The 115,343-nt window shown below is 66.0% G+C and carries 97 protein-coding genes and 1 riboswitch (2 of these 98 only partly in view); of the genes, 42 read left to right on the top strand and 55 right to left on the bottom strand.

Going from position 1 to position 115,343, the window contains the following annotated elements; genetic code table 11:
- Positions 1 to 206: the 5' portion of an MFS transporter gene (locus tag MKK62_RS21275; protein ID WP_240257983.1), read on the bottom strand. The gene continues 1,171 nt to the left of window position 1, outside the view; 206 of the gene's 1,377 nt are visible here — the first part of the coding sequence; the start codon lies at positions 204 to 206; its stop codon lies off the left edge, out of view.
- 156 nt (positions 207 to 362) lie between these two features.
- Here MKK62_RS21275 and MKK62_RS21270 point away from each other — a divergent pair, with 156 nt between their 5' ends.
- Positions 363 to 1,544 (top strand): putative sulfate/molybdate transporter, encoded by a 1,182-nt coding sequence (locus tag MKK62_RS21270; protein ID WP_240257984.1) that lies wholly within the window; start codon positions 363 to 365, stop codon positions 1,542 to 1,544.
- Here the strand turns inward: MKK62_RS21270 and MKK62_RS21265 are convergent.
- The 3 genes from MKK62_RS21265 to moeA are packed head-to-tail and all read right to left on the bottom strand — an operon-like array spanning position 1,535 to position 3,737.
- Complete coding sequence (locus MKK62_RS21265; RefSeq protein WP_240264012.1) at positions 1,535 to 2,014, bottom strand: MogA/MoaB family molybdenum cofactor biosynthesis protein; 480 nt, start codon at positions 2,012 to 2,014, stop codon at positions 1,535 to 1,537. The genes MKK62_RS21270 and MKK62_RS21265 overlap by 10 nt on opposite strands.
- Positions 2,014 to 2,508 carry a cyclic pyranopterin monophosphate synthase MoaC gene (gene moaC, locus MKK62_RS21260; RefSeq protein WP_240257985.1) on the bottom strand — a complete coding sequence of 165 codons (495 nt, stop codon included), beginning with the start codon at positions 2,506 to 2,508 and terminating at the stop codon, positions 2,014 to 2,016. The genes MKK62_RS21265 and moaC overlap by 1 nt, the downstream gene beginning before the upstream one ends.
- A gap of 23 nt (positions 2,509 to 2,531) precedes the next feature.
- Positions 2,532 to 3,737: a molybdopterin molybdotransferase MoeA gene (gene moeA / locus MKK62_RS21255; RefSeq protein ID WP_240257986.1), complete on the bottom strand. Its 1,206-nt coding sequence runs from the start codon at positions 3,735 to 3,737 to the stop codon at positions 2,532 to 2,534.
- 99 nt (positions 3,738 to 3,836) lie between these two features.
- Between moeA and MKK62_RS21250 the strand changes: the two genes are divergently transcribed.
- Positions 3,837 to 4,283 carry a molybdenum cofactor biosynthesis protein MoaE gene (locus MKK62_RS21250; RefSeq protein WP_240257987.1) on the top strand — a complete coding sequence of 149 codons (447 nt, stop codon included), beginning with the start codon at positions 3,837 to 3,839 and terminating at the stop codon, positions 4,281 to 4,283.
- A 2-nt stretch (positions 4,284 to 4,285) separates the two neighbouring features.
- Here the strand turns inward: MKK62_RS21250 and MKK62_RS21245 are convergent, their stop codons facing one another.
- Together MKK62_RS21245 and moaA are read right to left on the bottom strand one after the other, a co-directional pair.
- On the bottom strand, positions 4,286 to 4,558 hold the full coding sequence (locus MKK62_RS21245; RefSeq protein ID WP_240257988.1) for a MoaD/ThiS family protein: 273 nt from the start codon (positions 4,556 to 4,558) through the stop codon (positions 4,286 to 4,288).
- Positions 4,551 to 5,630 (bottom strand): GTP 3',8-cyclase MoaA, encoded by a 1,080-nt coding sequence (moaA, locus tag MKK62_RS21240; RefSeq protein ID WP_240257989.1) that lies wholly within the window; start codon positions 5,628 to 5,630, stop codon positions 4,551 to 4,553. Before moaA ends, MKK62_RS21245 begins: the two co-directional genes overlap by 8 nt.
- Before the next feature lie 143 nt (positions 5,631 to 5,773).
- On the opposite strand from moaA, the gene MKK62_RS21235 reads away from it, so the two are divergent.
- The 5 genes from MKK62_RS21235 to nirD all read left to right on the top strand — a co-directional run bounded on the left by MKK62_RS21235 (position 5,774) and on the right by nirD (position 15,121).
- A complete protein-coding gene (locus MKK62_RS21235) occupies positions 5,774 to 6,160 on the top strand; it encodes a pyridoxamine 5'-phosphate oxidase family protein (RefSeq protein WP_240257990.1) in 387 nt (128 codons plus the stop codon).
- A 160-nt stretch (positions 6,161 to 6,320) separates the two neighbouring features.
- Positions 6,321 to 10,352: a bifunctional nitrate reductase/sulfite reductase flavoprotein subunit alpha gene (locus MKK62_RS21230; protein WP_240257991.1), complete on the top strand. Its 4,032-nt coding sequence runs from the start codon at positions 6,321 to 6,323 to the stop codon at positions 10,350 to 10,352.
- Positions 10,349 to 12,061: an NTP transferase domain-containing protein gene (locus MKK62_RS21225; protein WP_240257992.1), complete on the top strand. Its 1,713-nt coding sequence runs from the start codon at positions 10,349 to 10,351 to the stop codon at positions 12,059 to 12,061. Before MKK62_RS21230 ends, MKK62_RS21225 begins: the two co-directional genes overlap by 4 nt.
- A gap of 101 nt (positions 12,062 to 12,162) precedes the next feature.
- Positions 12,163 to 14,712, top strand: coding sequence for a nitrite reductase large subunit NirB (nirB, locus tag MKK62_RS21220; RefSeq protein ID WP_434084976.1), 2,550 nt, complete (start codon positions 12,163 to 12,165; stop codon positions 14,710 to 14,712).
- Between the two features lies 1 nt (position 14,713).
- A complete protein-coding gene (gene nirD, locus MKK62_RS21215) occupies positions 14,714 to 15,121 on the top strand; it encodes a nitrite reductase small subunit NirD (protein ID WP_240257993.1) in 408 nt (135 codons plus the stop codon).
- Here nirD and MKK62_RS21210 read toward each other — a convergent pair.
- Positions 15,118 to 15,834 (bottom strand): sirohydrochlorin chelatase, encoded by a 717-nt coding sequence (locus MKK62_RS21210; protein WP_240257994.1) that lies wholly within the window; start codon positions 15,832 to 15,834, stop codon positions 15,118 to 15,120. The two genes, nirD and MKK62_RS21210, sit on opposite strands and share 4 nt — an antisense overlap.
- Positions 15,831 to 17,009, bottom strand: a complete 1,179-nt coding sequence (locus MKK62_RS21205) for a uroporphyrinogen-III synthase (protein WP_240257995.1) — start codon at positions 17,007 to 17,009, stop codon at positions 15,831 to 15,833. Before MKK62_RS21205 ends, MKK62_RS21210 begins: the two co-directional genes overlap by 4 nt.
- Before the next feature lie 315 nt (positions 17,010 to 17,324).
- On the opposite strand from MKK62_RS21205, the gene MKK62_RS21200 reads away from it, so the two are divergent.
- Complete coding sequence (locus tag MKK62_RS21200) at positions 17,325 to 17,750, top strand: group I truncated hemoglobin (protein WP_240257996.1); 426 nt, start codon at positions 17,325 to 17,327, stop codon at positions 17,748 to 17,750.
- Positions 17,751 to 17,775: 25 nt separating this feature from the next.
- Positions 17,776 to 18,534: a class I SAM-dependent methyltransferase gene (locus tag MKK62_RS21195; protein WP_240257997.1), complete on the top strand. Its 759-nt coding sequence runs from the start codon at positions 17,776 to 17,778 to the stop codon at positions 18,532 to 18,534.
- A gap of 11 nt (positions 18,535 to 18,545) precedes the next feature.
- Here MKK62_RS21195 and MKK62_RS21190 read toward each other — a convergent pair whose 3' ends face one another.
- Entirely contained in the window at positions 18,546 to 19,616 is a 1,071-nt protein-coding gene (locus MKK62_RS21190; protein ID WP_240257998.1) for an NAD(P)-dependent alcohol dehydrogenase, read from the bottom strand.
- Positions 19,617 to 19,801: 185 nt separating this feature from the next.
- On the opposite strand from MKK62_RS21190, the gene MKK62_RS21185 reads away from it, so the two are divergent.
- Positions 19,802 to 20,680, top strand: a complete 879-nt coding sequence (locus MKK62_RS21185) for an AraC family transcriptional regulator (protein WP_240264014.1) — start codon at positions 19,802 to 19,804, stop codon at positions 20,678 to 20,680.
- A gap of 24 nt (positions 20,681 to 20,704) precedes the next feature.
- Here MKK62_RS21185 and MKK62_RS21180 read toward each other — a convergent pair whose 3' ends face one another.
- The gene (locus MKK62_RS21180) at positions 20,705 to 21,631 is read right to left on the bottom strand and encodes an RluA family pseudouridine synthase (RefSeq protein WP_240257999.1); all 927 of its coding nucleotides are present in this window, start codon (positions 21,629 to 21,631) and stop codon (positions 20,705 to 20,707) included.
- Positions 21,628 to 22,284 carry a signal peptidase II gene (gene lspA / locus MKK62_RS21175; RefSeq protein ID WP_240258000.1) on the bottom strand — a complete coding sequence of 219 codons (657 nt, stop codon included), beginning with the start codon at positions 22,282 to 22,284 and terminating at the stop codon, positions 21,628 to 21,630. The genes MKK62_RS21180 and lspA overlap by 4 nt, the downstream gene beginning before the upstream one ends.
- An 81-nt stretch (positions 22,285 to 22,365) precedes the next feature.
- On the opposite strand from lspA, the gene MKK62_RS21170 reads away from it, so the two are divergent.
- Positions 22,366 to 23,280, top strand: a complete 915-nt coding sequence (locus MKK62_RS21170; RefSeq protein WP_240258001.1) for an asparaginase — start codon at positions 22,366 to 22,368, stop codon at positions 23,278 to 23,280.
- Here MKK62_RS21170 and MKK62_RS21165 read toward each other — a convergent pair.
- The 4 genes from MKK62_RS21165 to MKK62_RS21150 form a co-directional block, all read right to left on the bottom strand.
- Positions 23,245 to 24,651, bottom strand: a complete 1,407-nt coding sequence (locus tag MKK62_RS21165) for a DNA polymerase IV (protein WP_491562394.1) — start codon at positions 24,649 to 24,651, stop codon at positions 23,245 to 23,247. The two genes, MKK62_RS21170 and MKK62_RS21165, sit on opposite strands and share 36 nt — an antisense overlap.
- Positions 24,652 to 24,736: 85 nt before the next feature.
- On the bottom strand, positions 24,737 to 25,594 hold the full coding sequence (locus MKK62_RS21160) for an endonuclease domain-containing protein (RefSeq protein WP_240258002.1): 858 nt from the start codon (positions 25,592 to 25,594) through the stop codon (positions 24,737 to 24,739).
- A 202-nt stretch (positions 25,595 to 25,796) separates the two neighbouring features.
- Entirely contained in the window at positions 25,797 to 28,910 is a 3,114-nt protein-coding gene (gene ileS / locus MKK62_RS21155) for an isoleucine--tRNA ligase (protein ID WP_240258003.1), read from the bottom strand.
- Positions 28,911 to 29,172: 262 nt separating this feature from the next.
- Positions 29,173 to 29,979: an acyl-CoA thioesterase gene (locus tag MKK62_RS21150; protein ID WP_240258004.1), complete on the bottom strand. Its 807-nt coding sequence runs from the start codon at positions 29,977 to 29,979 to the stop codon at positions 29,173 to 29,175.
- 122 nt (positions 29,980 to 30,101) lie between these two features.
- Here MKK62_RS21150 and MKK62_RS21145 point away from each other — a divergent pair, with 122 nt between their 5' ends.
- Complete coding sequence (locus MKK62_RS21145; protein ID WP_240258005.1) at positions 30,102 to 30,863, top strand: lipase family protein; 762 nt, start codon at positions 30,102 to 30,104, stop codon at positions 30,861 to 30,863.
- Positions 30,864 to 30,922: 59 nt separating this feature from the next.
- Here the strand turns inward: MKK62_RS21145 and MKK62_RS21140 are convergent, their stop codons facing one another.
- From MKK62_RS21140 to MKK62_RS21130, 3 genes are all read right to left on the bottom strand, one after another.
- A complete protein-coding gene (locus MKK62_RS21140) occupies positions 30,923 to 31,144 on the bottom strand; it encodes an Rv1535 family protein (protein WP_240258006.1) in 222 nt (73 codons plus the stop codon).
- 273 nt (positions 31,145 to 31,417) lie between these two features.
- A riboswitch (M-box (ykoK) riboswitch) is annotated at positions 31,418 to 31,589 on the bottom strand.
- Positions 31,590 to 31,655: 66 nt separating this feature from the next.
- Positions 31,656 to 32,321 carry a TetR/AcrR family transcriptional regulator gene (locus MKK62_RS21135; RefSeq protein WP_240258007.1) on the bottom strand — a complete coding sequence of 222 codons (666 nt, stop codon included), beginning with the start codon at positions 32,319 to 32,321 and terminating at the stop codon, positions 31,656 to 31,658.
- The gene (locus MKK62_RS21130) at positions 32,321 to 33,442 is read right to left on the bottom strand and encodes an NAD(P)H-dependent flavin oxidoreductase (RefSeq protein WP_240258008.1); all 1,122 of its coding nucleotides are present in this window, start codon (positions 33,440 to 33,442) and stop codon (positions 32,321 to 32,323) included. Before MKK62_RS21130 ends, MKK62_RS21135 begins: the two co-directional genes overlap by 1 nt.
- Before the next feature lie 929 nt (positions 33,443 to 34,371).
- On the opposite strand from MKK62_RS21130, the gene pks2 (MKK62_RS21125) reads away from it, so the two are divergent.
- From pks2 (MKK62_RS21125) to MKK62_RS21070, 12 genes are all read left to right on the top strand, one after another.
- The gene (gene pks2 / locus MKK62_RS21125) at positions 34,372 to 40,632 is read left to right on the top strand and encodes a sulfolipid-1 biosynthesis phthioceranic/hydroxyphthioceranic acid synthase (protein WP_240264016.1); all 6,261 of its coding nucleotides are present in this window, start codon (positions 34,372 to 34,374) and stop codon (positions 40,630 to 40,632) included.
- A 45-nt stretch (positions 40,633 to 40,677) separates the two neighbouring features.
- Positions 40,678 to 46,908 (top strand): sulfolipid-1 biosynthesis phthioceranic/hydroxyphthioceranic acid synthase, encoded by a 6,231-nt coding sequence (gene pks2, locus MKK62_RS21120; protein WP_240264017.1) that lies wholly within the window; start codon positions 40,678 to 40,680, stop codon positions 46,906 to 46,908.
- Positions 46,909 to 46,969: 61 nt separating this feature from the next.
- Positions 46,970 to 48,397, top strand: a complete 1,428-nt coding sequence (locus MKK62_RS21115; RefSeq protein ID WP_240258009.1) for a condensation domain-containing protein — start codon at positions 46,970 to 46,972, stop codon at positions 48,395 to 48,397.
- A 57-nt stretch (positions 48,398 to 48,454) separates the two neighbouring features.
- Positions 48,455 to 51,715 (top strand): MMPL/RND family transporter, encoded by a 3,261-nt coding sequence (locus tag MKK62_RS21110; protein WP_240258010.1) that lies wholly within the window; start codon positions 48,455 to 48,457, stop codon positions 51,713 to 51,715.
- Positions 51,712 to 52,962 carry a glycosyltransferase gene (locus MKK62_RS21105; RefSeq protein WP_240258011.1) on the top strand — a complete coding sequence of 417 codons (1,251 nt, stop codon included), beginning with the start codon at positions 51,712 to 51,714 and terminating at the stop codon, positions 52,960 to 52,962. Before MKK62_RS21110 ends, MKK62_RS21105 begins: the two co-directional genes overlap by 4 nt.
- On the top strand, positions 52,962 to 53,708 hold the full coding sequence (locus MKK62_RS21100) for a GAP family protein (RefSeq protein WP_240258012.1): 747 nt from the start codon (positions 52,962 to 52,964) through the stop codon (positions 53,706 to 53,708). The genes MKK62_RS21105 and MKK62_RS21100 overlap by 1 nt, the downstream gene beginning before the upstream one ends.
- 37 nt (positions 53,709 to 53,745) lie before the next feature.
- Positions 53,746 to 55,182 (top strand): PE-PPE domain-containing protein, encoded by a 1,437-nt coding sequence (locus MKK62_RS21095; protein WP_240258013.1) that lies wholly within the window; start codon positions 53,746 to 53,748, stop codon positions 55,180 to 55,182.
- Positions 55,183 to 55,190: 8 nt separating this feature from the next.
- Positions 55,191 to 56,009, top strand: coding sequence for a glycosyltransferase (locus tag MKK62_RS21090; RefSeq protein ID WP_240258014.1), 819 nt, complete (start codon positions 55,191 to 55,193; stop codon positions 56,007 to 56,009).
- Positions 56,010 to 56,037: 28 nt separating this feature from the next.
- On the top strand, positions 56,038 to 57,078 hold the full coding sequence (locus MKK62_RS21085; RefSeq protein ID WP_240258015.1) for a polysaccharide pyruvyl transferase family protein: 1,041 nt from the start codon (positions 56,038 to 56,040) through the stop codon (positions 57,076 to 57,078).
- Positions 57,079 to 57,966: a glycosyltransferase family 2 protein gene (locus tag MKK62_RS21080; protein ID WP_240258016.1), complete on the top strand. Its 888-nt coding sequence runs from the start codon at positions 57,079 to 57,081 to the stop codon at positions 57,964 to 57,966.
- Positions 57,963 to 59,027 (top strand): polysaccharide pyruvyl transferase family protein, encoded by a 1,065-nt coding sequence (locus MKK62_RS21075; protein WP_240258017.1) that lies wholly within the window; start codon positions 57,963 to 57,965, stop codon positions 59,025 to 59,027. Before MKK62_RS21080 ends, MKK62_RS21075 begins: the two co-directional genes overlap by 4 nt.
- 12 nt (positions 59,028 to 59,039) lie before the next feature.
- Positions 59,040 to 59,600 carry a class I SAM-dependent methyltransferase gene (locus MKK62_RS21070; protein WP_240258018.1) on the top strand — a complete coding sequence of 187 codons (561 nt, stop codon included), beginning with the start codon at positions 59,040 to 59,042 and terminating at the stop codon, positions 59,598 to 59,600.
- Between the two features lie 5 nt (positions 59,601 to 59,605).
- On the opposite strand, the gene MKK62_RS21065 is transcribed toward MKK62_RS21070, so the two are convergent.
- From MKK62_RS21065 to mutA, 7 genes are all read right to left on the bottom strand, one after another.
- Positions 59,606 to 60,268, bottom strand: coding sequence for an O-methyltransferase (locus MKK62_RS21065; RefSeq protein WP_240258019.1), 663 nt, complete (start codon positions 60,266 to 60,268; stop codon positions 59,606 to 59,608).
- A 19-nt stretch (positions 60,269 to 60,287) separates the two neighbouring features.
- Positions 60,288 to 62,024 (bottom strand): AMP-binding protein, encoded by a 1,737-nt coding sequence (locus tag MKK62_RS21060; protein ID WP_434085107.1) that lies wholly within the window; start codon positions 62,022 to 62,024, stop codon positions 60,288 to 60,290.
- 81 nt (positions 62,025 to 62,105) lie between these two features.
- Positions 62,106 to 62,687, bottom strand: a complete 582-nt coding sequence (locus MKK62_RS21055; RefSeq protein WP_240258021.1) for a carboxymuconolactone decarboxylase family protein — start codon at positions 62,685 to 62,687, stop codon at positions 62,106 to 62,108.
- Between the two features lie 18 nt (positions 62,688 to 62,705).
- Positions 62,706 to 63,971 carry an esterase/beta-lactamase LipL gene (gene lipL / locus MKK62_RS21050; protein ID WP_240258022.1) on the bottom strand — a complete coding sequence of 422 codons (1,266 nt, stop codon included), beginning with the start codon at positions 63,969 to 63,971 and terminating at the stop codon, positions 62,706 to 62,708.
- Positions 63,972 to 64,013: 42 nt separating this feature from the next.
- Positions 64,014 to 65,012, bottom strand: a complete 999-nt coding sequence (meaB, locus tag MKK62_RS21045; protein ID WP_240258023.1) for a methylmalonyl Co-A mutase-associated GTPase MeaB — start codon at positions 65,010 to 65,012, stop codon at positions 64,014 to 64,016.
- Positions 65,013 to 65,016: 4 nt separating this feature from the next.
- The gene (gene scpA / locus MKK62_RS21040; protein WP_240258024.1) at positions 65,017 to 67,278 is read right to left on the bottom strand and encodes a methylmalonyl-CoA mutase; all 2,262 of its coding nucleotides are present in this window, start codon (positions 67,276 to 67,278) and stop codon (positions 65,017 to 65,019) included.
- Between the two features lie 5 nt (positions 67,279 to 67,283).
- Positions 67,284 to 69,164 carry a methylmalonyl-CoA mutase small subunit gene (gene mutA / locus MKK62_RS21035; protein ID WP_240258025.1) on the bottom strand — a complete coding sequence of 627 codons (1,881 nt, stop codon included), beginning with the start codon at positions 69,162 to 69,164 and terminating at the stop codon, positions 67,284 to 67,286.
- 176 nt (positions 69,165 to 69,340) lie between these two features.
- Between mutA and MKK62_RS21030 the strand changes: the two genes are divergently transcribed.
- The 5 genes from MKK62_RS21030 (at position 69,341) to MKK62_RS21010 (ending at position 73,218) form a co-directional block, all read left to right on the top strand.
- Positions 69,341 to 69,622, top strand: a complete 282-nt coding sequence (locus tag MKK62_RS21030) for a FeoA family protein (protein WP_240258026.1) — start codon at positions 69,341 to 69,343, stop codon at positions 69,620 to 69,622.
- Entirely contained in the window at positions 69,619 to 71,532 is a 1,914-nt protein-coding gene (feoB, locus tag MKK62_RS21025) for a ferrous iron transporter B (protein WP_240258027.1), read from the top strand. The genes MKK62_RS21030 and feoB overlap by 4 nt, the downstream gene beginning before the upstream one ends.
- Positions 71,529 to 72,095, top strand: a complete 567-nt coding sequence (locus tag MKK62_RS21020; protein WP_240258028.1) for a NifU family protein — start codon at positions 71,529 to 71,531, stop codon at positions 72,093 to 72,095. Before feoB ends, MKK62_RS21020 begins: the two co-directional genes overlap by 4 nt.
- 35 nt (positions 72,096 to 72,130) lie before the next feature.
- Complete coding sequence (locus tag MKK62_RS21015) at positions 72,131 to 72,874, top strand: TVP38/TMEM64 family protein (protein ID WP_240258029.1); 744 nt, start codon at positions 72,131 to 72,133, stop codon at positions 72,872 to 72,874.
- A 98-nt stretch (positions 72,875 to 72,972) separates the two neighbouring features.
- Positions 72,973 to 73,218, top strand: a complete 246-nt coding sequence (locus tag MKK62_RS21010) for a hypothetical protein (RefSeq protein WP_240258030.1) — start codon at positions 72,973 to 72,975, stop codon at positions 73,216 to 73,218.
- Between the two features lies 1 nt (position 73,219).
- Here the strand turns inward: MKK62_RS21010 and MKK62_RS21005 are convergent, their stop codons facing one another.
- From MKK62_RS21005 to MKK62_RS20990, 4 genes are all read right to left on the bottom strand, one after another.
- Positions 73,220 to 74,542 (bottom strand): MFS transporter, encoded by a 1,323-nt coding sequence (locus MKK62_RS21005; protein WP_240264018.1) that lies wholly within the window; start codon positions 74,540 to 74,542, stop codon positions 73,220 to 73,222.
- A gap of 151 nt (positions 74,543 to 74,693) precedes the next feature.
- Complete coding sequence (locus MKK62_RS21000; RefSeq protein ID WP_240258031.1) at positions 74,694 to 75,050, bottom strand: DoxX family protein; 357 nt, start codon at positions 75,048 to 75,050, stop codon at positions 74,694 to 74,696.
- A 1-nt stretch (position 75,051) separates the two neighbouring features.
- Positions 75,052 to 76,188, bottom strand: a complete 1,137-nt coding sequence (locus tag MKK62_RS20995) for an SPFH domain-containing protein (protein ID WP_240258032.1) — start codon at positions 76,186 to 76,188, stop codon at positions 75,052 to 75,054.
- Between the two features lie 21 nt (positions 76,189 to 76,209).
- Entirely contained in the window at positions 76,210 to 76,641 is a 432-nt protein-coding gene (locus MKK62_RS20990) for an NfeD family protein (RefSeq protein ID WP_240258033.1), read from the bottom strand.
- A gap of 58 nt (positions 76,642 to 76,699) precedes the next feature.
- On the opposite strand from MKK62_RS20990, the gene MKK62_RS20985 reads away from it, so the two are divergent.
- Complete coding sequence (locus MKK62_RS20985) at positions 76,700 to 77,557, top strand: Rv1486c family protein (RefSeq protein WP_240264019.1); 858 nt, start codon at positions 76,700 to 76,702, stop codon at positions 77,555 to 77,557.
- A gap of 10 nt (positions 77,558 to 77,567) precedes the next feature.
- On the opposite strand, the gene MKK62_RS20980 is transcribed toward MKK62_RS20985, so the two are convergent.
- The 3 genes from MKK62_RS20980 to fabG1 are packed head-to-tail and all read right to left on the bottom strand — an operon-like array spanning position 77,568 to position 80,171.
- Complete coding sequence (locus tag MKK62_RS20980; RefSeq protein WP_240258034.1) at positions 77,568 to 78,578, bottom strand: ferrochelatase; 1,011 nt, start codon at positions 78,576 to 78,578, stop codon at positions 77,568 to 77,570.
- A 6-nt stretch (positions 78,579 to 78,584) separates the two neighbouring features.
- Positions 78,585 to 79,394, bottom strand: a complete 810-nt coding sequence (inhA, locus tag MKK62_RS20975; protein ID WP_240258035.1) for an NADH-dependent enoyl-ACP reductase InhA — start codon at positions 79,392 to 79,394, stop codon at positions 78,585 to 78,587.
- 33 nt (positions 79,395 to 79,427) lie between these two features.
- Positions 79,428 to 80,171, bottom strand: a complete 744-nt coding sequence (fabG1, locus tag MKK62_RS20970; protein ID WP_240258036.1) for a 3-oxoacyl-ACP reductase FabG1 — start codon at positions 80,169 to 80,171, stop codon at positions 79,428 to 79,430.
- A 156-nt stretch (positions 80,172 to 80,327) separates the two neighbouring features.
- On the opposite strand from fabG1, the gene MKK62_RS20965 reads away from it, so the two are divergent.
- The gene (locus MKK62_RS20965) at positions 80,328 to 81,167 is read left to right on the top strand and encodes a type IV toxin-antitoxin system AbiEi family antitoxin (RefSeq protein WP_240258037.1); all 840 of its coding nucleotides are present in this window, start codon (positions 80,328 to 80,330) and stop codon (positions 81,165 to 81,167) included.
- Between the two features lie 62 nt (positions 81,168 to 81,229).
- Here the strand turns inward: MKK62_RS20965 and MKK62_RS20960 are convergent, their stop codons facing one another.
- The 6 genes from MKK62_RS20960 to MKK62_RS20935 form a co-directional block, all read right to left on the bottom strand.
- On the bottom strand, positions 81,230 to 82,237 hold the full coding sequence (locus MKK62_RS20960; RefSeq protein WP_240258038.1) for a VWA domain-containing protein: 1,008 nt from the start codon (positions 82,235 to 82,237) through the stop codon (positions 81,230 to 81,232).
- Positions 82,238 to 82,283: 46 nt separating this feature from the next.
- Positions 82,284 to 83,195, bottom strand: a complete 912-nt coding sequence (locus MKK62_RS20955; RefSeq protein ID WP_434085106.1) for a DUF58 domain-containing protein — start codon at positions 83,193 to 83,195, stop codon at positions 82,284 to 82,286.
- A gap of 47 nt (positions 83,196 to 83,242) precedes the next feature.
- On the bottom strand, positions 83,243 to 84,376 hold the full coding sequence (gene moxR1 / locus MKK62_RS20950) for a chaperone MoxR1 (protein ID WP_240258040.1): 1,134 nt from the start codon (positions 84,374 to 84,376) through the stop codon (positions 83,243 to 83,245).
- A gap of 243 nt (positions 84,377 to 84,619) precedes the next feature.
- Complete coding sequence (gene ripB / locus MKK62_RS20945; RefSeq protein WP_240258041.1) at positions 84,620 to 85,342, bottom strand: NlpC/P60 family peptidoglycan endopeptidase RipB; 723 nt, start codon at positions 85,340 to 85,342, stop codon at positions 84,620 to 84,622.
- Between the two features lie 16 nt (positions 85,343 to 85,358).
- Entirely contained in the window at positions 85,359 to 86,780 is a 1,422-nt protein-coding gene (gene ripA / locus MKK62_RS20940) for an NlpC/P60 family peptidoglycan endopeptidase RipA (protein WP_240258042.1), read from the bottom strand.
- Positions 86,781 to 87,029: 249 nt separating this feature from the next.
- Positions 87,030 to 87,611 carry an Rv1476 family membrane protein gene (locus MKK62_RS20935; RefSeq protein WP_434084975.1) on the bottom strand — a complete coding sequence of 194 codons (582 nt, stop codon included), beginning with the start codon at positions 87,609 to 87,611 and terminating at the stop codon, positions 87,030 to 87,032.
- Between the two features lie 207 nt (positions 87,612 to 87,818).
- Between MKK62_RS20935 and acnA the strand changes: the two genes are divergently transcribed.
- Positions 87,819 to 90,647, top strand: coding sequence for an aconitate hydratase AcnA (gene acnA, locus MKK62_RS20930; RefSeq protein WP_240258043.1), 2,829 nt, complete (start codon positions 87,819 to 87,821; stop codon positions 90,645 to 90,647).
- 11 nt (positions 90,648 to 90,658) lie between these two features.
- A complete protein-coding gene (locus tag MKK62_RS20925; protein ID WP_240258044.1) occupies positions 90,659 to 91,222 on the top strand; it encodes a TetR/AcrR family transcriptional regulator in 564 nt (187 codons plus the stop codon).
- A gap of 12 nt (positions 91,223 to 91,234) precedes the next feature.
- Here the strand turns inward: MKK62_RS20925 and MKK62_RS20920 are convergent, their stop codons facing one another.
- The 4 genes from MKK62_RS20920 to trxA all read right to left on the bottom strand — a co-directional run bounded on the left by MKK62_RS20920 (position 91,235) and on the right by trxA (position 94,444).
- On the bottom strand, positions 91,235 to 91,426 hold the full coding sequence (locus tag MKK62_RS20920; protein WP_240258045.1) for a helix-turn-helix domain-containing protein: 192 nt from the start codon (positions 91,424 to 91,426) through the stop codon (positions 91,235 to 91,237).
- A 113-nt stretch (positions 91,427 to 91,539) separates the two neighbouring features.
- Positions 91,540 to 93,168: an ABC-F family ATP-binding cassette domain-containing protein gene (locus MKK62_RS20915; protein ID WP_240258046.1), complete on the bottom strand. Its 1,629-nt coding sequence runs from the start codon at positions 93,166 to 93,168 to the stop codon at positions 91,540 to 91,542.
- A gap of 22 nt (positions 93,169 to 93,190) precedes the next feature.
- A complete protein-coding gene (locus tag MKK62_RS20910; RefSeq protein WP_240264021.1) occupies positions 93,191 to 93,994 on the bottom strand; it encodes an enoyl-CoA hydratase in 804 nt (267 codons plus the stop codon).
- A gap of 87 nt (positions 93,995 to 94,081) precedes the next feature.
- Positions 94,082 to 94,444, bottom strand: coding sequence for a thioredoxin (gene trxA / locus MKK62_RS20905; protein ID WP_240258047.1), 363 nt, complete (start codon positions 94,442 to 94,444; stop codon positions 94,082 to 94,084).
- A 101-nt stretch (positions 94,445 to 94,545) separates the two neighbouring features.
- Here trxA and MKK62_RS20900 point away from each other — a divergent pair, with 101 nt between their 5' ends.
- A complete protein-coding gene (locus tag MKK62_RS20900; RefSeq protein WP_240258048.1) occupies positions 94,546 to 95,292 on the top strand; it encodes a DUF5666 domain-containing protein in 747 nt (248 codons plus the stop codon).
- 160 nt (positions 95,293 to 95,452) lie between these two features.
- Positions 95,453 to 96,199, top strand: a complete 747-nt coding sequence (locus tag MKK62_RS20895; RefSeq protein WP_240258049.1) for a DUF5666 domain-containing protein — start codon at positions 95,453 to 95,455, stop codon at positions 96,197 to 96,199.
- On the opposite strand, the gene MKK62_RS20890 is transcribed toward MKK62_RS20895, so the two are convergent.
- Both MKK62_RS20890 and MKK62_RS20885 read right to left on the bottom strand, forming a co-directional pair.
- Positions 96,196 to 97,344, bottom strand: coding sequence for an acyl-CoA dehydrogenase family protein (locus tag MKK62_RS20890; RefSeq protein ID WP_240258050.1), 1,149 nt, complete (start codon positions 97,342 to 97,344; stop codon positions 96,196 to 96,198). The two genes, MKK62_RS20895 and MKK62_RS20890, sit on opposite strands and share 4 nt — an antisense overlap.
- Complete coding sequence (locus MKK62_RS20885; protein ID WP_240258051.1) at positions 97,341 to 98,834, bottom strand: carotenoid oxygenase family protein; 1,494 nt, start codon at positions 98,832 to 98,834, stop codon at positions 97,341 to 97,343. Before MKK62_RS20885 ends, MKK62_RS20890 begins: the two co-directional genes overlap by 4 nt.
- Before the next feature lie 23 nt (positions 98,835 to 98,857).
- Between MKK62_RS20885 and MKK62_RS26475 the strand changes: the two genes are divergently transcribed.
- Positions 98,858 to 99,595: a FadR/GntR family transcriptional regulator gene (locus MKK62_RS26475; protein ID WP_286670869.1), complete on the top strand. Its 738-nt coding sequence runs from the start codon at positions 98,858 to 98,860 to the stop codon at positions 99,593 to 99,595.
- Positions 99,596 to 99,602: 7 nt separating this feature from the next.
- On the opposite strand, the gene zwf is transcribed toward MKK62_RS26475, so the two are convergent.
- The 9 genes from zwf to MKK62_RS20830 all read right to left on the bottom strand — a co-directional run bounded on the left by zwf (position 99,603) and on the right by MKK62_RS20830 (position 107,778).
- Positions 99,603 to 101,006, bottom strand: coding sequence for a glucose-6-phosphate dehydrogenase (gene zwf, locus MKK62_RS20870; protein ID WP_240264023.1), 1,404 nt, complete (start codon positions 101,004 to 101,006; stop codon positions 99,603 to 99,605).
- Positions 101,007 to 101,147: 141 nt separating this feature from the next.
- The gene (locus tag MKK62_RS20865) at positions 101,148 to 101,369 is read right to left on the bottom strand and encodes a hypothetical protein (RefSeq protein WP_240258052.1); all 222 of its coding nucleotides are present in this window, start codon (positions 101,367 to 101,369) and stop codon (positions 101,148 to 101,150) included.
- 106 nt (positions 101,370 to 101,475) lie between these two features.
- Positions 101,476 to 101,823: a metal-sulfur cluster assembly factor gene (locus MKK62_RS20860; RefSeq protein ID WP_240258053.1), complete on the bottom strand. Its 348-nt coding sequence runs from the start codon at positions 101,821 to 101,823 to the stop codon at positions 101,476 to 101,478.
- Complete coding sequence (sufU, locus tag MKK62_RS20855; protein WP_240258054.1) at positions 101,820 to 102,281, bottom strand: Fe-S cluster assembly sulfur transfer protein SufU; 462 nt, start codon at positions 102,279 to 102,281, stop codon at positions 101,820 to 101,822. The genes MKK62_RS20860 and sufU overlap by 4 nt, the downstream gene beginning before the upstream one ends.
- A 6-nt stretch (positions 102,282 to 102,287) precedes the next feature.
- Positions 102,288 to 103,550, bottom strand: a complete 1,263-nt coding sequence (locus tag MKK62_RS20850; protein WP_240258055.1) for a cysteine desulfurase — start codon at positions 103,548 to 103,550, stop codon at positions 102,288 to 102,290.
- Between the two features lies 1 nt (position 103,551).
- Positions 103,552 to 104,331, bottom strand: coding sequence for a Fe-S cluster assembly ATPase SufC (sufC, locus tag MKK62_RS20845; protein WP_240258056.1), 780 nt, complete (start codon positions 104,329 to 104,331; stop codon positions 103,552 to 103,554).
- On the bottom strand, positions 104,328 to 105,518 hold the full coding sequence (sufD, locus tag MKK62_RS20840) for a Fe-S cluster assembly protein SufD (protein ID WP_240258057.1): 1,191 nt from the start codon (positions 105,516 to 105,518) through the stop codon (positions 104,328 to 104,330). Before sufD ends, sufC begins: the two co-directional genes overlap by 4 nt.
- Complete coding sequence (gene sufB / locus MKK62_RS20835; RefSeq protein ID WP_240258058.1) at positions 105,518 to 106,969, bottom strand: Fe-S cluster assembly protein SufB; 1,452 nt, start codon at positions 106,967 to 106,969, stop codon at positions 105,518 to 105,520. Before sufB ends, sufD begins: the two co-directional genes overlap by 1 nt.
- A complete protein-coding gene (locus tag MKK62_RS20830; RefSeq protein WP_240258059.1) occupies positions 106,966 to 107,778 on the bottom strand; it encodes a helix-turn-helix transcriptional regulator in 813 nt (270 codons plus the stop codon). The genes sufB and MKK62_RS20830 overlap by 4 nt, the downstream gene beginning before the upstream one ends.
- A gap of 76 nt (positions 107,779 to 107,854) precedes the next feature.
- Between MKK62_RS20830 and mptB the strand changes: the two genes are divergently transcribed.
- The 3 genes from mptB to MKK62_RS20815 all read left to right on the top strand — a co-directional run bounded on the left by mptB (position 107,855) and on the right by MKK62_RS20815 (position 111,322).
- Positions 107,855 to 109,564 carry a polyprenol phosphomannose-dependent alpha 1,6 mannosyltransferase MptB gene (gene mptB, locus MKK62_RS20825; RefSeq protein ID WP_240258060.1) on the top strand — a complete coding sequence of 570 codons (1,710 nt, stop codon included), beginning with the start codon at positions 107,855 to 107,857 and terminating at the stop codon, positions 109,562 to 109,564.
- Positions 109,561 to 110,493: an ABC transporter ATP-binding protein gene (locus MKK62_RS20820; RefSeq protein WP_240258061.1), complete on the top strand. Its 933-nt coding sequence runs from the start codon at positions 109,561 to 109,563 to the stop codon at positions 110,491 to 110,493. Before mptB ends, MKK62_RS20820 begins: the two co-directional genes overlap by 4 nt.
- A gap of 118 nt (positions 110,494 to 110,611) precedes the next feature.
- Positions 110,612 to 111,322: an ABC transporter permease gene (locus MKK62_RS20815; protein ID WP_240264024.1), complete on the top strand. Its 711-nt coding sequence runs from the start codon at positions 110,612 to 110,614 to the stop codon at positions 111,320 to 111,322.
- A gap of 77 nt (positions 111,323 to 111,399) precedes the next feature.
- On the opposite strand, the gene MKK62_RS20810 is transcribed toward MKK62_RS20815, so the two are convergent.
- A complete protein-coding gene (locus tag MKK62_RS20810) occupies positions 111,400 to 112,194 on the bottom strand; it encodes an MBL fold metallo-hydrolase (RefSeq protein ID WP_240258062.1) in 795 nt (264 codons plus the stop codon).
- Between the two features lie 73 nt (positions 112,195 to 112,267).
- On the opposite strand from MKK62_RS20810, the gene MKK62_RS20805 reads away from it, so the two are divergent.
- Positions 112,268 to 112,888, top strand: coding sequence for a TetR/AcrR family transcriptional regulator (locus MKK62_RS20805; protein WP_240258063.1), 621 nt, complete (start codon positions 112,268 to 112,270; stop codon positions 112,886 to 112,888).
- An 11-nt stretch (positions 112,889 to 112,899) separates the two neighbouring features.
- Positions 112,900 to 113,862, top strand: a complete 963-nt coding sequence (locus MKK62_RS20800; protein ID WP_434084974.1) for a COX15/CtaA family protein — start codon at positions 112,900 to 112,902, stop codon at positions 113,860 to 113,862.
- Here the strand turns inward: MKK62_RS20800 and MKK62_RS20795 are convergent.
- Entirely contained in the window at positions 113,812 to 114,486 is a 675-nt protein-coding gene (locus tag MKK62_RS20795; RefSeq protein WP_240264025.1) for a DcsG N-terminal domain-containing protein, read from the bottom strand. The genes MKK62_RS20800 and MKK62_RS20795 overlap by 51 nt on opposite strands.
- 31 nt (positions 114,487 to 114,517) lie before the next feature.
- On the opposite strand from MKK62_RS20795, the gene MKK62_RS20790 reads away from it, so the two are divergent.
- Positions 114,518 to 115,343, top strand: partial view of a quinone oxidoreductase family protein gene (locus MKK62_RS20790; protein ID WP_240258065.1) — the 5' portion only. It continues 155 nt past the right edge of the window; 826 of the gene's 981 nt are visible here — the first part of the coding sequence; its start codon is at positions 114,518 to 114,520; its stop codon lies off the right edge, out of view.

Genomic DNA, 115,343 nt, shown 5'->3' with positions numbered 1-115,343 from the left:
GCGATCAGAAACTTGTCCCCGGCGGTCAGGCCGTACACCGACTGCGGCATGAAAAGAACCATCACCGACCACAGCGACCACACGGAGAAGCCCACGTGTTCGGCGGCGACGGACCACACCAGGTTGCGCCGCGCGACGGCCTTCCCGCCCGCCTCCCACGCTGCTCGGTCCTCGGGGTCCCACCCTGTGATGTGCGCTCGCGCCACCGCGTCTCCTCGCCAGATTTCGACTGTTCCGAGGTGAACGTAGAAGCGTGATGTTGCCGGGTGGCGTCTCACGATGTCGCGGCCGTGAAATCACCCTCACGCGAAAGCCGCTCGTGCGGTGAGCCGTCGGCGCGCCAGCGCGGTTACCATGCTGGGATGGTCGATACGGCGCCCGCTGTGCCCGAGTCGGATATCAACCCGTTTCGATTCGACCGGACGGAAATGGCTGGGGCGCTGGGCGATCTGGGCGTACTGATTCCCATCGCGGTCGCGCTGATCGTCAAGAACGGGCTGACGCCGACCGCGGTGCTGTTGCCGGCCGGCCTGCTGTATGTGGTGGCCGGCGTGATCTATCGGCTACCGGTGCCCGTGCAACCGCTGAAGGCGTTCGGCGCGATCGCGATCGCACACGGTTTCGGCGCCGACGACATCGCCGCCGGGGCGCTGCTGATGGGGCTTCTGTTTTTGGTGCTCGGCGCGTCGGGGCTGCTGGATTGGGTGGCAAAAGTGTTCCCGCACGCGATCATTCGCGGAATTCAGCTCTCGGTGGGGCTGCTGTTCTGTCAGCTTGCGTGGCGGCTGGTGTCCGTACCGCCCAGGTCGTTCAGCGACCATCGGCATTCGATCTGGTGGCTGGCCGGCTTCACCGCTGCGGTGATCGCCGCCGCGTTGCTGTTGCGGCGCCGGCAGATCACCCTGCTGTTCCTCGCGGTGGCCGTGCTTTCCATGGCGCTGTCGTTTCATGGCTCGTTCACGTGGGGTCCGTCCGCGGTGCACATCCCGCACCTGAGCACTCACGCATTCGCTGCGGCCGCGGTCGCGCTGGTGTTGCCGCAGGTACCGTTGTCGTTCGCCAACTCGTGCCTGGCCACCGCGGACACCGCGCGGACCTACTTCGGCGACGCCGCCCGACGGGTGCGGCCGGGTCGCTTGGCGACCACCATCGGACTGGCCAACCTGTTCGCCGGCTCGATCAGCGGGATGCCGGTATGTCACGGTGCCGGTGGCATGACCGCGCATCGCACCTTCGGCGCTCGCAGCGGCGGCGCCCCGATCATGTTGGGCGGCACACTGGTTGCGCTCTCGCTCGGGATCGGCGCCACACTGACCGCCGCGCTGTCCGGTTTCCCGTTGCCGATTCTGGCCGGGCTGTTGACGGTGGCCGGATTGCTCCACATCATGCTGCTCACCGATCTTCGCGGCTTCTGGCCGTGGGCGACGGCGATCGCCGTCGGCGTCACCGGGTTTCTGAGCAATCTCGCGGTAGCACTGGTCGGTGCGCTGGTGATCTGGTGGCTGGTCGAGATGGTCCGCAGGGGTCGAACCCGTCAGGAATGATCCTTGCCCGCCAGTTGATCCAGTGCGTGCCCGAGCACGCCGGCGAGCACGCCGAGACCGTCGCGCACTCCGCCGGGTGAGCCGGGCAGGTTCACGATCAGGGTGCGTCCGGCCACCCCGCAAACGCCGCGCGACAGCACCGACGTCGGCACCTTCGGCAGACCCGACTGACGGATCGCATCGGCCAAACCCGGAACTTCGTAGTCCAGCAGCGCCAACGTTTGAGCCGGTGTGTGATCGGTCGGTGAAATTCCGGTGCCGCCGGAGGTGATCACGACGTCTACCCGTGCCGCAACCGCATCCCGTAACGCTTGACCGACCGGATCCCCATCGGCGACCACTGTCGGACCAGTCAGAGAAAAGCCCTGCTGCACAAGCCAATCCGCGATGATCGGACCACAGCGGTCGTCATAGGCGCCAGCCGCCGCACGGGTCGAGGCGATGATCACCGCAGCCGATCTGCCGGCCATCACCGCGCCCAGGTTCCGTGCCGACCGCCCTCTTTGCGCAGCACCCGGATGTCGTCGATACGAGCGGCTGGGTCGACGGCCTTGATCATGTCGTAGAGCGTCAACGCCGCCACGCTCACCCCCGTCAGCGCTTCCATTTCGACACCGGTGCGATCGGTACTACGCACGGTCGCGGTGATGTCGATATCGCTTGTGCCGACAGTGAATTCAACGTCGACCCCGGTCAAGGCCAGCTGATGACACAACGGAATCAGTTCGCTGGTGCGCTTGGCGGCCTGGATTCCGGCTATCCGGGCGGTGGCCAGCGCGTCGCCCTTGGCCAGGCCGCCCGCCGAGATCAACTCCACCACTTGGGCCGACGTCCGCAGCGATCCCGCGGCCACCGCTTGCCGCTTGGTAGCGGTCTTCTCGGTGACGTCGACCATATGCGCCGCCCCGCTGGCGTCGATATGCGACAGCGGACCGGGAGGTGGCGTGGGCGCGTGGTCAGACATGGCAGTTCATCTTCGCAGTCGCGTCAGCCGATGTCCCAGATGTGGACCTGCGAGCCGGCGGAAACCTCCGTGGTATCGACCGGGATGTCGATCAAGCAGTTCGCTGACGCCAGATAGCGCATGTGATGCGAACCCGCCGGCCCGTGGCTTCTCACCGTGCCGGCGGCGGCGTCGAACACCCCGCGGCGGAACTGGCGTTTGCCGGCCGGGGCGCTCAGCCCGTCGATCAGCACGGCCGAACGCCGCGGCCGGTCGGGGTGGGGCAGCCGCATGGCCCCCCGTAGCGCCGGGCGGATGAACACCTCGAACGACACCAACGCGCTCACCGGGTTTCCCGGCACGGTGACGATCGGTGTTCCGGCGACCCGGCCGATGCCCTGCGGCATGCCGGGTTGCATCGCCACCTTGACGAACTCGACGCCCTGATCACCGGTTCGTCCGAAGGCATCCTTGACCACCTCGTAGGCGCCGGCGCTGACCCCGCCGCTGGTGATGATCAGGTCCGCGGCGGTGGCGTATCGGTCGAGAACACCGGTGAAATCCGCGACTTCGTCACCGACGGTTACCGCGGCGACCACCTCCGCTCCCGCGCCGCGAACGGCGGCGGCCAGCATGCTCGAATTCGATTCGTAGATCTGCCCGCGCTGCAGCGTGGCCCCGGGTGATACGAGTTCCGAGCCGGTCGAGATCACCAGGACCCGCTGCCGTGGGATCACGGTCAGCTGGTGCAGTCCGATCGCGGCGGCCAGACCGACCACCGCCGGGGTCACCTGCTGTCCGGCCCGCAGCACGGCGGCGCCCGCCTCGACGTCCTCACCCGCGTGCCGGATGAAGCTCCCCTCGGCGCTCGGCGCGGTGATCGCAACGACGTCGGTGGCGCCGTCGGTCGCCTCGACAGGCACGATCGCCGTCGCTCCGGCCGGGACGGGCGCCCCCGTCATGATCCGATGCGCGGTTCCGGCAGACAGCTCTGGAATGTCGGTCCGGCCCGCCGGAATGTCGTCGGCGACAGGCAATCTCACGGGATGCTCGGCCGTTGCGCCGACGACCTCGTCGGCGCGCACGGCGTAACCGTCCATCGCGGAGTTGTCGAAGACCGGCAGCGCCAGCGTCGCGGTCACGTCCGCGGCCAGCACTAGCCCCTCGGCATCGCGTAAGCCGAGCGGCGCCGCGGTGCCCGCACCGATCAACTCGGCGACGGCACGCTGATGTTCCTCCACCGACCGCACGGGCTCAGCCCCAAGCCCGTTGGCTGTCAGTCACCGCCATGTCCCGCCCGGCCAACCTTCACTCTCGAACACCTGGGACTGTCAATATAGTTGGTTGTCATGGGAAGTCGCGGCTCGGCGGGCGGTCGGGTGATACGCGCTGCGCTGACCGAGCATCCGATCACGTTACGCGAACACGAAGAGCTGGTGCGCGACCGAGCTGCGGGCGCCGTCGTGGGATTCGTCGGTGCGGTTCGCGACCACGACGGCGGAAAACAGGTGCGGAAGCTGGAGTATTCGGCCCACCCGTCGGCTGCCGAGGTCATCGCTGAAGTAGTCGACGAGGTCTGCGCGAAATCGGCTGGCGTGCGGGCAATTGCGGCAAGCCATCGAATCGGCATGCTGGATATCGGGGACGCGGCTCTGGCGGTGGCAGTTGCCGCCGACCATCGCCGAGAAGCATTCGACACCTGTGCGCAAGTCGTGGATGCCATCAAAGCGCGGCTTCCGGTATGGAAGCACCAAGTGTTCGCCGACGGCAGCGATGAATGGGTCGGCTCGGCCTAGCGCTATCCGCCCGCGAACGGCGGCAATACATCGACGGTGTTGCCGGCGTGCAGGCTCTGAGTGGTGTCTCGCACCGCTACCCCGTCGCACAGATACGAGCAGCGCAGCAGCACCCGCGCGAGCTCTGGATTGCGCCTACCCAACTCGTCGACGAGACCGCCGACCGTGCTGCCGGCCGGAACGGTCAGTCGCTCGGAGTCGAAGCCGGCCGCGGCCCCGGCGGCCGCGAAATAACGGACACCGACCTCGATCGACTCGGTCGTCACGTCAGCCACCGATTGCACTCATCGAGCGCTGCGGTTGGACGAAATGCGCACCGTTGATCCCGTGACCTGCCGGTTTCACCCACATCGCGGCCCGCCAGGCGGCCTCGATGGCGTCGTCGTCCGCTCCCCCGCGCAGCAGCGCCCTCAGGTCGGTCTCCTCGGTGGCGAACAGGCAGCTCCGCAGCTGGCCGTCGGCCGTCACGCGCGTGCGGTTACACGACGAACAGAACGGTTCCGACACCGAGGCGACGATCCCGACCTGTCCAGTGCGGCCGGTCGTGCTGTCGGTGACCTGCCACATGGCCGCCGGCGCGGCGCCCCGGGGGGCGTCGTCGGGCTCGACCGTGAATCCGTGACCTCGCAGCTCCGCCAGCGTCTGCTCCGCGGTCACCATCGCCTGGCGTTGCCAGTGGTGTCCGGCATCCAGCGGCATCTGCTCGATGATGCGCAGCTGGTAGTCGTGCCCGAGGCAGAACCGCGTCAGGGCCACCGCGTCCTCGAGGCCGCTCACCGGATCGAGCACCGCATTGACCTTCACCGGCCGCAAGCCCGCCGCGGCCGCCGCCGCTAGGCCGGCCAGCACCTGCGCCAGCCGGTCGCGACGAGTGATGGCCGAGAAATGCGCGGAGTCCACGCTGTCCAGCGACACATTCACCCGGTCCACACCGGCGCGGGCCAGCGCCTCGGCGCGATCTGCCAACAGCACCCCGTTGGTGGTCAGCGCGATCTCCGGTCGGGGGCTTAGGGCTGCGGTCGCGGCAACCACCACGTCAAGCTGCTTGGCCAGCAACGGTTCTCCCCCGGTGAACCGCACCTTGGTCACTCCGAGGCGGGTCACGGCGATGCGTACCACTCGCTCGATCTCGTCGGACCGCAACAGCTCCGCGGCTCCGAGCCACGGCAGACCGGACGCAGGCATGCAGTAGGTGCAGCGCAAATTGCACCGATCGGTCAGCGACACCCGCAAGTCGGTCGCCGCCCGTCCGTAACTGTCGACCAAGGGGCCGTCCGATGGCGGCCGGGATGGTGCGGATTCGCGCTCGCGCGGCACCATCGGCAGCCCGAGCGTCGTGACCGTCACGATCCCGCTCCGCCGCCGCGGGGCCGCATTCGAGGGTGTGGCATGGACATCACCGCCCATTATCCCCGCGATGGTGCCGCGCGCCGTGCGCATCTGCCCTGCGGTGTGCGAGCCGGCCTCGCATTGCGGCTTAGGCTTGCGTAATGGGCACCAAACCGGCAAAGAAGGTGGACTTCCAGCGCCTGGGCGACGTGTTGGGTGACTTCCGGTTCGCCTATCTGATCACCGTCGGCGACGACTACCGGATACACACCGTCACCGTCGAACCCGAACTGCGCGAACGGGTGTTGCACGTCGGGCTCATCGGCGACCGCACCCGCACGAACGTCGAAACCCACGGTGCCGTCACACTGCTGTGGCCGCCGAGCGATCCCGACGACTACTCGCTGATCGTCGACGGTCAGGCCGTGGTCGTCGACATGGACGGAGCTGCGGTACTTCACGTTGTGCCGACGCGCGCACTCCTGCATCGCAACGCCGAAGGGTCCGCAGAGACCATCCACGACTGCGTGGTGCTGGCCCAGCAGTAGCGCCGCCACCTGCGGTTTCACCACCTCACCGCGCGACCTCCACCGCTGACAGGTCGAGTTGATATGTGTGTAATCGCAGCGACAAGTCACGAAACACGCTCACGCCACCATGGAGTTGTGAGTTGGTGCCGCGAACGCGGTCCGGGGACGAACGGGTGGTATGGCTTCCTCTACACAGGTCGCCACGGTCTGTGGCTACTGCGGCGTGGGCTGCGGAATGGACCTGCATGTGTCCGACGGGGTGGTGACAAAGGCCACCGGACGAGCCGACCACCCCGCCAACCGCGGGCGGCTGTGCACCAAGGGCAACACGACCGCCGACATGCTCCGTGCCGGCGGGCGCCTCGACAAGGCACTGCGCCGCAGCCGACGCGGCGCCGAGCCCGAGCCGATCGGGCTGGACGCCGCCATTACCGAGGTCGCCACCCGGCTGTCGGCGATCCGGGACGAGCACGGACCCGACTCGATCGCACTCTACGTATCGGGCCAGATGACCACCGAGGCCCAGTATCTAGCCAATAAGCTGGCCAAAGGCTACCTGCGCACGCAATGGATCGAGTCCAATTCGAGGCTTTGCATGGCAAGCGCCGGAACCGGCTACAAGCAGTCGCTCGGAGCCGACGGACCGCCCGGCAGCTACGACGACCTGGACAGCGCGGACCTCTTCCTGGTGCTGGGCGCCAACATGGCCGACTGCCATCCGATCCTGTTCCTGCGCATGATGGAACGGGTCCGCGGCGGCGCCAAGCTCGTGGTTGTCGATCCCCGGCGGACGGCCACCGCAGCCAAGGCCGACCTGCACCTGCCGATCCGCCCGGGCACCGACCTGGCCCTGCTCAACGGGCTGCTGCGGCTGGTCCGCGACGCGGGCGGTGTGGACGCCGATTTCGTCGCCGCCCACACCCAGGGCTGGGAGCCGTTGAACGCCTTGCTCGATGAGTATCCGGTCGACGTGGTCGCCGGGATCACCGGCTTGCCTGAGGCGGACCTGCGCGCGGTCGCAGACCTGATCTGCCAGACGAAGAACTGGATGAGCCTGTGGACAATGGGCCTCAACCAGTCCACGCACGGAACGTGGAACACCAACGCGCTGTGCAATCTGCACCTGGCGACCGGCGCGATCTGCCGTCCCGGGGCCGGGCCCTTCTCACTGACCGGGCAGCCCAACGCGATGGGCGGCCGCGAGATGGGCTACATGGGTCCTGGGCTACCTGGACAGCGGTCGGCGTTGGACGCCGACGACCGCGCGTTCGCCGAGGCTCGCTGGGACTTGGAGCCCGGCACCATCCGCGCCGTCACCGGAACCGGCACCGTCGACATGTATCGGCAGATGGCCGAGGGCAACATCCGTGCGGCGTGGATTATCTGCACCAATCCGGTTGCCTCCGTGTCAAATCGGGCATCGGTGATCGCCGGACTCGAGCGGGCCGACTTCGTGGTGGTGCAGGAGGCCTTCAGCGGCGCGGAGACCTCGGCGTACGCCGACGTCGTGCTGCCGGCGGCACTGTGGGCCGAAAGCGAGGGCGTGATGGTGAACAGCGAGCGCACGATCACCCACTGCGGTGCCGCGATGAACCCGCCCGGCGACGCCGCACCGGACTGGCAACTGATCTGCCGCGTGGCGACGGCTATGGGCTATCCGGGATTTGACTTCGATTCCGCTGCAGAAGTTTTCGACGAGTTGACCGGTTTCCACAATCCCCGCACCGGGTGGGATCTACGTGGCGTGGATTACCGACGGCTGCGCAGCGGTCCGGTGCAGTGGCCCGCTCCGCCCGGCGGTGCGGACCGTAACCCGATTCGTTACCGCAACGACGGGGTCAGTCAGGATCTGCACACCGCCGAGGACGGAACCGTCCCTGCGCTGGCGTTCCCCACCCCGAGCCGGCGGGCCCGATTCCTGCCGAGGCCCCACCTTCTCGCCGCCGAACTGCCCGACGACGAGTTTCCGATGGTCTTTACCACCGGCAGGCTGGCCCACCAGTGGCACACGATGACCAAGACCGGGCGGGTGGCCAAGTTGAACAAGCTCAATCCCGAGCCGTTCCTGCAGCTGCATCCCGAAGACGCCGCGCGACTGGGGGTGCGTGGCGGCGACAAAGTCGAGATCCGTTCCCGCCGCGGCCGAGCCGTGCTGCCCGCGAACGTGGACGATGCCGTGCGCCCGGGTGTCTGTTTCGCACCCATGCACTGGGCCGACGCATTCGCGCCCGACGTCGCCGTCAACGCGGTGACCAACGATGCGGTCGACCCCGATTCGCTGCAGCCGGAATTCAAAGTTTGCGCGGTCAACCTCGCCCCAGTCGACACCGATTCCTCTCCGCCGGAGCGCATTTCCGGGGAAGCACGCTCCCCCGCCGATGCGCTGGCCGACGTGCTCGGCGCCCCGCCGGCGGCGATGACGCTGTCTGACGGCGAACGACTATTCCTGTCCGGTCTGACGGCCGGCATACGAGCCAACCCGCCCGGCGCCGAGATTCCCGTGCTCCCCGCGATCACACCGCTGACACCCGGGAATCGGGCGTGGGTCGACGGTCTGCTGGCCGGAATCTTTTCCCGTGCGGCGATGCCGGTCGCGGCCGAACCGGGACACGTCGCGCGCCAACCGGTCGCCACGGTCGTATGGGCGTCGCAGACCGGCACGGCCGAGGAGTTCGCCACCAGCTGCGTCGAACGGCTCAACGGCGCAGGCATCAAGACGCGGCTGCGCGGGGCCGAAGAAGTCGCGGTCGCCGACCTGAACGGCACAGTGCTGTTCGTCGTTTCCACCACCGGCGACGGCGATCCCCCCGACAACGGCATCGCGCTGTGGGATGCCCTGGCCGCGGCCGAACCTGGCGACCTCGACCACCTCGCGTTCTCGGTCCTCGGGTTCGGCGACTCCTCGTACGCCGACTTCTGCGGCTTCGCCCGCAAGCTGGATGCCCGGCTCGAACACCTTGGTGCGCAACGTTTTTCCGAACGCGCGTTGTGCGAGCCGGACTACGAGACGACGGCCCAGGCCTGGACCGAGCGCATTATCGCGGCGCTGACCAACCGAGCGAGCGAGCCCGACAAACCGCACACGTCTGCGCCCCAGACCCATTCGCGGACCAATCCGTTGCGCGCCACGATCACCAGCAACGTCGCTCTGTGCGGCGCGGGCTCGGACAAGGACGTGCGCAGCGTCGGCTTCCACCTGCCCGAGGGGACGCTGCGCTACGAGGCGGGTGACGCACTCGGTGTGTGGCCGTTCAATTCGCCCGAGGTTGTCGCGGAGTTCCTCGAACTCACCGGTCTGAACGGCGCTGACGAGGTCTCGGTCGGCGAACTGACCGTGCCCCTGGCTGAGGCATTGCGGCGCAAGCTTGACATCACCCGGATCACCCCGGACCTGCTGCGGTTCGTCTACGAACGGCATCCGGACGCGGAGTTGCGGTCCGTCATCGACGATCCGCCGCGGTTCGCCGAGTGGGCCTGGGGCCGTCAGACACTCGACCTGTTGACCGATTTCCCGGTCGAGGCAGACCTCGACGAATGGCTGAACGTGTTGCGGCCGTTGGCCCCACGGCTCTACTCGATCTCGTCGAGTCCACTGGAGGACCCGACGCGGGTCCACGTCACCCCGGGCATCGTGCGCTTCGAGTCGGCGCGCGGCACACGGCGGCACGGCGTGTGCTCGGGCCATCTCGCCGGTCTGGAACCTGGCGCCGAAGTCGACATCTTCGTGCAGCGCACCAAGCATTTCCGACCGCCCCGGGATCCCGATGCGCGAGCCATCATGATCGGACCCGGCACCGGTATCGCGCCGTTTCGCGCTTTCTTGCACGACCGTGCCGCGCGCGGGCACACCGGCCACAACTGGCTTTTCTTTGGTGAGCGACACGAAGCGACCGATTACTATTACCGCGATGAACTGGACGCTCTCGCCCAGTCCGGGGTGCTGACCCGGATGGATACCGCGTTCTCCCGTGACGGCACGGCCAAGGTTTACGTTCAGCACCGGATGCAGGAGCACGCTCCCGACCTGTGGAAGTGGATCGCCGACGGCGCGTACGTGTACGTATGCGGCGATGCCGCCCGGATGGCCCGCGATGTCGACGAGACGCTGCGTGGCATCATCGCTCAGCAGAGCGGTCGCAGCCCGCAGAGCGCGACCTTTTACCTACACGCGATGTCTGCGGAGCGGCGCTATGTACGGGATGTCTATTGAGCACTGCCGGCGCTAGGCCGCGGCACGCGATCATCCTTGCCGGCGGCGCGTCGACTCGGTTGGGTGCCGACAAGCCGGAGCAGCGCGTCGGCGGCCGCCGACTGCTCGACATCGCCGTGGCTGCCGTCGCCGATGCCGACGCCGTCGTGATGGTCGGTCCGCCGCGGGAGGTACCGGCAGGAGTCACGGTGGTGCGTGAAGACCCGCCCGGGAGTGGACCGGTCGCGGCACTCGGCGCGGGATTCGCCGCATTGCCCGAGGCGGCGGCCGATGTGGTGGTGCTCGCCGCCGATCTGCCGCGCATCACCGCGGAAGCCGTCGACACGCTCGCCGCGGCACGAGGCGATGCTCCGGTCGCGCTCGCCATCGACGACCACGACAGGCCGCAGTATCTCACCGCGGTGTGGGACTCGCGCGCGTTGCAGGTCGCGCTCACGGCCGCCCCATCGCGAATGCGAGAACTGCTGCCGCACAATGCGATCGGCATCCGCGTCGCCGACATTGTCGACGTGGATACCCCCGAGCAACTTGCCGCGGCACGCTCACACGCGGACCGTTCCCCGGACGGCGTCCGCTCCGCCGTGCGGTCGGCGATCCGCCCGCTGCCCGCGGTGGAACGCGGGTTGGACGCCGCGGTCGGCGGGGTGCTGGCCGAATCGCTCGTGGCCGTTGCGCCGTTTCCGCCCTTCGACGCTTCGGCCATGGACGGCTGGGCGGTCGCGGGGCCGGGTCCGTGGATCCCGCAGGACAGCGCGATTGCGGCCGGCATGCACGGCGCCACATTGGCGGCAGGACACGCGTGTCGCATCGCCACCGGCGCGCGGCTACCCATGGGCGCGCAGCGGGTGATTCGCGACGAGGAGATCGACGCTACCCCCGGGTCGGTCCGACAACGTGATACCGGGCCGGCCGGCCGCGACGACACGCGTCGCTGCGGAAGTGAATGGCCGATCGGCACCGTCCTTGCCTCAGCCTGCACCCGTGTCGACGATGCGCTGGCCTCTCTGGCACGGTCGGCCGGTGTCGATCGGCTCGTCGTACGTGGCCCGGTTCGGGTAACGGTGCACAGCTCCGGCGACGAGATAGGTGTCGGCACTTCGACTCTCGATGCGGGCAAGCCGCAGCTACCCGAAACCGCGACCGGTCCGGTGGCCGCTCGGTTACGCAGCTTCGGCGCGGTCGTCGATATCGGGCGGCACCTGTCCGACGACCCGAGCGCGCTCGCCGCCGCGTTGGCCGGTGACACCGATCTGGTGGTCATCATCGGCGCCACCGGTCGTGGCGTCGCCGATCATCTGCGCGCGGCGATCTCGAACGTCGGGGGTGTCATCGTCGCGGACGGCGTAGCCATGCGGCCGGGTGGTTCGGTTCTGGTGGCGGTGTTGCCCGAAGCCGCCGCTCGCGCCAGAGTCCTGCTCGGGGTCGGCGGCAACCCGCTGGCCGCAGTCGCCGGGACGGCCGTGCTCGGACCGGTCATCGTCGAATCCTTGACCGCGGCAAAACCCGCTGCTCTCGACTTGATCCCGGTGCGCGACCTGCCCCGCACCGACCGGTGGCGGGTGGTCCCCGTCGAACCAGACGGCAGCGGGGCCTGGATCGCGGCCAAACACACCGCGACAGCGCATCTCGCGGCGCTGGTCGGCCGGCGCGCCCTGGCTTTGGTACCGCCCGATTGCCCGGAAAGCGCGCTGGTCGAGCGGCTTTCCTAGCTTCTCACGCACGCGGCTCATCCGGCGTGAGAAAGAGGTGACGACGCGGCAACCCAACGCGACGCGCCCGCAATACGCGGCTTCTAGCGTCGGTTCTACCAATGCGTGAGAGGAGCGCCGGAGTGGGTCAACGCACCGTGGCGGTTATCGGGCACGGGATGGTCGGCCACCGCTTCGTCGAGGCCCTGCGGACCCGCGACACCGACGGCGCCTGGCGCGTCGTGGTGTTCGGCGAGGAGGCCGACGCGGCGTACGACCGGGTAGGCCTCTCGACCTACGTCGGCGCCTGGGACCGCTCACTGCTCGCGCTCGCCGGAAACGACTACGCCGGTGATCCGCTCGTCGAGCTTCGGTTGGGCAGCCCGGTCACCGCCATCGACCGGACCGCCCGGCGCGTGATCGTCGCGGACGGCTCTGAGCTGGCCTACGACGCAGTGGTGCTGGCCACCGGGTCTTACCCGTTCGTCCCCCCGGTGCCGGGAAAGGACTCCCCCGGCTGTCACGTGTACCGCACGTTGGACGACCTCGACGCGATCCGCGTCGGCGCGGAGGCCGCGCTGGCCCGTGACCCCGGGGCGGTCGGCATCGTAGTCGGCGGTGGGCTGCTGGGCCTCGAAGCGGCCAACGCCCTGCGGCTACTCGGAATGCGGCCACACGTCGTCGAATTCGCGCCCCGGCTGATGCCGCTGCAAGTCGACCAGGCCGGCGGTGAGCATCTGCTCCGTTCTGTGCGCGAACTCGGCATCGGCGTCACCGTCGGTGCGGGCACATCGGCCATCGAGCCGATTGACGACGGGGCCAACCGGTTGCGGGTGACGCTGAGCAACGACGAAGTGATCGACGCCGCGCTGCTGGTGTTCTCGGCCGGAGTGCGCCCTCGCGACGAACTCGCGAGGGCGGCCGGCCTCGACATCGGCGAGCGCGGCGGTGTGACCTGCGACTTAGCCTGCGTGACAAGCGATCCCGCAATCTACGCGATCGGTGAGGTGGCCGCGGTCGAGGGCCGCTGTTATGGCCTGGTCGGGCCGGGCTACGCGAGCGCGGAGGTCGTGGCCGACCGACTGCTCGATGGCGACGCCCGATTCCCGGGTGCCGACCTGTCCACGAAGCTCAAGCTGCTCGGCGTCGACGTCGCGAGCTTCGGCGACGCCCTGGCCACCACGCCCGGTGCCCTGGAAGTCGTGGTGTCCGATCCGATCGGCGGCAGCTACGCCAAGCTCGTGCTGTCCGATGACGCCCAAACCCTGCTTGGCGGCGTCCTGGTCGGCGACGCCTCGAATTACGGTGTGCTGCGCCCCTTGGTCGGCTCGCAACTTCCCGGCGACCCCGTCGCGCTCATCGCACCGGCGGGCAACGGCGGATCCGCGATCGGTGTCGGTGCGCTTCCGGACGACGCGCAGATCTGCTCATGCAACAACGTCACCAAGGCGGGCCTGTGCTCGGCCATCGCCGACGGCGCCTGCACGGTGGCCGACCTCAAGGCCTGCACCACCGCGGGCACGTCATGCGGATCGTGTGTGCCGCTGCTCTCGCAGCTGCTGGCCGCCGAGGGCGTTGAGGTCTCGAAAGCGTTGTGCGAACACTTCTCTCAGTCCCGCACGGAATTATTCGAGATCGTTCAAGCCAGCGGCCTGCGCAGTTTCTCCGGCCTCATCGAGCGGTACGGCGTCGGAACCGGCTGCGACATCTGCAAACCGGCGATCGCGTCGATCCTCGCCTCGACCAGCTCGGAGCACATCCTTGACGGCGAACAGGCGTCACTGCAGGACACCAACGACCACTTCTTGGCCAACCTGCAACGCAACGGCACCTACTCGGTGGTGCCGAGGGTTCCCGGCGGCGACATCACCCCCGAGCAGTTGATCCTGATCGGGGAGATTGCGCGCGACTTCGGCCTCTACACGAAAATCACTGGCGGTCAACGCATCGACATGTTCGGCGCCACCGTCGACCAGCTCCCCCAGATCTGGTTGCGACTCGTCGAGGGCGGCATGGAATCGGGGCACGCCTACGGCAAGTCGCTGCGCACCGTCAAGAGTTGCGTCGGCACCGACTGGTGCCGTTACGGACAGCAGGACTCCGTCCAGATGGCCATCGACCTGGAGTTGCGGTATCGCGGTCTGCGCGCGCCGCACAAGATCAAGATGGGTGTGTCCGGTTGCGCACGCGAATGCGCCGAGGCGCGCGGCAAAGACGTCGGCGTGATCGCCACCGAATCCGGTTGGAACCTTTACGTCGGCGGCAACGGCGGCATGACACCCAAACATGCGCAGCTGCTGGCCTCCGACCTTGATGACGAGACGCTGGTGCGCTACATCGACCGCTTCCTGATGTACTACATCCGCACCGCGAACCGGTTGCAGCGCACCGCGCCGTGGCTCGAGGAGCTAGACGGTGGGCTTGAGCACCTGCACGAGGTGATCATCGAAGACTCCCTCGGTCTGGCAGCCGATTTCGAGGCCGCAATGGACCGCCATGTGGACGGCTACGTGTGTGAATGGAAAGCCGTCCTCGACGACCCCGACAAGCTGTCCCGGTTCGTATCCTTCGTCAACGCACCCGGCGCACCCGATCCCACCGTCGAATTCACCGAGAAGAACGGGCGTAAGGTTCCCGTCCTGATCGGCACCCCTACCGTGAGGAACCGCTGATATGGCTCGGACGTCCTTCGATCTCAGTCGCTGGCAGGAGAACTGGACCGCCGCCTGTCCGGTAGCGCGGCTGCAACCGATGCGCGGTGTCGCGGTGCTGCTGCCCGATGACGCCCAGGTCGCGTTGTTCTTGCTGGCCGACAACAGCATTCGAGCGGTCGGCAACATCGATCCAATCGGCCGGGCCGCGGTACTGTCCCGAGGGATCGTCGGCGACCGCGGCGGGTTCCCGGTTGTCCAATCACCGCTCAAGAAGCAGGCTTTCAGCCTGATCGACGGCCGCTGCCTGGACGTCGAAGGCGTGTCCGTCCCTGTCTACGCGACCAGAGTCGGTGTGGACGGCACGGTATGGGTGGCCAACTCGCCCGACATCCGGTTCGGCTACCGGCGAATCGGTATCTCGGCCTAGCTCGTCACACCCACCAGCGCCGGCGCGGTCAGCACCGCTTCCCGTCGCCGCCGGCATACCAGCCGGATCACCGCGGCATGCAAACCCAGCGGTGCGGCCACCACGTCAGCGCCCGCGTCGTAGAGACGGCTGTGAAAAAGCCCGTCCGCCAACAGGTATGACGACAACGCGATCCGTCGAGCGCCCGATTGCCGGGCTCTGGCCACCACCTCGGACACCGACGGATAGCCTGACCCGTCACGGGTGGGCGCAGCGAAGGCGATGGACACCCGGGAACCGACCAGCGCCGACAGCGCGGCCGCGGTATAGCGCAACTCCCCGTGACCCCGTAGGTCGCGGGTGCCTGCGGCCACCAGCACCACGTGGTCGTCACGCTGCCAGCCGGCGCCGACGAGTCTGCACAGCAGCGCGCGAGCCAGCTCCGGTGACGGCCCGAGCGGGGATGTGACGGTGACGCGCTCATGTCCGGACTCGGCAACGTAGCGTGGGACATCGACACGCACATGCATTCCGCTGGAAAGGAACGCCGGCACGACAACCGTCGGCTCGTCGCGCATGGTGCTCAACACCTCGGCCGGGGTCGGGCCGAGCACGTCGACGAAACCCACCCGCACCGGCTCGTCCAAGACATCGGCTACCGCCGCCGCAAGATCACCGATCATCCTGACGCCCAGAGGATTTCGAGTACCGTGGGCCACCAACAGGGTCGTCATCGCACGGATTCCGCCTCGTCGGGCATGAAATCCACCGCGAGCCGATAGCCGCGCTTGACCGCGGTAGCGATCAACTCTTTGACGCCGATCGCCGACCGTAGTCTCGCGACCGCGGCCTCCACCACGTGTGGGTCGTCACCACCGAGCGCCTCGAGCATCACATCGCGCGATACCACCGCGCCCGGAGCGGCCGCCAGCATCTTCAGCAGGACCAGCGAATTGGGCGACAAGTCCCGCACGACACCGTCGACGACGGCGCAGCTCGCCCGCACACCCAGGGTGTGCCCGGCCACCACCAAATCGGGTTTCTGACGCGGCAATTCGTCGGCGACCGCCCGGGCCAACGCACCCAGACGCATCCGGTCGGGCTGCACCGACGGCACACCGGCGTTGCACAACGGTCGCGCGGTCACCGGGCCCACACAGAAGGGGGTAACCGTTGCCTTCATTGCCCGCCGCACGGCCTCGGTGAGCCGCAGATCGTCGGCGCGCATCAGGAACGAGGCCACGGCGGGCGCGGAGGTGAAGGTGATCGCGTCGACGCCGCCGAGAGCGACCTTCTCGATCAGAGCGTCCAGCGGACCGAGTTGTTCTGGCGGCTCCCACCGATACACCGGCACCGCCACCACGGTGGCGCCGCGTTCGACGAGGGTGTCGATGAATCCGGGCACCGGGTCCCACTCGTCGGTGGCGCCGTGCAGTTGCACCGCGACACGCTTGCCGTCGAGGTCGTCGACGGTCAGATGGGCGAGCACCTCTTCGGAAGACTCGGAGACCGGTGACCATTCCTCGCGCAGCCCGGCCGCTCGCAGCGCACCGGTGGCTTTCGGTCCACGCGAGATCACTCTGGCTTTGCCGAGCGCTGCCAGCAACTCTTCGGCGAATCCCCAGCCTTCCGCCGCCTCGACCCAGCCGCGAAAACCGATTCCGGTGGTCGCGATCAGGACGTCCGGCGGCGCATCGATCACGTCGTGGGTGGCGGCACGCAGTCGGACGTCGTCGGCGAGCGGGACCATGCTGATCGCCGCGGCGGCCACCACCTCGGCACCGCGACGGCGCAGCATCGCGGTGAATTCGTCCACCCGCCGCGACGCGGTGATCGCCACGGTGAAGCCGGTCAGCGATGCAGCCTCCGACTCGGCAGCGCCGCCGCCTACGTCCGATTGCTCAGCCAATGTTCCCGCCCGTTCCACTGTGTTACTCGACGAACATATGAGGGCGATGTTGCTGCCTCGATGCCCGCCATGTCGCCGCGATGAATTCGCCCTCACGTCTTGGCAGGCGGCACTGTGAGCCGGGAGAAGTGCCAGGTGAGCTAGGTCTTTGCGTGCATACCAGCGTCGCTGAACGGATGCCGAGTTGCAAATCCGCACCATGTTCGATTGCTCACCGTCCGCGCCGGGTCGTTGTGAACTCGCGTTTACCACCAGGCACCGCGGCGTGACAGCGACTCAATGGTTGGGCAACGATGCCATGACAACGTCTCGGGCATGGGAATGCTTTCGGTTTTCCGTCGGCGCACAACACCCGCGTCGGCCGACCCGCGCACCATCTACGACCGGATCGGTGGGTACGAGGCGATCGAGGTCGTGGTCGACGACTTCTACGCCCGAGTCCTGGGCGACGACCAGTTGTCGGGCTTCTTCACCGGGTCGAACATGAACAGGCTCAAGGGCAAGCAGGTCGAGTTCTTCGCCGCCGCGCTGGGTGGCCCCGACCCGTATACCGGTGCGCCGATGAAGCAGGTCCACCAGGGCCGTGGGATCAAGATGTCCCACTTCGCCTTGGTGGCAGGGCATTTGACGGACGCGTTGCTCGCCGCAGGAGTGCCTCCCACGACCGTCGACGAGATCATCAGGGCAATCTCCCCACTCGCCGCAGATATCGCATCGGACCACGCGACCGCCGGTATTTGAGAGGTCCGGCTGCGACAATGCCCCCATGGGCCAGACGTTTGACGAGTTGGTTTCCGAAGCCGCCGCAGCACCGGTCGATGGCTGGGACTTCTCGTGGCTCGACGGTCGCGCCACCGAAGAGCGCCCGTCGTGGGGTTACCAGCGACTGATGAGCCGGCGATTGGCCGGCGTGACAGCCGCGTTGGACATCGATACCGGCGGCGGCGAGGTGCTGGCCGGAGCGGAGGTCTTCCCGCCGACGATGGTCGCCACCGAGTCGTGGCCGCCGAACTTGGCGTTGGCCACGGCGCGGCTGCATCCGCGCGGGGTGGTAGTGGTGGCCACCCGGGACGAGCCGTGGTTGCCGTTTGCCGACGAGGCTTTCGACCTTGTGACCAGTCGGCACGCGACGGTAGTGCGCTGGGCGGAGATTGCGCGGGTGCTGCGCCCCGGGGGCGAATATCTGGCCCAACAGATCGGACCCGCGACGATGCGCGAATTGTTCGAATTCTTCCTGGGTCCGCAACCCGCTAAATGGGCTGAATTAGAACCGGATACGCAGACGTCGCAGGCGCAAGCCGCGGGCCTCGAGGTCCTGCAAATGCGGCTCGAACGGATGCGTGCCGAGTTCTTCGACGTCGGCGCGGTGATCTACTTCTTGCGCAAGGTGATCTGGACGGTCCCCGACTTCACCGTCGAGCGCTACCGCGAACGGCTGCGGGACATGCATGAGCGCATCGAAGCCGACGGGGCATTCGTCGCGCACTCGACGCGACTGCTCGTCGAAGCCCGCAAGCCGAACTGACGTGCTGCCGTTCAGTCCAAGAGGACCACTGCCCTTCCGACGACCTCGCCCTCGCCCAAGGCTTGCAGGGTGTCGTTGATGTTTTCCAGCTTGACCGTCGTCACGTGGTGTTTGATGAGTCCCTGACCGGCGAGCGTCAGCACCTCGCGCAGGTCGTTGTAATTGCCCCAGAACGAGCCGAAGTACGACTTCTCGCCGCTGACGAACGGAAATAGCGGCAGCTCCACGCGCTGACCCATGAGACCGACCTGACCCAGTACGCCCTCGGTGTCGAGCAGCGCGGCGGCCAGCCCGAGCGACTCCGGTGAGCCGGCGCAGTCGAGTACGGCGTCCACCGCGGGCCGCCCGGTCAACTCTTCGAGTTCGCTTCGGACCTCCGCCGCGGACTTGTCTCGGACGTTGACGGTGTAATGGGCACCATGTTCGGTTGCTAACCGGAGTTTGTCGTCGCTGCGGGCGAAGCCGACGACGGTGGCACCGCCGCCGAGAAGCCGGGCGTACTGAACGGCGTAAGAGCCCAGTCCCCCGATGCCATTGATCACGACGGTGCGGCCCGCACCAAGCCTGCCGGTGTCCCGCAACTTCTTGATCCCGCGGTACGGAGTGAGCCCCGCGTCGGTCAGCGGCGCAAGATACTCCGGGCGCACATCGGGCTGATCCTTGATCGGGATGACGTGCTGATAGGGAGCCACCATGTATTCGGCGAAGCCGCCGTTGGGCCCGAACCCGACTAGTTGACCGTTGGCACACAGCTGTTGGTTTCCTTCGTGACACATCCGGCACGTACCGTCGCCCCAATTCGGATCGATCACGACGAGATCACCTTCAGAGATCTGGGCGGTTTCTGGTAAACCATCGCCGATGTCGGCGACGGTACCCGCCACTTCGTGACCGGGGATGAAGGGGAATTCGACCGGCAGACCGTCCTTGAAATATCCGTCGACGAGCTGATAGTCGCTGCGGCACATGCCCGTTGCGGCGACCTTGACGAGCACTTCGCCGCGTCCGGTCTCGGGCACCGGGACGTCCTCTATCTCGAGCGGCTGGTTGTATCCGTGCATGCGCGCTGCCCGCATCGTCATGGGCTTCTCCTCTGTTCGAGCACGAGGTGCAGGTGCAGGCCGTCTCGTGCGAATGCCACAGGGACAGCGAACCAGAGTGTCGAGATCCGCGGTATGAGAATCCTGCTCGATAATCGCGTAGAACTGCAGCCGACGGTCGGGTGGAGTCCGATAGTTTCGCCCCAGGAGGTGCAGACGTGCCAGCTATGTCGAGCGAACTGGTGGCGCGGATGACAGCGTTTGCACCGAGACTCGGTCCCAACACCGGACGTTGGCCAGGGCTGACCACGTACCGATTCGACCAACCCACCAAACCCGAGTGGGAAGACGTCAGCGGGCTTTCCATCGGGATCGTGGCTCAAGGTCGAAAAGCCGTGCTCGAGAAGGGCCGTCGCCACATCTACGATCAGTCGCACTATCTGATCATCAACGGCGAATTGCGGTTCGAGAGCGAAATACTCGACGCCTCGCCGACCCGTCCCTGTCTGTGCCTAGTTCTGGAGGTAGCGCCAGCCACCGTCCGTGACATCTCACGGAAGATGCCGGAGCGACACGGAATCGAGGCGGCGTGGATACGCGGAGTTGCTGAACGCTGTGTCGTTTCCAGCCTCGACGACGAGGTGATCGGCTCCACGCTGCGCTTCCTGGGCTCCTTGACCGACTCGGTGGATCGCGAAGTGTTGGCTCCCTTGTATGTTCGCGAGCTGATTTACCGGGTCCTGCAACGCGAGCAATTCGCCCGCATGCTGCTTTTCGCGAACCGCCAATCCGCGGGTAACCCCGTGGGTGCGGCGCTGTCTTACATCAACGCGCATTGGGCCGAGCCGATCACTGTAGCGGCGCTGGCGGCGCAGGTAGGACTCAGCTCGTCGGCCTTCAGTCGCGCTTTTCGTGACGTGACGGGTTCGTCGCCGTATCAATACGTCAAGGAAGTCCGGCTGAATCGGGCCCGCGAACTCGTCATCGACGGGCGACTCGCCGTCACTGACATCGCCGGACGGGTGGGCTATTCGAGCGCATCGCATTTCATCAAGGAGTTCCGAGGTCGATTCGGCACCACTCCGCGCGAATACGTCGGCGCATGACGGCAGCACCAACAGTGAGTCGGCTCAGTGCTCGGCCCGGAGCACGTCGAGTGCGTGCTGGAGATCAGCCGGGTACGGGCTGACGAATTCGACCTGGCGTCCGTCGCCCGGATGGATGAACGACAACGACCGAGCATGCAGCCATTGCCGTTCCAACCCAAGCTTTTCCGCCAGCTTTGGATTGGCGCCATAGGTCAGGTCGCCGCAGCACGGGTGGTGCAGCGCCGCGAAGTGCACCCGAATCTGGTGAGTCCTGCCAGTTTCAAGGTGAACATCGAGCAGACTTGCGGCCACGAACGCCTCGACGGTGTCGTAGTGGGTAACGCTGTGCCGACCGTCGGAGGTGACCGCGAATTTCCAATCGTGGCCACGGTGACGCCCGATCGGCGCATCGATGGTTCCGCTGGACGGATCCGGATGTCCTTGCACCAGAGCGTGATAGCGCTTGTCAACCGTGCGCTGCTTGAACGCCCGCTTGAGAAGCGTGTAGGCCCGCTCGGAAATCGCAACCACCATGACCCCGGAGGTGCCTACGTCGAGGCGATGCACGATGCCCTGCCGCTCGTGCACGCCCGAGGTGGTGATGCGGTAACCGGCCGCGGCCAGCCCGCCGAGCACCGTGGGACCGGTCCAGCCGACCGATGCGTGCGCGGCGACACCCGCCGGCTTGTCGACCACGACGATGTCGTCGTCTGAATACAGGATCGTCATGCCCTCGATGTCGACCGGCGTGTTCTCAATCGGCGCCGGCGGGTCGGGAATGCGGACTTGCAGCCAGGCTCCCGCGGTCAGCCGATCTGATTTGCCGGCGGCCTGCCCATCCAATTCGACGCCGCCCTCTTCGGCCAACGTGGCGGCGACGGTGCGTGACACCCCGAGCAGCCGCGCCACCCCGGCGTCGACCCGCATGCCCGCGAGGCCTTCCGGCACCGGCATCGAGCGATCAGTCATTGAGGCCCGTCGACGCCTTTAGACGGCTCCTCGGCCGCGTCCTCACCGGCTGGACTGCTACGCCGCTGCTCGGCATCCTCGTCGGTCGGTTCGCGGCGGCCGACGGTGTCGAAATCGAACCCGAGCGCCGACAGGGTGACCAGCAAGATCGCCCCACCTACCACCGACGGGTCGGCGACGTTGAATACCGGCCACCAGCCGATCGACAGGAAGTCGACCACGTGCCCACGCAGGGGCCCTGGGGACCGGAAGAACCGGTCGACCAGGTTTCCCATCGCGCCGCCCAGGATCATCCCGAGGCCGATCGCCCACCAGGTCGATACCAACCGGCGTCCCATCCAGATGATTCCGACCACGACCGCACTGGCGATCAGCGTCAGCATCCACGTGTAGCCGGTAGCCATCGAGAACGCGGCGCCGGAGTTGCGCACCAGCGTCCAGGTCACCGTGTCGCCGATAATCGGTACCGGCTGCCCGGGTGTCAACAGCTTGACTGCCAGCACTTTTGTGACGATGTCCAGTGCCAGCACCACCGCTGCCACCGACAGCAACAGCGGCTGCCGGCGCCGCGGAACGGCGTCGGCGTCCGGGGCCGATGCGGCCGGAGACACCGGGGTCGCCGGATCCGCCGATCCCGTTGGTTGGTCAGTCACGCCCCCATCATCCACTAGTGCCGCTAGCGGCCACGACCCGCCGCGCGGGTGATCAGTGCGGCATGCGGGATGATCTGAAGGATGAGCCGCGTGACCGTCATCGCCACCGGCGGGACCATTGCCAGCAGCGCCGCCGACGGGGTCCAGCGGCCGACCCGCGGCGGCGCCGACCTTGCCGCCGGCCTCGACGTGGACGTCGTCGACGTGATGGCGAAGGACAGCTCGCAACTGGGCCCGGCCGACTGGGACGCGATTCGCGCGGCGGCGGGGTCGGCGGCCGACGATGGCGCACTCGGCGTGGTCGTGACGCACGGCACTGACACCCTCGAGGAGACGGCGTTGTGGCTAGACCTCACTTATGGCGGTGCTGCCCCATTGGTGATCACGGGCGCGATGCGCGGCGCCGATGCACCTGACGCAGACGGCCCCGCGAATCTGCGCGACGCGGTGACCCTGGCCGCGGCACCTGCCGCCCGTGACCTCGGTGTGCTGGTCTGTTTCGCCGGCCAGGTTTTGAGGCCCGCAGGTCTGCACAAGGTCGCCGGCGGAATCTGCTTCGCGGGCACGATCCTCGGCAGCGTCCACGGTGGGTTTTCTCTGTCGCACAGTAAGATTCGTCGATTCATCGGTGACCTGTCCGCGGCGGGCGCCCCTCGGGTCGACATCGTCGCGACCCATGCCGGCAGTGACGCTGTCGCCGTCGACGCGTTCGTGGCTGCGGGGGCTCGGGGCATCGTGTTGGAGGCTTTGGGTTCGGGAAACGTTCCCGAGGCGGTCATCGATGGGGTGCGCCGGCACTGCGGCGCAGGAATTACGGTCGCGGTGTCGACCCGGGTTGTCGGCGGCAGAGTCAGCCCGGGCTACGGGCCAGGCCGCGACCTGGTCGAGGCCGGCGCGGTGATGGTGTCTCTGCCGCCGAGCCAGGCCAGGGTGCTGACCATGGCCGCCCTGGCAGCGGAGCTACCCCTGCGCGACGTCGTCGACCGGGTGCTCTGAGGTCGCCGCTTCGGCGATGGCCTCGAGGTACTCCGGCCAGTCGAGGCTGTCGAGGGGATTCGCCCGCACGATGTCGTCGGTGTCGGAGGCGAATGTCCGCGCCGGCCCCGGGCCCGTGGCGCGGCTTTCGAAGCGCACAGTGACGACACCGTGGCCGGCACCCTGCACCCAGCCGTGGCCGAACTCGCGGTGGACAACGTCGTCACCGATCCGCCACCCGGTGGTGTCGGGTGCTGCGGGCGCGACCGCGTCCCGTTCGGTCGGCGCGCTGTCGTCGCCGGGTCCGGTGTCTGTCATGGTCAGCTCCAGATCCGGGAACAGCGAGTCCTGGCGAACACTGGTCAGACCCGAAAAGCCAACGCCGAGAAGGCGGATCGGGCCGATCTGACGAGGGTCGAGCAACAGCCTGCGGGCGGTCGCCGACAGCGCTGCGGCGTCGGTGGTGGCGTACGGCAGCGTCGCGGAGCGAGTCAACGTGCTCATGTCCGACTTCTTCAACTTGACTGTGACGGTCCGCGCGCCGCGGCCGTCGCGGCACAGCCGTTGATGGGCGTGCTCGGCGATCGGGGCGATCGCGTCGAACAACTCCTCGAGTGTGGTCAGGTCGACCGCAAAGGTGGACTCGGCGCTGATCTGTTTGGCCACTGCCCGTTCAGCGACCGGGCGGTCGTCGATACCGCGGGCCAGCCGATGTAGGGCCGGTCCGATCGTTGCGCCGAGGATATTGGCCACCTCGGCGTCACTCAACGCGGCGAGTTGACCGATCGTCTCGATGCCCAGCCGGTGCAGCTTCTCCTCGGCGACAGGCCCTATCCCCCACAGCTTGCGCACCGCGAGGCCGTCGAGCAGCCTGCGCTCGTCGGCCCTGCGAACCACTTCGATGCCATCCGGCTTGGCCAGGCCGGAGGCGATCTTGGCGATCTGCTTACCCGAGCCGGCACCCACCGAGGCGATCAACCCGGTTTCCTCGCGTACCCGCCGCCGCAACTGCGCGCAGAATTCCTCGACCTCAGCGGCGGTCGCGCCGGCCAACTCGGCAGGCTCGCCGAACGCTTCGTCGAACGACAACTGTTCCAGCACCGGCACCATGCCGCGAACGGTGTGAAACACCCGGCGGCTGGCCACGCTGTATACGGCACCGCGCGGCGGCAGCACGACAGCCGTCACACCGATCAGCCGACGCGCCTGATGCATCGGCATCGCCGATCGCGCGCCGAACACTCGTGACTCGTAGCTGGCACCGGCCACCACACCCCGTCCACCCAATCCGCCGACCAGCACCGGCCGGCCTTGCAGGGTCGGACGGGTGAGTTGCTCGACCGACGCGAAGAACGCGTCCATGTCGAGATGCAGCACCCAGCGCGAATCCACGCTCACCAGCCTCCCAGACTGCCGCCAAAGTGCCACTGCCGACACGTTTTCCGAGTAGGCCGACGGCAGTTGCACTCTCGCGACGTCACACCAGTAACCCGCGTGACCGCAATGCTTCACGCACGCGCGCGATCACGACATCCGGACGGTAGCGCAGCAGATCCGCGCTCACCCGAATCAGAATCCAGCCTCGGCGCTGCAACTCCGCTGCACGGTCGATGTCATTGGTCCGAATTCGGGAATCAGTCCAATGCTGTGCCCCGTCATATTCGATCCCGACCTTGACCTCTGGCCATCCCATGTCGATGCGGGCCAGCACCCCACCCCAATCAGTGACCACCTCGATCTGAGTCTGCGGCCGCGGCAGACCAGCGGCAACCATGAGCAACCGTGTCCGGCTCTCCTGCGGCGACTCCGCGCCGGCATCGACCAGTGGCAGGACCTGGCGCAGTTGCCGAAGACCGCGAACACCGCGATGCAGCTCGGCGACCGCCAGTGCCTCGGCGGCTGTCACGCCCGTGGCCCGAGCCAGTGCATCGATACGGATGACCGCCGTCTCTAACCCTGGGCGCCGGCCGAGGTCGAATGCGGTCCGTGCAGGTGACGTCACCGGTACGTTCGCAACCGCGATGATCTCGGCGGCGAGCAGCGTCTCGTTGCGGGTGATGATCAGCGGCGGCGGGCGTTTCCGCCCGCAGATGAGCTCGGCGGGTGCGCTCGCGTCGACCCACTTGGCACCGAGCAGCGCGGCCGCCGAGTTGCCCGCGATGACAGCGTGCCCGCCCGACCAGAGCCAAGCGGCGCGAGCGCGGCCTTCCGCGCTGAGTTCCGTTCCGCGACGGAGGTAGACATTGCGGTAGACCCGCGTGCAAGACAACCGGAGCTCATGCTCGGTCAAAGTCCCGGCGCGTAACGCATCGGTTCCCACAAACGGTGATGCCATGATGCCTTCCCGAGAGTGCAACCACCGACGCGTCTAGTCGAACGACGTCTTCGTGGAAGCACTTTCGCGTACAGAAGGTAGACAGGCCGAGGCGATCACCATTACTGCTATCCACAGTCCGCCGAGCCACACCCCGCCGCCGCGAAAGTGCAACTACCGACGCCTTCACTCGAGAAATGCGTCGGCAGTCGCACTTTCGGCGTCACGCCTTGACGAGCGCTACCCGAACCCCGTCGCCGATCTCGGCGCCGTCGGCCGGGTCGCCGAATTCGAAGCTGGTAGCCAAGATTTCGCCGGCGATCAGGTCGCGGTGAGTGGCGGCCCAGTCGGTGCGCTCGGCCGGCACCGACATCACCACACTGATCCGGTCGGACACCTCGAGGCCGGCCGACTTGCGCAGCTCCTGCAGTTCGCGAATGCGGTCCTTGGCCCAGCCCTCGGCCTCGAGTTCGGGCGTCAGCGTCGCGTCCAGGACCACCAGGCCGGCACCGCCGGGCAACGGTGCGGTGTACTCCGGATCCGCGGCGACCAATCGCGAGCTGTACTCGTCGGGCCGCAATACCGCGGGACCAGCCGTCAACGTTCCGTCGGGATTGACGACTCCCTCCCCTGCCTTGACGGCCTTGATCGCGGCCTGCACGTCCTTGCCCAGTCGCGGGCCGGCAACCTTGGCGTTGACGGTCAGCTCGAAACGACCGTAAGCGGCGATGTCGTCGGTCAGCTCGACCGCCTTGACGTTGAGCTCGTCGGCGATCAAGTCGGTGAACGCCGACAGTCGTTCCGGATTCTCCACCGCCACAGTCAGTTTCGGTAACGGCAGCCGCACTCGCAGCTTCTTGGCCTTGCGCAGCGACGACGCCACCGAACAGACCTCGCGCACCTGGTCCATCGCCTCGACCAATGCGGTGTCCGCGGGCAGCAGGTCGGCCTGCGGCCAGTCGGACAGGTGTACCGAGCGTTCGCCGGTGACGCCACGCCAGATGATCTCGGTCGTCATCGGCAGCAGCGGCGCCGCCAGCCGGGCCGTCACCTCGAGCACCGTGTGCAGGGTGTCGATGGCGTCGGGGTCCTCTTCCCAGAACCGCGAACGCGACCGCCGTACATACCAGTTCGTCAACGCCTCGGTGAACTGACGCAGCTGCTCGCAGGCACCGGAGATATCGCAGCCGTCCAGCGACGCCGTCAGCTCGTCGCGCAGCACCGCCAGCTTCGCCAGGATGTAGCGATCCAGCACGTTCGTCGAATCGACGTGCCAGGTACCAACTTTCGGTGCGTACAGGGCCAGGAAGCTGTAGGCGTTCCAGAACGGCAGCAGGACCTGTCGCACACCGTCGCGGATGCCTTGCTCGGTGACGATCAGATTGCCGCCACGCAGGATCGGTGACGCCATCAAAAACCAGCGCATGGCGTCGGAGCCGTCGCGATCGAAGACCTCGCTGACGTCGGGATAGTTGCGTAGCGACTTGCTCATCTTCTGGCCATCGCTACCCAGCACGATGCCGTGTGCCACACAGGTTTTGAACGCGGGCCGGTCGAACAGCGCGGTGGCCAGCACGTGCAGGGTGTAGAACCAGCCACGGGTCTGCCCGATGTATTCGACGATGAAATCACCGGGATAGTGGGTGTCGAACCAGTCGCGATTCTCGAACGGGTAGTGCACCTGGGCGTAAGGCATCGAGCCGGAGTCGAACCACACGTCGAATACGTCTGGGATGCGCCGCATGGTCGACCGCCCCGACGGGTCGTCCGGGTTGGGCCGGGTCAGCTCGTCGATGTAGGGCCGGTGCAGATTGTCCGGACGGGTCCCGAAGTCGCGCTCCAACTCGTCGAGGCTGCCGTACACGTCGATCCGAGGGTGGGCTGGATCGTCGGAGACCCACACCGGAATCGGGGTGCCCCAGTAGCGGTTTCGTGAGATCGACCAGTCACGCGCGCCCTGCAGCCACTTTCCGAATTGGCCGTCCTTCACGTGCTCGGGGTACCAGGTGATCTGCTGATTCAGTTCGACCATGCGGTCGCGGAACTCGGTGACCTTGATGAACCACGACGACACCGCCCGGTAGATCAGCGGATTGCGGCACCGCCAACAATGCGGATAGGGATGGTCGTAGGTCTCCTGGCGAATCAGCACCGCGCCGTTGGCGGCCGCCGGGCCGGTGCGGTTCTTCAGGTCGCGGATGATCAACGGGTTGGCGTCGAAAACATGCTGGCCCTGGTAGTCCGGCACGGTGGAGTCGAATCGGCCTTTGGCGTCGACCGGTGTCACCGGCACGATGCCGACCTCGTCAGCGGTTGCCTTGTCGTCCTCACCGTAGGCCGGGGCGAGGTGGACGATCCCGGTACCGTCTTCGGTGGTCACGAAGTCGGCTCCGAGGACCTGGAAAGCGCCTTCGCTGTCCATGAAGTACGGGAAGGGCGGACGATACCGGGTGCCGACCAAATCGCTGCCGCGGTACGTGCCTAATATTTCCGGCTCTTCGCCGAATTCCCGTGCGTAGGCCGCCAGTCGCGGCTCGGCAAGGATTACACGGTGTTCGCCTGCCTGCACGTGGACGTAGCTGACGTCGGGGTTGACCGCCACCGCCTGGTTCGACGGCAGGGTCCAGGGCGTCGTGGTCCACACCAACAGGTGCGCACCGACGAGATCGCCTGTGGTGATGGCGAATCCGACGGTGAGGGCCGGGTCCTGCCGGCTCTGGTAGACGTCGTCGTCCATCCGCAGCTCATGGTTGGACAGCGGGGTCTCGTCGCGCCAGCAGTACGGCAGCACCCGGTAGCCCTCGTAGGCCAGACCCTTGTCCCATAGCTGCTTGAACGCCCAGATCACCGACTCCATGTACGGCAGATCGAGCGTCTTGTAATCGTTGTCGAAGTCGACCCAGCGTGCCTGCCGGGTGACGTAGGCGCGCCATTCGTCGGTGTAGCGCAGTACCGATTCGCGGCAGGCGTCGTTGAACGCGGCGATGCCCATCGCGTCGATCTGAGACTTGTCGGTGATGCCGAGCTGGCGCTCCACCTCCAGTTCGGCAGGCAGGCCGTGGGTGTCCCAACCGAAGCGGCGTTCGACCTTGAAGCCGCGCATGGTGCGGTAGCGCGGCACGATGTCTTTCACATAACCGGTGAGCAGGTGGCCGTAGTGCGGCAGTCCGTTGGCGAACGGCGGCCCGTCGTAGAAGACGTATTCGGGTGCGTCGGCGCGGTGGGCGATGCTGGCCCGGAACGTGTCGTCGTTGGCCCAGTAGTCGAGGACCTCGAGCTCCAGCGCCGGAAGGTCCGGAGCGCCGCCGGCCGGCTTCGGATAGGTGTTCTCGGTCACTACGTGTCGTCTCCATGTGCCGCTAGCTGGCACGGGGACGACGGTGCGCTGGTGCGCAGGCGCCGCGGTACCACCCCGCTTGCCACACCGGGGCGTGGCCGCTCGTTGCTCGGCTGTGACGGGCCGACCCGTCCGGGTCTACTGGGACCGCATCAGTGCTGGTGCGGACTGTTCTTCCGAAGGCTCCCCGGTGATGGCCGGATCGACGCCGATGCGCCAATTCTACGGAATGCCGCAAAGCGGACGACCGCGGCCCAGTGACTCAGCCCTTGAAGTACACGATCTGATACGAGGTGGCCAACAGCGCACCGTCCCGGCTCCATAGCTGCGCGCTCTGGTCGAAGAACCCACGATCGAAGCGGTTACCGTGCGCGGCTCCGAGGATGAAGTCGCCACCCAGGGCCGCAAGCTGCCCGCCGTCGACATGAAAGTAGGTCGTCATCGAGATGGTGCCGGCCGGGACGACGCCGCGGCGCAGGAAGATCCGCGGAAAGAAGATGTCCGACAACGCGGTCAATGCCGCGAAGTCCAGCTCGCGCTGCGCAACGTCACGCACCCACAGGGTCGACGCCGAGGACGGGCCGATCTCGATCTCGCCGCCGGAAAACGAACCGTTGGCAAAGCGCATGTCATACATCTGAACCCAGGTCGGCAGGTTGGTGTGCGCGGTGCGCGGAATCTCGTCGGGCCCGGGCACCACCGGCATCGACGCTTCGGTGTCGGAAAAGGTGTCACGGTGATTACCGAACACGGCTGTTGCGGTCGTCTTGACCTCGCCCTCTTGGCTGAGTTCGACGATCCAATGCTGATTTGTCCGGTTAGTGCGCGGCGCACGACGGGTGATCTCGAAATGGCCGTCGGCGATGGGGGCGGCGAAGTTCACCGTCAACGCGATGGGCCCACCGAGCCGATCAGGGTGAATGTCGATCGCGTGCAGAATGGCCGCGGCGGTGACGCCGCCGAAGGGTCCCACCATGTTCGCCCACTCAGGCTGCGTCTGACCCCGCACCACATCGTGGTCGACCACCCGAAGCTCGATCGCGCGGTCCAGCGGGTGCGGTTCTGGCATCGACACATCTCCTGAGTTCGACTCTGCTGCAGCAGGGTTCGCAATCTTCGCTGATTCCGCACGTCAGCCTACATCTGGCTCAACTCGCCTCAAGACAGGCCCGGGATCGCTAAACTCCGGTGGTGGCGTTCGATCCCGTGTTTGCGCGCGACGTGGCGCTGCCGTTGGCGCAGGCCGCATACACCGTGATGGACGGCAGCCCCGCCACTCTTCCGGTCGGCTACACCCAGACCAGCGTGATCCGGGCCGACGCTGTCGTTCTCACCGCGCTGGCCGACCCGCACCCCGCGGTCGCGGCAATGATCAAGGACACCAACATCTTCGGGTTGATGGGACACAACACCGCCAGTCGCACCGCGTTCGTCTCGTTTCGCGGCACATCAGACGTTGCGGAGTGGGTCGCCGACATCGATGCCATACCCGACGACTACCGTCCGATCGACGGGTTCGGCCAGGTGCATTCCGGCTTCCAGGAGGTCTACCAACTGGTGCGAGCCGACATCGCCGCGAATCTGGCGAGCGCGACGACCGGCTGCGATCAGATCCTGGTCACCGGGCACAGCCTCGGCGCGGCGCTCGCCGTTCTCGCGGCCCCCGACGTCGCGCGCAACATGCCTCCGAACACCATCGAGCCTCGACTGATCACTTTCGCGGGTCCGCGCGCGGGACTGGACGATTTCGCGGCGAAATTCAACGCGCTCATCGAAAGTTGTTACCGCGTAGTCAACTTCCTCGACATCGTGCCTTATCTACCTCCGACGCCATACGTGCACGTTGGTGCGCCCATCGACATCGATAGTGGTGGCGCGGTGCAGATTGGCTGGCGGCACAGCCTGGGCGCATATCAGATCGGGTTGTCGTCCTACATCACGACTCAGCAGTGATGCAGCGCTCCCGGTGCCGACGCCTTAATAGCATCGGTACCGGAAGCGCGGGACACCTGTCAGCCGCCGACTTCAATGACGCCGGCACGCCACAGCGCGGCGTAAAGCTGGCGCAGCGGAACGCACAGCAGCCGAGCGGCACCGTCGACCAGCGGGTCGCCACCGCCGATGCGCGGCTCGCGCCGCTTCGGGGCGGTTGCCGCGGGCGCCGGGTCCGGCACCAGCGTGAGCCGAGGCGCGGACGTCGCCGCTACTACCTCGTCGTACAGAACAGCGGTCATGATCGCCTCCTACGCAGAAAATCAAACGGGCACAATGGCATTCGGTGTCCGTCCGAAACGGCGTGGAGCAGGCGGGCTGCCGGGAAAGCGAAAGACGCTCAGCTAAAAGGCAATGCGCCGCGGGCCGGATCGGGACGAAACGAAGCCCGGATATCGATCCGGACTAGAACTGGAACTCATCTGTCCCTCACCTCCTCACGGTCGCACCATGCGCGGGCATACCGCGCCAATTACGCGCAAGCAGGGATAGGCAACCCGAACATCGTCGGGATGTCCGCACCCCACTCGTCAGAGTTTCGGCACTACACGCCGTATCCGGAAGATTCCGGAAGCCACTTGGGCTCAACCCTTAAGCCGGGAGGAGCTGTCCTGACCCTGGGCGTCTCTCGACGTTCGGGGTCAGTGGCCTGTATCCGTGTAGACGCCTCACCTAACGAGGTGCTTACCGTGTCGATGATGCACGAACATCCGGCCCGGGTCAAACCACCATGCCGGGCGTGTTGACCAGCCGTTATGGATCCGTGATTCGGCAGGTCTGGCCCTCCCGGGGACGAAGGCCGTTCAGGGCGAACGAGACGACCATCTCCGAGACGTCGGCTGCGCTGACCCCGTCGTCGGTGGTGAGGCGGCGATGTGCCAGCTGACCGATCAGGGCCGCCAGGCTGAAAGCGAGCATGCGCGGCGGAGCGCTGATCACCGTTCCCAACTCCTGGGCCACGATCATGTGCTTCTCGATGTCGTCGATGAAGCGCTCGTAGATGCTCCCGAGGTGTCGCTCGAACTGATCACCGAGCCCTGAGGCGTCCCGCAGCAGCAGTTTCGTGACTGCCTTATCGGCCTCGAAGAACTCGAGTACCGCCTGCACGGTGATCCGCAAAGGCTCCCAATTCCGATCCGGACGGTCGCCGGCCGCAGCTATCGCTGCCGCGATGTGGGCGCGCAGGGCGTCTCCTTCTGCGGCCATCAGCGCATGGAAAAGCTCGTCCTTCGAATCGAAATACCAGTAGACCGATCCGTAAGCCAATCCCGCCTCCTTGGCGATCTGCGAGATCGTCGTGGCATGAAACCCGTTGCGCGCGAACACGATCTTGGCTGCAGCCATGATCTCGTCGCGCCGCTTTGTCTTGTCTTCTTTGCTGACCGCCCGCCGCCTGCGGGTGCCTCCGCTCTCGCCCACTATGCAACGACCCCCTTGAGAAGTTCGACGACATCAATGAATTCCGCGATCATGTCCAGCACCACAGCCTTCGCCGGCCGCACTTTGTCCATCCACCCCACGACCTGGCCGACGAAATAGGTAGCCAGCTCGTGAGCTTTCGAATCAGGTTGAGCAGCAGCGACATTGATGCGCAGTTGGGCGTCACCGACCAGTGCCGTCTGCAGCGGCATCGGCAGCGGGTCCGGATTGTCGCTGCGCTCCCACTCGTCGGTCCACGCGGTGCGCAGCATCCGTGCCGGCTTGCCGGTCAACGAGCGGGACCGCACGGTGTCCGACGACGTGGCGGCGAGGAATTTATCCCGAACAACCGTCGGCGTCTCTGCCTCCTCGGTGGTGAGCCAGACCGAACCGCACCACACACCTTCGGCTCCCAATGCGAGCGCGGCAGCGATCTGCCGCCCCCGAGCGATTCCGCCCGCCGCAAGTACGGGAATCGGTGCTACCGCATCCACCACTTCGGGAACCAGGACCATCGTCGACACGTCACCGGTATGGCCGCCGGCCTCGGTGCCCTGGGCCACGATCAGATCGACGCCGGACTCAGCGTGCCGCCGCGCGTGTTGCGTGCTGCCCGCGAGCGAGGCGACGAGTACGCCGTGATCGTGGGCGCGAGTGATCAAATCCGCGGGCGCCGGCCCGAGCGCGTTGGCGATCAGGCGGATGCGATGCCCGAAGGCGACGTCGAGCAGCGGTTCGTAGCCTTTCGGCGAGATATTGAGCCGACCCTGCGCCCGACGTTGGTCATCGTTGGAAACTGTTATCCCGTAACGGATTAACAACTCACTGACAAACTCTTGGTGTTCCTGGGGTAACAGCTCGCGGACCTGGTCGCCATCGATGCCGCCACGTTCCTGTCCCACATATTTGGGGGGCAGCAGCAGATCGACCCCATACGGTTTACCGGCCGTCTGCTGGTCAATCCACGTCAGTTCGCTGTCCAACCGCTCAGGACTGTGCGCGACAGCGCCGAGGACCCCGAAACCACCGGCGTTGGTAACCGCGGCCACGACGTCGCGGCAGTGGCTGAACGCCAAAAGCGGAAACTCGGTGTCCAGCATTTCCGCCACCCTCGTCCGCATCGCAATGACGCTACGAATTACTGATTGCCATGTCAATATGCTGCGGCGATTTACTGATTGATACGTCAGTCGGACCGTATATTTAACTGACTGACGAGTCAATCAAACCCGGCGTGCACAAAACCGGCATTTCTTGGTCCGCAAGTATCAAGATCGATCATGATGCCGTACGTACCTCAACCGGGCCGATGAGGCAACCGTATAAATGCGGCAAGCTGTTTAAAATCTGCACCTCACGTATGGCCTTCTGAACAGTCGCTGAGAATCGCTTAAGACGCCGATGAAGAAGGGCCCCCCGAGTTGACTGGACCGCGTCGCGACACGACGATGAGATATCGATGCGAACCCTAGACAACGGCGCTGGATAAGTGTCTAATAGCTTTCTCACGACCCGAAGGCCCTCTGACATGCGTAAAAGCAACATGCTGGGGACCATGACGGAAATTTCGCCGACATAGGGGCCGGCAGGCATCCCGGGAGCGAGTGCGTGCTCCCAATCCGACCGCTGTAGCGCGTTCTGCTATTGCCAAATGGGGGGCAAATGGCTGCTTTGAGCACGATTACCGGCCCTTCGAGGTGCCCCGATTCCGGTTCTCGGATTTTTTCATGTAACCATAAAATGACAACTTTCCTTCTCTTTGTTGCCACCGTGTTTCGGTCAACCGCGGACGTTTTTTACGCGTTTCGTTTGCGACACGGTGTGCCACGTGATACTGATCTGGCCATTGGAATTTCGCTGAAACGGCGGCATGCCGTTGCCCTTTTGGAACTGGACCGGTAGCGCGCGCAAAGAATTAGCGCGTCGCGTATAGAAAGAAGGCGAATTGCATACTTCTGAAACGAACCAGGTGCCGTCGTCGTACTCGGACTCGGGCCAGCCGTCGGCATCGACCGGTTGCCAGCCGACAACTCCGATCGCGGTGATCGGCATGTCGTGCCGACTGCCCGGTGGGATCGAGTCCCCCGAACAGCTCTGGGAAGCGCTCCTGCGCGGCGACGACCTCGTCAAGGAGGTGCCCGTCGACCGGTGGGACATGGATCAGTACTACGACCCGGAGCCGGGGGTCCCGGGCCGCTCGATCTCCAAATGGGCTGCGTTCCTGGACGACCCGACCGGCTTTGACGCCGATTTCTTCGGGATCGGCGATCGGGAGGCGCTCGCCAGTGATCCCCAGCATCGCGTGCTGCTCGAAACCGCCTGGGAGGCCATGGAACATGCCGGCCTGAGCCCGGACCAGATCACCGGAACGCTCACCGGCGTGTTTGTCGGACTGACGCACTCGGACTATTCCTACCTCGCCGCAGACGCCGCGGCGTTGGAAGGTCCATACGGGTTCTCCGGGACGAACTTCAGCCTGGGCTCCGGACGCATCTCGTACGCGCTGGGGGTACACGGCCCGGCGGTCACGGTCGATACCGCGTGCTCGTCGGGTCTGCTGGCCGTCCATCTGGCCTGCGGCAGCCTGCACAGCGGTGAAAGCAATCTGGCAGTCGCGGCAGGTGCCTCGGTCAGCCTGGAACCGCGAAAGTTCGCAGCGGGATCAGCCGAAGGCATGCTCTCCCCCACCGGTCGTTGCCACGCATTCGACGCCGCGGCCGACGGATTCGCCGTGTCCGAAGGCAGCGTGGTGCTGCTACTCAAGCGGTTGAGTGACGCGACGGCCGACGGCGACCGGATCCTGGCGGTGCTGCGCGGAACGGCGGCAAACCAGGACGGTCACACCGTCAATATTTCCGTGCCGTCGGCGAAGGCGCAGACCGCCGTGTATCGGGCTGCCTTGGCCGCGGCCGGTGTCGACGCGGCCACGGTAGGCATGGTCGAGGCGCACGGACCGGGGACACCGGTCGGCGACCCGATCGAATACGAGAGCCTGGCCAACGTCTACGGCATCACCGGTCCGACCGCGTTGGCGTCGGTCAAAACGAACTTCGGTCACGCGCAGTCCGCCTCGGGGCCACTCGGGCTGATGAAAGCGATCCTGGCTCTTCAGCACGGCGTCGTTCCCCGGAATCTGCATTTCGAACGGCTGCCTGATGCGCTCGCCGACATCAAGACGAAACTCTTCGTGCCACAGGCCAACACGCCGTGGCCGACCAACGGCAGTCACCCCCGCCGGGCGTCGGTGTCCTCGTACGGCTTCTCCGGAACCAACGTGCACGCGGTCCTCGAGCAGGCTCCCGCAGTCGCCCCGGCCGACCGCGAGAACACCAGCCCAGCGGCCGACGGCCCGCTGGTGTTCCCGATCTCGTCGACCTCGGCCGACGCACTGCGCCAGACAGCAGCACGAATTGCCGACTGGGTCGATGCCCGCGCGGAGGAAATCACCGGGACGGATCTGGGCTACACCCTGGCGCGTCGGCGCGCGCACCGCCCGGTGCGGACATCGGTGACGGCCGCCAGCCTGCCGGAGTTGACTGCGACGCTGCGGAATATCGCCGCCGATGACATCCCCTACGAGCCCGCTGCCGGCCGCGACGACCTTGGGCCGGTATGGCTGTTTTCCGGGCAGGGTTCGCAGTGGGCCGCGATGGGCGCCGAATTGCTGGCTGTCGAGCCGGTTTTCGCTGCGACCATCGCGAAGGTCGAGCCCTTGATCGCGACCGAATCCGGATTCTCGGTGACCGAGGCGATTTCGGCACCGGAGACCGTCACCGGAATCGATCGAGTCCAACCGACCATCTTCGCCATGCAGGTCGCTCTGGCCGCCACCTTGAAGTCGTACGGGGTGGTCCCCGGCGCAGTCATCGGACACTCGATGGGCGAGGCCGCAGCCGCCGCCGTCGCAGGTGCGCTGTCATTAGAGGACGCCGTACGCGTCATCTGCCGCCGCTCGAAACTGATGTTGCGCGTCTCCGGCGCCGGCGCGATGGCATCGGTGGAATTACCTGCTCAACAGGTGCTTTCCGAGTTGATGGCGCGCGGCATCAAAGATGTCGTGGTCGCTGTCGTCGCCTCCCCGAAGTCGACGGTGATCGGCGGAGCAACCGACTCCGTTCGTGAACTGGTCACGGCCTGGGAGCAACGCGAGATCATGGCGCGCGAAGTGGCTGTCGACGTCGCGTCCCACTCCCCCCAGGTCGACCCGATTCTCGACGACCTGACCGAGGTGCTGGGCGACCTCCAACCGCGTGAGCCCGAGATTCCTTACTACTCGGCCACCCACTTCGACCCGCGCGACCTGCCGCAGTGCGACGCCGAATACTGGGTCGAAAATCTGCGGTACACCGTGCGATTCGCCTCGGCGGTGCAAGCGGCACTGGAAGACGGTTTCCGAGTCTTTGCGGAGATGTCACCGCACCCGCTGTTGACCCATGCCGTCGACCAGACGGCCAAGGGCCTGGACATGCGGGTCGCGGCGCTGGCCGGAATGCGGCGCGAACAGGAACTGCCGCATGGTCTGCGACCTTTGCTGGGCGATCTGCACAGTGCCGGCGCGGCAGTCGATTTCTCGGTCCTCTATCCGCAGGGGCAGTTGGTCGACGCGCCGCTGCCGTCGTGGACGCATCGCCAGTTCGTCTACGAACCCGGCGTCAAAGACCTGCGCTCGCAGGGCATCAACACCGTAGCGGTACACCCGTTGTTGGGCTCGCACGTGCGCCTGCTCGAAGAGCCGGAGCGGCATGCCTGGGAAGCCGAGGTCGGCACCGATGTACTGCCCTGGCTGGGCGATCACAAGATTCACGACATAGCCGTACTTCCAGGCGCCGGCTATCTCGAGATGGCGCTGACCGCGGCTCGTCAAATCCTGGGCGACACAGCGGCAGTCCGCGACGTTCGATTCGAGCAGATGCTGCTCCTCGACTCCAAGACACCGATCGCCGCCGCTGCGACGGTCGAGTCACCCGGCATCATCAAGTTCACGGTCGAGGCGGAACAGGAAGGCGAACGAGCCCGGCGGGCCAGCGCAATCCTGTACGCCGGGGAGCAAGACGACGCTCCGGCTCCGCACGACATCGCCGAGTTGCTCGCTCAGCATCCGCGGCGGGTCGAAGGTGACGAACTGAGGCAGGGTTTCGACAAGCGCGGTCTGCAGTACGGTCCGGCCTTCGCCGGGTTGGCCGCCGTGTTGATCGCTGAAAACACCGTGGACACGGTGCTCGCCGAGGTGGGTCTCCCGCCCTCCATTCGGTCGCAACAAACTGCCTACGGTGTGCATCCCGCCCTACTGGACGCCTGCTTCCAGTCCGTCGCCGCTCACCCCGCGATTCAGGCGGCCGGGATCGGCGGTCTGATGTTGCCGCTCGGTGTGCGCAGGTTGCGCACCCACGGGGCGGCCCGCGACATCCGCTACTCGTACTCGCGCGTCACCCGCGCCGACGCGACGTGGGTCGAGGCCGATCTCGAATTGCTCGACGAGCACGGCGCCGTCGTGCTCGCCGTCGAGGGGCTACAGATCGGCAGCGGCTCGTCCGAGAGTGCCAATCGCCAACGCCTGCTGAACGAACGGCTGCTGACCATCGAATGGCAGCAGCGGGAACTGCCCGAGCCACAACAGGACGAGGCCGGAAACTGGTTGCTGATCAGTACTTCCGCCGGCGCGGACGTGGTGGCAACGTCGTTGACCGATGCCCTGAAGCTGGAGCGTGCCCAAACCACCACGATGTGCTGGCCTCAGGAAGCCGACCACGCCGCGAACGCCGAACAGCTCGCCGAGCATCTTCGCACCGGCGCATTCCGCGGGATGGTTGTCCTCACCGGTCCCAAGAACGGCAATCCGGACAGCGAGTGCGCGCCGCGGGGTGGCGATTACGTTCAGCATCTGGTCCGCATCATCCGTGGGCTGCCCGAAAGCGGCAGCGAACCGCCCCGCTTGTTCGTCGCGACCACCAACGCACAATGCGTAGTCGACGGCGACCGGCCGAATCTTGAGCAGGCGGGTCTGCGCGGGCTGCTGCGATCAATCGGCAACGAGTATCCCGATCTGCACGTGACGCAGATCGATCTCGACGAGCGGACCGACCGCGAACGACTCGCGCGGCAATTGCTCAGCGGCTCAGAGGAAGACGAGACCGCGTGGCGAGATGGCGAGTGGTACACCGCGCGGCTGTTCCCGAGCCCGCTGCGGGCCGAGGAGCGGCTCACCGCGTCGGTCAATCCTGAGCAGGGCGGGATGCGTCTGCAGATCCGTACGCCAGGCGACCTGCAGACGATCGAGCTCACCGCGTGCGACCGCGTTCCACCCGGACCGGGCGAAATCGAGGTCGCAGTTACCGCGTCGAGTATCAACTTCGCCGATGTACTGGTGACGTTCGGTCGCTATCCCTCGTTCGAAGGTCGGCTGCCGCAACTGGGCACGGACTTCGCAGGAGTGGTGAGCGCCGTCGGCAGCGACGTGACGGCACACAAGGTCGGCGATCGGGTCGGGGGCATCTCCCCCAACGGTTGCTGGGGCACGTTCGTGACCTGCGACGCCGACCTTGCGGTCACGCTGCCCGACGGCCTCACCGAGAAGCAGGCCGCGGCAATCACGACCGCCCACGCGACGGCGTGGTACGGCCTGCACGATTTGGCCCACATCGGCCGCGGCGACAAGGTGCTGATCCACTCGGCAACCGGTGGCGTCGGGCAGGCGGCGATCGCCATCGCCCGGGCCGCCGGTGCCGAGATCTTTGCCACCGCCGGTAACGAGCAACGCCGACAACTGTTGCGCGACTGGGGCATTGAACACGTCTACGATTCGCGCAGCGTCGAGTTCGCCGAGCAGATCCGAACGGACACCGACGGGTACGGGGTGGATATAGTGCTGAACTCGGTGACCGGCTCGGCTCAGCGAGCCGGGATTGAATTGCTAGCGCTCGGAGGGCGATTCATCGAAATCGGCAAGCGAGACATCTACGGCGACAGCCGCCTCGGCTTGTTCCCATTCCGCCGGAATCTCGCGTTCCACGGGGTCGATGTGGGTTTGATGTCACACAGCCATCCTGAGAGATTCCACGACCTCCTCGCCACCGTCTACCGGCTGACCGCGGACGGGGTGTTGCCGATGCCCGAAACAACGCACTACCCACTCACCCAGGCGGCCGACGCGATTCGCGCGATGAGCAACGCCGAGCACACCGGCAAGCTAGTGCTCGACGTGCCTCGTTCGGAGCCGAGCGATGTGGCCGTCCCACCGGGTCTGGTGCGCGTTTTCCGGGGCGACGGGTCCTACATCATCACCGGCGGACTCGGCGGACTCGGTTTGTTCCTTGCCGAGAAGCTGGCCGCAGCAGGATGTGGGCGTATTGTGCTCACGTCGCGTTCGCAGCCGAGCGAAGAAGCGCGCGAGACCATCGACCTGATCCGGGCTGGGGGCGCCGACATCGTCGTCGAATGCGGTGACATCTCCGAGAGCGGCACCGCGGACCGGCTGGTCCAGACGGCGACCAGCACCGGCCTTCCGTTGCGGGGCGTCCTACACGCCGCAGCGGTCGTCGAGGACGCCACGTTGGTCAACATCACCGACGACCTGATCGACCGTGACTGGCGGCCAAAGGTTTACGGCGCCTGGAACTTGCACGAGGCCACGATCGACCAACCGCTGGACTGGTTCTGCTCCTTCTCCTCGGCCGCGTCGCTCGTCGGCTCACCCGGGCAGGGCGCCTACGCCGCGGCCAACAGTTGGCTGGACGCGTTCACCCACTGGCGGAAATCCCAAGGCTTGCCGGCGACCTCGATCGCGTGGGGGGCTTGGGGCGAGGTGGGACGCGCGACCGCGCTGGCTGAGCAACACGATTCCGCCATCGCACCCGACGAGGGCGCCTACGCGTTCGAGTCGATGCTGCGCCACGACCGTGCCTACGCCGGCTACGCGCCATTGATCGGCTCGCCATGGCTGACCACGTTCGCGCAACGCAGCAAGTTCGCCGAGATGTTCAAGTCGGCGGGGCCCGGCGTCAAGGGCTCGAGCAAGTTGCGGGCCGAACTGAACGAGCTGCCTGTCGAGGAGTGGCCGGGCCGCCTGCGAAAGTTGTTGTCCGAGCAGATCGGTCTGCTGTTGCGGCGCTCCGTCGACCCCGACCGACCGCTGTCGGAATACGGGTTGGACTCGCTCGGAACACTCGAGTTGCGCACCCGGGTCGAATCCGAGACCGGGATCCGGATCAGTGCCCAGAACATCATCGACCACGGCACCGTGCGGGCACTGTCGCAATTCCTGGCCGACGAGTTGGCTGCCTCGCAGATTGTCTCGGTTGCCGAGGCCGGGTGACCGGTCGTGACTGAGTCTCGTGTCACCCCCATCGCCATTATCGGGATGGCATGCCGGCTGCCTGGCGGCATCGACTCCCCCGAATTGCTGTGGGACGCGCTGCTCCGCGGCGACGACCTGATCACCGAAATCCCCACTGAGCGTTGGGATGCCGAGAGCGCCTATGATCCTGAACGAGGCGTGCCGGGCCGGTCGGTGACGAAGTGGGGTGGATTTCTCGACGACGTCGCGGGTTTCGATTCAGAGTTCTTCGGTATCAGCGATCGCGAAGCGACGGCGATCGACCCGCAACACCGGTTGCTGCTGGAGACCTCGTGGGAGGCCCTGCAACACGGCGGAGTCAACCCGGCATCGTTGACCGGTTCTGCCACAGGCGTCTTCGTCGGATTGGCGCACGATGACTACACACTGGTCACCGGCGACGCGGGAGCGCTGGAGGAACCGTACGGGTACACCGGCACTGCGTTCAGCATGGCGTCTGGACGCATCAGTTACACGTTCGGTTTGAACGGACCGGCCGTCACGGTCGACACCGCGTGCTCGTCGGGCTTGGTGACCGCGCATATGGCCTGTCGCAGCTTGCATTTGGGAGAAAGTGACCTCGCCTTGGCGGGCGGCTGCATGTTGATGCTCGAGCCTCGGCTCAACGCGTCGATGTCGGCGATCGGCATGCTGTCCGCCACGGGCCGTTGCCATTCCTTCGACGTCAAGGCCGACGGCTTCGCCCGCGCCGAAGGTTGCGCGATGGTGCTGTTGAAGCGGCTGCCAGACGCGGTCCGCGACGGTGACCGGATCCTGGCCGTCATTCGCGGCAGCGCAACCAATCAAGACGGACGCTCCGACACCATCACCATGCCGTCGATGGACGCCCAGGTTGCCGCCTACCGTTCGGCGCTGGACGCGGCCGGAGTCGACCCCGCCGACGTCGGCATGGTCGAGGCGCACGGCACCGGAACGCCCGTCGGCGACCCGATCGAATACCGGGGCCTGGCCCAGGTCTACGGGACTGCGGGTCCGTGCGCGCTGACTTCGGTCAAAAGCAATGTGGGCCACACGGAATCGGCGGCGGGCACGGTCGGCCTGATCAAGGCGGTGCTCGCGCTACAGCACGGCACCGTCCCGGGCATGCTGCACTTCACCCAACTTCCCGACGATCTGGCGCAAGTCCAAACCAATCTCTTTGTGCCGCAGCATGTCACGCCGTGGCCACACGACGTAACACGCCCCAGACGGGCCGCGGTGTCGTCGTACGGGATGTCGGGGACCAACGCACACGCCATCCTCGAGCAGGCCCCGGAGACCCCCGAACACAACGCCTCGAGTGTCGATTCGACCACGACCGGTTCGTTGCTGTTTCCGGTATCGGGCACATCGGTCGAGGCACTGCGCCATACGGCCGGTCGCCTCGCTGACTGGGTGCAGCGCCACGCCGGTGACACCTCGCTGCCTGACATCGCCTACACCCTGGCCCGTCGGCGCGCCCACGCTCCCGTACGCACCGCCGTGCTGGCCTCCGACGTCACCACGTTGACGGCCGCGCTGCGCGGCGTCGCCGGCGATGACCTGCCCTACCAACCAGCGGTCGGAGACGACGACCGCGGACCCGTCTGGGTCTTCTCCGGCCAGGGCTCGCAGTGGGCGGGCATGGGTGCCGAGTTGCTCGCCGGTGAACCGGTGTTCGCCGCGACTATCGCCCAGCTTGAACCATTGATCGCGGCCGAGTCCGAATTCTCGGTGACAACCGCGATGACGGCACCCGACACGGTGACCGGAATCGACCGCGTGCAGCCGACCATCTTTGCCATGCAGGTGGCATTGGCCGCCGCCCTGAAGTCCTATGGGGTGGTACCGGGCGCTGTCATCGGGCACTCGCTCGGTGAAGTAGCGGCCGCGGTCGTATCCGAGGCGCTCTCGCTCGAAGACGGCGTCAAGGTGATCTGCCGCCGCGCGAAACTCTGCCTGCGGCTGGCCGGCGGCGGTGCCATGGCATCGGTCGAACTGCCCGCCCAGCAAGTGCTTTCGCAGCTCGCCGATCGGGGGCTCACCGACGTCGTGGTGGCGGTGGTCGCTTCGCCGACCTCCACCGTGATCGGCGGCGCCACCGGGCCCGTCCGCGAACTGGTCGCCGAGTGGGAGAAGCGCGAGATCATGGCGCGCGAGGTGGCCGTCGATGTCGCGTCGCACTCCCCCCAGGTCGATCCCATCCTGGACGAGCTGACCGAGCTGCTTGCCGACCTCGACCCCCGGTCCGCGACCGTGCCCTACTACTCGGCGACGTCGATCGACCCTCGTGAAGATCCGTACTGCGATGCCGACTACTGGGTCGAAAACCTCCGTCAGATGGTGCGATTCGGTGCCGCGGTGCAGGCCGCGCTGGAGGACGGCTTCCGGGTCTTCGCCGAGTTGTCGCCGCATCCGTTGCTCGTTCGTGCCGTCGAGCAGACAGCCCAGAGCACCGAAACACCCGTCGCCGCCCTGGCCGGAATGCGGCGGCAGCAGCCGTTGCCGCACGGACTGCGGGGCCTGCTGGCCGACCTGCACGCCGCGGGATCCGCGGTCGACTTCTCGGTGCTCTATCCGGCGGGACGACTGGTCGACGTGCCGTTGCCGTCGTGGACCCACCGTCGACTGATTCTGACTCCGCGGGACGTGTCGAGCGGCGGCGGCAGCTCGGTTGCCGTCCATCCGCTGCTGGGCGCCCACGTGCGCTTGCAGGAGGAACCCGAGCGGCACGCGTGGCATGCCGAGGTCGGCACCGGTGCGTCGCCGTGGTTGGCCGACCACCAGATCAACAATGTCGCAGCCCTTCCCGGGGCCGCGTACTGCGAGATGGCGCTGGCTGCCGCCCGCACCGTTCTCGGAGACGCATCCGAGGTCCGCGACATCCGTTTCGAGCAGATGCTCCTGCTGGACGACGGCACGACCGTGGGAGCCGTGGCGTCGGTCGAGGCGGACACCGTCGCGGACTTCTCCGTCGAGTCGCACGAGGAGGGCACCAACACCCGTTGGGCCTCCGCCACGTTGCACAGGGTGGACGAAAATCACCCGCCGGCGCACGACCTGAGCACGCTGCTGGCCGACCACCCGGTCCGTCTCGACGGCACCGATGTCCGGGAATCGTTCGCCGCCCGCGGAATCCAGTTCGGCCCTGCGTTTACCGGTCTCGCCGCCGTCCACACCGGCAACGGGTCCCGCGGCACCATGGTCGCCGAGATCAGTGTGCCGAGTTCGGTTCGTTCCCAACAGAATGCGTTCGGCGTGCATCCCGCGCTGCTCGACGCCTGTTTCCAGTCCGTCGCTGCGCACCCGGGTGCGCAGCACATCGGCAGCGGCGGTCTGCTGTTACCGCTGGGCGTGCGCCGGTTACGCGTCCACGGCCAGGCCCGCGATGCGCGCTATTGCTACGCGCGGGTTACCGCGTCCGCCACCGGACTCGACGCCGACCTCGACCTCCTGGACGCGCACGGGGCCGTGCTGGTGACAGCGCGCGGGCTGCAGATGGGTACCGGCGCCTCGGCAGCCGCGCATCGCGATCGCTTGCTCGCCGAGAATCTGCTGACCATCGAGTGGCAGCCCCAGCCCCTGCCGGCGATCGACAATGCCCAGACCGGAAAGTGGCTCCTGGTCGACACCTCCGACGACGCAGACTTGCTGACGACCGAGTTGGCCGACACGCTCAAGCTGCACGACACCGACGTGACGTCGATCGCGTGGTCGGGGCATGCCGATCACATCGTCAGCTCCGAACGGTTTGTGAACCTCGTGCGCGACAACGAATTCGCGGGCGTGGTCGTGTTGACGGCACCGTCCGACGGCACCATCGACGAGCAGACCCTTGCTGACGGCCGAGAACAGGTTCGCCATCTGGTGCGCATCGCACGGGAGTTGACCGAGCTACCCGGAACCTCGCCAAGGCTGTTCGTAGTCACCCGCGAAGCGCAACATGTCACCTCCCAGGAGGCCCTGAACCTGGAGCAGGCAGGCCTACGTGGCCTGCTGCGGGTGATCGGCGCCGAGAACCCGCACCTGCGCGTCACCCACATCGACGTGGACAACCACACCGACGCTGAACTGCTGGCGCGCGAACTCCTCGGCAGTTCGAACGAGGACGAGACGGCTTGGCGTTCGGGGCAGTGGTACGTGGCGCGGTTGCGGCCCGCGCCGCTTCGCCCGGACGAGCGGCACACGACTCTCGTCGATCAGGCCGAAGACGGTGTGCGACTCAGAGTCCGCACGCCGGGCGACCTGGAGACGATGGAACGCGTTGCATTCGAACGTCTTTCGCCAGGTCCGGGCCAGATCGAAGTGGCCGTCACGGCGTCGAGCCTGAATTTCGCCGACGTGCTGATGGCCATGGGCAGATTTCCCACCATCGACGAGCGCGAACCCGAGTTGGGTGTCGACTTCGTCGGAGTGGTGACGGCGGTGGGTCTGAATGTCACTGAGCATCGCGTCGGCGACCGGGTTGGCGGCTTTTCCCGAAACGGTTGCTGGGCAACCTTTGTCACCTGCGACGCTCGAGTCGCTGTCACGCTGCCGGCAGGTTTGACCGACCACCAGGCGGTCGCGGTGTCGACCGGCCACGCGACGGCCTGGTACGGACTGCACGACCAAGCGAGAATCGCCGCGGGCGATCGGGTGCTGATCCACTCGGCGACGGGCGGCGTCGGGCAGGCCGCGATCGCCATCGCCCGCGCCGCGGGCGCGGAGATCTTCGCCACAGCCGGCAGCCCGCAACGCCGGGCACTGCTGAAGAGCATGGGGATTGAACACGTCTACGACTCGCGCAGCACCGACTTCGCCGAGTTGATCCGTCGCGATACCGACGGCTACGGAGTGGACATCGTGCTCAACTCGCTGACGGCCGCGGCCCAACGCGCGGGCTTCGAATTGCTGGCCGACGGTGGACGGTTCGTCGAGATCGGTAAACGCGACGTCTATGCCAACGCACGGCTGGGCCTGTACCCGTTCCGCCGCAACCTGACGTTCCACTACGTCGACCTCGCGCTGATGTCGGAGACTCACCCGCAGCGAATCGGGCAGTTACTCGACACCGTGTTCCATCGCGTCGCCGACGGTGAATTGCCGCCCGCGGAATTCACGGCATATCGGTTCGACGAGGCAGCTACCGCCATCCGGGTGATGAGCGCCGCCGAGCACACCGGCAAACTCGTCCTCGATGTGCCGCGCGCGGGAACCGTCAGCGCGATGGTCCCTCCGGATCAGGCTCACCCCTTCCGCGCCGACGGCTCCTATCTGATCACCGGCGGACTGGGCGGTCTCGGCCTCTACCTGGCCGAGCAGATGGCCGCCGCGGGTTGCGGCCGCATCGTCTTGAACTCCCGCTCCCAGCCGGATGCGTCGGCTCAGGCGGCAATCACGCGGATTCGTGGCACCGGCACTGACGTCGTGGTGGAGTGCGGCGACGTCGCGAACCGTGACACCGCGGGTCGGCTGGTGCAGGCAGCCACCGCAACGGGGCTGCCGCTGCGCGGCGTGCTGCACGCGGCAGCCGTCGTCGAAGACGCGACGCTGAACAACATCTCAGACGAGCTCATCGACCGGGACTGGGCGCCAAAGGTTTACGGCGCCTGGAATCTGCACCACGCGACGGCCGACCAGCCGCTGGACTGGTTCTGCTCGTTTTCGTCCGCGACGGCGCTGCTGGGTTCACGCGGGCAGGGTGCTTACGCTGCCGCGAACAGTTGGCTGGATGTCTTTACCCATTGGCGACGCAGTCAGGGCCTGCCCGCCTCGGCGGTCGCGTGGGGAGCATGGGACAAGATCGGTCGCGGTGCTGGTCTCGCCGAGGGCGGTGAAACCACCATGATCGTCCCGGAAGACGGCGCTCACGCCTTCCAGGCGCTCCTGCGGCACGATCGGGCCTACACGGGCTATATCTCGATCTCCGGAACGCCGTGGTTGACCGCGCTCGCGCAACGAAGCCGGTTCGCCGAAGCGCTCCAGTCTGTCGACCACAGCGCCACGGAGGCAGGCAAATTCCGCGGTGAGCTGATCGAGCTGCCATCCGAGGAATGGCCCACGAGATTGCGCCGCCTGGTGTCCGAACAAGTCGGCCTGATCCTGCGGCGCAGCGTCGATCCCAACCGGTCGCTCGCGGAATACGGTCTGGATTCGCTGGGCAATCTCGAGCTACGGACCCGCATCGAGACAGAGACGGGCATCCGGATCAGCTCGTACCACATCACCACCGTTCGTGGCCTCGCCGGCCATCTGTGCAACGAGTTGTCAGACCTTGAGGCCATGTCGGCCTGATGGACGTTTCGATATCCACGCATAACACACCGAGGAGGCGACAGTGCTCGAGGTAGGGAAAGTGACCGTGAAGAGCGTGTACGACTGGGTACCGGAACCCGGTTCAGTCGTCTCATGGGACCCGACGCCGGCCACGCTGGCCAAAGCCGCTGAGGCGCCGGTCAATCCCACACCACCCAGCTACATGCAGGCCGAGCACTTACGCAGCTGGCTCGATTTCGCCGCCAAGGGCGTCGACATGTCCCGCCTCTGCATTGCGACCTGGGAGATCCCAGGCCACTGCGACGTCCGAGCCATGACGCACGTGATCAACATGCACCTGCGGCGGCACGACACATTCCACAGCTGGTTCGAGTACGTCGACAGCGACAACATCGTGCGGCACACGATCGACAACCCCGCGGCGATCAAGTTCGTTCCCACCAAGCACGGCGAGATGACCCCCGCCGAGCTCCAGGACCTGGCGATGGCGACGCCGGCCCCGTTGCAATGGGACAGTTTTCGTTTCATCGTGATTCAGCACCCGAACCACTTCACGGTTTGCATCTCCATCGATCACATCAACATCGACGCCACCTACCCGAGCGTGTTGCTGCCGGAGATCCAAATGCAATACGCCGCGCTGGCCGGTGGAGGTGCCCCCATCCCCCTGCCGAAGGCCGGCAGCTACCTCGACTATTGCGAACGTCAGCATCAGTACCTGGAATCGCTCACCGCGGAATCCCCGGAGGTGCAGGCTTGGATCAAGTACTTCGAAAGTAACTCCGGAACACTGCCCGACTGCCCGGTGTCGCTCGGCGACGGATCCGGCATCTGCGATCTGATGAGCCTCACACTGCTCGACCAGAAGCAGACCGCCGCATTCGAATCGGTCTGCGTGTCGGCGGGCGCCCGATTCAGCGGCGGTGTATTCGCCTGCGCCGCACTGACGGAGCGGGAGCTGACCGGCGCCGATACATACTACGGATACGTGGTCACCGACATCCGCAGCACACCTGAGGATTTCATGACCTCAGGCTGGATTACCGGCTTCGTCCCGATCACAGTGCCCGTCGACCCCTCGTCGTTCGACGAGACCGTGCGGATCGCTCAGGCGTCGTTCGATTCCGGGCGGGACTTGGCCAAGGTCCCGTTCGCCCGGGTTCTGGATCTGGCGCCGTGGTTGCAGCGCCCCAACCGGCGCGTGCCGCTGATGTTTCACATCGACCTCGGCATCCCGCCGTTCTCGGCCCTCGTCACCGAGAAGCTGGAGGGTCTCAATGCCCGGATCTTCCAGGACGGCGGGGCGCCGGCCCAATTCGACATCCGCGTGACCCGACTCGAGAACGAGACACGCGCGGTCGTCTTGTTCCCGGACAACCCCGTCGCACGCGAATCCGTCACCCAATTCCTGGCGGTGCTGAAGTCGGTGTACGTGCGGGTTGCCGAGCGCCGTTACACCTACGCCGCCACCTCGCCGCGTGAGGTGGACTTGATGAAATCCGCCTGAGCTGCCGCGCGCCCGTAGCCGAGCGAGTCACACGCTACCCCGGAGGTAACCACGCCCATGTCGTCGCGGACGGTTGAGGTTGACCCGCCCGCGACGAAGGGCGTCTATCCGAAGCTGGGCGCGTTCGTCACGCGGCATCCCCTCGTCGTCATCGTGGTCTGGATCGCGCTCGCGGCGGGGGTATCCCTGGGTCTGCCGCCGTTGGCAGTGGTCATCGGGCAAAAGCAGGCGCAAATCATGCCCAACGACGCGCCGATGATGGTCGCCGCCCGGGAGATGGTTGCGGCCTTCCACGACAAGGGAACTGACAACGTCGTCCTGGCCGTGCTCACCGACGACAAGGACCTCAGCCCCGCCGACGAAGGCACCTACCGAACCCTGGTCGGAAAACTGCGCGAAGACTCCGCCGACGTCGTGTCGCTGCAGGACTTCCTGGGCTCGCCCGAAGTTCGCGAGGTGCTGTCCAGCAAAGACAAGAAGGCGTGGTACCTGCCAATCGCCCTTGCCGGGCACGCGGGTTCGGCTGAGGGCGCGGTCGCGTTTCAGAACGCGTCCAGGCTGATCAAACAAACCGTCGCGGGGTCGACGCTCGTCGCCCATCTGGCGGGACCGGCGGCCACCGCCGCCGACCTCACCGCGATCAGCGAGCGCGACATGCACGTGATCGAAATCGGCACGGGGATCATGGTGTTGCTGATCCTGCTGATCGTGTATCGCAATCCGCTGACGCTGGTCATGCCTTTGATCACCATCGGCATTTCGCTCGTGACAGCGCAAGGCGTGCTGGCCGGATTGGCCCTACTGGGCCTCGGCGTGTCCAGCCAGACCATGGTGTTCATGAGCGGCATCGTGTACGGCGCCGGCACGGACTACGCCGTGTTTCTCATCAGCCGCTATCACGACTACGTGCGCCGCGGCGAGGACTCGGACCAGGCGATCAGAAATGCGTTGGGCTCCATCGGAAAAGTCATCGCCGCCTCGGCGGCCACGGTAGCGGTGACTTTCGTCGCCATGGTCTTCACCAAACTGCCCGTGTTTTCGACGGTGGGCCCGGCGTTGGCCATCGCCGTCACGGTGGCTTTCTTTGCTGCGGTGACCGTGCTTCCGGCGATCATGACGCTTGCGGGGCGGCGCGGCTGGATCAAGCCGCGCCGCGAACTGACCACCCGGTTTTGGCGCGCATCGGGTGTGCGGATCGTGCGCCGACCCAAGATCCACCTGGTCGCGAGCCTACTGATTCTGATCACCCTGGCGGTCTGCTCGGGCTATGCGCGCTACAACTACGACGATCGTAAAACTCTGCCGAGCTCGGTGGAAAGCGCCGCGGGATACGACGTGATGGCGCAGCACTTTCCGCTGGACACGATCATCCCGCAGTACCTGTTCATCCAGTCGCCGCGCGATATGCGAGACCCGAAAGTCTTGGCGGACCTGGAGCAAATGGCGCAACGAGTGAGTCAGCTACCCAGTGTCTCGATAGTTCGGGGTATCACACGTCCGACCGGCGAGTCACTGGAGCAGGCCAGGTTGGCATGGCAGGCCGGTGAGGTCGGCAATAAACTCGGCGACGCCTCACAACAGATCAACGGCCATACCAACGACCTCGACACGATGACCGACGGGGCCGACCAGCTGGCAAATGCGTTGGGCGATTTGCGAAGTCAGGTCGACCAGGCGTTGCCCAACATCACCGGCCTCGTCGATTCGCTGACCTTCCTGCAGAAGAACTTCGGCGGCACCAAGATTCTCAACCAACTCGACGACGCCGCCAAACTCGTCGGCGACATGCGCACGCTCGGCCAGACACTCGATCTGAACGTCGTCGACGTCAACAACATCGCCAGTTTGGCGAGGCCGATTCTGAACGCCCTCGACACAACCCCGGTGTGCGCTCTGGACCCGAACTGTCTCTCCGCCCGCAATCAACTGCAGCGCATCGCCGAAGCGCATGAGAGCGGCGCCCTCGACAACGTCGCGGAGCTGTCGAAGAAGCTCGAATCGACCGAGGGCACAGAGAGTCTCGGTGCGGCAACCGACAAGTTGAAGCAACTCGTCAGCCAACTCAACAGTGCGACGCAGATGTTGGGCGGCGGCGGCCTGCAGGCGAAGCTGGCCTACCTGCAGAACGGAGCCAATCAACTCGCCGACGGCAGCCGCAAGCTCGCCGACGCCGTCGCCCTCCTGGTTGGCCAAACCAAGCAGATGGGAGCGGGTCTCAACGACGCCTCCGGCTTCCTGATGGCGATGAAGAACGGCGCTAACGCACCGCCGATGGCCGGATTCTTCATCCCGCCGCAAGTCTTGACGCGGGACGACTTCAAGAAGGCGGCGGGCATTTTCGTCTCCCCGGACGGACATGCGGTGCGGTACCTGGTGCAGACCAAGCTGAATCCGTTCAGCATCGCCGCCATGGATCAGGTGAACGCGATCCTCGACACGGCTCGGCATGCACAACCGAACACCACCCTGTCCGACGCCAAAGTGTCGCTGGCCGGAATCTCGGTGGGACTACGCGATACCCGCGATTACTACAACAAAGACTTCAACTTCATCATCGTCGCGACGGTAGTCATCGTCTTTCTGATCCTGATCGGCTTGCTGCGGGCGATCGTGGCGCCGCTGTACCTGATCTGCTCGGTGATTGTCTCGTATCTATCGGCGCTCGGCATCGGCACCATCGTGTTCCAGTTCGGCCTGCACCAAGAGTTGCACTGGACCGTTCCCGGGCTAACGTTCATCATCCTGGTGGCGGTCGGGGCCGACTACAACCTGCTGCTCATTTCACGAATACGCGACGAGTCGGCCCACGGCATCCGGGTCGGGGTGATCCGCACAGTCGGCGCGACCGGCGGCGTGATCACCGCAGCCGGACTGATTTTCGCCGCATCTATGTTCGGCTTGTTGTTTGCCAGCATCAGCATGATGGTGCAAGCCGGCTTCGTGCTCGGCACGGGAATCCTGCTGGACACTTTCTTGGTACGCACCGTGACGGTGCCCGCGATCGCCACTCTGGTCGGCAATGGCAACTGGTGGCCGTCCCGGCCCAAGAAGTCCAGGCCGCTTGCCCTTCGTCGGACGAGTCGCTGGGCGCGATTCAAGAAGCGGGTCACGCCGCGATTCGGCCGACGGCGCCGCGCCGTACCCCAGCATGACCAAGAATTGTTGCACGACAGTGCATGTCAAAATGAGCTCACTTCACTTCCGCCGTTCGGTGCACTACCGGAATCTGCATCCGCGGGCGAGCAACCCGCTGAGCGACGACCGGTCGCACTGGCCGTGGTGCTGAATCGGCGGGTCGGCGGAAGGCTTGACCGATGAAATTCGCCCTGGGGATCCACGGCAGCCGTGGCGACGTCGAGCCGTTCGCCGCACTCGGCCTGGAGTTGCAGCGCCGCGGTCACGAGGTACGGATGGCGGTTCCGCCCAACATGACTGGCTTTGTCGAGTCGACCGGTCTCGCCGCCCTCAGTTACGGGCCGAGTTCCGAAGCCGTGAACGACGAGGAATTCGTCCGCAATTTCTGGGACATCACGACTCCGGTCAAGATCGCGCGTGCCGGCAAACATTATCTCGGCGAGGTCTGGGCCGACATGGGCAGGACCTTGCAGTCCCTGGCCGATGGCGCTGACCTCTTGCTGACTGGCATGGTTCAGCAGGGACTCGCCGTCAACGTCGCCGAATACCACCGGATTCCGCTCGCGGAGTTGCACTGCTTTCCGGTTCGGGCCAACGGTCAGATTCTGCCGGCGGTTCCATCACCTCTGGTTCGGTCGAGCATCTCGGCGTTGTGGTGGGCGCATTGGCTGATGACGAAACGTACCGAGGACGACCAGCGCCGACAGCTGGGGCTGCCGCGGGTGACCCGGCCCTCGACGCAACGCATCATGGCGCGCGGATCGCTCGAAATCCAGGCGTACGACAAGGTGTTCTTCCCTGGCCTGGCGTCCGAGTGGACCCGATGGAATCGCCAGCGCCCCTTCGTCGGTGCGCTGACGATGACGAAACCGACGCCTGTCGACGACGAGATCACGGAGTGGTGCGCTGCCGGCACACCGCCGATCTATTTCGGCTTCGGCAGCATGCCGGTGCGGTCTTTTAGCGCAACGGTGGAGATGATCAGCGCGGCCTGTGACGAACTGGGAGAGCGAGCTCTGATCGGTGCCGGTGCCCACGACTTCGACGGCAGCGCACGCTCCGAGCGTGTCATGATCGCGGAGTCGATGAACCACGGCGCGATCTTCCCGTTGTGCCGCGCGGTCGTCCATCACGGAGGGGCCGGCACCACGGCCGCGGGCTTGCGGGCCGGGCTTCCGACGCTGGTCTTGTGGGTCACCGCGGATCAACCGATCTGGGCGGCCCAGATCAAACGACTCAAAGCCGGTTCCGCCAGACGCTTTTCAACCACCACCCGCGAGTCGCTGGTCGCCGATCTGCGGACCGTTCTCACCCCCGAGCATGTCGCGGCCGCACGTTCGTTAGCCCGCCAGCTGACCCCGCCCGCGGTCAGCGTGCGCTCCACGGCCGACCTTCTGGAGGGTGCAGCCAGAGCGAGGCGGGTCGCCTGATGTGGAGCGCAGTCTTGTTTTTCGGGATCATTGCCGCTCAAGATCCGGTACGGATCGGGATCATGGCGTTGTTGATCTCGCGCCCGCGCCCGCTGTCCAATCTGTTCGCGTATTGGTTGGGCCTCATGACGTCCGGATTCGGACTGGCACTCGCAGCGCTCTTCTTCTTGCACGACTTGTTGATTCCCATTGTGCGGCTGACGCATTCGATCGCGATTCATCCCGCACTACCGTTCGTGCAGGTCATGGTCGGTGTGCTCGCGCTGGTGGGCGCCGGCATGCTGATCAGACCCCGGTCGGTGCGCCGGAGCGTACCCGCGATGATGCCCGCCACCGGTATCGACCCGCAGATCGCCGAACCCGCCGTGTCACCGGCAGCGGCCGCTCGCGTCAGTCTCCCCCGGCTGTCGTGGTCTAGCGTCCTGGAAAGAAAGTCGCTCGGAATGCCATTCGTCGCCGGACTGGGCACCTCTACTCAGCTGCTCGAATTCTGGGGGGCAATGCTGGCGATCCTCGCGTCGGGTGTGCCGGCCGCCACCCAGGTCGCCGCCGCACTGGTTTTCACTTTGGTGGCGTACACGATCACAGAGATTCCGCTCGTTGCCCACGTGATTTCGCCGGCCCGGACCGAGTACGTCGTCATGGGCATGCACGCGTGGTTATTCGCCCGTCGCAGAACAATTTTCGGACTGCTACTCGGCGCACTCGGTGCGATGATGGTCGCAAAAGGTGTCGGGCAATGGTGACATCGGACATCAACATCACGGGGCAACGGAGGCGGAAATGACGAACCGTGTTGCTCGCGGCAAGTGGGTCGGCATGCTAGCCACCGCAGGCGTGGGTCTACTGCCGCTGGCGCCGTTGGCAGCCCCGGCGGTCGCACACGGCGACGACACGCTTCCCTACCTAGTGATGGGCGGCAGCGGCATGCCGCTGCCAGACGACGCCTGGGTCAACACGATCGAGAGTCTCTTTCTGCCGTCGAACGCCGATGCAACCGCGCTTTACACGCCGGAACAGTTCTATCCGTTAGGCCTGGACGACCTGACGCTCGACGACTCGGTGTCACAGGGGCTCAGCGACTTGGATACCGCCTTGAAGCCCTACATCGATTCCGGTGCGCAAGTGGGCGTTTTCGGGTACTCGCAGAGCGCGATCATCGCGTCGTTGGAGATGTCAAAGCTCGAGGCCGAAGGCGTTCCCAGTTCAAATGTCAGTTTCACGCTGATCGGTGATCTGATGAACCCCAACGGCGGCATCTTCGAACGCTTCGCCGGCCTAGACCTGACCAGCCTGGGAATCGATTTCTCCGGCGCAACACCGTTCGACGACTACCCGACCACCATCTACACCATGGAATACGACTACTGGGCGGACTTTCCGAAGTATCCGCTCAATCTGCTGTCCGACCTCAACGCGTTCATGGGCCAAACTCACTTCGACTACGACACCCTCACCGCAGAGCAGGTCGCATCGGCAATCCCGCTGGAAACCACCGGAGGCCTGACGGATTACTACATCATTCCGGTGGACGACCTTCCGCTTTTGGACCCGGTCCGCGATATACCGATCATCGGCAATCCGATCGCCGACCTCCTCCAACCGGACCTCACCGCGTTGGTGAATCTGGGTTATGGAGACCCCGAATACGGGTGGTCGACCACCCCGGCCAACGAGGCCACCGAGTTCGGCCTGTTCCCCAGCATCGAAGACCTTGAGAAGCTTCCCAACCTGTTGATCACGGGCACCCAGCAGGGAATCCAGGACTTCATCGGCGACTTCACCGGCACTGGACCCAATCCCGTTTCGCTATCGCTGGATTCGCTGTTATCCGGTCTGACCGACTCGACATCATCGACCTCGACCACCGCGCTCGATCCCGACGCGGTCGTGTCGGCGCTGACGACCCTGTTGAACGACCCCGCGGCCCTGGCGGCCGTGCCGGGCGACCTCACCGACGCCTTCACCGAAATCACCAACACCCTGTCCGGGAGCCTGGCCGCTACCGAGGACATCCTCTACGCGGCGCTGGTCAGCGTTCCCGAGTACAACCTGAGTCTTGTTCTGGACAATCTGGACAACCCGATCGAGGCGCTCGGATTGCCGATCGCTGCCGATCTGGCTATCTACGAACTGTTGGGCGGCTTCCAATCCACCGTCCTCGAGAACGCAGCATCGTCGATCGCCGCGTCGCTGACCGAATTGCTTCCGGCACTATGAGCCGGCCGATGCCCGTGGTGGCCGCCGTCCCCAACTACAACATGGGACAGCATCTGCGCGAACTGATTCCGCAGTTGCTGGCTCAGAACTATGAGCGGATCTTGGTCCTCGACGACGCCTCCACCGACAGCAGCGTCGACGTGGTCCGGGGGTTCGGTGATGACGTCCAACTCGTGCGCAGTCCCCAGAATCGCGGCGCCGGCGCCAATCGCAACCAAGTCATCGACCACGTCGGCGACGGGACTCTCATCCACTTCGTCGACGCCGACATGGAGTTGAAGACCGCCGGCACTCCCGAAGTGGCGCGGGAACTCGCCGAGCGCTATCGCCGCGACGGCGTCGGCATGATCGGCGGGTTGGTCAGCCGCGTCGATGGAAGTCAAGAGTACTGCAACTACGGCGCGGCATTCTCGGTCTGGGGCAATTTCACGTCGAATGTCCCACGGCTGGTTGATCATTGGCGGCACCGGCCGCGGCTCGCAGGCACGGTACACCGGGTGGCGGGGCCGATGGCCCCCGGCTGGCCCAGTCTGTTGGACGAGCCGATTCCCCGGCCTGCGTTCTGGCTGCATGAGGGCAATCTGCTCGTCTATTCCGACGTGTTCAAAGGCGTCGGCGGCTACGACCCGGCACTGCGCTCGCACGAGGCCCAGGACCTGGCGATCCGCCTGCACAACAAAGGCATTGGCAGGCAATTCGATCCTGGTATCCGCGTCGTCCACCACCACATCGACGTCCGCGGAAAGAATCGGCGGAAATGGGAGAGCTCCGCTACCCGCTATCTCATCCGCAAGCACGGAATGGCGCGGTTCCTTGTCGGCAGTTGAGCCCGGACCATCCGATCACGCAGCCCTGGTGGCGTACCTGGGCTGGCAGGGCATGGGCAACATCGGTGACGACGCCATCTACGACGCCGTGCGTTCGCAGTTGCCCGGTGCCACCGTCCTGCATCAGCCGCGCTTTCCCGGTGAGCGATTACGCGCCGCGACAACCGGATTGAATCGATCACTGCGGCGCAGCATTCAACTCGTCGGCGGCGGCACCCTCATCGGCCGGCGACATTGGCGACGGATGGTGGTTCGGGGTCAGACGCTGACCAGGCGTAACGGGAGCTATGCGATTGGTGTCGGCGTGGAAGACCCCACGTTCGTCGGGAAACGCAGCGGCTCAGGCAAAGGCGAGTTGCAGCGTTGGGTGCCGCTGCTGTCGGAGTTTCGCACGGTGTCCGTGCGCGGGCCGCGCAGCGCCGAGCTGCTGGCCGACGCCGGACTCGACGTCACAGTCGCCGGTGATCCCGCCCTGCTGTTGCCCCGCCCCGACGTCACCGCCGAAGACGGCCTGATCGGACTCAACCTCGGCTTCGGCGACGATCTCTGGGGCCGGGACCCGAATCTGGTCGCGTCGCACATTGGCGGTGCCGTGCGGCATTTGACGTCCGAGGGCTATCGATTCGTCGGCATCCTGATGAACCACGCCGACCGACGATGGACCGAACAAGCCCTCGCCGGCATCGACGCCGACATCATCCACCCACCCGACGCCACCACCGCCGCCCACCAACTCGCCCACTGCTCACTAGCCATCGTCAGCCGCCTACACGCCGGAATCCTCGCCGCCCTGTCCGCCACCCCCGTCATATCCCTCGAATACCAACCCAAATGCCGCGACTTCGCCCGATCCATCAACGACGAACGCTCACTACTACGCACCGACACCCTCACCACCAGCACCGTCATCGACCACACCCACCACACCCTGCACAACGCACCACACATCCGAACCACCACCCACCACGCCGTCACCCACCTCCGCCAACAACTCACCCACCAATACGCCACCGTCGCACACCAACTCGGCCTCCCCACACCGACCAGTCAGCTATCAAAGGGGCATTGAATGCTCGCGTTCATCACCACGCTGCGACATCCCCACAACTCCACCGACTACGGGCGAGTCGAGTCGCTGCTGCAGAACACCCTGGAGTCGCTGACCCGGCAGTCGTGCAACGACTATGTCGCCTTCGTCGTCGGCAACCGCAGACCGTCATTTCCCATGCCGCACCGGACGGTCTTCGTCAACGTCGATTTTCCGCCTCCCTCTAGGGTGAACGGCCCCCGGACCGGTCCGGCACCGGTCATCTGGGACAAGGGCACCAAGAACGCGATCGGGCTCGTCGCCGCACGCGACTACCAGCCCGACTACGTAATGCCCATCGACGCCGACGATTTCGTCCACCGAGATGTGACGGCTTTCGTGCGGGATCGTCCTAGTCGCGATGGATGGGTGGTGAAACGTGGGTGGGTGTACTCGCGCGCGCGAAACGCCTACCGTCTGCGCAGGCGTTTCCACCGGGTATGCGGGACGTCGTTCATCATCCCGTTCGACGCCTACGACGTCCCGCCCGGCCTGACGGTGTCTTCGACGCAGCACGACATCGCCGATGCCTTCGGTGAACGGCTCGAACAGATCCTCGAACACGGTTACGCGTTCGACTACTGGCGCAAACACGGACGAAGGCTGCAGGCACTACCGTTCCCCGGAGCCGTCTATCACATGGACACCGGCGAAAATCACTCCGGCAATGAGCTTTTCGGCCCAGCTCTGCCCTATCGGCAACACCTCTTTCGTGACTTCGCGATCCGGCCCTCACGGAGCCCGTCTTCGAGCCTGTGGGCCGCAATCGGGCCGCCCGCCCTCAAACCCGACCTGAGGTTTCAGCTGCCGATGTTCCTGCAACCGAAGTCGTTCCTGCAGACCTACGATCCGCCGGTGCGGTCCCAATGACCACCACGAACGATGCCCTGGTGGCGTACCTAGGCTGGCAGGGCATGGGCAACATCGGTGACGACGCGATCTACGACGCCGTGCGTTCGCAGCTGCCCGGTGCCACCGTGCTGGAGATGCCGCGCTTTCCCGGTGAGCGATTACGCGCCGCGACAACCGGATTGAACCGATCGCTGCGGCGCAGCATTCAACTCGTCGGCGGCGGCACTCTCATCGGGACCCGTTACTTCAGAAGGCTGATCGGCCGGGGTCAGGCGCTCACCCGCAACAACGGGAGCTATGCGATTGGTGTCGGGGTGGAAGACCCGATCTTCGACCGACGCCAAAATGCCCAAACTACCGACGAGTTGCAGCGTTGGGTGCCGCTGCTGTCGGAGTTTCGCACGGTGTCCGTGCGCGGGCCGCGCAGCGCCGAGCTGCTGGCCGACGCCGGACTCGACGTCACAGTCGCCGGTGATCCCGCCCTGCTGTTGCCCCGCCCCGACGTCACCGCCGAAGACGGCCTGATCGGACTCAACCTCGGCTTCGGCGACGACGACCTTTGGGGACAAGATCCAGCACAGGTCGCCGAGCAGATCGGCGGTGCCGTGCGGCATTTGACGTCCGAAGGCTATCGATTCGTCGGCATCCTGATGAACCACGCCGACCGACGATGGACCGAACAAGCCCTCGCCGGCATCGACGCCGACATCATCCACCCACCCGACGCCACCACCGCCGCCCACCAACTCGCCCACTGCTCACTAGCCATCGTCAGCCGCCTACACGCCGGAATCCTCGCCGCCCTGTCCGCCACCCCCGTCATATCCCTCGAATACCAACCCAAATGCCGCGACTTCGCCCGATCCATCAACGACGAACGCTCACTACTACGCACCGACACCCTCACCACCAGCACCGTCATCGACCACACCCACCACACCCTGCACAACGCACCACACATCCGAACCACCACCCACCACGCCGTCACCCACCTCCGCCAACAACTCACCCACCAATACGCCACCGTCGCACACCAACTCGGCCTCCCCACACCGAGCTACGACCGAAACGCGAGGTAAACCATGCCCAGAATGATCACGACACTGCGTCAGAAGACCGACTACACCCGGTGGTCGGATACCCGTAACATTCTGGCGTCCTGGGAGTCTCGCACCCAGCGAGCCGCGGCGCTGGTGCCCGAGGGCAGCCGGGTGATCGAATTCGGTGCTGCCAACCGCGTTCTGGAGCGGCACCTTCATCACACGTGCACTTACACCCCGTCGGACATCGTCGACAGGGGGCCTGGCACGCTGGTGTGCGACCTCAACCTGAGGCCACTTCCGGATTTTGGCATCGGTGCCTACGACGTCGCAGTACTCATGGGCGTGCTGGAGTACATGCGGGACCTACCGTCGGTGATCGGCTGGCTGACCGAACTCGCCCCGACGTGCCTGTTGTCCTATGCGTGCGCGCGCGGCACTCGATACTCGCCCCGGCGGGCCTTCGGATCCGTCGGTCGTCTCAAAGCGGGTTGGCTGAACAGTTACTGCGACAACGAAATTCGATCACTATTCGCCGCACGGGGCTTCCTGCAGGCTCATGAAGAGACCTGGCACAATCAGCACCTGTTCGTCTTCTCGCGGCAGCGGTGACCGGATCAAGCCGCTTTGAGCTCGACGATTCCGAGGCGATGCCAGCGGGCCAGCGAGTCCGCGACCGCATCATCTGATCGGATCTCGCGCCATGCCTTGCGCATCCCGTCGCAGTAGGTGATGTCGTCGAACAGCACCAGACCGCCCGGTGACATGCGCGGCCGCAGAATCTCCCACTGCCTCATCACGAAGTCGTAGTCGTGGATACCGTCGACCAGGGCGATGTCGATGGGTGCCGGGATGTCGTCGACGCGATCCTCGAAGGCTCCGCGGATCAACGAGAACCGGTCGGTGATCGTGCTGATGTTACGTTCGGCGATGTCCGCCCAGTCGGGGTTGATTTCGAACGAATACAACCGGCCGCTGTTGAGCGCCGCACCGAAGTACATCCCCGAAACGCCGAACGCCGAACCGAACTCCACGACGACCGCCGGGTCGCGCTCGGCCACCAGGTAGGCATACAGGTCGCCCTGCGACGAGGGTGATCGCACGTCGTCCGGGCTGAATCGGTCCTCGGGCAGGCCATACACCGGGGCCAGCGGCTGCGCCCCGATCATGTTGGCGCTCCGAGCAATCGATTCGATCTCACTCTTTCGGGGCGAGGCCGGCAGTCTGCGCGGGATCTTGGCCAACCGCGATTTTCCCCACAGTTTCACTGGTGTGATCATGATGGCGAGTCCCTGTCTTCTAGGCGTCGAGGCGCGCGAACCGGTCTTGCTGATACTGTTCGACGCACGCTCGGCGCCGCACCTTGCCGCTGGTGGTGATCGGTATCGACCCCGGCGGCACGAGGACGAGATCGGCGATGCTCAAGCCGTGCGATGTCGAGATCGCCGACGTGACATCGTTTTTTACGCTCGCCAATTGCTGGGCCGCATCTTGGCGCGCCTGGTCCTTGAGTTCGGCGATAGCGACCAGCTTCTCGATGCCGTCGTCAGGGACCGAGATCGCCACGCAGCGCCCACGGGTGATCAGTTGGATGGTCGCCTCGATGTCGTCGGGCGAGTGATTGCGCCCGTAGACAATCAGCAGGTCCTTGATCCGACCGATGATGAACAGTTCGTCGTCGTGAAAGAAGCCCAGGTCGCCGGTCCTCAACCAGGGACCTTCGGGGGTGCCCGGCGACGGATCGGAAAGCTTGGCGCGGAAGGAATATTCGGTTTCCTGCGGTTTGCGCCAGTAACCGGTGGCGACATTGTCGCCGTGCACCCAGATCTCGCCGATAGTGGCAGCTCCACATTCGACGCTGGTGTCGGGATCGACGATCCGCAGAATCGGCGAGCGCGGCACGCCGTAGCTGACAAGCGCTGTGCCGTCTTGGTTTTCGCAGCGCTGGGCGTGGCCATCGGACAAGCCTTCGGAATCGAAGTGAACGATGTGCTGCTCCCCGGGTTGACGGGTCACGATGTACACCGTGGCTTCGGCCATGCCGTAGGAGGGACGAATTGCCGTCGCCGGAAAGTTGAACGGGGCGAAGCGTTCGTTGAAGCGCTTCAACGTCGCCGGTTGGACGCGCTCGCTGCCGTTGATGATGCCCAGCACTCCGCTGAGGTCAACGCCCTGCAATTCGTCGTCGGACGTCTTTCGCGCGGCGACCTCGAACGCGAAATTGGGCCCCGCAGAGAAGGTGTGGCGATACGCGCCCAGTAACCGCAGCCACCGGGCGGGTCGCGCCAGGAACGCGACCGGGCTGGTGAGCACCGCGTGGTGCCCGGCCAACAGCGGCACACAGACGCCGATCAGCAGTCCCATGTCGTGGTAGAACGGCAGCCACGAGACAAAGGTGGTATCCGGTGGCGATACCGCACCGCGGTCGGCGAAGTAGTCGGCGAACATCTGCTCGAAGTTCGCCATCAGATTCTTGTACGTGATTTCGACGCCGGCAGGCGCACGGGTCGATCCAGAGGTGTATTGCAGGTACGCGGTTTCGGTCCGGGTCTTACGGCTGGGCCGGAACTGGCTCTTGGCCTCCAGATCGACCCGGTCGACCTCGACGAGAACGGGAGCGGATCCTGCGTCGGGATGAGACGTGAGGTATTCGGCCACGCCTTGGGCCACGTCCGAGGTCGTGAGGACGACCGAAGGAGCCGCGTCGAGTAGGACCGAATTCACCCGTTCGTCGACGACTCCGCCCAACGGCACCGAGAGCGGGACGGGAATCAGTCCGGCCTGCAGCGCCCCGAAGAACGCATCGATGTAGGCCAGCCCCTGCGGCGCCACGATGACCGCGCGGTCGCCGGTGGCACCATGCTTGCGCACTTCTTGCGCGACATTCAACGACCGCCGGTACAGCTGGGAATAGGTGATCGTCTCCGAATCGCCGTCCCAATTCTGCTCGTAGTCAATATAAGTGAACGCCTTCTCGTTGGCCTGAAGACTGGCGCGCTCGCGCAGAATATCGGGAATAGTCAGTTCGGCCACCATTGTCACTTTACCGCCGCGGGCAGCAGGCGCAATCGCTACGCGCAGTCCAAATGCGTTGCCGGGCAATGACTGACGCGTCAGTCAGTTAGCTCGAGGCTGTCGTCCGTCCGGCGGCCAGCTGACGATGTCCTCCTCGAGCGGCACCTGCAAGCTTTGCAGAATCGAGGAAACCATGCGCCACGCGCCGATCGCTGTGACGAGTTCGACGAGCGTCGCCTGGTCGTCGCCGAACACCCGCTTGCACGCCGCCCAGCTGTCGGCACTGACCACGCCGCCGCGTACCACGTCGTCGGTCGCCGCCAGAACAGCTTGCTCAGTAGAGCCGAACCCTCTGTGCGACTGCCATTCTCGAACACCGGTCAGGTCGTCGGCGCTCACCCCGAGCCCCTGGGCGACCCGCCAGTGCTGGGACCATTCGTATTCGCATCCGGTCAACCAGGCGATCCGCATGATGGCGAGCTCGCGTAACCGGGAGTCCAGCTTGCCCTGCCACAGCATCCTGGCGAGAAGGTCATTGAGACCACTAGCCAGCTTGGGGTGGTTGAGCAGCACCTGGAAGATAGCGAGCTCGGCCATATAGTCCGGAACGCCCGCCTCGTCCGCAGCGGCCTTCGCCTCGTCCACTGTCAGACGGGGAACTCGGCCTTCTCGCTCAGACGTCACGTGTATCTGGCAGACCCGTTATAAGGCAATGGCTCCCGGCTCGACAGACGGTGACCCGAAGTCGGCTACCTGTTCGAACCCATGCTTGCGCGCCGCGGCCGCACCCATCCGGCACAGCGCGCTGGTGGCGACTAACCCGCCGTGATCGACGAGCACGAACGGCGTGAGCAGACGGTTGTGCACGAAACCGATCGCCAAACCGCTCTCCGGATCGGCCCATCCGACGGAACCACCCAGACCGACGTGGCCGAATCCCGGAACCACGCCCAACGGCAATTGGTGATATCCGAGATGGAACGACAGCGGTATTACCAGGTTCCCGTCGGGCCGCGAGCTTCGTCGACCGACGAGTCCAGCCGTCACCTCAGGCGACAGGAACTGGGTGCCGTCGATGCGCCCTCCATTGGCGAGCGCTCCGTACATACGCGCGAGCCCGCGCGCCGTCGCGACCCCGTTGGCCGCCGGAATCTCGGCATCCAGCAACGGAATCTCGCCTTGAGCGACCGCTTTGACGCCTGGGAAGTACATCGAGCTGAAACCGGCGGCCTGCGGGATGGCGGCAATCAGCGGCGCCACCGCGTTGAACACCGGGTTCTGAAATGCGCTCTGCGGCATGATGATTTGCGCGGCCCGCGTCGGCGCCGCCGCGGGCGGCCGACCCAGATGCAGGCCGTCGGTGCCCAGCGGCTCGGCCAGCTCGGTGCGGATCAGTTCCCGCATGCCTTTCCCGGTCACCGCCCGCGCCAAGCCTGACAGCAGCCAGCCGTAGGTCAGCGCGTGATACGCGGACTTGCCGAACGAATAGCCGGGACGTGCGGCCGCCAGGCGGCGCTCCATCAGCTCGTGATCCAGCAGGTCACGTTTGCTGGCTCCGCGCAATGCCGAAAGTCCAGCCTGGTGGCGCATCATCTGGCGGACGGTGATGTCGGCCTTGCCGTTCGCGGCGAACTCCGGCCAGTACTGCGCAACGGGTACGTCGTATTCGATCAGGCCTCGGTCGACGAGACGGTGAATGACGGTCGAGGCCATCCCCTTGGTCGCCGAGAACACCATCGCGCCGGTGTCCGCCGTCCACGGCTCGCGTCCGCGCCGGTCCGCGTAGCCGGTCCATACGTCGACGACAGGCTCGCCGTCGAGATACACCGCCAGTGCCCCGCCGCCGAATCGGCGGCCGTGGAATGTGCTGGCGAAGCTGCGCACCGCGCAGGCGAAATGGGGATCGGCTGCGCCGTGAACGCCGCGCGGCAGCACGGACCGGCGTTTGCCCACTACGTCGAGGGTCATGTCGTCGAATCTACCGTTTCACTCTATGAACGAAGTGAGGATTCACCCATTCGTTATGGACGCTAGTTCCAGAATTTGCTGAGCAGCCAGCGCCGGCGTCAGTTCACCGTTGGTCACCCGCCGTTCGATGTCGGCGCGAGCTTTGCGAACCGCCGAGTTGGACAGCACCCGGTCCAGCACGGTGTCGCGCACCATCTGCCACGTCCAGTCGACTTGTTGGGCCCGCCGCCGCGACTCGAACTCCCCTGCCTCGGTGAGCACGTCCCGGTGCCGTTCGACGGTGCTCCAGAGCTCGGCCAATCCGCTGCCTTCCAACGCGCTCATAGTGAGAACCGGTGGACGCCAGAGGGTTTCGCGCGGATAGATGAGCCGAATCGCTCCCGAGAGCTCACGAGCCGCTTTGCGCGCCTCCGCCAAGTGATCGCCGTCGGCCTTGTTGACCACCACGATGTCGGCGAGCTCGAGCACACCCTTCTTGATGCCCTGTAGCTGATCGCCGGTGCGGGCGAGCGTCAGAAAGACGAAGGTGTCCACCATGTTGGACACCGCAACCTCCGACTGCCCGACACCCACGGTCTCGACAAGGATCACGTCGAAACCGGCGGCCTCCAACAACACGATCGTTTCCCGGGTCGCCTTGGCGACTCCGCCCAACGTGCCCGAGGTCGGTGACGGCCGGATATAGGCATCGGGATGTGTCGCCAGCCGCGGCATCCGGGTTTTGTCACCGAGGATCGACCCGCCGGTGCGGGTCGACGAGGGGTCGACCGCAAGTACCGCAACCCGGTGACCCTGCTCGATCAGGTACATGCCGAGAGCCTCGATCGTCGTCGACTTGCCGACTCCAGGTACCCCGGTAATGCCGACGTGCAGGGCGTTGCCGGCGGCCGGCATCAGCTCCAGCAGCAGCTGTTGCGCGCGATCGCGGTGATCGGCACGGGTCGACTCAACCAGTGTGATCGCCCGCGGCAGCGCGGAGCGGTCGCCGCCGCGCACCGCCGCGGCGAGAGTGTCGACGCCGCTGCCGTTGTCGGTTGCCATGCGGCTACAGCGTGTATCCGAGTCGCTCGGCCAGTTTGTGCAACAGGTCGATGGCCGCGTCGGCGATCACCGTGCCGGGCGGGAAGATCGCGGTGGCTCCGGCCTCGTACAACTCGTCGAAATCGCCCGGTGGGATCACGCCGCCGACCACCACCATGATGTCGGGGCGACCGACCTCGGCCAGCGCATCGCGCAGCGCGGGCACCAGCGTGAGGTGGCCCGCCGCCAGCGAGGACACCCCGACGATGTGGACATCGTTGTCGGCGGCCTGACGGGCCACTTCGTCCGGTGTGGAGAACAGGGCACCGACGTCGACGTCGAACCCGAGGTCGGCGAAGGCCGTGGCGATCACTTTCTGACCGCGGTCGTGGCCGTCCTGCCCCATCTTGGCGACCAGGATGCGCGGCCGGCGACCATCGGCCTCGGCGAACTTCTCGACGAGCTCAGTGGCGTTGGCGATGTTCTCGGCCTTTCCGGCTTCGTCGCGGTAGACCCCGGCGATGGTACGGATCTCGGCCTGATGCCGCCCGTAGACCCGCTCGAGCGCGTCGGAGATCTCGCCGACGGTGGCCTTCGCCCGGGCCGCGTCGATCGCCAGCGCCAGCAGGTTGTTGCCGAGCCCGTCTCGATCTCCCGTCCCGGCACCGCCGGAATGCGCCGCCGCGGCGCGCGACAGCTCGGCCAGAGCCGCGTCGACCGCCGACTGGTCCCGATCGGCGCGCAGCCGCTCGAGCTTGGCCAGTTGCTCGGCCCGCACCCGGCTGTTCTCGACTTTCAGGACCTCGACTTCCTGGTCCTCTTCGACCTGGTACTTGTTGATCCCGATCACCGGCTGGGCACCGGAATCAATGCGGGCCTGAGTCCGGGCCGCCGCCTCCTCGATCCGCAGCTTCGGGATGCCTTCGCTGATCGCCTGCGCCATGCCGCCGTGCTCGGTGACCTCGGCGATGTGCGCCCGCGCGCGCTGCGCGAGCTGGTGGGTCAGCCACTCCACGTAATACGAACCGGCCCACGGGTCGATCGGGCGGGTGGTGCCCGACTCCTGCTGCAGCAGCAACTGGGTGTTGCGAGCGATGCGAGCCGAGAAATCGGTGGGCAGTGCCAGCGCCTCGTCGAGTGCGTTGGTGTGCAGCGACTGGGTATGACCCTGGGTGGCGGCCATCGCCTCGATGCAGGTGCGCGCGACATTGTTGAACGCGTCTTGAGCGGTCAGCGACCAACCGGAAGTCTGCGAATGGGTGCGCAGCGACAGCGATTTAGCGCTCTTGGGATTGAACTGTGCGACCAGCTCGCTCCACAGCAACCGGCCCGCCCGCAGCTTGGCGACTTCCATGAAGAAGTTCATGCCGATGCCCCAGAAGAACGACAGCCGGGGCGCGAAGGAGTCGATGTCGAGGTCGGCGTCGAGGCCGGCCTTGATGTAGTCGACACCGTCGGCGAGCGTGTATGCCAGCTCCAAATCCGCTGTGGCCCCGGCTTCTTGAATGTGATAGCCGGAAATCGAGATCGAGTTGAACTTCGGCATCTTGGCGCTGGTGTAGGCGAAGATGTCGGAGATGATGCGCATCGAGGGCTTCGGCGGATAGATGTAGGTGTTGCGCACCATGAATTCTTTGAGGATGTCGTTCTGGATGGTGCCGGCCAGCTTTTCCGGCGGCACGCCCTGCTCCTCGGCGGCCACCACATACAACGCCAGGATCGGCAGCACCGCGCCGTTCATCGTCATCGACACCGACACCGACGACAGGTCGATGCCGTCGAAGAGCTGGCGCATGTCCAGGATGGAATCGATCGCCACACCGGCCATTCCGACGTCGCCCTGCACCCGCGGGTGGTCCGAGTCGTAGCCGCGGTGGGTCGCGAGGTCAAAGGCTACCGACAGACCCTTCTGCCCAGCGGCCAAGTTGCGCCGGTAGAACGCGTTGGACTCGGCGGCCGTCGAGAATCCGGCGTACTGGCGGATGGTCCACGGCTGGTTGACATACATCGTCGGATACGGGCCGCGAACGAACGGCGGCTCCCCGGGAAAGGTGTTGAGGGGATAGCCGTCGGACTCGAGGGCAGCTCGGTCAGCGGCAATGTAGACCGGCTTGACGACGATGTCTTCCGGTGTGTGCCACAACAACTGGTCGGGGCTGTACCAATGCGCGGCCGCGGTCGCGGCGATGTGCTTGTCGACGGCGTCGGGGGTCGACGGCGCGACGCTTCGTTCGCTGTCGAGCGGGACGTCGGAGAAGTTGCCGACCACAGGTGTAGTGGTTGTCATAGTCGCTATGCCCCTAAACGATCCAGCAGGTTCGAAAGAGCTTGCACCGCATTGATTTTCGCGGTCAGAAACTCGTCCGGCTGATGCGCCGCCTCGGCCACCGACTTCGCCGGCCCGGCCAGACAGACGTACGCCACACCCGCGGCGCGGGCCGCCTCGACGACGGCTGAGGCCTCAGTGCCGTACCGGACGTCGGTACCGCAAACCACCGCAACGGCCGGCGACCCCGCGTCGGCGACCGCCTTGGCTACACCCTCGGCTGCGATGGTTCCCGGGTTGACGGCTTCGATACCGCCGGAGGCCAAGAGGTTCGACGCGAACGTGGTCCGGATGTTGTGCTCGGCCAGTGGACCAAGTGGCAACAGCAGCGCGCGGGGACGCGACTCCGTGCGCCCCAGGAACGCATCCGACCGGTCACGCAACGCCTCGAACTCGGCGGCGTAGCGGATGAGCTTGCCCGCGGCCAGCGGCGAATACGATGAAAGGCTCTGCGGCAGAGCCGGTTCCGCGATATTCGGGTATTCGTTGACCCCGGTGATCGCGGTTCTGCGGTGGGCGATGTCGTCCGCGCGCCGGCGGGCGATCTCGTCGATGTGTCCCGCGATGTAGTCGCGCGCTTCGACGAATCCGCCGTGCCGTTCGATGTCCTGGAAGGTATCCCAGGCCTGGTGCGCCAACCGGTCGGTGAGGTCTTCAACGAACCATGAACCGCCGGCGGGGTCGAGGATCCGGCCGACGTGTGACTCTTCCAGTAGCAGCAGTTGGATGTTGCGAGCCATCCGGCGCGCGAAACTCGTTGCCATCCCGGGGAATCCGCCGTCAATAGCGACGTCGAAGGGATACACCAGGACAGTGTCTGCACCACCGACACCGGCACCGAACGCGGCCAGCGTCGTGCGGAGCATGTTCACCCACGGATCACGTTGGGTCATCATCGGCAGCGATGTCTCGGCGTGCACGACGGCTCCGCCGCTGTCGGGCGCTCCGAGGACCTCGGCGACGCGTGCCCACAGTCGGCGCAACACCCTCACTTTGGCGATCGTCAGGAACTGGTCGTCGTCGGCGGCCAACCGGAAACTGATCTGGGTCAGGGCCTTGGCGACCGGTAGGCCAGCTTCGGTGAGCTCGCGCAGGTAGGAGACCGCGACCGCAATGCTGCCGGCAAGTTCCCACGTCGCGTTGGTGCCCAGGTTGTGCAACGCGGGCCCGTCGACGGTGATCGCTCGGACCCCGATGGTGTCGGCCAACCGGGCGGCCATGGCCAGGACCTCTGCCAGCGGCGGGGCCGGGCGCCCGCTGAGCGCCGAGCTGAGCGGATCCGCACCGAGGTCGACCGACACAATTTCGCGCTGGTCGGGTTCGACGTCGGCCACCAGGTCGAGCATCACCTCACCGGCCGCCTGGTAATCGGCGCCGGCGTCGAGGATCACCGGCGCCATGCTCAAATAGACGCCGTCGAACACCTTGCGAAGGTGGGCGGGTAACACCCCCGACTCCCCTACCCGGACCAGTAGCGCGCTGGCGCCTTCGGCGAGCGCGGCCAGCACCGCCGAGTTGACGTCTTCGGCCGCCACCCCGGCTACCCGGCCGGCCGGGATGGCCTCGGCGACCTTCCACCCGGACTTGACGTCGCGTAAGGCGTCGGCGCCGCGCACAAAGGGCCATTCGCCCGGTAGCGGCGGCTCGGGCAACTCGTCGAGCGCGGTGTAGAGCGCCCGGATCGCGACGGCCTCGTAGGTGGGGGTTTCGAGCAGCTGCTCGGGTTCCGGCCCGAGGTCGTCGATATCACGCCGGGTGCTTTTGGCCAGGACTCCGGCCACCGCGGTTCGCCAGCGGGCGCGACCCTGCTCCAGATCGGCAGGCTCAGCGGACACATCGACTGACACCGGCGGCTCCTTGTCCAGCACGTGACATCCCGACGCTGGTCTGTCACCCGCAAACCAGGCTAAATGATGGTCGTTAGTGTCACGCCTCACACTGCGAAGCGCGAGTTTTAACAGCCTGGCGCCCGTCCAGGTGAGGAGTACCTTACTAAGGTAGAACGGCTAACGTTAGGGCGATCATGCGTACTGACCCGCAGAGCGCACGCGATCAATCCGAGACCATCGTGCTTGCGCAGCTGACCCCCGGGCGGCGGGCGACGGTTGTCGGTACGGTGGCACAGGCGAACCCGGCGATTGCGAACCGGTTGGGGCAGCTGGGTTTTCGAGCCAAGGCCCGCGTCGACGTGATCCGCCGTGCCCCGTTGGGTGACCCCACCATCTATCGGGTGCACGACACCGAGCTGTGCCTGCGCAGTCGCGAGGCACGGCTCATCGAAGTCGTCCCCGATGCCGACCGATGACGGCCTGCCATGACGTCGAAGGTTCCGCGGTTGCTGTCACCGGTATCCGCCGGGTGGCGCTGGTCGGTAGCCCGAACGCCGGAAAGACCAGCGTCTTCAACCATTTGACCGGCTTACGCGCCAAGACCGGCAACTATCCGGGCGTCACGGTGGGACGCAGCGTGGGCACCGTCCACGTCGACGGCGTGCCGATCGCAGTAGAAGATCTACCCGGCACCTACAGCCTCGACCCGATCAGTCCAGACGAGCAGGTAGTAACCGACCTGCTCACGGGCGAGTGCCCAGGCATCGACCCGCCCGATGCGATCGTGCTGGTCGCCGATGCCACCACGCTGCGTCGGTCGATCCTGCTGATCGGGCAGGTCATTCGGCTCGATCTGCCGTGCCTGTTGGTGCTGACCATGGGCGACGAGCTGACCCCCCGCGGCGGACGCATCGACACCGGCGCGCTTTCCACCGCGCTGGGCATCCCGGTCACCGCGGTCGTCGCGTCCCGTGGATCGGGCATCGAGCACGTGCGGAAGCAACTGGCGTCCTTGGAGCAGTGGCAACGTCCGCCGGTGCTGCCCCCGGTCGGCCAGGACGCCATTGATGCCTGGGGCCAGTCCGTCCTAGAAGCCGCCGATTACATTGCGCCGCAACCGGATCGACGCACGGCCCGGATCGACCGGGTGCTGCTGCATCCGCTGTGGGGCACGGTCATCTTCTTCGCGGTGATGTTCTACTTCTTCCAGGTGTTGTTCACTGCGGCGGCGCCGTTGCGCGACGGCATCGGCAGCGCGCTGAGCTGGCTGGGCGGCCAGGTCGCCGAGCATGTCGGCAACCCCGTTGCGCGTGGACTGCTCAGTCAGGGACTCATCGGCGGTGTCGGCACCGTCTTGCAGTTCATTCCCCAGATTGTCTTGTTGTTTTGCCTGCTCGCGTTCCTCGAGAGCGTGGGTTACATGTCGCGGGCGGCGTTCCTGATGGACCGGGTGATGGCCAAGACCGGGCTGGAGGGCCGCGCGTTCGTGGCGATGCTGTCGTCGTTCGCCTGCGCGATCCCCGGCATCATGGCGACCAGAACGCTGCCGTCATCACGCGACCGAATCGCGACGATCGTCACCGCGCCGCTGATGACCTGTTCGGCACGGTTGCCGGTGTACACCTTGCTGGTCGGCCTGTTGGTGGCACCGCGGACCCGATGGTGTGGACTCAGCGCGCAGGGCGTCACGATGTTCCTGCTCTATCTGGGCGGCGGGCTGTCCGCGCTGTTGGCAGCGCTGATTGTCAAGTCGACCATTCTGCGTGGGGATCTGCTGCCGTTCACCATGGAGCTGCCGCCCTACCGGCTACCGTCGCCGCAGGCGATGCTGGCTGCGATGTGGAGCGCGGCGCGGGTGTTCCTGCGTAAGGCCGGGACGATCATCCTTGCCACGTCGCTGGTGCTGTGGGCGCTGCTGAACCTCCCAGTGCGCGAAGCCCAGACGCGAGGCATGTCGACAACCGACGCGACCGCGTACGTGATGAACCACAGCTTTGCCGCCGACGTGGGTCGCGCGGTCGAGCCAGTCTTCGCGCCGCTGGGCTTCGACTGGCGAACCGACATCGCTCTCGTCGGCTCGCTGTCGGCCCGCGAAGTGTTCGTCTCGACCCTCGGACAGGTGGCGGCCGCGACCGACCCGGAGTCTCCGCAGGACGCCCTGGCCGCCCTGACCGACGACCACGGTGACCGCATCTTCACCGCTCCGACCGTGATTGCGCTGATGGTCTACTTCATGTTCGCGTTGCAGTGCATGTCCACGATCGCGGTGATGCGTCGCGAAACCAACACCTGGCGGTGGCCCGCGTTCGCGTTCAGTTACATGTTCGTTCTCGCTTGGACGATGGCGTTCGCCGCGCGCTGGGTTGCCACGGGCCTGGGCACATGATTCCCATCCACGCCACCGCGACGACCAACCCACAGCAGGTGCGCTGGGTGGTCTCGGCCGACCGGTTGCCGGCGCGCGGCAGGGTGCTTGAGGCCCCAGGCCGTCTGGGCGAGTTGCTGGGCGGCGCGATCGACGCCATCGAGGTGCGCACGGCCGACGTGCTGATCACCTTGCGCCCCGGCGCTAGCTGGCGCGAACTGGGCGACGACGTCGCGAAGGCGCTGTCCGACGCACTGCTGGATTCGGCGGCCTGGCGGCTCGACCCCGCGGCCGACGGCACGTCCGGACTTGCCGGGACCACCGCCGAATTGCTGGCTGGACCAATCGGCGCGCTCGCCGAATCTCACGGCGGCTCGATCGAATTGGTGTCGGTCGACGGCGACAACGTGACCGTCCGGTTGTCGGGCGCCTGCCACGGCTGCCCGGCGGCGAGCACCACGCTGCACGACAACTTGCAGCGCGAGCTGCGCCGACGGTTCGGCCGTGACATCACTGTCGTCAGCGAAACCGCCTCGGCCGCAGTGCCGTTGGGCCGCAAATTGCTGTCCCTGTTCGTCCGCTGACGGGCAGCGCCTTCAGGCTCCGTAGGCTGCACGCTGTGATTCGACCGACCCGCAGACTCGCCGACGGGCTGCGGCCGCTGGGCTCCGCGGTGGTTGCCTCCGCGCGCCAGCTGTCCAAGCGTCGGTTGATCCTGACGTCGGTGGTAGTCGTCGCGCTGGTTGCGGTGGCGCTGCTGGTCCGGTTGCCGTCCGCGGTGCAGTTGCGGGACTGGGCGATGACGATGGGCCCGTGGTTGCCGCTGGCGTTTCTCGGCGCCCACATCGTTGTGACCGTATTGCCGTTCCCGCGTACCGCGTTCACCTTGGCCGCCGGTCTGCTGTTCGGACCGATGCTCGGCGTGACGCTGGCCGTCGCGGCCAGCACGATCAGCGCGATGATCGCGCTGGGCCTTGTTCGCGCCGCCGGCTGGCAACTGAACCGACTCGTACATCACCAAGCCGTCGAGAAGGTCGATGCCCGGCTACGCGAGCGCGGCTGGGTCGCGGTGATGTCGCTGCGGTTAATCCCGGTAGTGCCGTTCGCGCCGCTCAACTACGCGGTTGGGGCGTCCGCGGTCCGGGCGCTGCCCTATCTGCTGGCCACCGTGGCGGGCTTGTTGCCCGGGACGTCGGCCGTGGTGATCCTCGGCGATGCGCTCACCGGCCACGTCAGTCCACTGTTGTTCACGGTGTCACTGTGCACCGGGCTGATCGGACTGGCGTTGTTCAGCTACGAAATCCGCCAGTACCGCCGACACCACCACGCCGCGCCGACGGACACCGATACGGCATTGCCTTGATAAGCCCAGGAACTACACAGATTTCAGCTATACACTTAAAAACTGAACGGTTTTTCTGATCGTCGCATCGCCGGTAGCTGTCTGAGAGGCAACCAAAAATGGACGTCACGCATCTCGTCGCCGCCGTAATCGCTACGGTCACAATCACTTTCGGCTCCGGCATCGCCGCGGGCGCGCCGCTGGACCCGCCGCCGTCCGACCCGAACCCGGCAGCGCCGGCGCCGACACCGAAACTTCCCGCGATGAAATGCTGGCCCTACGGTCGAGTTGGCCCGGGCAGCGCCCGAGGTGGTGGTGGCGTTCCGGTCTACCCGCCGCCGTGCCCGCCCGGTACCCCGCACTGAGCTAGTCGCAGCCCTCCATCAATTCGCGCGCCTCCTCCTCGGTCTCGACCGTGGGCGGCGAGCCCGGTAGCCGCCGGCCGGCGACTTCGGGGGTGAAGGCCAGTGTCACCAGTCCCACCAGGCCCGCCACCATCAGCATGTACGCGGGCACCATGACGTTGCCCGTTGCGGAGACCAACGCCTGGGCGATCAGCGGAGTGGTCCCACCGAATGCCGAAATCGAGACGTTGTAGGAGATCGCCAGCGCTCCGTTGCGGACGCTGGTCGGAAACAGCGCCGGCATAGTGGCGGGCGAGGTGCTGTCGAAGCACAACTCCATCAAGCCGATCAGCAGCACACCGAGGAACAGCAACACGCGGCCGCTGCCGCTTTGCATCAACAGGAATGCGGGAATCGACGCGACGATCAAGAGAACGCACCCGGTCCGCATGATCGGTTTGATGCCGACGCGATCGGATAGCGCGGCAACGGGGACCAGCAACAAGGCCAGGATCGTCAGGGTCACCGTGATCATCGTCAGGCCCGACGTGTGGCTGACATGGACGACGACTTTCAAATAGGTGGGCAGGTACCCGGTCAGCATGTAGTCGGCGGCGTTCGACGTATACACCAGCGCCGCGCAGATCAACATGGGGCGCCACTGCTCGGCGATGGTGCGCCGGTACTGCCGCGCATCGTCGGGCTCCGGCTCGGGGGCTCCCCCGTCGTAGGCCGGAGATTCCTCGAGGCGCATCCGCATGAAAATCGCGACCAGCCCCAGCGGCGCGCTGAGCAACATCGGCACCCGCCATCCCCAGGTCAACATTTGGTGATTCGACAGCAGCGTTTGCAGGCCGGTGACGATCAGCCCCGCCGCCACGAAGCCCGCCAGGTTTCCCAGCGGCAGGAAGCCGACCACGCGTCCGCGCGAGCGATCGGGGGCTTGCTCGACGATGTAGGTCATCGCGCCGACGTACTCGCCGCCCGTCGACAAACCCTGGAACACCCGGGCGACGACTAGCAGGATCGGGGCCCAGATGCCGATGGTGTGGTAGCCCGGCAGTAGCCCGGTGCCGGTGGTGCCGATCGTCATCATCACGATGGTGATCACCAGTACCCGCTTGCGCCCGATCCGATCGCCGAGTGGGCCGAAGATCAGGCCGCCGATCGGGCGGACGACAAATGCGGCCGCCAGGGTGCTGAAGGTGGCCAGGAGGTGGACTGCGCTGACGCTGTTACCGGGGTAAAAGACTTGTGCCAGCGCCGTCGCGATGTAGCCGTAGACGCCGAAGTCGTACCACTCCATGAAGTTGCCGATGGACGCGCCTTTGAGGGACTGGCGCATCTGCTCGGGATCGGTGACCTGGATCTGGTCGCGGGTCCATCTGCGACGGCGCCGAGTCAGTCCCACACCCCGTGGTGCGGTTTTCATCAGCCGGATAGGTACCCCCAACGTGGGGCTTTAAAGCATCGTGGCTGGCAGCGGCGGCCAGGGCCTATGCCAAGTCCGGTCCCTTCACCGTCAGCACGGCATACGTCGCCAAAAACGACGCCGCCGGGATGACGTTCCCGATCTTGTCGCGGACCCGCAGATGGGCACCGACCGCCAGCACGAAATACAGCGTCAGCATGGCTGTGGTCAGCCGCGCCAGCGCGGGAAAGCGGCCGGCTGACAGCAGCCCGATGACCGACGCCGCCTTGGCCGTCGGCAGCACCCAGCGGATCTCTTCCGGAACGCCGAGCGTGTCGAGGCTTTTGGCGATCGGGGCAATCGGTATCGCACATGCCACCGCGTCGAAAGCCTGGAACGCCGCCAGCCCGGCGTAGGTTTTCGACGACGTCAGAGCGGCCATCTCACTGCTCCAGTTGGTGTCGTGGCGGCAGGATCTCCTCGACCGGCTTATGGGCGTCGGCCTCGGCCTTGGCCACCGCTTGGAGCAGCGCGGGGTCGGTTTCGGTGGAGAACCAGTCTTTGACGTCTGAGTCGTCTTCCGGCTTGGCCGGGGCGGAGTCGACGGGCGACGGCGTGAAGCGGAATGCGCCGTCGTCGCCGGGTGCTCCGAGCGACTTGTAGAAGCCTTGCAGCGCCGAACTGAAGTCGCTTGGCACCACCCACACCTTGTTGGCGCTACCTTCGGCCATCTTGGGAAGTGTCTGCAAATACTGGTAGGCCAGCATCTCCGGGGTGGGCCGACCGGCCTTGATCGCCGCGAACGTCTTCTCGATCGCCTTGGCCTGACCTTGTGCCTGCAGGTACGCGGCGGCTCTCTCACCCTGGGCGCGCAGCATGCGGGACTGCCGGTCGGCTTCGGCCGCGAGGATGGCTGCCTGCTTGGCGCCCTCGGCGGCCAGGATCTGCGACTGCTTCTCACCCTCGGCCTGCGTGATCGCGGCCTGTCGCATTCCTTCCGCGGTCAAGATCGTCGCCCGCTTCTCACGGTCGGCTTTCATCTGCTTCTCCATCGACGCCTGGATCGACGGCGGCGGGTCGATGCTGCGCAGTTCGACGCGTGCCACCCGCAGCCCCCAACGTCCGGTCGCCTCGTCCAGCACGCCGCGCAGCTGGCCGTTGATCTGGTCGCGTGAGGTCAGCGTCTGCTCGAGCGTCATGCCACCGACGACGTTGCGCAGTGTGGTGGTGGTCAGCTGCTCGACGCCCACGATGTAGTTGCTGATCTCGTAGACCGCCGCCTGCGGATTGGTGACCTGGAAGTAGACGACGGTGTCGATGTTTAGCGTCAGGTTGTCCTCGGTGATCACCGGCTGCGGCGGGAACGACACCACTCGTTCACGCAGGTCGATGCGGGCCCGGATGCGGTCGATGAACGGCACCAGCAAGGTCAGCTGTCCGCTGACTGTCCGGCTGTAGCGGCCCAGTCTTTCGACGACGGCCGCTTCCGCTTGCGGAATCAGCGCCACCGACTTCGCAACCACGATGACGGCGAACACCACCAGCACGGCGAAAAACAGCAGCCCGGCAGTTGCACCCATGCGATTCTCCTGTTTCTTGGATTACGGATTCCAGACCACCGCAGTGGCCCCATCGATATGCATGATGGTGACTTGTTCGCCGGGTTCGAACTCGTCACCGTCATTCAATGGTCTCGCGGTCCACACCTGACCGTCGATCTTGATCTGGCCCTCGTCGCGGGCCACGCGGTCGAGCACCAGCGCGCGCTTACCCTCGAGCGCTTCGATGCCCGTCGTCAAGCTCTTCGGCGGGGTCAGCCGTCGCCGCAGCGCCGGGCGGACCACCGCCAACAACAGCACCGAGACCACCAAAAACACCACGCCGTCACCCCAGAGCGGCAGGTCTGTCAGCCAACTGGAACCGGCTGCCGCCAGCGCGCCCCCACCGAGCATGAGCAGGAACATGTCGCCGGTGAGCGCTTCGGCGCCGGCCAAACCTAATGCGACGATGAGCCAGATCACGGCCGCAGACATGCCGTCAGGATATCGCGTGACCCGCCTCAGCCCCGACGAACAACTACACTGCGAAATCATGTGGTGCCCAAGCGCGACGCTCTCGGTGTGGGCCAATGCCTGGCTGGCCGGGCAGGCCGCCCCCGATGACGTCCTCGACGCGTTATCCTGTTGGGCTCCTTCGCAATCCGTTACCGCATACGACGCGGTGGCGGCCGGCCACACCGGGCTGCCCTGGCCGGACATCCACGACGCCGGCGTGGTCTTGCTGCTACAGACGCTGCGGACCGCAGCCGGACGTCCGTCAACTGGAACACCGGCGATATCGGTAGTACTGCCTATTCCTGGCGATGCCCGCGGTCTGGTACCGGGCACTCAGTTCGAGCGCGATGCAATGGCGGCCGGCGAGGCGGTGATCGTCAGTCACCCAGACGATCCCGGGATCGCAGTCGGATTGGTGCCCGAATTCGAATACGACGAATCCGACGAAGAACGCGCGATCCCTGAACTGGCAGCGCTGTCGTGGACGGTGTACTCGCTGCCGCATGTGCCGACGATCGATCACATCGACCTGGGCGAGGCCGAGTACGACTTGCGGTTGGCCGTCCGCTCGGCTGCGGACGCCCTCACCACGATCGGGCTCGGATCAGCCGGAGTCGATGTCGACGATCCCCGCGGCATGGTCGAGCAGTTGCTGGAATCCACTCGGCACCACCAGGTTCCCGATCACCCGCCCTCGCGTGCGTTGCGAGTGCTGGAGAACGCGGCACACGTCGACGCGATCATCACGGTCAGCGCGGGGCTGAGCAGGATCGGCACCCAGTCGTTGTCCGAGGCTCAGATCGCCACCGACGCGTTGCGGCCGCTGGCCGGCGTCGTGCGATCGGCGAGAATGGCTGCGCTCAGCGCGATCCTGCACGCCGCGTGGCAGCGGTGACTGCGTCCCGCTAGCCCGCGTTGTCCGCGGCGCAGTGCGGTGGACGGCACGGTTCGCCGTTGACGCCGGCCGCGCATCCGGGCACCGGGTTCGGTCCGTCCGCCCGAACCGGCGGGCGCCCGCACCGAAGTTCGTCGATCAAATCGACCGCGAGTCGGGCGAATCGCGGGTCGGCGTTAGGCGTGCTTACCCGCGCGAACGCGATACCGGCAGCATCGGTCTGTTCCCGCAATTCGGTGTCGAGATCCCACACCACTTCGATGTGATCAGCGACGAAACCGATCGGGCAGACAATCACGGCCTTGGTGCCCGAGTCGGCAAGCGCGGCAACGTGATCGGCAATGTCGGGTTCCAGCCACGGCACCTGCGGTGGGCCCGAGCGCGACTGCCAGACCACGTCGTAGTCGTCGTAGCCGGCGGCGGCCGCGACAAGGCCTGCGGCGTAACGCACTTGGCGGCTGTACAGCTTGGGACCCAGGCGGTCGTCGGCGGCGATCGGAACCGAGTGTGCGGTGAAGATCAGCCGGGCATCCGCGGGCACCATCTTCGCGGCCGCGGTGAGGTTCTCGGCGAACATCTCGACAAACAGCGGATGGTCGAAGTAGCGCCGCAGTTTGACGAGTTCGGGCGCGGTGGGGCCGGCCGCATCCCGGGCGCGGGCGAGATCCTCGGAGTACTGCGTGCACCCGGAGTAGCCACTCCACGCCGACGTGGTGAACACCGCTGCCCGCCGAACCCCGTTGTCGCGCATGGCCGCAACCGCATCCTCGACGTAAGGTTCCCAGTTGCGGTTGCCGAAATAGACCGGAATGTCCAGCTGCGCCCGCAACTGAGTGATCAGGTCGCGGTTGATCCCGTTGATCGGCGACACGCCGCCGAAGTGCAGGTAGTGCTGAGCTACGTCGTCGAGCCGTTCCGAGGGCACGTTTCGGCCGCGGGTGACGTTTTCCAGGAATGGCCGCACCTGCTCCGGCCCTTCCGGCCCGCCGAAGGACAGCAGCAGGACGGCATCGAAGTTCACTGGGTGCTACAGCAGCTGAGTGCTGGCGCCGCCGTCGGCGTAGATGATGGTCCCGGTGGTGGCCGGCAACCACTCCGACAACAGGGCGCACACCGTCTTGGCCACCGGTGTCGGATCTTTCATGTTCCAGCCGATCGGGGCCCGTTGGTCCCAGCCCTCCTCGAGCAGCTGCATCTGAGCACCCGCCTCGTCACCGAGTGCTCCGCCGACGATGGCGCTCATCGCGAGGGTCCGGATCGGTCCGGCCGCAACGAGATTGGACCGCACGCCGAACTTGCCCGCTTCACGGGCCACGAACCGGTTGACCGATTCCAGCGCGCTCTTGGCGACTGTCATCCAGTTGTACGCCGGCATGGCGCGACTCGGGTCGAAGTCCATACCCACGATCGAGCCACCGGAGTTCATGATCGGCAGCAGCGCCTTGGCCATGGAGGCGTACGAATACGCCGAAATGTGGATACCTTTCGCGACATCTTCGTAGGGCGCGTCGAAGAATGGGTTGACACCCATGCCGGTCTGCGGCATAAAGCCGATCGAGTGCACCACCCCGTCGAGCTTGTTGCCCTCGCCGATCTCGGCGATCACGCGTTCGGCCAGCGTGTCGAGGTGCTTCTCGTCTTGCACGTTGAGTTCGATCAGCGGCGCCTTTTCCGGCAGCCGGTCGGCGATCCGCTGGATCAACCGCAACCGGTCGAAACCGGTGAGCACCAACTGCGCTCCCGCCTCCTGCGCGACCTTCGCGATGTGAAACGCGATCGAGGAGTCGGTGATGATCCCGCTGACCAGGATCCGTTTGCCTTCGAGAAGTCCTGCCATGTCCGTCCTAATTCCTCAGTTCGTTCGAGCCGGTCAGTGGCCCATGCCCATGCCGCCGTCGACCGGGATGACCGCTCCGGAGATGTAGCTCGCATCCTCGGAAGCCAAAAAGCTGACCACTCCCGCGACTTCAGCGGCGGTGCCGACGCGCTTGGCGGGAATGAAGTCCAGCGCACCCTCTTGGATCCGCTCGTCCAGGGCGCGGGTCATGTCGGTGTCGATGTAGCCGGGAGCGACGACATTGGCCGTGACGTTGGCCTTGGACAACTCGCGCGAAATCGATCGGGCCATGCCGATGACGCCGGCCTTCGACGCGGCATAGTTGGCCTGGTTGCCGATGCCCCAGGTGCCCGATACCGAGCCGATGAAGATCAACCGGCCGAATCGCTTGCGCTGCATGCTCCGCGACGCGCGCTGCACCACCCGGAACGCGCCGGTGAGGTTGGCGTCGATGACCTTCTCGAAGCGCTCCTCGGTCATCCGGATGAGGAATGCGTCCGCGGAAACGCCGGCATTGGACACCACCACTTCGACGGGGCCCTGATGTTCCTCGACCGCGGTAAACGCGCGATCGACGGCCGCGCTGTCCGTTACATCGCACTCGACGCCGAACAATCCCTGGGGGGCGCCGGACCCGCGATGCGTGATCGCGACCTTGTGGCCGTCGGCTGCCAACCGCTGCGCGATGGCCAGCCCGATCCCGCGGTTTCCGCCGGTGACCAGGACCGAGCGAGAAACGAATGGGGGCTTACCGCCGTCGGTGGCTACATCAGTCACCCGGACAACCTATCGCTTGACCACGGCGTCACCGAAATCGCCCGGCGTTCACCGATTGGTCGCCGAGGGTAACGCCACGGTCCCGCTTACCGCCCAGGTCGTGCCCTGGCGTTACGCTCGCGGGCCTTGTCGGTCGGCGGCGGGACACTGCCCGCCATGGACGAGCCGTTTCTCGGCAGCGAAGCGCTGACTGCGGGCCGAGTGACCCGTTTCAAGCTGAGGCGATATTGCGTTCGGCTGCATCACGACGTATACCTCGCAAAGGGTGTCGCACTGACCCCGACCTTACGGGCCAGGGCCTGCTGGCTGCGCTCCCGGCGCCGCGGGATACTCGCCGGATTCTCCGCGTCAGCGTTACACGGCTCGCGCTGGATCAATGCCGCCTGGCCTGCGGCAATCATCGACACCAACCGCCGCCCGGTGCCCGGAATTCGGGTTTGGGAAGAACGCGTCGAGGCCGACGAGATCATCGTTCTCGACGGTATGCGCGTCACCTCTCCGGCCAGAACTGCGCTCGACATCGCCAGGCGGTACTCGCTGGGCGTGGCAGTGGCGGGAATCGATGCGCTGGCGCAGGCGGTCGAGCTGAAGCCGGCCGACATCGAACTGCTGGTGGAGCGTTACCGCGGCCGGCGTTGGATGATCCGCGCGAGGGCGGCTCTCGAGCTGATCGACGGGGGCGCACAGTCACCGCGAGAGAGCTGGTTGCGCCTGCTGCTGGTTCGCGGTGGGCTTCCAGCACCGCAAACTCAAATCCCGGTATACGACGAATTCGGTTGCTTAATGGCTTATTTGGACATGGGGTGGGAGGACGTGATGGTCGCGGTCGAGTATGACGGCGACCATCACCGAACGGATAGAGCGCAGTACGTAAGGGACATCCGGCGTCATGAAACTGTCGGACGCAGAGGGTGGATCGTCGTCCGGGTAGTCGCCGAGGACCATCCTTCGGACATTTTGCGCCGCGTGCGCGCCGCCCTGGCTGAGCGAGCGTAACGCAGCGGGTCGATCGGGCGGGCGAACAACGCCATGGCGTTACGCTCGCAACGCGCAGCGGATCAGGTCGGCAGCCGCCGGTTGATCAGCAGCGCCGCCAGGCCAGCCAGCGCCAACACCAGCGAACCCAGGCGCAGCCAACCGATGCTCGCGTCGCCTCTGATGGTCTCGTAGCCGATCTGCTGTTGCAGCGAGGCGTAGACCTGCTTGAGCTCCTGAAGGTTCGCGGCGTCGTAGTGGGTGCCGCCGGAGAGCTCGGCAACCTTCTTCATCGTGCTGTCGTCAACCGGCACCGGCTGGCGTTGACCGTTGATCTCCACGAACCCATACGGGGTGCCGAACGAGATGGTCGAAATCGGCACGCCCTGGTCCTTGGCCGTCCGCGCCGCGGTGAACGCCCCCTTGGGGTTGTCGGGGTTTGTCGGCATCGTCTCTTTACCGTCGGAGAACAACACGATGCGGGCCGGCGGCGGGGTATCGCCGCCGCCGATCACCGCACCAACGGTGGCGATCGCCTGCAGCGCGGTGAAAATACCCTCACCGGTCGCGGTCCGATCGGCGAACTGCAGCTTGTCCAGCGCAGCCTTGGTCGCGTCACGGTTGGTCGTCGGCTGGACCAGCACGGTCGACGTCCCCGCATAGGCGATCAGGCCGAGGTTGATACCGGGTGTCAGCTCACCGGCGAACTCCTTGGCCGCAACCTCCGCGGCGGCCATCCGGTTGGGCTCGACGTCGGTGGCCCGCATGGACTGGGACACGTCGATGACGAGCATCACGACGGCCCGGTTGCGCGGAATCCGGACGTCGTGGGTAGGGCCGGCCATCGCAATGGTGAACAACAGCAGCGAGGCGACCAGCAGGATCGCCGACAGGTGCCGCCAACGCGTGGGCTGTTTGGGCGCAACGCTTTCCAGCAGTTCCATGTTGGCGAAACGCAGCATCCGGCGCTGCCGGGCCAGCTGCGCGAAGACGTACAACGCGACGATCGCCGCGATCACTGCCAGGAACAGGAAGAACCATGGGTGGGCAAACCCGGACAGCGTCATCGGTCCGAGCAACGGCAATGTCATAGCAGACCCGTCTTGGTGTGGTGGCCCGACTCGTACAGGACGTAAGTCACTGGCGCCCCGCCAGTGCACCGCGCCGGCGAGATTCGACGAAACGGACGATGTCGGCGATCCAATCCCGGTCGGTGCGCAGCGAAAGGAGCGGCGCCCCGCAGCTGCGCAACGTTCGGGCCACGTCGGCGCGGTGCGCCTCTGCCGCTTTCGCGAAGTCGTCGCGCAACTGTTCGTCGATGGTGAATTCACGGGAGCGACCCGTCTCGGCGTCTTGCAGGATGACATCACCGACGTCGGGCAACTCGACGTCACGCGGATCCAGGATCTCGACGCCGAGGACCTCGTGACGCGCCGCGATCGCCCGCAGCGGGCGCATCCAGTTGATCGGCCCGAGGAAGTCGCTGATGATTACCGCCATCCCGCGGCGGCGCTCGGGACGGCGCAACGCGTCGATGGCCACCGCCAGGTCGCCTCGCACGCCCACCGGCGCCTTCGGCATCGTGGCGATCGTGCGCAACAACGTCTGCTCGTGCTGCCGCCCAGAGCGGGCCGGTACGCGAGTTACCTTCTCGCCGTTGGCAATCAGCGCACCGAGCCGGTTTCCGCCGCCGCTGTTCAAGAACGTGATGGCCGCCGCGGCCGCCACCGCCAGATCACGCTTCTCGCAGACCGCGGTGCCGAAGTCCAGGCTGGCCGACATGTCGACCACCAGCCACGTCTCGAGCTCCCGGTCGGCGATCATCTGCCGAACGTGCGGATGCGTGGTCCGCGCGGTGACCGCCCAGTCCATCCGGCGCACGTCGTCGCCCGGCTGGTACTCGCGTGACTCCCCCGGCTCCGAACCCGGACCGGGGATCAGGCCGAGGTGGTCACCGTGCAGGACACCGTCGAGCTTGCGTTTGACCGTGAGCTCGAGGGTCCGCAACGCCGCCGACAACTTGGGATCGTCGATGTTTCCGCGCTGCATGGACGGCGGACGGACTACGGGCCGCTCGGCCGCGGAGTTGGAGTCAGTCACCGACCGCTGGCCGCACCCGCGGCCTGCATCGCCGGCGGAACCGAATGGCCTTGCTGCGGAACAGCGTTGACCTGCGGCAAGCCGACGGTCTGCAGCACGCGATTGATGACGATCTCCGAAGAGATCTCGTCGGCCAACGCGTCGTAGGTCAGCACGAGGCGGTGACGCAGCACGTCGGGGATCACCTCGACGATGTCCTGCGGGATCACGTAGTCGCGACCACGCACCAGCGCCAGCGACCGCGAGGCCGCGATGATGCCCAGTGATGCACGCGGCGACGCACCGAACGAGATCCAGCTCTTCACGTCGTTCATGCCGAGCTGCTCGGGGTGACGGGTGGCCGTGACGACCCGCACCACGTAGTCGACCAGCGCATGGTGGACGAAGTTGTTCGACGCGATCTCCTGCAGCCGAATCAGGTCACCGGTGTCCAGGATCTGCTTGGGCTCTGGCGGCTTGACGCCCATCCGGTAGATGATCTCGCGCTCTTCTTCCGGCGAGGGATAGCCGACGTTGATCTTGAACAGAAAGCGGTCACGTTGCGCTTCGGGCAGCGGGTAGACGCCCTCGTGCTCGATCGGGTTCTGCGTCGCCATCACCAGGAACGGGTTGGGCAACGGATAGCTCTTGCCGCCGATAGAGACCTTGCGCTCCTGCATGACCTCCAGCAGCGCGGACTGCACCTTGGCCGGCGCACGGTTGATCTCGTCCGCAAGCAGGAAATTGGCGACGACCGGACCTAGCTCGGTGTCGAACTCCTCTTTGCCCTGCCGGTAGATACGGGTACCGATGATGTCGGTGGGTACCAGGTCAGGAGTGAACTGGATGCGCGCGAACGACCCGCCGACCACCTTGGCGAACGTCTCCACGGCCAGCGTTTTGGCGACGCCCGGCACACCCTCGAGCAGCACGTGGCCCTTGGACAGCAAGCCGACGAGCATCCGCTCGACCAGCTGGTCCTGGCCGACAATGATGCGTTTGACCTCGAAGATGGCCCGCTCCAAGGTGTGTACCTCGGCCGCCAAGCCATTGCCGCCACCACCGGGGGCCGCATGCGCAGGGGCCGTTGGTGCGCTGCCCGGACCCGGGTAACCGCTGGTGCCCGGCGGCGGCCCGCCTGCTGATGTCATCGATCACCCTCCACGGCTCTACCTTCCAGAATTCGATCGAACACGACTACTCGCGCTGCGAACGTCGCCGGGCATTGCATGCCCTGGCTCAACTATTCCAGGCGACCTGGCATCCGTCGACGTGACCCGTCCGGCGACGATGCAGCGCCTGCGGCCCGCTAGGGAGAAGCCGGGCCGTCGAACTTGCCCGGCGACGGCGCGGCGGGCGCAGCGAACTGAGACGAAGCCAGGCACACGGATCGGTCAGTACTCGATGATCCGCGTCAGGAACGGCGTCATGCCGCCCTTCCGCACCGGGCTGATGGTGACTTTGCCGGCGCTGCCCGACGCCTCCAGCATCTGCCCATTGCCTAGATAAATAGTCACGTGCTGTCCGCCGCCGGGGCCGTAGAAGATCAGGTCGCCGCGCTTGGCCTGCGAGGGCGGAATGTGACGGCCGGCGTTGTATTGGTCACCGGAGAACCGGGGCAACAGCACGCCCACCCCGGCGAAGCTGTAGCGGACCAGGCCCGAGCAGTCGAAGCCGACAACGTTGGCCCCGGAGTCGATGCCTTTGCTCGGCGAGTTCGGTGTGCCGCCGCCCCACGAGTAGGGCACACCTAGCTGTGACGAGCCACGGCGGATCACATATTCGACGGCTTGCCGGCCGTACACCCGCGGGATTCCGCTCGCACTGGTGCTGGCGGGCTTACCACCCAGGTTGATTCCAAGGCCGTTGAGGAATTGCTGTCCAAGTCCGAGAGTCGTCTGGGTGGCTTGCGCGGTCGCCTGCAGCGACTGGTTGGCCATGGCCACCGGGTCCCCTGGCGCGCCCGCGCTGATCGTGGGCGGCAGGGTGGGATCCCACGCGCCGTCCTCAGCCTGCGCTGGAGTCGCCAGCCCGATGAGCAGGCTGATGGCGGCCAGCACCGACCAGACCGCTCTGGTCCGGCGCCTGCCCCCGCAGTCCGTTGAACGTTGGCGCATAGATCCTTTCAACGCGTCAGTATTCGATGTAACGGACCACGTAGGGCGTCATACCGCTGGTGCGAACCGGCGCGACCCGCACTTTCAGGCCGACGTCGGGCGCCTCGAGCATCTGTCCCTGGCCGAGGTAAATCGTGACGTGCTGGCTACCGCCGGGGCCGTAGAAGATGACGTCACCGCGGCGCATCTGGGAGGCCGGGATCTTGCGGCCCATGTCGTACTGTGCTCCCGAGTAGTGCGGCAGCTTGATGCCGACACCGGCGAACGAGTACAGCACCAGACCGGAACAGTCGAAGCCGACGGTGCCCGAACCCGATCCGATGCCCTTGCCCGGTCCGGCGGCCGTGCCACCACCCCAGGAGTACGGCACGCCCAACTGCGACAGACCGCGCCGGATCACGTATTCGGATGCCTGCCGTCCATAGACCCGGGGGATCTTGCCGTTGGTGAAACCTGTTGGGGTGGGTGCCAATCCGAGCTGCTGTAGGAAGCTGCGGCCCATGTTGGAGGTGACCTCGGAAGAGGTCGACATCGTCCCGAGCACCTTGTTCAGGATCGCGATCGGGTCGCCCGGGACGTTGGCGCTGGGCACCATCGGCAAGGTGGGGTCCCACTCGCCATCCCAGTTGCCCCCGCTGCCCCGCGGCCGTTGCGGCGAGCCCGGTGCCGCCGGGTCCCATCGGTCGCCGGGGGACGACGCCGCCCGCTGTCCGGCATCCGGTCCGCCCGCGGATGCCGACCAATTGCGGGCGGCGTCGAGTCTGGATTGGGCCGCGTTACGTTCATCGGCCAGTCTTGTGACTTCTTGCTGTTGCTCGCCGAACTTGCGATGGACCTCGGTCAGCGCGGCCACCGCCACATTCTGGCTGGCTTGCGCGTCACCAACCGCCTTGTCCGCCTTCTGCTTTGCCGCCCGCGCCGTGGACTCCTTATTCAGCTGCTCAGTGCGGGCACGCTGCAGGTTGTCCATCACCTGCTGCGAACTGGCGGCCAGGGTTTGACCGGCGGCCGCCGTTGCGATCATGTCGTCTGGGTTCTTCGCGGTCAGATAGCTGTCCGAGGGACCGTTGACGTAACTGGCGACCGCGAAACGGTCGAATCGCTTCTGGGCGGCCGCAATTGCCGCGTCGGCGTCCCGAACCGATCGTTGGCTGGCCTCGACGTCATGCTGCGCGGTTGCGGCGTTGTCGCGGGCGGCCTCGACGTTGACGATCGCTTTGTTGACGCTTTCTTCCTCGGTCTGGATCTGCGCGTTGAGGTCTTGCAGGCGCTGATTGGCCTGCGCCACGTCGGCGATCAACTTGGCCATCGAGTCCGGGTCGGCATCGGCGAGGCCAGATGTGCCAACGAGCAGCGCCATGCTGACCACCGCCGGCCCTAGGCGGCGGCCAAGCATGGTCGCCGCTCTGTTGGACGAGCCGCGGCGGTTGCGTCTCATTCGAGTCGGGTCTCCTTGGCTCAACGCGGGGCGGATGGCGCTAGCACTTCGAGCCCCCAGTTATCGCTGGAAGCAGGAATAAACCAATGCATCCCATGCACCGTAAGTCACATCTGACCCAGTGGAAACTTATGTCACAAATTACAAGTCTGTTCTTCTGAGAATTGTGACCCTACGGTGACATCACTAATTTGCCCGCGCTCGCGGTATGAGTGTCAGCACCATCCGACACGGTGCACAGAGTGCCCGCTAGACGCTGCGATCGGCACCTTGAGGAGTCCCCTGGGCGCCGTCGGCGGACGTTGCTGCGCGCCTTGCGCGCAACTGCAGGAATCGCGTTCCGACAGCGGCGGCCAATACCCCGATCAGCACCACAATGGTGAACGACGTCCACGGAAATTGGGGCGTCTCAAGCTCGTGCAAGAAATTCTGAGCGGACAGCACCGTATTGCCGGTTTTGGCGTGGTCTTCACCGATCTCCAGCGTCGACCGAGGAAAGTGCGTGCTGTACGAGCCGACGTAGTTCGGGCTGAGCACCAGCACCGTGGCGTCGGGATGCTGGGAGCCGACGACCGTCGCGATGTCGCGAAGCGGAGTGTCGTTGGGCGGGTTGTGGTCGAGCACCACGATCTTCAAGTCGATGCCGTGGTCGTGGGCTTGGTCGATCAACTCGAGCAGGCCCGGTGTGACGGAGGGCGGCGCACTGATGTTTCCCGCCGTGACCTGATGCTGGACCACAGCAAGGCAGTCGTCGGGCTTGGTCGCCGGATCGACACCGACGGTGCCACATATCTCGCCAGGTATGTAGAGCGGCGCGTGCGGGGTGGTCACGGACGACAACCGTACCGCCTGACGACGCGCGCGTTACAGCAGCCGGTCGACTGCAAGAAGAGCACGTTTCCGAACCCAACGGAATGCAGGACAAGCGTACTGTTAGGGTTGACAGCGCGCGTCGGCACGGCCCGCCGGCGCAAAACGAGCGGCGAGACCGCGGACGCGGCGGATAAGCCCGAGCCGGGCGCAGCTGCCGCGTGACAGATGTCGGGAGTTGATGTGAGCACACAAGATTCGGTGAATTCATTCGGAGCCAAGGACACCCTGAAGGTCGGCGACGATAGTTACGAGATCTACCGCCTGGACGCGGTACCGGGCACGGAAAAGCTTCCCTACAGCCTGAAGGTGCTCGCCGAGAATCTGCTGCGCAACGAAGACGGCGCCAACATCACCAAGCAGCACATCGAAGCCATCGCGAACTGGGACCCCAACGCCGAACCCAGCATCGAAATTCAGTTCACCCCCGCGCGGGTCGTGATGCAGGACTTCACCGGCGTCCCGTGTGTGGTCGACTTGGCCACCATGCGGGAAGCCGTCGCCGATCTCGGCGGCGACCCGGAAAAGGTCAATCCGCTGGCCCCCGCCGAGCTGGTGATCGACCACTCGGTGATCCTCGACGTGTTCGGCACCGCCGACGCGTTCGAGCGCAATGTCGAGCTCGAATACCAGCGCAACGGTGAGCGCTACCAATTCCTGCGTTGGGGCCAAGGCGCATTCGACGACTTCAAGGTCGTGCCGCCGGGTACCGGCATCGTCCACCAGGTCAACATCGAGTACCTGGCCCGCACGGTGATGGTCCGCGATGGTGTCGCCTACCCCGACACCTGCGTGGGCACCGACAGCCACACCACCATGGTCAACGGGCTCGGCGTACTGGGCTGGGGCGTCGGCGGTATCGAGGCCGAGGCCGCCATGCTCGGCCAACCCGTCTCGATGCTCATCCCGCGGGTCGTCGGATTCAAGCTGACTGGTGAGATCAAGCCGGGCGTCACTGCGACCGACGTGGTGCTGACCGTCACCGACATGCTGCGCAAGCACGGCGTGGTCGGCAAGTTCGTCGAGTTCTACGGCGCCGGCGTGGCCGAGGTGCCGCTGGCCAACCGCGCCACCCTCGGCAATATGAGCCCCGAATTCGGTTCCACCGCAGCGATCTTCCCGATCGACGAAGAGACCATCAAATACCTGACCCTGACTGGGCGTACCGACGAGCAGTTGGCCCTGGTCGAGGCGTACGCCAAGCAGCAGGGCATGTGGCACGACGCCGACCGTGAACCCAAGTACTCCGAGTACCTGGAACTCGACCTGTCCACGGTGGTGCCGTCGATTGCCGGACCCAAACGCCCGCAAGACCGAATCCTGTTGTCGGAAGCCAAGGTTGCGTTCCGCAAGGACATCCATAACTACGTCGAGGAGAACCACGCCGCACCGGAAACGGCGCTCGACGAAGCGGTCGCGGAGTCGTTCCCCGCCAGCGACGCCGTGGCGCTGTCGTTCGCCGACGACGGAGCCGTCGACGCGACACCGAGCGCCGCCCAGGGCTGCGACGGCCGGCCGACCAAGCCGGTCAAGGTGAGTTCGGCGGACCGCGGTGACTTCGTCCTCGATCACGGCGCGGTCGTCGTCGCCGGCATCACGTCGTGCACCAACACGTCCAACCCGGAAGTCATGCTCGGTGCGGCGCTGTTGGCACGCAACGCCGTCGAGAAGGGACTGACCTCCAAGCCGTGGGTCAAGACCAACATGGCGCCGGGTTCGCAGGTGGTCACCGACTACTACAACAAGGCCGGCCTGTGGCCCTATTTGGAGAAGCTCGGCTTCTACCTCGGCGGCTACGGCTGCACCACCTGCATCGGCAACACCGGACCGCTGCCCGACGAAATCTCCAAGGCCGTCAACGACAACGACCTGTCGGTCACCGCGGTGCTGTCCGGCAACCGCAACTTCGAGGGTCGCATCTCCCCCGACGTGAAGATGAATTACCTGGCGTCACCGCCTCTGGTGATCGCCTACGCGATCGCGGGCACCATGGACTTCGACTTCGAGTCCGACCCGCTGGGCCAGGACCACGACGGCAACGACGTCTACCTGAAGGACATCTGGCCGACCACCGAGGAGATCCAGGAAACCATCGCGTCGTCGATCAACCGGGACATGTTCGTCAGCTCCTACGCCGACGTGTTCAAAGGCGACGACCGGTGGCGCTCACTGCCGACGCCGGAGGGCAACACCTTCGACTGGAGCGACAGCTCCACCTACGTTCGCAAGGCCCCCTACTTCGACGGCATGCCTGCCGATCCGGAGCCGGTTTCCGACATCATGGGTGCGAGAGTGCTTGCCCTGCTAGGTGATTCGGTTACCACCGACCACATTTCACCGGCGGGCAGCATCAAGCCCGGCACTCCGGCGGCGCAGTACCTCGACGAGCACGGCGTGGACCGCAAGGACTACAACTCGTTGGGATCACGGCGCGGCAATCACGAGGTGATGATCCGCGGCACGTTCGCCAACATCCGGTTGCGCAACCAGCTTCTCGACGACGTCTCAGGCGGCTACACCCGCGACTTCACTCAGGATGGCGGCCCGCAGGCGTTCATCTTCGACGCGGCGCAAAACTATGCGGCACAAGACATTCCGCTGGTCGTCCTCGGTGGCAAGGAATACGGCTCCGGCTCGTCGCGGGACTGGGCGGCCAAGGGCACCCGGTTGCTGGGCGTGCGTGCGGTGATCACCGAGTCGTTCGAACGCATCCACCGGTCCAACCTGATCGGCATGGGCGTCATCCCGCTGCAGTTCCCGGAGGGCCAGTCCGCGAAGGACCTGGGTCTGGACGGCACCGAGGTGTTCGACATCACCGGCATCGAGGAACTGAACAACGGCAAGACGCCCAAGACGGTGCACGTGAAGGCCGTCAAGGAGGACGGCGACGCAGTCGAATTCGACGCCGTAGTGCGCATCGACACTCCTGGGGAGGCCGACTACTACCGCAACGGCGGCATCTTGCAGTACGTGCTGCGCAACATGCTCAGGTCGTAGCGAGCCTCCGGGTGCCCAAGGTCAGCCAGGACCATCTGGCGGCCCGGCGCCGTCAGATCCTTGACGGCGCCCGCCGCTGCTTCGCCGAGTTCGGATACGACGGAGCAACGGTGCGCCGCCTCGAGCAGGCGATCGGTCTGTCGCGGGGTGCGATATTCCATCACTTCCGCGACAAAGACACGCTGTTCTTCGAGTTGGCCCACGAGGATGCCGAGCGGATGGCCGACGTCGCGTCGCGCGAGGGCCTGGTACAGGTGATGCGCGACATGCTGGCGGCGCCTGAGCAGTTCGACTGGCTCGCCACGCGATTGGAGATCGCGCGGAAGCTGCGGCACGACCCGGAGTTCAACAAGGAGTGGACTGACCGATCAGCGGAGTTGACGGCGGCAACGATCGAGCGCCTACGCCGGCGGAAGCTGGCCGGCCGGATTCGCGACGACGTGCCCAGCGACGTGCTGCAGTGCTACCTCGACTTGGTGCTGGACGGCTTGGTGGCCAAAGTGGCTTCCGGGGAAGACACCCGGTTGTTGAGCGCTGTCCTCGATCTGGTCGAGAGTTCGGTCCGCCAGAGCTAATTCAACGCGCGCTCAACGTGTTCGGGAGCGGTGGTTAGGGCCACCGCGACTGCGCATCGTGGTTCCGGACTCGCGCAGCATGCTGTGGATTGACCCGTACGACCTGCCCGTCGATCCCACCAGCGTCCGAATGCTGGCCCCGCCCTCGTAGGCGCTCCGCAGTTCTTGCAGCACCTGCTCGCGCGGCTTCTTCGATTTCCTCATCGGCCCCTCCCCGGTTCAACTTCGAGCCCCAGAGACACAGATTAAGAACCTGGGTGCAGCGGCGGGGCGAATTGACCAAATCCTGTGCTATAGCGCAAAGATTGGGCCAAGGGTCAGGCGAGCTCGATGAGTTCCCGGTATTCGTCGGACCAATGGTCTTCGGTTCCGTCCGGCAGCAGCACGACGCGTTGGGGGTCGAGTGCCTCGGCGGCCCCCGGGTCGTGGGTGACCAACACGACGGCGCCAGCGTAGCTGCGCAGTGCATCCAGAACTTGTTCGCGCGATGCCGGGTCGAGGTTGTTGGTCGGCTCGTCGAGCAACAGCACGTTGGCGGTGGAGGCCACCAGCCCAGCCAGTGCCAGTCGGGTCTTCTCACCGCCGGACAGCGTGCCCGCCGGTTGCTCGAGTTGGCCGCCGCTGAACATGAAGGCGCCCAGCAGGCCGCGCAACTCCTGCTCACCGGAATCGGGCGCGGCGTGGCGGATGTTCTCCCACACGCTTGCTCCGTCGTCGAGGGTGTCGTGCTCTTGCGCGAAATACCCGATCTTCAAACCATGTCCGGGCTCGATCGTTCCGGCGTCGGCTTGCTCGACACCGGCCAGCAATCGCAACAGCGTCGTCTTGCCGGCGCCGTTGAGGCCCAGTACCACCACCCGCGAACCCCGGTCGATCGCCAGATCGACGCCGGTGAAAATTTCCAGCGAGCCGTAGGTCTTCGTCAGCCCCGAGGCGGTCAAGGGCGTGCGTCCGCATGCTGAGGGACTGGGGAATTTGATCCGGGCCACCTTGTCGGCCACCCGCTCCTCGTCAAGTGCGGCCATCATCCGGTCGGCACGGCGCAGCATATTCTGTGCCGCAACGGCTTTGGTGGCTTTGGCGCCCATCTTCGCGGCCTGGGCGCGCAGTGCGTTGGCCTTCTTCTCCGCATTGGCGCGCTCCCGACGGCGGCGCTGCTCGTCGGTGGCGCGGGCGTCGAGATATTTGTGCCATCCCATGTTGTAGACATCGGCCTCACCGCGGACCGCGTCGAGAAACCAGACCCGGTTGACGACCTCGGCCAGCAGGTCGACGTTGTGGCTGATGACCACCAGCCCGCCGGTGTGGTTGCGCAGGAAGTCCCGCAGCCAGCCGATCGAGTCGGCGTCGAGGTGGTTGGTCGGCTCGTCGAGCAGGAGCGTGGTGGCCGAGCCGGCGCCGGTATCTGAAGCGGCAAACAGAATGCGCGCCAACTCCACCCGGCGCCGCTGACCGCCGGACAGGGTGCGCAACTGCTGGGTCAGCACCCGGTCGGGCAGGCCGAGGCTGGCGCAGATGCGGCCCGCCTCGCTCTCGGCGCCGTACCCGCCGAGTGCGGCGAAACGCTCCTCGAGTTGGCCGTACTTGCGGATAGCGCGGTCGCGCGCGTCGTCGTCGGCGACCTCGGCCATCAGGGCCTGCTGCTTCTCCAGATCGGTGAGCAGGGTGTCCAGACCGCGAGCCGACAACACCCGGTCGCGGGCCAGCACGTCGAGGTCGCCCTCTTTCGGATCCTGCGGTAGATAACCGATCTCGCCGGTGCGCGTCACGGCTCCGGCGTAGGGCTCCCCCTCACCTGCCAGGATGCGCAACGTCGTGGTCTTGCCGGCCCCGTTGCGCCCGACCAGCCCGATCCGGTCGCCGGGCTGAATCCGCAGGGCTGGGCCATCCGCGTAGAGAAGTGTGCGCGCACCTGCGCGGACCTCGAGGTCCGTAGCCGTGATCACGTCACTCTCCTTGGCGGATTGATTACTTGTCGTCGGTGAAAACCGGCGGGCGCTTCTCGGCGCGCGCGGCAACCGCTTCTTCGAAGTTGCCGGTGAGCAGGCGGATGAAGAGCTGTCCGAGACCTTCGGCCTGCATGTGCCCTTCCAGGCTAGCGGCGTCCAGTCCACTCCACAGTGTGCGCTTGGTCAACTCGACACCCGGCCGGGAGAACGCAGCGATCCGCTCGGCCATGTCAAAACAGGTCTCCAGGAGCAAGTCGTCGGGCACCTGTCGCGACACCAGGCCGATACGTTCGGCTTCCTCGGCATCGATGTCGCGTCCGGTGAGCATGATCTCGAAGGCCCGTGACGATCCGATGGCCCGCGGGAGCAGATAGCTCAGCCCCAGTTCGCTGGCGGTCAATCCGTTGTTGATGCCCGCCGCGCGGAAATACGCGCTCTGCCCCGCAACCCGGATGTCGGCGGCCAGCGCCAGGCATAATCCACCGCCGATGGCGGCGCCGTTGACCGCGGCGATGACGGGTTGGTGCAGCTTGCGCAGGGCCAGAATGACGTCGTCAAGGACCGCCATCGAACGCAGCGCGTAGCTGGGTCTGGTCAGGTCCTGCACATGCGGCACCGAACCGGCCGACTTGTGGTCGGCTCCAGAGGAGAAGCCTTTCCCGGCCCCGGTCAGGACCACGACTCGGACGGAGTTGTCGTGGGTGACGTTGTCCAGCACCTCTTTGAGCGGGACCATCACGTCGAACGCCATGGAGTTCATCCGCTCGGGCCGGTTCAGGGTGATCAGCGCAACGTGCGGGCGCGGGTGTTCGACGAGGACCATGCTCACCGTTGAACGTTAACGCGATAACGAAGCGCTGAGCAGAGCAGTCAGTCATTGGAAGCCAGCCCGCGCGCGGGTGGACTCAGGTCAGGCTTGCGTGCCTTCTTGTGATGCGATCGCCGCGTCGACGTCGAAGTCCTTCACCTGCTGCACTAAATCTTCTAACGCGGCCGGCGGCAAGGCGCCTGCCTGGTTGAAGATCAGCTTGCCCTTCTTGAAGGCCATCAGCGTGGGAATCGACCGGATCTGCGCGGCCGCGGCAAGCTCCTGCTCTGCCTCGGTGTCCACCTTGGCGTGCACCACGTCGGGGTGCTTCTCGGCGGAGGCGGCGAAGGTCGGCGCGAATTGGCGGCACGGCCCACACCAGGACGCCCAGAAGTCGACGAGCACGATGTCGTTGCCATTGATCGTGTCGTTGAACTGCGCGGCGGTGAGTTCTTGGGTAGTCACGAGAATGTCAACGCATGCCGCCGTCGTGGTGTTCCCCGCATCGCTTGTTAGAGCAGCGCGCGAGCGGGTACCTGATGTCAGTCCGGATCGGAGATATCGCCATGCCCGCCTCTTCGCCGTGTCCTCTGCGGACGCGAGTCCTCACGTGTCTGCTGGTCGGCGCTGCCGCCGTGACGGTCGCTGCCTGCAGCTCGTCGGACGAGCATCCCTCGAGCCCACCCCAAGCCGGCGCCAGCCAACCACCACCACCGGCGCCGAAGCCGCCCTCTCCGCCGCCGCCGCCGGTCGGCAAAGACCACGTCGAAGGCCTAGTCAGGTCGGTCTCCGGCAACACCATCCAACTCACCCAGCGGGATCGGAGTGCGGCCACGGTCGACATCACGCCGACGACGATGATCACCGAACTCAGCTCGGGCGCGCTGACCGACGTCAAGCCCGGCGATTGCGTCAACGTCAGGCCGGTGCCGCAGGGCGCCGACGGGGCGGTTACCGCGCAATCCGTCGAGATCAGCCCTTCCGTGGCGCACAGGTGTCCACCTCCACCGAATCCAGCCGGGGCCGTGTTCGGCATCGTGGACTCCGTCGCCGACAACGCGATCAAGGTCAACAGCGTCGACCCCGCAGGCCAAACCACGCACACCACAGTCACGGTGACCGACACGACGACGTACACCAAGCACGGTGTTGTCGACGCCCAGGCGATCCAGAACGGTAAGTGCATGGCGACCCAGGGAAGCCTGGCCGCTGGTGTCCTCCAGGCCACGACGATCGACCTCGAACCGTGCCCACCTATGGGTCGCCCCCATCACCATTTCCACCTGCCGTGGTTGCACCACCATCACCACTGAGACAAATCCTCCTTCCACCAGGTGTTTCTGCGTGCGATGCCGCCAACGCACAGCTGGCTCATAACTGAGCGAGGGCCGGCACCTAGCTGGCTCGCCCATGGTGATAGGCGCCGCCGGCCCGGCCGGCGCAGCGCACCCATACGTCTCGAAAGGACTGTCGATGTCTGTCATTTCCCCATCCTTCGGTATGAGCCGGCTGGCGATGGCGACGCTCACCGGCGTCACCGCACTGTCGCTCGCAGCCTGCGGAAGCTCATCGGAGACCAAGCCCGCCCCGTCGAGTAACGCCGCAAGCGCCCCCACCTCGTCGACATCGTCGGCACCGGGCAAGGGCAAGGACTGGGTGAAGGGCCTGATCGACTCGGTGTCGGGCGGCGCGATCCAGGTGACTGCCAAGTCCGGTCCGACCACGGTCGACTTCACACCGTCGACCGCGATCGCCGAGATCACCCCGGCGCAGCTGAGCGACGTCACGCCCGGCAGCTGCGTGTGGGTTCATCCCGATCGCCACGCAGACGCGCCGGCGAACGGCCCCATCGATGCCCGTGGGGTGAGCGTCAGCCCGGCGGTCGACGGGAAGTGCCCCGGGCCGACCCACCCGGCCGGCGACAAACCGCACCACCAGATCCCGCCGCATGGTCAGGTTGCCTCCGTCGCCGGCAACACCATCACGCTGAACGGGACTGACGCCCAGGGCAATCCGTCATCGACGACCGTGAACGTCACCGATACGACGAAGTACACCAAGAAGACGCCCGCGGACGCCCACGCGATCGCTCAGGGCAAGTGCCTGGTGGCCCACGGCAGCCGCGACGGTAGCGGAGCGTTGCAGGCGACCAAGATCAACATTCAGGCCGCCGAGAACGGCAGCTGCCCCGAGCACGGCGGCAAGCACCACGACCGCTAGTACGACCGTGGCAATCCGAGGCTGTGCTGGGCGATGTGGTTGAGGATCATTTCGCGACTGATCGGCACTGTCTTGAACAGCCTGACGAACTCGTACATGTTGGCCAGCGCTACTTCACGGGTGAAGCCGGCGCCGCCATGCACCTCGATCGCCTGATCGAGGCATCGGATGGCGGCGTCGGCGGCCAGGAACTTGGCCATGTTGCTGTGCTCGCCGGGGTCGGCGCCAGCGTCGAAACCGGCGGCGGCCTGGTGCGTCATCAGCCGCGCGGCCTCCAGCGCGATCTTGGCTTCCGCCAAGGGATGTGCGAGGCCCTGGTGCGCGCCGATCGGGACCTGCCACACTCGGCGCTCTCGGGCATAAGCCACGGCCTTGTCGAGCGCATAACGGCTGACGCCGTTGCAGATCGCGGCGATGATCACCCGCTCGGGATTCATCCCGTCAAACGCAACCCGCAAGCCGTTGCCCTCACCGCCGACCAGCCGGTCTGCCGGAACCACGACGTCGTCGAAGAACACCGTGAACGACTTGTCGGTTATTTCAAACGTCATCGGGATGCGATTCATCTCGATACCGGGTGTGTCGCGGTCGACGAGGAAGAGTGAAAGTTGTGCGCGCCCTTGGGCATCGGTGCCGGTACGGGTGACGACGAGCAGGGCGTCGGCCTGGTCGGCGGCGGTGATGTAGGTCTTTTGGCCGTTGATGACATACTTGTCGCCGTCGCGGCACGCTGTGGTGGCCAGCTGATGGCTGTTGGAGCCGGCGTCCGGCTCGGTGATGGCGAAAGCAATCTTCGTCGACCCCGCCGCCATCGGCGCCAGCCACTGCCGCTTCTGCTCGTCGGTCGCGTGCCTGGCCAATAGGCTGCCGACAATTCCCGGTGAGATCATCAACATGATCTGCGGACAGCCCGCCGCGGCGGCCTCCTCGGCGACGACGTTCAGCGCGCTCAATCCCATTCCGCCGCCGCCGTATTCGCCTGGCAAGTTGACGCCGACGAATCCGCCGGCGGCCAGCGCGTCCCAGAGTTCGGTGGGGTGCTGCAGGGTTTCGCTGCAGCGGGTGAAGTATTCGTTGCCGAATGCGGCGACGATGCCGTGGACCGAAGCCCGCAGCTCGGCCTCTTCGGTATCGGTGAGGGTCATCGGAAGTCCATCCAGTGTCCGTGGGGGGTGAAGCCGAGCAGAAACGGGATCTCGATCCGGCAGATCGGGCCGGCAGTGATGTCGTCGGTGTCGAAAATGGCGTATTCGCCAAGGTTTTCAGTCCACCGAGAGATCGGCACCATCAGATAGCCGTCGCCTTCGGCCGCCTCGGGGGTGCGGGGCACGAAGGTCGGCTCCATCACCAGCGACGGCCGGTCGTGCCGGAGCCGGTACCGCTGCTCGTCGCCGCTGAGGCGGTCGCGGACCACCAAGCTGTGCATGCGCATGCCCTTGCCTTTGGGGTCACCGCCGATCAGATAGCCCCATCGCTGGCCCTGTCCGTAGAAACGCTCGTCGACTTTGGGTAGCTCACAGGGCTGGTCGTCAAGCAGTTCGGATTTCACGCCGCCGGATTTCAAGTCGACCGTCCAGCGTCCGAGTGTGCTGCGCGCGAGATTGAAGAACAGCTGGACGTCTTCGCCCTCGAACCCGTCGATGTCCAAGGGGAACGGCGGGCGCTCGAAGATGGGCGCATCCAGCGTCAACGTGTCACCGTCGACGTCGGCCGCCAGGGTGTGCATCACATACTGTTGATCGATTTGTGCAGTTATCCAACGGATTTCGCCGTTTTCGACGTCGTCGCGAGGTATCAAGGCGAGCATAATCGGCAGCTCGGGGTTCCAGACCTGCACCGACAGGCCCCGCTCAATACGGTCCGGGTCGAAAGCGAATCCCTGGAACGGCAACACCATCCAGTCCTTGGTCAGCCACATGTCATGCACCTCGCTGGTGTACGGCGCATCCCACAGCTCACGGGAGGCGACTGTGCCGTCGGGTGCAACGACGTGGACGGTCACATAGGGCTGGTGGTTGCTGTAGGCCCAGCCGTACAGCGTGCCGCTGGCGTTGTCCCATTTCGGGTGGGCGGTGAAAGCGGCGTCGCCGTAGCCGGCCTTGTCGAAGATCCCTCGGGACAGCTGCGCAGACCACGGCACGACCCCACGCGTCTCGAGCGTGACGGGGTCCAACGCCACCGGCGGGCTGCCCTGCTCGCCCGATGCCAGGATCTCCCCCGCGAACGGAAAGCAATTGATGTTGTTGGTGCCCTGCGGTATACCGCGAGTGTGCTCGTCGGGTAGCGCGGCGCCGAAACCGATGTTGCGCCAATCGGTCCACTCGCCGTCGGACCACGCGAACATCCCGCGCTGATGCTTGTCCTCAAGGCAGTACTTGGGTGTGCGGACCCAGCGGTTGCGGAAGTCGGCGCGTCCGTTGTCGAAGACGAGCGCCTGGACCATGCCGTCCATCGCCAGCAATCCGTTGGCGCCCTGGCGGGTCGGTCTCTTGAAGGTCGGCCCGACCCGGTAGAAGCCGCCGGCCAGGTCTTTCGGGATCTCGCCGAAGATCGTCACACAATCCTCGACGGTCGCTTCGAATCGCATCGGGCGGAAGGCGCCGGTGAGCACGGCGCTGGCGGGCACGAACACCATAAATACTTAGTATACTAAGTCGTATGACAGTCGCAAGGCCCTCCCGCGCGCCCGACGTCGTCGCCGCAACCCTGCGCCGGCAGATTCTTTCCGGTGAACTCGCCCCCTGCGACTCGCTTCCCACCGAAAGCGAATTGATCAGCCAGCTCGGAGTGAGCCGGGAAACGGTGCGGATGGCGCTGCGGCTGCTGGACGCCGAGGGGCTCACCACCACCAGCCAGGGTCGCAGTGGCGTACGGATCCGGCATCCCGAGCCAGAGCGGGTCGCACGCTCGCTAGTGCAATTGTTCACGCTCACCGGGGCGACCTGGGGCGACTTGCTGTCCTTCCGGATCATGCTCGAGCCCGCCGCCGCCGCGCACGTCGCCCAACACGCGACCGCGGTTCAACGTGCGAGCATCGCCGCCGTGGCCGGAAACGGCATCGCGCCCGACGGTACCGGATATCACGAATTCCACGAGCTTCTGGTCCAGGCGAGCGGAAACCCCTTGCTGACAACGGTTTTGGCGGCGGTGGAACAGGCTGTCCGGTGGGCAGCGGCCGAGCAGAACATCAGCCAGTTCGATCGCGACGAAGCCGCCAAGTCGCATCGGGCGATCGCAGCCGCGATCACGGCCAAGGATTCAGTGAAGGCTCAGCGCCGCATGGAACAGCACCTTGCGGCTGCGCTACGCCACGTCGAAGCGTCGGGACTGCGTGGGGCACCGATGATTCCGCCATCCCGGTGGCGGGGCGAGAACAGCGACTTGCCCTGGCGCTGAGGCGCCGTTACTTCTTTCCGCGCCAACCGCGTTCGAACGGCAAACGCCATGCGCGCGGCGCGATCAGCGGGTGGACGGCGTTAGGACCCCACGAGTCGATGTCGTAACTGCGGACCGGCGGCGGGTCCTCGAGCAGCGGTGCCGAGACCTCCCAGAGCCGTTCGATGCCTTCCGCGGTGTTGTACAACGTCCGGTCGCCACGCATCGCGTCCAGGATCAGTCGTTCGTAGGCCTCGAGGACGTCACCGGCATGCCCGGTCTCCTCCATGGTGAACTGCAGGCTCAGCTTGTCCAGCTTCATGCCGGGTCCCGGCCGCTTGCCGTAGAAGGACAGCGACATCCGGGATACGTCGGCGAGGTCGAAGGTCAGGTGGTCCGGACCCTTTTGTCCCACACCGGATCCCGGCGGGAACATGCTGCGCGGCGGCTCGTGGAACGCGATCGAGATGATGCGCTGCCCCTCGGCCAGTCCCTTGCCGGTGCGCAGGAAGAACGGGACGCCGGCCCAACGCCAGTTGTCGATTTCGCATTTGAGCGCGATGAACGTCTCGGTATCCGACTCAGGCGAGACGCCGGGCATGTCGCGGTAGCCGCGGTACTGGCCGCGTACCACCTGGCTCGGGTCGAGAAGACGCATCGAGCGGAAGACCTTGTTCTTCTCGCTGCTGATCGCCTCTGACGCCAGTTCAGTGGGTGGCTCCATTGCGACGAAGGCAAGGATCTGGAACAGGTGGGTGACCACCATGTCTTTGAAAGCCCCGACCGCCTCGTAGAACTGGGCGCGGTTCTCGACGGTGAGTCGCTCTGGCACGTCGATCTGAATGTGGTCGATGAATTGGCGATTCCAGATCGGCTCGAAGAGGCCGTTGGCAAACCGGAACGCAAGGATGTTCTGGGCGGCTTCCTTGCCGAGGAAGTGGTCGATCCGGAAGATCTGCTCCTCGTCGAACCGCTCGTGAATAGCCTTGTTGAGGTCCCGCGCGCTTTCCAGGTCGACGCCGAACGGCTTTTCCATGATGACGCGGGAGTTCTCTGCGAGGTCCGCCTTGTGCAGGGTGTCCATCACCGACAACACCGCCTTGGGCGGGACACTCAGGTAGTGCAGCAGCCGGACGTCGTCGCCGCCGAGCGCTTCGGTCTGCTCGGCGACCGCGCTGGCCAGCGCCTCCGGTCCGGCCTGCTGCGGAACAAAGGTCAAGTTGCTGATGAACTGCTCGCAGAGTTCGTCGGTGACCTTGTGATGGGCGAACTCCTTGCACGCCTTCTGCGCCAGCTTGCGGAAAGCATCGCTGTCGATCTCGTCGAGCGACGTGCCGATCACCCGCATCTCGGGAGCCAGTTTCGAGCACGACAGGTGAAGCAGACCCGGTAACAGCTTGCGTTGTGCCAGATCGCCCGTGGCGCCGAACATCACGACGACGTGCGGAGGAACTTCGCTTCCCGGCGGCGTGATCTCGCGTGCTTTCTTGGCGTCCGTCACCTTCACGATGTTAGCCAAGGCCGGTGCGATTCAAACCCTGCGCAGGTGAACAGTAATGAGCGGGGGCAGCGGCTACGGAACCCGGTACCAGCCCTTGTTGTCGCCATACGCCCAACCGCACGGCGCAAGCTCCCACTTGGTGCCGTCGTCGCCGCCCATCACGTTGCACAACGGCCCGCCCGACGGAGGTGAGTCGGTCGGTGCCGGCTTAGGGTCGTCATCGGCGTACGCCACGCCGCTGCTCATACCCAGCGCAGCGACACACGCCGCCAGCATCACCAGTTTCTTCGTCATCGAGCGGTCCCCTTTCCATTCGGTCCCACAATTTTGCGTGGAAGTTCCCACTCTCGCGACTTTTAACCAGTGAAAATCGGCGCTTTAACCGGACGTTTACAGCACGTCAGACGGTAAACCCCAGGGCGCGCAGCTGATCGCGGCCGTCATCGGTGATCTTGTCCGGGCCCCACGGCGGGTTCCACACCCAATTGATCCGCAACTCGTCGACCAGCCCCGCACCGATCAGCGCGCTTCGGGATTGATCCTCGATGACGTCGGTGAGCGGGCAGGCCGGCGACGTCAGCGTCATGTCGATCAGCGCGACGGTGCCCTCCTCCGCTTCCTCGAGGTTCACGCCATACACCAGCCCGAGATCGACGACGTTGATACCCAACTCGGGGTCGACGACGTCGCGCATCGCTTCCTCGATGTCACCGAGCAGTTCGTCGTCCGGCGCCACAATTTCACTCATCTGTTGACCTCCTCAACGTCGTGACTTGCTTGGGCCAGCGCATCTTTGAACGCCATCCAGCCCAGCAGTGCGCACTTGACCCGGGCCGGGTACTTCGCAACTCCGGCGAACGCCACCCCGTCGCCCAACACGTCTTCGTCGCCCTCGACGTTCCCACGCGAGGACACCATTTCGTTGAACGCCGTCACCGTCTTCAACGCCTGTCCGACGCTTTGGCCGATGACCTGCTCGGTGAGCACCGAGGTGGCGGCCTGACTGATCGAGCAGCCCTGCCCGTCGTACGAGACGTCTTCGACGGTCTCCCCGTCCTCTGAGAGCGCCACGCGCAGCGTGATCTCGTCGCCGCAGGTCGGATTCTTGTGATAGACCTCCGCGCCGAACGGTTCGCGCAGACCGCGATGCTGCGGGTGCTTGTAGTGATCGAGGATCACTTCTTGATACATCTGCTCGAGGCGCATGTCGGCTCACACCCTGCCGAAGAAGTCGATGGCACGGCGCACGCCGGCCACCAGCCGGTCGACTTCGTCCATGGTGTTGTAGACCGCGAACGACCCGCGCGCCGTCGCTGCGACGTCGAATCGCCGATGCAGCGGCATCGCGCAGTGGTGCCCCACCCGGATGGCCACGCCGTCGTCGTCGAGCACCTGGCCCACGTCGTGGGCGTGCACACCGTCGACCACGAAAGACACTGGCGAGCCTCGATTTTCCATCGACGTCGGCCCGATGATCCGCACTTCGTCGATGCCGCGCAATCCCTCGATCGCGGCGGCCACCAACTCGCGTTCGTGGGCTTCGACCGCATCCATGCCGAGCGCACCGAGGTAACGGGTCGCCGCACCTAGTCCGACGACCTGCGAGGTCATCGGTGTGCCGGCCTCGAAGCGTTGCGGTGGCGCGGTAAAGGTGGTTGCGTCCATGCTGACGGTCTCGATCATGGAGCCGCCGGTGATGAAAGGCGGCAACGCATTGAGCAGTTCGGCTCGCCCATAGAGCACACCAATTCCGTTGGGCCCCAACATCTTGTGCCCAGAGAACGCGGCGAAGTCGACGCCGAAGGCGTGGAAGTCGACGGGCTGGTGCGGCACCGACTGGCAGGCGTCGAGCACCGTCAAAGCTCCGACCGCTTTGGCCCGTTCCACCAGCTCGGCGACCGGGGCGATCGCGCCGGTGACATTCGAGTGATGGCTGAACGTCACCACTTTGACGCTGCTGTCGAGCTGCAGTGACTCCAGGTCAATCCGGCCGTCGTCCGTGACGCTGTACCAACGCAGCGTGGCGCCGGTCCGGCGGGCCAGCTCCTGCCACGGGACAAGGTTCGCGTGGTGCTCGAGCTCGGTGGTGACGATGACATCACCGGGGCCGACTACACCATCGAAACGGTTGTCGCCCAGCACATATGAGACCAGGTTGAGCGCTTCGGTGGCATTCTTGGTGAACACCAGCTCGTCGGGGTCGGCGCCGACGAATGCCGCGATGTCAGAGCGGCCCTGCTCATAGGCATCTGTCGCCTCCTCCATCAGCTGATGCGCGCCGCGGTGCACCCCTCCGTTGGAGGTGAGGATGAACTCCCGCTCGGCGTCCAAGACCTGAATCGGACGCTGCGACGTCGCGCCAGAGTCCAGGTAGGCCAACTGGTTGCCGCCCCGCATGACCCGGCTCAGGATCGGGAAGTCGGCCCGAATCGCCGCGACATCCAGCGTCGTGGGACGAGTGGCCGAGACCGTCATGTCAGGCCCCCGAAGCGGCGGCCGTGTGACTCGTGAAGCGCTCATAGCCGTTCTCTTCGAGCTCGTCGGCAAGTTCCGGACCGCCGGACTCGATGATCCGGCCGCCGACGAAGACGTGGACGAACTGCGGACGGATGTAGCGCAAGATCCGGGTGTAGTGCGTAATCAGCAGAATGCCGCCGTGTTCGGCTTCGGCGTAGCGGTTGACGCCCTCACTGACCACGCGCAGCGCGTCGACATCCAGACCGGAGTCGGTTTCGTCGAGGATCGCGATCTTCGGCTTCAGGAGTCCGAGCTGCAGGATCTCGTGGCGCTTCTTCTCGCCGCCGGAGAACCCTTCGTTGACGCTACGTTCGCCGAAGGCCTGGTCGATGTCCAGTTCCTCCATGGCGGCCTTGACCTCTTTGACCCAGTGCCGCAGCTTCGGTGCGTCACCGCGGACCGCTGTGGCGGCCGAACGCAGGAAGTTCGACATGGACACACCGGGCACCTCGACTGGGTATTGCATGGCCAGGAACAGCCCGGCGCGGGCGCGCTCGTCGACGCTCATGGCCAGCACGTCCTGACCGTCGAGTGTGATCGAGCCGGACGTGACGCGGTACTTGGGGTGCCCGGCGATCGCATACGACAGCGTCGACTTGCCGGAGCCGTTGGGACCCATCACCGCGTGGGTCTCGCCTGAGCGGATCGTCAGGTCGACGCCGTTGAGGATGCCGATATCGTCGCCGTCCGTGGCGTTTTCGACGCTGACGTGGAGGTCTTTGATTTCCAGGGTTGTCATGATGCGGTGGTTCTCGATTCGGTAATGGCCAGTTCGTGTTCGATGGCTGCGGTCAGGCGTTCACGGATGTCGGGTACCGCGATCTTGGCGATGATCTCGTTGAAGAAGCCGCGGACCACCAGTCTGCGGGCCTGCTCTTCAGGGATGCCGCGGGCACGTAGGTAGAACAGTTGCTCGTCGTCGAATCTTCCGGTGGCACTGGCGTGCCCGGCGCCGGCGATTTCACCGGTCTCGATTTCCAGATTGGGCACCGAGTCGGCGCGGGCACCGTCGGTCAGCACCAGGTTGCGGTTGACCTCGAAGGTGTCGGTGCCGGTCGCCTCGGCCCGGATCAGCACATCGCCGATCCACACGGTGTGGGCATCCGGTCGCTTCGAGTCCGGATCACCTTGCAGCGCGCCCTTATAGAGGACGTTGGATTTGCAGTCCGGCTGCGCGTGATCGACCAGCAGGCGCGACTCCAAATGCTGCCCGTCGTCGGCGAAGTACAGACCGAGCAACTCGGCGTCACCGCCGGGCGCGGCAAAACGCACGTTGCCGGTCATCCGCACCACGTCACCGCCGAGCGTGATCGCGACGTGGCGCAGCACGGCGTCCTTGCCGAGGCGGGCGTGATGCGCGCTCACATGCACGGCGTCATCCGCCCAGTCGGCGATCCAGACGACTGTCAGCCGGGCCGCGTCACCCACGACGAATTCCAGATTGTCGGCGTAGGTTCCGCTGCCGCGCTGGTCGATGACGACGACCGCTTCGCCCAGCTCGTCGACCCGCACCTGCAAGTGCCCGTAGGCCACCGCGCCGGCGCCGGGCCCCTCCACGGTGATCTCGATCGGCTCGGCCACCTGAGTGTCGCGGTCGACGGAAACGATGGTCGCGGCGTTGAACGACGAAAAAGCTTGCGCGGCAACCCGGTCGGCGGGTACACCGCCCTGCCCGAGTCGCTCGTCACCACGGCGCACGTTCTCGACCCGCACATTGGCCGCGTCACCGACGGTGATCTTCGCCGACGCCGTGGCGTGGGCCGAACCGTCGTGCAGGCCGTGCAGGCGCTTGAGCGGGGTGAACCGCCAGAGCTCGTCGCGGCCGCCCGGCACCTCGAAGGCGTTGACGTCGAACGACGAGAACAGCTCACCCTTGTTGGCAGCGGCGAGGGCCGAACCCTCAACCGCTTCAGTCAATCCCGTCACTAGCCGACCGCGCCTTCCATTTGCAGCTCGATCAGCCGGTTGAGCTCCAGGGCGTACTCCATCGGGAGTTCCTTGGCAATCGGCTCGACGAAGCCGCGCACCACCATCGCCATCGCCTCGTCCTCGGTCAGCCCGCGGCTCATCAGGTAGAACAACTGGTTGTCGCTGACCTTGGACACGGTGGCCTCGTGCCCCATCGTGACGTCGTCCTCACGGATGTCGACGTAAGGGTAGGTGTCGCTGCGGCTGATCGTATCCACCAGCAGCGCATCACATTTCACGCTTGACCGCGAGCCGTGTGAGCCCTTGTTCACCTGCACCAGACCGCGGTAGGAGGCCCGGCCACCGCCGCGCGCGACGGACTTGGACACGATGTTGCTCGACGTGTTGGGCGCCAGGTGCAGCATCTTGGCGCCGGTGTCCTGGTGCTGACCCTCGCCGGCGAACGCGACCGACAACACCTCACCTTTGGCGTATTCACCTGTCATCCAGACCGCCGGGTACTTCATCGTGACCTTGGATCCGATGTTGCCGTCGACCCATTCCATGGTCGCGCCCGCCTCGGCCCGGGCCCGCTTGGTGACCAGGTTGTAAACGTTGTTCGACCAGTTCTGGATCGTGGTGTAGCGGCAACGGCCGCCGGGCTTGACGATGATCTCGACAACCGCGGAGTGCAGCGAGTCGCTCTTGTAGATCGGCGCGGTACAGCCCTCGACGTAGTGCACGTAGGCGCCCTCGTCGACGATAATCAGCGTCCGCTCGAATTGGCCCATGTTCTCGGTGTTGATCCGGAAGTAGGCCTGCAGCGGGATGTCGACGTGCACCCCCGGCGGGACGTAGATGAACGAACCACCACTCCACACAGCGGAATTCAGCGCCGAGAATTTGTTGTCGCCGGCCGGGATCACGGTGCCGAAGTACTGCTGGAAGATCTCGGGATGCTCACGCAACCCAGAGTCGGTGTCCAGGAAGATGACGCCCTGGGCCTCGAGGTCTTCGCGGATCGAGTGGTAGACGACCTCCGACTCGTATTGCGCCGCCACGCCTGAGACCAGTCGCTGCTTCTCCGCCTCGGGGATGCCCAGCTTGTCGTAGGTGTTGCGGATGTCCTCGGGCAGGTCGTCCCAGGTGGCGGCCTGCTTCTCGCTCGACCGCACGAAGTATTTGATGTTGTCGAAGTCGATGCCTTCGAGGTTGGACCCCCAGTTCGGCATCGGCTTGCGCTCGAAGATCCGCAGCGCCTTGAGCCGGTGCTCGAGCATCCACTCGGGCTCGCTCTTCTTGGCCGAGATGTCGCGGACCACCGCCTCCGACAGCCCACGCTGCGCGCTGGCACCGGCCACGTCGGAGTCCGACCAGCCGTAGCCGTAGCGGCCCAGCGAGGCGATCGTCTCCTCCTGGGTCAGCGTCTCGGGTACGGCCGTCTTGGCGGCCTCCGGGGTGAGGGTCATAACGACACTCCTTTGGTGCTCGTGGTGGCTTCGGCGCGGGCTGTGCGCCGAAGTTCAGTCGGTGTGGTGTCCGCCGCGGCGAGCGGCACGTGGGTGGTGCAGGCACAGTCGCCGTTGACGATTGTCGCCAGCCGCTGCACGTGAGTCCCGAGGACTTCCGCGATCGCCTGCTGCTCGGTTTCGCACAGCTCCGGGAATTCCTCGGCGACGTGCGACACCGGGCAATGATGCTGACAGATCTGCACGCCGTGGATCGGACCGCCCACCTGTGTGGTGGTTGCGACGTAGCCGGCTTTGGACAACGCGCCGGCAATCCGCTCGGCGGTCGCCTCGATCTCCTCGTCAGCGTCGGACTCGGCCGCCTCGACGTCGGACAGGATCGTGTCGATGCGGCGACGGGCGAAACTGCGGACCGCTTCTTCGCCGCCGATCTCGCGCAGCTGACGCATCGCCGCCGACGCGAGGTCGTCGTAGCTGTGGTCCAGCTTCGCCCGTCCGGTCGCGGTCAGGCGGTAACGCTTGGCCGGGCGTCCTCGTCCGGCCTGCTGCCACGGCGCGGCGGGAACGGACTCGGCCTCCCCCACGTCGATGAGGACGTCGAGGTGGCGTCGCACTCCCGCCGCCGACAGGCCGAGTCGTTCGCCGATCTGTCCGGCGGTGATAGTCCCGGACTCCAACAGCAGCCGGATGACGGCGCTGCGGGTCTGACCGTCATGCGTCGCGGCAGCGGCTGCTGCTTCGGCGCTGGAGACGGGCGGGGGGAATTTCACAACACCAGTGTGACGCAATTCTGGTGACGGGTCTAGCAAGGCTACCCTCTGCCGTGGTTGCGCTGGTCACACCTGACCTCTTCGGCGGTATTTTGTGGGCGGTTACGCTGCTGTGATGGCAGAACGCCACCATTCGCTGAGCTCGTCGATCGCCAGCCTGCATGGCGACGAGCAGGCGGTGGGCCAGCCGCTGAACGACGCCGAGGAGCGAGCGCTTCGCCGCACCCGGGTGTTCGGCGCGACGGGCACGGTCCTGATGGCCATCGGCGCGCTCGGCGCCGGGGCGCGGCCGGTAGTGCAGGACCCCACCTTCGGTGTCCGACTACTCAACCTGCCGTCCCGCATCCAGACAGTGTCGCTGACCATGACGACCACGGGGGCGACGATGATGGCGCTGGCCTGGTTGATGCTGGGCCGGTTCGCACTCGGCAACCGGCGAATGTCGCGCGGCGAACTGGACCGCACGCTGCTGCTCTGGGTGCTGCCGTTGTTGATCGCCCCGCCGATGTTCAGCAAGGACGTCTACTCCTACTTGGCGCAGAGCCAGATCGCCCGGTTGGGCCTCGACCCGTACCGGGTGGGCCCAGCGACCGGTCTGGGCTTGGGGCACGTCTTCACGTTGTCGGTCCCGAGCCTCTGGCGGGAGACACCCGCGCCCTACGGCCCGCTGTTCTTGTGGATCGGCCGCGGAATCTCGGCGCTGACCGGGGAGAACATCGTCGCCGCCGTGCTCTGCCACCGGCTGGTGGTGCTGCTCGGGGTCGGCCTGATCGTGTGGGCGACGCCGCGGCTGGCTCGTCGCTGCGGGGTTGCCGAGGTGAGTGCGCTGTGGCTGGGAGCCGCCAATCCGCTGCTGATCATGCATCTGGTCGCCGGCATCCACAACGAGGCGCCGATGCTGGGTCTGATGCTCACCGGCACCGAACTGGCCCTGCGCGGGCTGGAGACTGGGGATTCCGCCCGCCCGCTGTGGCCCCGGCCGTGGCCGCGCGCGAGCGGCGTGCGAGCCGACTGGGCGCCGCTCGGCATGCTGCTGGCCGGATCGGTGCTGATCGTGCTGTCGTCGCAGATCAAACTGCCGTCGTTGCTCGCACTGGGCTTCGTGACGATGGCGTTGGCTCAGCGTTACGGCGGCGGCCTTCGAGCGTTCTTCCTGGCCGGCGGCCTGATGGCGGTGCTGTCGCTGGCGGTGATGGCCGCCGTCGGATCGGCCAGCCGGCTGGGCTTCGGGTGGATCTACACGCTCGGCACCGCGAACGTGGTTCGCAGCTGGATGTCGCCACCGACTTTGATCGCGCTCGGTACGGGGCAGGTCGGCATTCTGTTGGGCCTCGGTGATCACACCACCGCGGTGCTGTCCCTGACCCGAGGCATCGGCGTGCTGATCATCGCCGTGATGGTCGCGTGGCTGCTGGTGTCCGTGCTCCGCGGCCGGCTGCATCCGGTCGGGGGGCTGGGGGTCGCGCTGGGCGGATGTGTGCTGCTATTCCCGGTCGTGCAACCCTGGTACCTGTTGTGGGCGATCATCCCGCTGGCGGCGTGGGCTACCCGGCCCGGCTTCCGGATTGCGGTCATCGTGGTGACGATCGTCATCGGGGTTTTCGGGCCGACAGCCAACGGCGACCGCTTCGCGCTGTTCCAGATCGTCGACGCCACGGTCGCCAGCACGGTGGTGGTGTTGCTGTTGATCGCGCTGACCTACGACCGACTCCCATGGCGGCCGCTGCCCAACGGTGACCCCACCGCTCTCGACCAGGATCCAAGACCCGACGGGCAGACCCCGCGACCCGATCCCGTGTCCGGCGCTTACGCTAAATCGTCGTGAGCCTCGCTTCCCAAACCCCCGTGCGCCTGCGCGGGGTCGTCAAGCAGTACGGCTCGACCACCGCCGTCTCTCAACTGGATCTCGAGGTGCACACCGCCGAGGTGCTGGCGCTGCTGGGCCCCAACGGTGCCGGCAAGACGACGACCGTGGAGATGTGCGAGGGATTCATCCGTCCCGATGCGGGCAACGTCGAGGTGCTCGGGCTTGATCCGATCACAGACAACGCCCGGCTGCGGCCGCGCATCGGCGTGATGCTGCAGGGCGGCGGCGGCTATCCCGCGGCCCGCGCCGGCGAGATGCTGAAACTGGTCGCGTCGTACGCCGACGATCCGCTGGATCCGGACTGGTTGCTGGCCACCTTGGGCCTGACCGACGCGGCGCGTACCACCTACCGACGGCTTTCGGGCGGTCAGCAACAGCGGCTCGCGCTGGCCTGCGCGCTGGTCGGCCGGCCGGAGCTGGTGTTCCTGGACGAGCCCACTGCCGGGATGGATGCTCAGGCCCGAATCCTGGTGTGGGAGCTGATCGATGCGCTGCGTCGCGACGGCGTCACCGTGGTCTTGACCACCCATCAGCTCAAGGAGGCCGAGGAACTCGCCGATCGGCTGGTCATCATCGACCACGGCGTGACGGTGGCGTCCGGGACCCCGGCGGAGCTGACCCGCAGCGGCGCCAAAGGGCAACTACGGTTCAGCGCTCCCCCACGGCTCGACCTGTCGCTGCTGGTGTCGGCGCTGCCTGAGGACTATCGGGCCTGCGAGTCGACGCCAGGCGAGTACCTGGTCGAGGGAACCGTCGACCCGCAGGTGCTGGCCACGGTCACCGCCTGGTGCGCACAGATCAACGTGCTCGCCACCGATTTGCGGGTGGAGCAGCGCAGTCTGGAAGACGTGTTTCTCGAATTGACCGGTCGGGAGTTGCGCTCATGAACCGCGCCGACGACGATGCAGAGCGCAGCGATGGGGAGGAGTGGCGCCATTGAACCCGCAAAATTACTTTGCTGTAGGCACTTTCGCCCCTGACCCGCGACCGGCCGCGGTGCCGAAGATGCTCGCCGCGCAGTTCGGTTTGGAGTTGAAGTTGCTGCTGCGCAACGGCGAACAACTGTTGCTGACGATGTTCATCCCGATCACACTTTTGATCGGTCTCACCCTGCTGCCGTTCGGGTCGTTCGGCGACAACCGTGCCGCCACTTTCGTCCCGGCGATCATGGCGCTGGCGGTGATCTCGACCGCATTCACCGGCCAGGCCATCGCGGTGGCTTTCGATCGGCGCTACGGCGCACTCAAGCGTCTCGGTGCCACGGCCTTGCCGGTGTGGGGCATCATCGCCGGCAAGTCGGCCGCGGTGGTGACCGTGGTGTTCCTGCAGTCGATCATTCTGGGCGCCATAGGTTTTGCGGTCGGCTGGCGGCCGCACCCACTTGGTTTGGCGCTCGGCGCGGCGGTCATTGCCTTAGGCACCGCGACGTTCGCGGCGCTCGGCCTACTGCTCGGTGGGACGCTGCGCGCCGAGATCGTGCTCGCGGTGGCCAACCTGCTGTGGTTTGTTTTCGCCGGGCTCGGCGCGCTGACCGTCGAATCCGGCATGATCGGCGCCGCCGTCAAATGGGCGGCGCGGCTCACTCCGGCCGGGGCGCTCACCGAGTCATTGTCTCGGGCGATGAGCCTGTCGGTGGACTGGTTCGGCGTCGCGGTGCTCGTCGCGTGGGCCACGCTGGCCGGACTCGGCGCCCTGCGCTGGTTTCGCTTCACCTGACGCCAGCGAGTTCGAACGTGAAAGCAGCGTCACGTTCGACGGCCAGCGTGACGGTGGCTTCACGTTGGCCACGAGCATCAGAGTTTGATCTCGTCGCCCGGCACGAGTGGTGCGGTCTCGTACGGCTCGTCAGCGGCTGCGTCGAGGAAGCGGCCGAGCTCGTCGGGCCGGGTCTGATAGAAGCCGTCGATGTGAAACCCGTCGTAATGCATGGGAATCGCCAGCTTCGCACCGAGCAGGCGGGCAGCAACGGCGGCGTGGCGGTCGTCGAGAGTCGAGGGGAACGGACTAGGTGGCTGGCAATGCGGGAAGCACACCGTCGGCCCGTTGACCGGTGTCAGGACCGCGTCGAACGGGCCGTGCCGGTGGGCGGCCCGCCACCAATAGCCGTGGTACATGCTGTCGCCGAGATGGATGATCCGCTTGCCGTCGGCCTCCACCGCCCAGGAGACCTGCGGATCGCCCAACGTGTCGACGGCGGGTATCGCGGCGATGGTGAATGGCCCGACCGTGGTCGTCTGCCAGTAGCTCATTGCCATGCGCGACAAGCGGTTGCGATCGAGCTCGGCATCCGCCTTGAGTGTCCACAGGTTTTCGTGATCGTCGCCTCCGAACGAGGTGGGATGAAGCACTGGTGCGCCCGGCCGCAGGGCGGCCGCGAGCGCGTCGGCATCGGTGTGGTCGCGGTGCAGGTGCGTGCACAACCCGGCAACGACCATGCCCGGGTATCGCGGCGGCACCACCGTCGGCATCGGCGCTTCCAGTGAGGTGCCCTCCAGCACCCCCTCGGGGCGCCCGAGCAGGTCGATGACCAGGCTCTCTCCCGCCGCTTCGATCTCGAACCCTGCCCAGCCGAGCCAACGCACCTTCATCGGCATCCTCTCGTAAATTTAGCGAACAGCCGATCGCTAAATTAGCATACAGCCGTTCGGTAAAGTGGGGAGGATGAGGAATTCGGCGGAGGTCGCGCTCGAGACCCGCGAGCGCATCGTGACGGCGGGTGTCGCCCAGTCGTCAGGCGACGGCCTGGGTGGCATCACCCTGGGGTCACTCGCGGAGACGCTCGGCATGAGCAAGGCGGGGGTTGTCGGCCCCTTCGGCTCCCGGCAAGAGCTCCAACTCGCTGTGGTCGCGAAAGTGGGCGAGATGTTCACCGGCGCCGTGGTCGAGCCCGGCTTGCACCGCCCGGCGGGATTGCCGCGGCTCAAGACGGTGGTCGACCACTGGTGCAGCTACCTGGCCGACGGCCCGTTCCCGAACGGATGCTTCATGACGGCGGCGTCGTGCGAAGTCGACGGACAACCCGGTGAGCTTCGAAATGCCGTGCAGCACCTCGTCCGTCAATGGCGAGGCTTCCTGCGCGAGCTGGTGGTGACGGCCCAGACCGCCGGCGAGCTGCGCGACGACGTCGATCCCGACGACCTGGTGTCCGCGCTCAATGGCTTCGCGATGTCGGCCAATCAGGAGATCCAACTGCTCGGCGACCGAGGCGCGGGCCGGCGGGCCAAGCGGCTCATGCTGGCCCATGTCGACGCCTCAGCCCCGAGATCCAGCCCTACTACGTGACGTAGTTTTCATTGCCCTACGATCGGGCGATGCCTATCGGGCAATCACTGCGGCGGTTGTCGCGACCGAGTCTGCACGCTCAGCGAGTCATCGCGGCCCTGGTGATCCTGTCCCAGGGCGGCATCGCCGTCACCGGGGCGATCGTCCGCGTCACCGCGTCGGGGTTGGGCTGTCCTACCTGGCCGCAGTGCTTCCCGGGCAGCTTCACGCCCGTCGCGCACTCCGAGGTGCCCCGGATCCACCAAGCCGTCGAATTCGGCAACCGCATGATCACCTTCGCCGTGGTCCTCACCGCGGTGCTGGCGGTGCTGGCGGTAATCCGTGCTCACCGACGGCGCGAGGTGCTGGTGTACGCCTGGTTGATGCCGGCGTCGACGGTGCTGCAGGCGGTGATCGGGGGCATCACGGTACGAACCGGACTGCTCTGGTGGACGGTCGCGATCCATCTGCTGACGTCGATGCTGATGGTGTGGTTGTCGGTGTTGTTGTTCGTCAAAGTCGGCCAGCCCGACGACGGGGCCGTTGACTCGCGGGTCCCGAGACCGTTGCGAATGCTGACCGCGCTGAGCGCGCTGACGCTGGCCGCGGTCTTACTGGCCGGGACGCTCGTCACTGCCGCCGGCCCGCACGCCGGTGACACCAGCCCTAACCGGACAGTGCCGCGACTCCGGATCGAAATCACCACGCTGGTGCATGCGCACACCTCGCTGTTGATCGCCTATTTGGCGCTCCTGATCGGACTGGGATTCGGGCTGCTCGCCGTGCACGCACCGCGGCCGGTGTTGATGCGGCTGACCGTGCTGGTAGCGGCGGTGTTCGGTCAGGCCGCGGTCGGGACCGTGCAGTTCTTCACCGGCGTGCCGGCGGCCCTGGTGGCGGTCCACGTCGCCGGGGCGGCGATCTGCACGGCAGCCACCGCAGCGCTATGGGCGTCGATGCGAGAGCGGACCCAGGTCCAATCGGTCGAGGGCTGACTCGACGCAGAGCGCGAACTGACGCTGCGCGTCTTCGCGGGCGTCGTCGCCGAGCAACGTCCAACCCAGAAACGGCGCTACCAGGTCCAACTCGGCGAGTTCGGCGTCGCCGGCGTCTTCGACCACGTCCGCGCGGGCATACAGCAGCTCCTCCACTCCGATACCGACGTGGTCGGCCGCGGCCTGCAGGGCGGCTTGCCCGAGTTCCCAGAGCTCGAAATCGGCGTCCACCACCGCATTCTCGACGAACGCGTGAGACTGCACTCCCCCGAGAAACACCAGCGCCGTGCGTACCGCAGCGCGCGAGGGGCGGCGACCGCGCAACACAGGTACGCCGGCGCGGCCAAGGTCGCGCTGATGACGGCGGCCGACGTTCCAGGCGACGACCTCTGGCGCATTGAGCAGGTTGGCCACCCGCGTCGTCCATGCCAAAAACTCGGCGCGATCGCTGCTATCCCGAAGGATCACCAGGTCGGCGTCCAGCGTGCGCGGATCGTCCCAGGCCAACCAGTGCGCGTGCAGGCCACGCCGACGCAGTGCCCCCTCCAGACCGGCATCGTCACCGTCCGCAGAGCCGGCCAGCACGATCCGGGGATGACGAATGTCTGGACGGGCCAACTTCATGCGGACTCCATGCCTGCGGATGATAGTGGGCATGCACGCAATCGAAGTTGGCGAAACCGGCGGTCCCGAAGTCCTGCGCTATGTCGAGCGGCCGCAGCCGTCCCCGGGACCGGGTGAGGTTCTGATTCAGGCCGAGGCGATCGGCGTCAACTACATCGACACCTATTTCCGGTCAGGCGCTTATCCGCGCCAGGTGCCATTCGTGCTGGGCAACGAAGTGGCCGGGACGGTGGCCGCCGTCGGCGACGGCGTGACCGAACACAGCGTCGGCGACCGGGTCGTCACCGCCGTCGCCTCGTCCGGCTCCTACGCCGAATTCAGTACCGCCCCGGCGAAATTCGCGGCTCCCGTGCCAACCGGTATCGGCTTGGACGTCGCCGCCGCGGCCTTGCTGAAGGGCCTGACCGCGCACTACTTGATCACCTCGGTGTACGCCGTCCAGGCCGGTGACACCGTGCTGGTGCACGCGGGTGCCGGCGGAGTCGGCCTGATCCTGACGCAATGGCTGACGCATCGAGGCGCTCGCGTGATCACGACCGTGTCGACACCGGAAAAGGCCGAGCGGTCGCGGCGGGCTGGGGCCAGCGAGGTGCTGGACTATCCGGGCGACGACGCGGAGGCATTCGGCGCGCAGATCCGCGAACTGACCGCGGGCGACGGAGTGGCAGCGGTGTACGACGGCGTCGGGGCGAGCACGTTCGATGCCAGCCTGGCCAGCCTCGCGGTGCGGGGAACGCTGGCGTTGTTCGGCGCGTCCAGCGGGCCGGTGCCCCCCGTCGACCCGCAACGGCTCAACGCGGCCGGTTCGGTTTTCCTAACCCGGCCGGGGCTCGTGCACTTCACCCGGACCGGCGAAG

The organism is Mycobacterium paraterrae (genome assembly GCF_022430545.2).
Taxonomy (GTDB): Bacteria; Actinomycetota; Actinomycetes; order Mycobacteriales; family Mycobacteriaceae; genus Mycobacterium; species Mycobacterium paraterrae.
This window is presented reverse-complemented; position numbering and strand designations above follow the sequence as displayed.

Bases quoted from the DNA above. Each gene is read 5' to 3' on its own strand.
- MKK62_RS21270 (WP_240257984.1), top strand. From the start codon at position 363: ATGGTCGATACGGCGCCCGCTGTGCCCGAGTCGGATATCAACCCGTTT.
- MKK62_RS21265 (WP_240264012.1), bottom strand. From the start codon at position 2,014: ATGGCCGGCAGATCGGCTGCGGTGATCATCGCCTCGACCCGTGCGGCG.
- moaC (WP_240257985.1), bottom strand. From the start codon at position 2,508: ATGTCTGACCACGCGCCCACGCCACCTCCCGGTCCGCTGTCGCATATC.
- MKK62_RS21250 (WP_240257987.1), top strand. From the start codon at position 3,837: ATGGGAAGTCGCGGCTCGGCGGGCGGTCGGGTGATACGCGCTGCGCTG.
- MKK62_RS21235 (WP_240257990.1), top strand. From the start codon at position 5,774: ATGGGCACCAAACCGGCAAAGAAGGTGGACTTCCAGCGCCTGGGCGAC.
- MKK62_RS21230 (WP_240257991.1), top strand. From the start codon at position 6,321: ATGGCTTCCTCTACACAGGTCGCCACGGTCTGTGGCTACTGCGGCGTG.
- nirB (WP_434084976.1), top strand. From the start codon at position 12,163: ATGCGTGAGAGGAGCGCCGGAGTGGGTCAACGCACCGTGGCGGTTATC.
- nirD (WP_240257993.1), top strand. From the start codon at position 14,714: ATGGCTCGGACGTCCTTCGATCTCAGTCGCTGGCAGGAGAACTGGACC.
- MKK62_RS21210 (WP_240257994.1), bottom strand. From the start codon at position 15,834: ATGACGACCCTGTTGGTGGCCCACGGTACTCGAAATCCTCTGGGCGTC.
- MKK62_RS21200 (WP_240257996.1), top strand. From the start codon at position 17,325: ATGGGAATGCTTTCGGTTTTCCGTCGGCGCACAACACCCGCGTCGGCC.
- MKK62_RS21195 (WP_240257997.1), top strand. From the start codon at position 17,776: ATGGGCCAGACGTTTGACGAGTTGGTTTCCGAAGCCGCCGCAGCACCG.
- MKK62_RS21190 (WP_240257998.1), bottom strand. From the start codon at position 19,616: ATGACGATGCGGGCAGCGCGCATGCACGGATACAACCAGCCGCTCGAG.
- MKK62_RS21185 (WP_240264014.1), top strand. From the start codon at position 19,802: ATGTCGAGCGAACTGGTGGCGCGGATGACAGCGTTTGCACCGAGACTC.
- MKK62_RS21180 (WP_240257999.1), bottom strand. From the start codon at position 21,631: ATGACTGATCGCTCGATGCCGGTGCCGGAAGGCCTCGCGGGCATGCGG.
- MKK62_RS21170 (WP_240258001.1), top strand. From the start codon at position 22,366: ATGAGCCGCGTGACCGTCATCGCCACCGGCGGGACCATTGCCAGCAGC.
- MKK62_RS21160 (WP_240258002.1), bottom strand. From the start codon at position 25,594: ATGGCATCACCGTTTGTGGGAACCGATGCGTTACGCGCCGGGACTTTG.
- MKK62_RS21150 (WP_240258004.1), bottom strand. From the start codon at position 29,979: ATGCCAGAACCGCACCCGCTGGACCGCGCGATCGAGCTTCGGGTGGTC.
- MKK62_RS21140 (WP_240258006.1), bottom strand. From the start codon at position 31,144: ATGACCGCTGTTCTGTACGACGAGGTAGTAGCGGCGACGTCCGCGCCT.
- MKK62_RS21130 (WP_240258008.1), bottom strand. From the start codon at position 33,442: ATGCGGACGAGGGTGGCGGAAATGCTGGACACCGAGTTTCCGCTTTTG.
- pks2 (WP_240264016.1), top strand. From the start codon at position 34,372: ATGTCGTGCCGACTGCCCGGTGGGATCGAGTCCCCCGAACAGCTCTGG.
- pks2 (WP_240264017.1), top strand. From the start codon at position 40,678: ATGGCATGCCGGCTGCCTGGCGGCATCGACTCCCCCGAATTGCTGTGG.
- MKK62_RS21110 (WP_240258010.1), top strand. From the start codon at position 48,455: ATGTCGTCGCGGACGGTTGAGGTTGACCCGCCCGCGACGAAGGGCGTC.
- MKK62_RS21105 (WP_240258011.1), top strand. From the start codon at position 51,712: ATGAAATTCGCCCTGGGGATCCACGGCAGCCGTGGCGACGTCGAGCCG.
- MKK62_RS21100 (WP_240258012.1), top strand. From the start codon at position 52,962: ATGTGGAGCGCAGTCTTGTTTTTCGGGATCATTGCCGCTCAAGATCCG.
- MKK62_RS21095 (WP_240258013.1), top strand. From the start codon at position 53,746: ATGACGAACCGTGTTGCTCGCGGCAAGTGGGTCGGCATGCTAGCCACC.
- MKK62_RS21090 (WP_240258014.1), top strand. From the start codon at position 55,191: ATGCCCGTGGTGGCCGCCGTCCCCAACTACAACATGGGACAGCATCTG.
- MKK62_RS21080 (WP_240258016.1), top strand. From the start codon at position 57,079: ATGCTCGCGTTCATCACCACGCTGCGACATCCCCACAACTCCACCGAC.
- MKK62_RS21075 (WP_240258017.1), top strand. From the start codon at position 57,963: ATGACCACCACGAACGATGCCCTGGTGGCGTACCTAGGCTGGCAGGGC.
- MKK62_RS21070 (WP_240258018.1), top strand. From the start codon at position 59,040: ATGATCACGACACTGCGTCAGAAGACCGACTACACCCGGTGGTCGGAT.
- MKK62_RS21065 (WP_240258019.1), bottom strand. From the start codon at position 60,268: ATGATCACACCAGTGAAACTGTGGGGAAAATCGCGGTTGGCCAAGATC.
- MKK62_RS21060 (WP_434085107.1), bottom strand. From the start codon at position 62,024: ATGGTGGCCGAACTGACTATTCCCGATATTCTGCGCGAGCGCGCCAGT.
- lipL (WP_240258022.1), bottom strand. From the start codon at position 63,971: ATGACCCTCGACGTAGTGGGCAAACGCCGGTCCGTGCTGCCGCGCGGC.
- meaB (WP_240258023.1), bottom strand. From the start codon at position 65,012: ATGGCAACCGACAACGGCAGCGGCGTCGACACTCTCGCCGCGGCGGTG.
- scpA (WP_240258024.1), bottom strand. From the start codon at position 67,278: ATGACAACCACTACACCTGTGGTCGGCAACTTCTCCGACGTCCCGCTC.
- MKK62_RS21030 (WP_240258026.1), top strand. From the start codon at position 69,341: ATGCGTACTGACCCGCAGAGCGCACGCGATCAATCCGAGACCATCGTG.
- feoB (WP_240258027.1), top strand. From the start codon at position 69,619: ATGACGGCCTGCCATGACGTCGAAGGTTCCGCGGTTGCTGTCACCGGT.
- MKK62_RS21020 (WP_240258028.1), top strand. From the start codon at position 71,529: ATGATTCCCATCCACGCCACCGCGACGACCAACCCACAGCAGGTGCGC.
- MKK62_RS21010 (WP_240258030.1), top strand. From the start codon at position 72,973: ATGGACGTCACGCATCTCGTCGCCGCCGTAATCGCTACGGTCACAATC.
- MKK62_RS21005 (WP_240264018.1), bottom strand. From the start codon at position 74,542: ATGCGCCAGTCCCTCAAAGGCGCGTCCATCGGCAACTTCATGGAGTGG.
- MKK62_RS21000 (WP_240258031.1), bottom strand. From the start codon at position 75,050: ATGGCCGCTCTGACGTCGTCGAAAACCTACGCCGGGCTGGCGGCGTTC.
- MKK62_RS20995 (WP_240258032.1), bottom strand. From the start codon at position 76,188: ATGGGTGCAACTGCCGGGCTGCTGTTTTTCGCCGTGCTGGTGGTGTTC.
- MKK62_RS20990 (WP_240258033.1), bottom strand. From the start codon at position 76,641: ATGTCTGCGGCCGTGATCTGGCTCATCGTCGCATTAGGTTTGGCCGGC.
- MKK62_RS20985 (WP_240264019.1), top strand. From the start codon at position 76,700: ATGTGGTGCCCAAGCGCGACGCTCTCGGTGTGGGCCAATGCCTGGCTG.
- inhA (WP_240258035.1), bottom strand. From the start codon at position 79,394: ATGGCAGGACTTCTCGAAGGCAAACGGATCCTGGTCAGCGGGATCATC.
- MKK62_RS20965 (WP_240258037.1), top strand. From the start codon at position 80,328: ATGGACGAGCCGTTTCTCGGCAGCGAAGCGCTGACTGCGGGCCGAGTG.
- MKK62_RS20960 (WP_240258038.1), bottom strand. From the start codon at position 82,237: ATGACATTGCCGTTGCTCGGACCGATGACGCTGTCCGGGTTTGCCCAC.
- MKK62_RS20955 (WP_434085106.1), bottom strand. From the start codon at position 83,195: ATGCAGCGCGGAAACATCGACGATCCCAAGTTGTCGGCGGCGTTGCGG.
- moxR1 (WP_240258040.1), bottom strand. From the start codon at position 84,376: ATGACATCAGCAGGCGGGCCGCCGCCGGGCACCAGCGGTTACCCGGGT.
- ripB (WP_240258041.1), bottom strand. From the start codon at position 85,342: ATGCGCCAACGTTCAACGGACTGCGGGGGCAGGCGCCGGACCAGAGCG.
- ripA (WP_240258042.1), bottom strand. From the start codon at position 86,780: ATGAGACGCAACCGCCGCGGCTCGTCCAACAGAGCGGCGACCATGCTT.
- acnA (WP_240258043.1), top strand. From the start codon at position 87,819: ATGTCGGGAGTTGATGTGAGCACACAAGATTCGGTGAATTCATTCGGA.
- MKK62_RS20920 (WP_240258045.1), bottom strand. From the start codon at position 91,426: ATGAGGAAATCGAAGAAGCCGCGCGAGCAGGTGCTGCAAGAACTGCGG.
- MKK62_RS20910 (WP_240264021.1), bottom strand. From the start codon at position 93,994: ATGGTCCTCGTCGAACACCCGCGCCCGCACGTTGCGCTGATCACCCTG.
- MKK62_RS20900 (WP_240258048.1), top strand. From the start codon at position 94,546: ATGCCCGCCTCTTCGCCGTGTCCTCTGCGGACGCGAGTCCTCACGTGT.
- MKK62_RS20895 (WP_240258049.1), top strand. From the start codon at position 95,453: ATGTCTGTCATTTCCCCATCCTTCGGTATGAGCCGGCTGGCGATGGCG.
- MKK62_RS20890 (WP_240258050.1), bottom strand. From the start codon at position 97,344: ATGACCCTCACCGATACCGAAGAGGCCGAGCTGCGGGCTTCGGTCCAC.
- MKK62_RS20885 (WP_240258051.1), bottom strand. From the start codon at position 98,834: ATGGTGTTCGTGCCCGCCAGCGCCGTGCTCACCGGCGCCTTCCGCCCG.
- MKK62_RS26475 (WP_286670869.1), top strand. From the start codon at position 98,858: ATGACAGTCGCAAGGCCCTCCCGCGCGCCCGACGTCGTCGCCGCAACC.
- zwf (WP_240264023.1), bottom strand. From the start codon at position 101,006: ATGTTCGGCGCCACGGGCGATCTGGCACAACGCAAGCTGTTACCGGGT.
- MKK62_RS20865 (WP_240258052.1), bottom strand. From the start codon at position 101,369: ATGACGAAGAAACTGGTGATGCTGGCGGCGTGTGTCGCTGCGCTGGGT.
- MKK62_RS20860 (WP_240258053.1), bottom strand. From the start codon at position 101,823: ATGAGTGAAATTGTGGCGCCGGACGACGAACTGCTCGGTGACATCGAG.
- sufU (WP_240258054.1), bottom strand. From the start codon at position 102,281: ATGCGCCTCGAGCAGATGTATCAAGAAGTGATCCTCGATCACTACAAG.
- MKK62_RS20850 (WP_240258055.1), bottom strand. From the start codon at position 103,550: ATGACGGTCTCGGCCACTCGTCCCACGACGCTGGATGTCGCGGCGATT.
- sufC (WP_240258056.1), bottom strand. From the start codon at position 104,331: ATGACAACCCTGGAAATCAAAGACCTCCACGTCAGCGTCGAAAACGCC.
- sufB (WP_240258058.1), bottom strand. From the start codon at position 106,969: ATGACCCTCACCCCGGAGGCCGCCAAGACGGCCGTACCCGAGACGCTG.
- mptB (WP_240258060.1), top strand. From the start codon at position 107,855: ATGGCAGAACGCCACCATTCGCTGAGCTCGTCGATCGCCAGCCTGCAT.
- MKK62_RS20815 (WP_240264024.1), top strand. From the start codon at position 110,612: ATGCTCGCCGCGCAGTTCGGTTTGGAGTTGAAGTTGCTGCTGCGCAAC.
- MKK62_RS20810 (WP_240258062.1), bottom strand. From the start codon at position 112,194: ATGAAGGTGCGTTGGCTCGGCTGGGCAGGGTTCGAGATCGAAGCGGCG.
- MKK62_RS20805 (WP_240258063.1), top strand. From the start codon at position 112,268: ATGAGGAATTCGGCGGAGGTCGCGCTCGAGACCCGCGAGCGCATCGTG.
- MKK62_RS20795 (WP_240264025.1), bottom strand. From the start codon at position 114,486: ATGAAGTTGGCCCGTCCAGACATTCGTCATCCCCGGATCGTGCTGGCC.